104 protein-coding genes, 1 tRNA gene and 1 pseudogene (2 of these 106 only partly in view) are annotated in these 114,283 nt (G+C 65.5%); 41 read left to right on the top strand and 65 right to left on the bottom strand.

Annotation, left to right across the window (positions count from 1 at the left end):
• Positions 1–973 carry the 3' portion of an acyl-CoA dehydrogenase family protein gene (locus tag ACOJB8_RS17960; RefSeq protein ID WP_475013467.1) on the top strand. The gene continues 287 nt to the left of window position 1, outside the view, so 973 of the gene's 1,260 nt are visible here — the last part of the coding sequence; the start codon falls outside the window, past its left edge; the stop codon is at positions 971–973.
• A gap of 156 nt (positions 974–1,129) precedes the next feature.
• A complete protein-coding gene (locus ACOJB8_RS17955) occupies positions 1,130–1,831 on the top strand; it encodes a glutathione binding-like protein (RefSeq protein WP_069265265.1) in 702 nt (233 codons plus the stop codon).
• Between the two features lie 83 nt (positions 1,832–1,914).
• Here ACOJB8_RS17955 and ACOJB8_RS17950 read toward each other — a convergent pair whose 3' ends face one another.
• The 28 genes from ACOJB8_RS17950 to ACOJB8_RS17815 form a co-directional block, all read right to left on the bottom strand.
• Entirely contained in the window at positions 1,915–2,367 is a 453-nt protein-coding gene (locus ACOJB8_RS17950) for a MaoC family dehydratase (RefSeq protein ID WP_342947995.1), read from the bottom strand.
• Between the two features lie 14 nt (positions 2,368–2,381).
• The gene (locus ACOJB8_RS17945) at positions 2,382–2,840 is read right to left on the bottom strand and encodes a MaoC family dehydratase (protein ID WP_069265266.1); all 459 of its coding nucleotides are present in this window, start codon (positions 2,838–2,840) and stop codon (positions 2,382–2,384) included.
• A gap of 49 nt (positions 2,841–2,889) precedes the next feature.
• On the bottom strand, positions 2,890–4,020 hold the full coding sequence (locus ACOJB8_RS17940; protein ID WP_342947961.1) for an acyl-CoA dehydrogenase family protein: 1,131 nt from the start codon (positions 4,018–4,020) through the stop codon (positions 2,890–2,892).
• An 11-nt stretch (positions 4,021–4,031) separates the two neighbouring features.
• A complete protein-coding gene (locus ACOJB8_RS17935; protein WP_069265268.1) occupies positions 4,032–5,228 on the bottom strand; it encodes an acyl-CoA dehydrogenase family protein in 1,197 nt (398 codons plus the stop codon).
• Between the two features lie 69 nt (positions 5,229–5,297).
• On the bottom strand, positions 5,298–5,732 hold the full coding sequence (locus ACOJB8_RS17930; RefSeq protein ID WP_069265269.1) for a DUF1178 family protein: 435 nt from the start codon (positions 5,730–5,732) through the stop codon (positions 5,298–5,300).
• A 231-nt stretch (positions 5,733–5,963) separates the two neighbouring features.
• Positions 5,964–6,554: an NUDIX domain-containing protein gene (locus ACOJB8_RS17925; protein WP_069265270.1), complete on the bottom strand. Its 591-nt coding sequence runs from the start codon at positions 6,552–6,554 to the stop codon at positions 5,964–5,966.
• Positions 6,555–6,680: 126 nt separating this feature from the next.
• Positions 6,681–6,983, bottom strand: coding sequence for a DUF2818 family protein (locus tag ACOJB8_RS17920; protein WP_028205666.1), 303 nt, complete (start codon positions 6,981–6,983; stop codon positions 6,681–6,683).
• On the bottom strand, positions 6,983–8,455 hold the full coding sequence (gene nuoN / locus ACOJB8_RS17915) for an NADH-quinone oxidoreductase subunit NuoN (RefSeq protein WP_254320013.1): 1,473 nt from the start codon (positions 8,453–8,455) through the stop codon (positions 6,983–6,985). Before nuoN ends, ACOJB8_RS17920 begins: the two co-directional genes overlap by 1 nt.
• A gap of 25 nt (positions 8,456–8,480) precedes the next feature.
• Positions 8,481–9,980, bottom strand: a complete 1,500-nt coding sequence (locus ACOJB8_RS17910; RefSeq protein ID WP_069265272.1) for an NADH-quinone oxidoreductase subunit M — start codon at positions 9,978–9,980, stop codon at positions 8,481–8,483.
• 23 nt (positions 9,981–10,003) lie between these two features.
• The gene (gene nuoL / locus ACOJB8_RS17905; protein ID WP_475013466.1) at positions 10,004–12,049 is read right to left on the bottom strand and encodes an NADH-quinone oxidoreductase subunit L; all 2,046 of its coding nucleotides are present in this window, start codon (positions 12,047–12,049) and stop codon (positions 10,004–10,006) included.
• Between the two features lie 14 nt (positions 12,050–12,063).
• Entirely contained in the window at positions 12,064–12,369 is a 306-nt protein-coding gene (gene nuoK / locus ACOJB8_RS17900; RefSeq protein ID WP_006052894.1) for an NADH-quinone oxidoreductase subunit NuoK, read from the bottom strand.
• Positions 12,370–12,386: 17 nt separating this feature from the next.
• Entirely contained in the window at positions 12,387–13,082 is a 696-nt protein-coding gene (locus tag ACOJB8_RS17895) for an NADH-quinone oxidoreductase subunit J (RefSeq protein ID WP_342947960.1), read from the bottom strand.
• A 175-nt stretch (positions 13,083–13,257) separates the two neighbouring features.
• Positions 13,258–13,746, bottom strand: a complete 489-nt coding sequence (gene nuoI / locus ACOJB8_RS17890; protein WP_069265275.1) for an NADH-quinone oxidoreductase subunit NuoI — start codon at positions 13,744–13,746, stop codon at positions 13,258–13,260.
• Positions 13,747–13,761: 15 nt separating this feature from the next.
• Complete coding sequence (gene nuoH, locus ACOJB8_RS17885) at positions 13,762–14,826, bottom strand: NADH-quinone oxidoreductase subunit NuoH (RefSeq protein WP_475013465.1); 1,065 nt, start codon at positions 14,824–14,826, stop codon at positions 13,762–13,764.
• Positions 14,827–17,160: an NADH-quinone oxidoreductase subunit NuoG gene (gene nuoG, locus ACOJB8_RS17880; protein WP_368606353.1), complete on the bottom strand. Its 2,334-nt coding sequence runs from the start codon at positions 17,158–17,160 to the stop codon at positions 14,827–14,829.
• Between the two features lie 121 nt (positions 17,161–17,281).
• Entirely contained in the window at positions 17,282–18,610 is a 1,329-nt protein-coding gene (nuoF, locus tag ACOJB8_RS17875; RefSeq protein WP_475013464.1) for an NADH-quinone oxidoreductase subunit NuoF, read from the bottom strand.
• Complete coding sequence (gene nuoE / locus ACOJB8_RS17870; RefSeq protein ID WP_069265279.1) at positions 18,607–19,092, bottom strand: NADH-quinone oxidoreductase subunit NuoE; 486 nt, start codon at positions 19,090–19,092, stop codon at positions 18,607–18,609. Before nuoE ends, nuoF begins: the two co-directional genes overlap by 4 nt.
• 129 nt (positions 19,093–19,221) lie before the next feature.
• A complete protein-coding gene (locus ACOJB8_RS17865) occupies positions 19,222–20,475 on the bottom strand; it encodes an NADH-quinone oxidoreductase subunit D (protein ID WP_133182092.1) in 1,254 nt (417 codons plus the stop codon).
• 9 nt (positions 20,476–20,484) lie between these two features.
• Complete coding sequence (locus ACOJB8_RS17860; protein WP_069265281.1) at positions 20,485–21,090, bottom strand: NADH-quinone oxidoreductase subunit C; 606 nt, start codon at positions 21,088–21,090, stop codon at positions 20,485–20,487.
• 22 nt (positions 21,091–21,112) lie between these two features.
• The gene (locus ACOJB8_RS17855; RefSeq protein WP_027819582.1) at positions 21,113–21,592 is read right to left on the bottom strand and encodes a NuoB/complex I 20 kDa subunit family protein; all 480 of its coding nucleotides are present in this window, start codon (positions 21,590–21,592) and stop codon (positions 21,113–21,115) included.
• Positions 21,593–21,664: 72 nt separating this feature from the next.
• Positions 21,665–22,024 (bottom strand): NADH-quinone oxidoreductase subunit A, encoded by a 360-nt coding sequence (locus ACOJB8_RS17850; protein ID WP_028205678.1) that lies wholly within the window; start codon positions 22,022–22,024, stop codon positions 21,665–21,667.
• 164 nt (positions 22,025–22,188) lie between these two features.
• Positions 22,189–22,273 (bottom strand) — tRNA-Leu (locus tag ACOJB8_RS17845).
• Between the two features lie 110 nt (positions 22,274–22,383).
• Positions 22,384–22,788: a preprotein translocase subunit SecG gene (gene secG, locus ACOJB8_RS17840; protein WP_069265282.1), complete on the bottom strand. Its 405-nt coding sequence runs from the start codon at positions 22,786–22,788 to the stop codon at positions 22,384–22,386.
• A gap of 101 nt (positions 22,789–22,889) precedes the next feature.
• Positions 22,890–23,672, bottom strand: coding sequence for a triose-phosphate isomerase (gene tpiA, locus ACOJB8_RS17835; protein ID WP_368606351.1), 783 nt, complete (start codon positions 23,670–23,672; stop codon positions 22,890–22,892).
• A gap of 154 nt (positions 23,673–23,826) precedes the next feature.
• Positions 23,827–24,843 carry an NAD(P)H-quinone oxidoreductase gene (locus ACOJB8_RS17830; RefSeq protein ID WP_368617053.1) on the bottom strand — a complete coding sequence of 339 codons (1,017 nt, stop codon included), beginning with the start codon at positions 24,841–24,843 and terminating at the stop codon, positions 23,827–23,829.
• Between the two features lie 145 nt (positions 24,844–24,988).
• Positions 24,989–27,136: a polyribonucleotide nucleotidyltransferase gene (gene pnp, locus ACOJB8_RS17825; RefSeq protein ID WP_069265284.1), complete on the bottom strand. Its 2,148-nt coding sequence runs from the start codon at positions 27,134–27,136 to the stop codon at positions 24,989–24,991.
• Positions 27,137–27,500: 364 nt separating this feature from the next.
• Positions 27,501–27,770: a 30S ribosomal protein S15 gene (gene rpsO, locus ACOJB8_RS17820; protein WP_042271770.1), complete on the bottom strand. Its 270-nt coding sequence runs from the start codon at positions 27,768–27,770 to the stop codon at positions 27,501–27,503.
• 154 nt (positions 27,771–27,924) lie between these two features.
• Positions 27,925–29,175 carry a branched-chain amino acid ABC transporter substrate-binding protein gene (locus tag ACOJB8_RS17815; RefSeq protein WP_475013472.1) on the bottom strand — a complete coding sequence of 417 codons (1,251 nt, stop codon included), beginning with the start codon at positions 29,173–29,175 and terminating at the stop codon, positions 27,925–27,927.
• 236 nt (positions 29,176–29,411) lie between these two features.
• Between ACOJB8_RS17815 and ACOJB8_RS17810 the strand changes: the two genes are divergently transcribed.
• Positions 29,412–29,963: a hypothetical protein gene (locus tag ACOJB8_RS17810; protein ID WP_475013463.1), complete on the top strand. Its 552-nt coding sequence runs from the start codon at positions 29,412–29,414 to the stop codon at positions 29,961–29,963.
• A gap of 110 nt (positions 29,964–30,073) precedes the next feature.
• Here ACOJB8_RS17810 and ACOJB8_RS17805 read toward each other — a convergent pair whose 3' ends face one another.
• From ACOJB8_RS17805 to ACOJB8_RS17780, 6 genes are all read right to left on the bottom strand, one after another.
• Positions 30,074–31,627: a 2-isopropylmalate synthase gene (locus tag ACOJB8_RS17805; RefSeq protein WP_475013462.1), complete on the bottom strand. Its 1,554-nt coding sequence runs from the start codon at positions 31,625–31,627 to the stop codon at positions 30,074–30,076.
• Between the two features lie 324 nt (positions 31,628–31,951).
• Positions 31,952–32,827 carry a CDP-diacylglycerol--serine O-phosphatidyltransferase gene (pssA, locus tag ACOJB8_RS17800; protein ID WP_028205687.1) on the bottom strand — a complete coding sequence of 292 codons (876 nt, stop codon included), beginning with the start codon at positions 32,825–32,827 and terminating at the stop codon, positions 31,952–31,954.
• A 12-nt stretch (positions 32,828–32,839) separates the two neighbouring features.
• Entirely contained in the window at positions 32,840–33,493 is a 654-nt protein-coding gene (locus ACOJB8_RS17795) for a phosphatidylserine decarboxylase (protein ID WP_028205688.1), read from the bottom strand.
• A gap of 148 nt (positions 33,494–33,641) precedes the next feature.
• The gene (gene ilvC, locus ACOJB8_RS17790; protein ID WP_028205689.1) at positions 33,642–34,658 is read right to left on the bottom strand and encodes a ketol-acid reductoisomerase; all 1,017 of its coding nucleotides are present in this window, start codon (positions 34,656–34,658) and stop codon (positions 33,642–33,644) included.
• A gap of 116 nt (positions 34,659–34,774) precedes the next feature.
• Positions 34,775–35,266 (bottom strand): acetolactate synthase small subunit, encoded by a 492-nt coding sequence (ilvN, locus tag ACOJB8_RS17785; protein ID WP_027795483.1) that lies wholly within the window; start codon positions 35,264–35,266, stop codon positions 34,775–34,777.
• A gap of 126 nt (positions 35,267–35,392) precedes the next feature.
• Positions 35,393–37,168, bottom strand: a complete 1,776-nt coding sequence (locus ACOJB8_RS17780; RefSeq protein ID WP_069265490.1) for an acetolactate synthase 3 catalytic subunit — start codon at positions 37,166–37,168, stop codon at positions 35,393–35,395.
• A gap of 397 nt (positions 37,169–37,565) precedes the next feature.
• Between ACOJB8_RS17780 and ACOJB8_RS17775 the strand changes: the two genes are divergently transcribed.
• The 10 genes from ACOJB8_RS17775 (at position 37,566) to ACOJB8_RS17730 (ending at position 45,465) form a co-directional block, all read left to right on the top strand.
• The gene (locus tag ACOJB8_RS17775) at positions 37,566–38,129 is read left to right on the top strand and encodes an RNA polymerase sigma factor (RefSeq protein WP_069265288.1); all 564 of its coding nucleotides are present in this window, start codon (positions 37,566–37,568) and stop codon (positions 38,127–38,129) included.
• The gene (locus ACOJB8_RS17770) at positions 38,126–38,554 is read left to right on the top strand and encodes a DUF3619 family protein (RefSeq protein WP_069265289.1); all 429 of its coding nucleotides are present in this window, start codon (positions 38,126–38,128) and stop codon (positions 38,552–38,554) included. Before ACOJB8_RS17775 ends, ACOJB8_RS17770 begins: the two co-directional genes overlap by 4 nt.
• Before the next feature lie 25 nt (positions 38,555–38,579).
• A complete protein-coding gene (locus tag ACOJB8_RS17765) occupies positions 38,580–39,407 on the top strand; it encodes a DUF3106 domain-containing protein (RefSeq protein WP_069265290.1) in 828 nt (275 codons plus the stop codon).
• A gap of 102 nt (positions 39,408–39,509) precedes the next feature.
• Positions 39,510–40,094 (top strand): RDD family protein, encoded by a 585-nt coding sequence (locus ACOJB8_RS17760; RefSeq protein ID WP_410860961.1) that lies wholly within the window; start codon positions 39,510–39,512, stop codon positions 40,092–40,094.
• Between the two features lie 142 nt (positions 40,095–40,236).
• Complete coding sequence (locus ACOJB8_RS17755) at positions 40,237–41,196, top strand: UDP-2,3-diacylglucosamine diphosphatase (protein WP_342947953.1); 960 nt, start codon at positions 40,237–40,239, stop codon at positions 41,194–41,196.
• A 67-nt stretch (positions 41,197–41,263) separates the two neighbouring features.
• Positions 41,264–42,295, top strand: coding sequence for a glycosyltransferase family 4 protein (locus ACOJB8_RS17750; protein WP_069265293.1), 1,032 nt, complete (start codon positions 41,264–41,266; stop codon positions 42,293–42,295).
• A 116-nt stretch (positions 42,296–42,411) separates the two neighbouring features.
• On the top strand, positions 42,412–43,128 hold the full coding sequence (locus ACOJB8_RS17745) for a diacylglycerol kinase (RefSeq protein WP_342947952.1): 717 nt from the start codon (positions 42,412–42,414) through the stop codon (positions 43,126–43,128).
• Between the two features lie 194 nt (positions 43,129–43,322).
• Entirely contained in the window at positions 43,323–44,045 is a 723-nt protein-coding gene (locus tag ACOJB8_RS17740; RefSeq protein WP_069265294.1) for a TetR/AcrR family transcriptional regulator, read from the top strand.
• 13 nt (positions 44,046–44,058) lie between these two features.
• Positions 44,059–44,643 carry an LOG family protein gene (locus ACOJB8_RS17735; protein ID WP_342947951.1) on the top strand — a complete coding sequence of 195 codons (585 nt, stop codon included), beginning with the start codon at positions 44,059–44,061 and terminating at the stop codon, positions 44,641–44,643.
• A 75-nt stretch (positions 44,644–44,718) separates the two neighbouring features.
• On the top strand, positions 44,719–45,465 hold the full coding sequence (locus tag ACOJB8_RS17730) for an SDR family oxidoreductase (protein WP_342947950.1): 747 nt from the start codon (positions 44,719–44,721) through the stop codon (positions 45,463–45,465).
• Between the two features lie 19 nt (positions 45,466–45,484).
• On the opposite strand, the gene ACOJB8_RS17725 is transcribed toward ACOJB8_RS17730, so the two are convergent.
• From ACOJB8_RS17725 to ACOJB8_RS17650, 16 genes are all read right to left on the bottom strand, one after another.
• Positions 45,485–46,072 (bottom strand): DUF924 family protein, encoded by a 588-nt coding sequence (locus ACOJB8_RS17725; RefSeq protein ID WP_342947949.1) that lies wholly within the window; start codon positions 46,070–46,072, stop codon positions 45,485–45,487.
• Positions 46,069–46,806, bottom strand: a complete 738-nt coding sequence (locus ACOJB8_RS17720) for an alanyl-tRNA editing protein (protein WP_342947948.1) — start codon at positions 46,804–46,806, stop codon at positions 46,069–46,071. The genes ACOJB8_RS17725 and ACOJB8_RS17720 overlap by 4 nt, the downstream gene beginning before the upstream one ends.
• Before the next feature lie 159 nt (positions 46,807–46,965).
• The gene (locus tag ACOJB8_RS17715; protein WP_069265299.1) at positions 46,966–47,376 is read right to left on the bottom strand and encodes a group II truncated hemoglobin; all 411 of its coding nucleotides are present in this window, start codon (positions 47,374–47,376) and stop codon (positions 46,966–46,968) included.
• 96 nt (positions 47,377–47,472) lie between these two features.
• A complete protein-coding gene (locus tag ACOJB8_RS17710) occupies positions 47,473–50,022 on the bottom strand; it encodes an ABC transporter permease (RefSeq protein ID WP_342947993.1) in 2,550 nt (849 codons plus the stop codon).
• Between the two features lie 179 nt (positions 50,023–50,201).
• On the bottom strand, positions 50,202–50,816 hold the full coding sequence (locus tag ACOJB8_RS17705) for a DUF4126 domain-containing protein (RefSeq protein ID WP_069265300.1): 615 nt from the start codon (positions 50,814–50,816) through the stop codon (positions 50,202–50,204).
• A 209-nt stretch (positions 50,817–51,025) separates the two neighbouring features.
• Positions 51,026–51,346 carry a quaternary ammonium compound efflux SMR transporter SugE gene (sugE, locus tag ACOJB8_RS17700; protein WP_342947947.1) on the bottom strand — a complete coding sequence of 107 codons (321 nt, stop codon included), beginning with the start codon at positions 51,344–51,346 and terminating at the stop codon, positions 51,026–51,028.
• Between the two features lie 114 nt (positions 51,347–51,460).
• The gene (kdpE, locus tag ACOJB8_RS17695) at positions 51,461–52,159 is read right to left on the bottom strand and encodes a two-component system response regulator KdpE (protein WP_069265302.1); all 699 of its coding nucleotides are present in this window, start codon (positions 52,157–52,159) and stop codon (positions 51,461–51,463) included.
• On the bottom strand, positions 52,152–55,085 hold the full coding sequence (locus ACOJB8_RS17690; protein ID WP_342947946.1) for a sensor histidine kinase KdpD: 2,934 nt from the start codon (positions 55,083–55,085) through the stop codon (positions 52,152–52,154). The genes kdpE and ACOJB8_RS17690 overlap by 8 nt, the downstream gene beginning before the upstream one ends.
• A 132-nt stretch (positions 55,086–55,217) precedes the next feature.
• Positions 55,218–55,796, bottom strand: a complete 579-nt coding sequence (kdpC, locus tag ACOJB8_RS17685) for a potassium-transporting ATPase subunit KdpC (RefSeq protein ID WP_368728946.1) — start codon at positions 55,794–55,796, stop codon at positions 55,218–55,220.
• Positions 55,797–55,840: 44 nt separating this feature from the next.
• Entirely contained in the window at positions 55,841–57,925 is a 2,085-nt protein-coding gene (kdpB, locus tag ACOJB8_RS17680) for a potassium-transporting ATPase subunit KdpB (RefSeq protein ID WP_368683894.1), read from the bottom strand.
• Positions 57,926–57,957: 32 nt separating this feature from the next.
• Complete coding sequence (gene kdpA / locus ACOJB8_RS17675) at positions 57,958–59,763, bottom strand: potassium-transporting ATPase subunit KdpA (protein WP_342947943.1); 1,806 nt, start codon at positions 59,761–59,763, stop codon at positions 57,958–57,960.
• A complete protein-coding gene (kdpF, locus tag ACOJB8_RS17670; protein ID WP_027819619.1) occupies positions 59,760–59,852 on the bottom strand; it encodes a K(+)-transporting ATPase subunit F in 93 nt (30 codons plus the stop codon). Before kdpF ends, kdpA begins: the two co-directional genes overlap by 4 nt.
• Positions 59,849–59,971: a potassium ABC transporter ATPase gene (locus tag ACOJB8_RS17665; protein ID WP_069265305.1), complete on the bottom strand. Its 123-nt coding sequence runs from the start codon at positions 59,969–59,971 to the stop codon at positions 59,849–59,851. Before ACOJB8_RS17665 ends, kdpF begins: the two co-directional genes overlap by 4 nt.
• Positions 59,972–60,235: 264 nt before the next feature.
• A complete protein-coding gene (locus ACOJB8_RS17660) occupies positions 60,236–61,210 on the bottom strand; it encodes a quinone oxidoreductase family protein (protein WP_475013461.1) in 975 nt (324 codons plus the stop codon).
• A gap of 57 nt (positions 61,211–61,267) precedes the next feature.
• Positions 61,268–61,657 carry a methylglyoxal synthase gene (locus tag ACOJB8_RS17655; RefSeq protein ID WP_069265494.1) on the bottom strand — a complete coding sequence of 130 codons (390 nt, stop codon included), beginning with the start codon at positions 61,655–61,657 and terminating at the stop codon, positions 61,268–61,270.
• Between the two features lie 137 nt (positions 61,658–61,794).
• On the bottom strand, positions 61,795–62,574 hold the full coding sequence (locus ACOJB8_RS17650; protein WP_069265307.1) for an SDR family oxidoreductase: 780 nt from the start codon (positions 62,572–62,574) through the stop codon (positions 61,795–61,797).
• Between the two features lie 381 nt (positions 62,575–62,955).
• On the opposite strand from ACOJB8_RS17650, the gene upp reads away from it, so the two are divergent.
• The 10 genes from upp (at position 62,956) to mnmH (ending at position 72,460) form a co-directional block, all read left to right on the top strand.
• Positions 62,956–63,606 carry a uracil phosphoribosyltransferase gene (gene upp, locus ACOJB8_RS17645; RefSeq protein ID WP_069265308.1) on the top strand — a complete coding sequence of 217 codons (651 nt, stop codon included), beginning with the start codon at positions 62,956–62,958 and terminating at the stop codon, positions 63,604–63,606.
• A 373-nt stretch (positions 63,607–63,979) separates the two neighbouring features.
• Positions 63,980–64,708: a YebC/PmpR family DNA-binding transcriptional regulator gene (locus ACOJB8_RS17640; protein ID WP_069265309.1), complete on the top strand. Its 729-nt coding sequence runs from the start codon at positions 63,980–63,982 to the stop codon at positions 64,706–64,708.
• Positions 64,709–64,831: 123 nt separating this feature from the next.
• Positions 64,832–66,106 (top strand): phosphoribosylamine--glycine ligase, encoded by a 1,275-nt coding sequence (gene purD / locus ACOJB8_RS17635; RefSeq protein WP_069265310.1) that lies wholly within the window; start codon positions 64,832–64,834, stop codon positions 66,104–66,106.
• Positions 66,107–66,422: 316 nt separating this feature from the next.
• Positions 66,423–67,358, top strand: a complete 936-nt coding sequence (gene hemF, locus ACOJB8_RS17630; RefSeq protein WP_342947941.1) for an oxygen-dependent coproporphyrinogen oxidase — start codon at positions 66,423–66,425, stop codon at positions 67,356–67,358.
• Positions 67,359–67,362: 4 nt separating this feature from the next.
• Positions 67,363–68,106, top strand: coding sequence for a nicotinate-nucleotide adenylyltransferase (locus ACOJB8_RS17625; protein ID WP_368683898.1), 744 nt, complete (start codon positions 67,363–67,365; stop codon positions 68,104–68,106).
• Between the two features lie 2 nt (positions 68,107–68,108).
• Complete coding sequence (rsfS, locus tag ACOJB8_RS17620) at positions 68,109–68,576, top strand: ribosome silencing factor (protein ID WP_406952792.1); 468 nt, start codon at positions 68,109–68,111, stop codon at positions 68,574–68,576.
• A 36-nt stretch (positions 68,577–68,612) separates the two neighbouring features.
• The gene (gene rlmH / locus ACOJB8_RS17615; RefSeq protein WP_069265314.1) at positions 68,613–69,083 is read left to right on the top strand and encodes a 23S rRNA (pseudouridine(1915)-N(3))-methyltransferase RlmH; all 471 of its coding nucleotides are present in this window, start codon (positions 68,613–68,615) and stop codon (positions 69,081–69,083) included.
• Between the two features lie 138 nt (positions 69,084–69,221).
• Positions 69,222–69,845 carry a Maf family protein gene (locus ACOJB8_RS17610; RefSeq protein WP_368606733.1) on the top strand — a complete coding sequence of 208 codons (624 nt, stop codon included), beginning with the start codon at positions 69,222–69,224 and terminating at the stop codon, positions 69,843–69,845.
• 8 nt (positions 69,846–69,853) lie between these two features.
• Positions 69,854–71,323 carry a ribonuclease G gene (rng, locus tag ACOJB8_RS17605; protein WP_069265316.1) on the top strand — a complete coding sequence of 490 codons (1,470 nt, stop codon included), beginning with the start codon at positions 69,854–69,856 and terminating at the stop codon, positions 71,321–71,323.
• A gap of 36 nt (positions 71,324–71,359) precedes the next feature.
• Complete coding sequence (mnmH, locus tag ACOJB8_RS17600; protein ID WP_475013460.1) at positions 71,360–72,460, top strand: tRNA 2-selenouridine(34) synthase MnmH; 1,101 nt, start codon at positions 71,360–71,362, stop codon at positions 72,458–72,460.
• A 53-nt stretch (positions 72,461–72,513) separates the two neighbouring features.
• Here mnmH and ACOJB8_RS17595 read toward each other — a convergent pair whose 3' ends face one another.
• Both ACOJB8_RS17595 and ACOJB8_RS17590 read right to left on the bottom strand, forming a co-directional pair.
• Positions 72,514–72,831 (bottom strand): DUF4148 domain-containing protein, encoded by a 318-nt coding sequence (locus tag ACOJB8_RS17595; RefSeq protein ID WP_069265337.1) that lies wholly within the window; start codon positions 72,829–72,831, stop codon positions 72,514–72,516.
• A gap of 178 nt (positions 72,832–73,009) precedes the next feature.
• Positions 73,010–73,936 (bottom strand): glycosyltransferase family 2 protein, encoded by a 927-nt coding sequence (locus ACOJB8_RS17590; protein WP_069265338.1) that lies wholly within the window; start codon positions 73,934–73,936, stop codon positions 73,010–73,012.
• Between the two features lie 394 nt (positions 73,937–74,330).
• On the opposite strand from ACOJB8_RS17590, the gene ACOJB8_RS17585 reads away from it, so the two are divergent.
• Entirely contained in the window at positions 74,331–75,395 is a 1,065-nt protein-coding gene (locus ACOJB8_RS17585; protein WP_475013459.1) for a glycosyltransferase family 9 protein, read from the top strand.
• Between the two features lie 92 nt (positions 75,396–75,487).
• Here ACOJB8_RS17585 and msbA read toward each other — a convergent pair whose 3' ends face one another.
• Positions 75,488–77,272 (bottom strand): lipid A export permease/ATP-binding protein MsbA, encoded by a 1,785-nt coding sequence (gene msbA / locus ACOJB8_RS17580; protein WP_368728940.1) that lies wholly within the window; start codon positions 77,270–77,272, stop codon positions 75,488–75,490.
• Between the two features lie 280 nt (positions 77,273–77,552).
• Between msbA and ACOJB8_RS17575 the strand changes: the two genes are divergently transcribed.
• Together ACOJB8_RS17575 and ACOJB8_RS17570 are read left to right on the top strand one after the other, a co-directional pair.
• A complete protein-coding gene (locus ACOJB8_RS17575; protein ID WP_342947935.1) occupies positions 77,553–78,368 on the top strand; it encodes a glycosyltransferase family 2 protein in 816 nt (271 codons plus the stop codon).
• Positions 78,365–79,198 carry a glycosyltransferase family 2 protein gene (locus tag ACOJB8_RS17570; RefSeq protein ID WP_475013458.1) on the top strand — a complete coding sequence of 278 codons (834 nt, stop codon included), beginning with the start codon at positions 78,365–78,367 and terminating at the stop codon, positions 79,196–79,198. The genes ACOJB8_RS17575 and ACOJB8_RS17570 overlap by 4 nt, the downstream gene beginning before the upstream one ends.
• Before the next feature lie 69 nt (positions 79,199–79,267).
• On the opposite strand, the gene dnaE is transcribed toward ACOJB8_RS17570, so the two are convergent.
• Positions 79,268–82,825: a DNA polymerase III subunit alpha gene (gene dnaE / locus ACOJB8_RS17565; protein ID WP_069265342.1), complete on the bottom strand. Its 3,558-nt coding sequence runs from the start codon at positions 82,823–82,825 to the stop codon at positions 79,268–79,270.
• Between the two features lie 288 nt (positions 82,826–83,113).
• Here dnaE and ACOJB8_RS17560 point away from each other — a divergent pair, with 288 nt between their 5' ends.
• On the top strand, positions 83,114–83,995 hold the full coding sequence (locus tag ACOJB8_RS17560) for a sulfurtransferase (RefSeq protein WP_475013457.1): 882 nt from the start codon (positions 83,114–83,116) through the stop codon (positions 83,993–83,995).
• 9 nt (positions 83,996–84,004) lie between these two features.
• Complete coding sequence (gene gluQRS / locus ACOJB8_RS17555) at positions 84,005–84,943, top strand: tRNA glutamyl-Q(34) synthetase GluQRS (protein WP_368617004.1); 939 nt, start codon at positions 84,005–84,007, stop codon at positions 84,941–84,943.
• A gap of 70 nt (positions 84,944–85,013) precedes the next feature.
• Here gluQRS and ACOJB8_RS17550 read toward each other — a convergent pair whose 3' ends face one another.
• The 5 genes from ACOJB8_RS17550 to purT form a co-directional block, all read right to left on the bottom strand.
• Positions 85,014–86,498 carry a DEAD/DEAH box helicase gene (locus ACOJB8_RS17550; RefSeq protein WP_475013456.1) on the bottom strand — a complete coding sequence of 495 codons (1,485 nt, stop codon included), beginning with the start codon at positions 86,496–86,498 and terminating at the stop codon, positions 85,014–85,016.
• A gap of 587 nt (positions 86,499–87,085) precedes the next feature.
• Complete coding sequence (locus ACOJB8_RS17545) at positions 87,086–88,522, bottom strand: aldehyde dehydrogenase family protein (protein WP_069265346.1); 1,437 nt, start codon at positions 88,520–88,522, stop codon at positions 87,086–87,088.
• 24 nt (positions 88,523–88,546) lie between these two features.
• On the bottom strand, positions 88,547–90,193 hold the full coding sequence (locus tag ACOJB8_RS17540) for an acetolactate synthase large subunit (RefSeq protein WP_069265347.1): 1,647 nt from the start codon (positions 90,191–90,193) through the stop codon (positions 88,547–88,549).
• 115 nt (positions 90,194–90,308) lie between these two features.
• Positions 90,309–90,695 (bottom strand): MliC family protein, encoded by a 387-nt coding sequence (locus tag ACOJB8_RS17535; protein ID WP_475013455.1) that lies wholly within the window; start codon positions 90,693–90,695, stop codon positions 90,309–90,311.
• 61 nt (positions 90,696–90,756) lie between these two features.
• A complete protein-coding gene (gene purT, locus ACOJB8_RS17530) occupies positions 90,757–91,980 on the bottom strand; it encodes a formate-dependent phosphoribosylglycinamide formyltransferase (protein WP_475013454.1) in 1,224 nt (407 codons plus the stop codon).
• Between the two features lie 190 nt (positions 91,981–92,170).
• Here purT and ACOJB8_RS17525 point away from each other — a divergent pair, with 190 nt between their 5' ends.
• Positions 92,171–92,860 carry an META domain-containing protein gene (locus ACOJB8_RS17525; RefSeq protein WP_475013453.1) on the top strand — a complete coding sequence of 230 codons (690 nt, stop codon included), beginning with the start codon at positions 92,171–92,173 and terminating at the stop codon, positions 92,858–92,860.
• 211 nt (positions 92,861–93,071) lie between these two features.
• Entirely contained in the window at positions 93,072–97,412 is a 4,341-nt protein-coding gene (locus ACOJB8_RS17520) for an FtsK/SpoIIIE family DNA translocase (protein ID WP_475013452.1), read from the top strand.
• Between the two features lie 43 nt (positions 97,413–97,455).
• Here the strand turns inward: ACOJB8_RS17520 and ACOJB8_RS17515 are convergent, their stop codons facing one another.
• Positions 97,456–98,766 (bottom strand): lactonase family protein, encoded by a 1,311-nt coding sequence (locus tag ACOJB8_RS17515; protein ID WP_475013451.1) that lies wholly within the window; start codon positions 98,764–98,766, stop codon positions 97,456–97,458.
• Between the two features lie 232 nt (positions 98,767–98,998).
• Between ACOJB8_RS17515 and ACOJB8_RS17510 the strand changes: the two genes are divergently transcribed.
• The 3 genes and pseudogenes from ACOJB8_RS17510 to ACOJB8_RS17500 form a co-directional block, all read left to right on the top strand.
• A complete protein-coding gene (locus ACOJB8_RS17510) occupies positions 98,999–99,148 on the top strand; it encodes a DUF3096 domain-containing protein (protein ID WP_081771773.1) in 150 nt (49 codons plus the stop codon).
• A 176-nt stretch (positions 99,149–99,324) separates the two neighbouring features.
• Positions 99,325–101,187 carry a glycoside hydrolase family 15 protein gene (locus tag ACOJB8_RS17505; RefSeq protein WP_368607073.1) on the top strand — a complete coding sequence of 621 codons (1,863 nt, stop codon included), beginning with the start codon at positions 99,325–99,327 and terminating at the stop codon, positions 101,185–101,187.
• A gap of 306 nt (positions 101,188–101,493) precedes the next feature.
• A pseudogene (locus tag ACOJB8_RS17500) lies at positions 101,494–102,792 on the top strand (polyhydroxyalkanoate depolymerase); the annotation flags it as partial.
• 138 nt (positions 102,793–102,930) lie between these two features.
• On the opposite strand, the gene ACOJB8_RS17495 reads toward ACOJB8_RS17500, so the two are convergent.
• On the bottom strand, positions 102,931–103,563 hold the full coding sequence (locus ACOJB8_RS17495; protein WP_069265354.1) for a TetR/AcrR family transcriptional regulator: 633 nt from the start codon (positions 103,561–103,563) through the stop codon (positions 102,931–102,933).
• 444 nt (positions 103,564–104,007) lie between these two features.
• Between ACOJB8_RS17495 and rsxB the strand changes: the two genes are divergently transcribed.
• The 3 genes from rsxB (at position 104,008) to ACOJB8_RS17480 (ending at position 106,071) form a co-directional block, all read left to right on the top strand.
• Positions 104,008–104,859: an electron transport complex subunit RsxB gene (rsxB, locus tag ACOJB8_RS17490; RefSeq protein ID WP_368729695.1), complete on the top strand. Its 852-nt coding sequence runs from the start codon at positions 104,008–104,010 to the stop codon at positions 104,857–104,859.
• Positions 104,860–104,899: 40 nt separating this feature from the next.
• A complete protein-coding gene (nth, locus tag ACOJB8_RS17485) occupies positions 104,900–105,544 on the top strand; it encodes an endonuclease III (RefSeq protein ID WP_133181992.1) in 645 nt (214 codons plus the stop codon).
• Between the two features lie 92 nt (positions 105,545–105,636).
• Positions 105,637–106,071 (top strand): DUF1841 family protein, encoded by a 435-nt coding sequence (locus ACOJB8_RS17480; RefSeq protein WP_028210468.1) that lies wholly within the window; start codon positions 105,637–105,639, stop codon positions 106,069–106,071.
• Between the two features lie 128 nt (positions 106,072–106,199).
• Here the strand turns inward: ACOJB8_RS17480 and ACOJB8_RS17475 are convergent, their stop codons facing one another.
• The gene (locus ACOJB8_RS17475; RefSeq protein WP_368607077.1) at positions 106,200–106,595 is read right to left on the bottom strand and encodes a c-type cytochrome; all 396 of its coding nucleotides are present in this window, start codon (positions 106,593–106,595) and stop codon (positions 106,200–106,202) included.
• 18 nt (positions 106,596–106,613) lie between these two features.
• Positions 106,614–106,979 carry a c-type cytochrome gene (locus tag ACOJB8_RS17470; protein WP_069265359.1) on the bottom strand — a complete coding sequence of 122 codons (366 nt, stop codon included), beginning with the start codon at positions 106,977–106,979 and terminating at the stop codon, positions 106,614–106,616.
• A 418-nt stretch (positions 106,980–107,397) separates the two neighbouring features.
• Here ACOJB8_RS17470 and ACOJB8_RS17465 point away from each other — a divergent pair, with 418 nt between their 5' ends.
• The 5 genes from ACOJB8_RS17465 to ACOJB8_RS17445 all read left to right on the top strand — a co-directional run bounded on the left by ACOJB8_RS17465 (position 107,398) and on the right by ACOJB8_RS17445 (position 112,767).
• Positions 107,398–108,249, top strand: a complete 852-nt coding sequence (locus ACOJB8_RS17465; protein WP_069265360.1) for an AAA family ATPase — start codon at positions 107,398–107,400, stop codon at positions 108,247–108,249.
• Positions 108,250–108,283: 34 nt separating this feature from the next.
• Complete coding sequence (locus ACOJB8_RS17460; RefSeq protein ID WP_133181986.1) at positions 108,284–109,456, top strand: vWA domain-containing protein; 1,173 nt, start codon at positions 108,284–108,286, stop codon at positions 109,454–109,456.
• A 113-nt stretch (positions 109,457–109,569) separates the two neighbouring features.
• A complete protein-coding gene (locus ACOJB8_RS17455; protein WP_368729693.1) occupies positions 109,570–110,796 on the top strand; it encodes a benzoate/H(+) symporter BenE family transporter in 1,227 nt (408 codons plus the stop codon).
• Positions 110,797–111,103: 307 nt separating this feature from the next.
• Positions 111,104–112,063, top strand: a complete 960-nt coding sequence (tal, locus tag ACOJB8_RS17450) for a transaldolase (protein WP_368729692.1) — start codon at positions 111,104–111,106, stop codon at positions 112,061–112,063.
• A 278-nt stretch (positions 112,064–112,341) separates the two neighbouring features.
• Positions 112,342–112,767, top strand: a complete 426-nt coding sequence (locus ACOJB8_RS17445; RefSeq protein WP_342947921.1) for a VOC family protein — start codon at positions 112,342–112,344, stop codon at positions 112,765–112,767.
• 36 nt (positions 112,768–112,803) lie between these two features.
• On the opposite strand, the gene ACOJB8_RS17440 is transcribed toward ACOJB8_RS17445, so the two are convergent.
• Both ACOJB8_RS17440 and mctP read right to left on the bottom strand, forming a co-directional pair.
• Entirely contained in the window at positions 112,804–113,919 is a 1,116-nt protein-coding gene (locus ACOJB8_RS17440; RefSeq protein ID WP_368606592.1) for an FUSC family protein, read from the bottom strand.
• Between the two features lie 219 nt (positions 113,920–114,138).
• Positions 114,139–114,283, bottom strand: partial view of a monocarboxylate uptake permease MctP gene (gene mctP, locus ACOJB8_RS17435; RefSeq protein ID WP_368729691.1) — the 3' portion only. It continues 1,406 nt past the right edge of the window; 145 of the gene's 1,551 nt are visible here — the last part of the coding sequence; its start codon lies off the right edge, out of view; it ends in the stop codon at positions 114,139–114,141.

The raw sequence follows: 114,283 nt of genomic DNA, 5'->3' as shown, positions 1-114,283 counted from the left end.
TGAAGTATTCAACTGCAGCGCGCCCGACACCGGCAACATGGAAACCATCGAGCGCTATGGCAGCGAGGCGCACAAGCAGCAATGGCTCACGCCGCTGCTGGCAGGGCAGATCCGCTCTGCCTTCCTGATGACCGAGCCCGACGTGGCCTCGTCGGACGCGACGAACATCCAGACGCGCATCGAGCGCGATGGCGACGACTACGTGATCAACGGCACGAAGTGGTGGTCGTCGGGCGCGGGCGACCCGCGCTGCGCGATCTACATTCTGATGGGCAAGACCGATCCCGATGCGCCGCGCCATGCTCAGCAGTCGATGATCCTCGTGCCCTCTGACACAGCCGGCATCACCGTGCGCCGCCCGCTTACCGTGTTCGGCTACGACGACGCGCCGCACGGCCATATGGAGATCTCGCTCGAAAACGTGCGCGTGCCGGCTTCGAACATTCTGCTCGGTGAAGGCCGCGGGTTCGAGATCGCGCAAGGGCGGCTCGGACCGGGCCGCATTCACCACTGCATGCGTCTCATCGGCCTCGCGGAACGCGCGCTCGAATTCATGGCGAAACGCGCCCTCTCCCGCGTGGCGTTCGGCAAGGCGGTCGCCCAGCAGACGGTCACGCAGGAGCGCATCGCCGAAGCGCGCTGCATGATCGAGCAGGCCCGCCTGCTCACGCTCAAGACCGCGTACATGATGGACACCGTCGGCAACAAGGGCGCGCGCGGCGAGATCGCCATGATCAAGGTGGTGGCGCCGAACATGGCCTGCCAGGTGATCGACTGGGCCATGCAGGTGCACGGCGCGGCGGGCGTGAGCGGCGACTTCCCGCTCGCGTACTCGTACGCTTCGGCGCGCACGCTGCGCTTCGCGGACGGCCCCGACGAAGTGCACCGCAACGCCATCGCCAAGCTCGAACTCGCTCGCCATATGGACGCGGGCGCGGCATCGCGCGTGGAAATGCCGGTCACGCGCTCGTAAGTCCGCGCGAGTCCACGTAAGTCCACAAGCGCAGCAGGGGCGCTCTTGCGCCCTCTGCGAGCGACGCCGATCTATGCTAATTTGCGCCAGATCGGGCGTCGCGCAAGACTATCCAGACTTTCGCGGCGCCTTCTTTCATGGTGCCAAGGAGCCACGATGATCGACGTCTACAGCTGGGCCACGCCGAACGGTCACAAAGTCCATATCATGCTCGAGGAAACCGGCCTCGAATACCGGGTGCATCCGGTCGATATCGGCGCGGGCGACCAGTTCAAGCCCGAATTCCTCGCCATCAGCCCGAACAACAAGATTCCCGCCATTACCGACTCCGAAGGCCCGCGCCGCGCCGACGGCCAGCCGTTCTCGCTGTTCGAGTCGGGTGCGATCCTGATCTATCTCGCCGCGAAAACCGGCCGCTTCATGCCTGAAGACCTCGCGGCGCGCTACGACGTGCTGCAATGGGTGATGTTCCAGATGGGCGGTCTCGGCCCCATGCTCGGCCAGGCGCACCACTTCCGCATCTACGCGCCCGAGAAGATCGAGTATGCGGTCAATCGCTACACGAACGAGGCGAAGCGGCTCTACAACGTGATGGAAACGCAGCTGGAAAAGACCGAGTATCTGGCCGGGGACGAGTACACCATCGCGGATATCGCCGCATTCCCGTGGACGCGCTCCTGGCAAAACCAGGGCATCGATCTCGATTCGCTGCCCAACGTGAAGCGCTGGCACGAAACGATCGCCGCGCGGCCGGCGGTCAAGCGCGGCGTGGAAGTGCTCGCCAATGCGCGCAAGCCGCTCATGGATGAGAAGGCGAAGGAGATGCTGTTCGGCGCGACGCAGTACGCCAGACACTAACGCATTACGCGGAAATCCGCGCAAAACCAAAGGGGCGCCCGCCGTGCAACGGAGCGCCCCTTTTCGTTGAGCACGCAATCAAACTAGAAGTAGTGCCGCGTGATGAACTCGGCCACGCATGCGGGCCGCTCGCTGCCTTCACGCTCGATGCTCACATCCCACACGACTTGCACGCCGCCGCCCTCCACGTCGCTCACTTCTTTCACCGCGATGCGTGCACGCACCTTCGCGCCCACGGGCACCGGCTGCGTGAAGCGCACGCGGTTGAGCCCGTAGTTCACGCCCATGCGCTGACGCATGTGCAGCGTTGCTCCGAGCAGCACGGGAATCAGCGAAAGCGTGAGAAAGCCGTGCGCAATCGGGCCGCCAAACGGCGACTCGCGGCGCGCACGTTCGGCGTCGATATGGATCCACTGGTGGTCGCCCGTGGCGTTGGCAAAACCGTGCACGTCCGCCTCGCTCACCTCGCGCCAGCCGCTCACGAGCGGCCCTGCGCCGATCAGCACGCGCAACCCCGCCGCGTCGGCAATCTGCATGACATCGCTTTCGCTCACGCTACGCTCCCTGGATGGCGAAGGCCGAACAGTGCCTTCGAACGCACGGTCACGATCAGCTCGCCGTGCTGGTTGTGTCCTTCCCACTGCGTTTCGACGATACCGCGATCGGGCTTGCTCGCCGAGACGCGCTTGCTCAGGATCGCGTTCGTCATCGTCAGCGTGTCGCCCACGCGCGTGGGCTTGAGCCAGCGAATCTCGTCGACGCCGGGCGAGCCCATCGAGGTCGAGTCCTTGAGAAAGTTGCGTACGAGCATGCCCATCATGACCGAGCAGGTATGCCAGCCGCTCGCGACGAGCCCGCCGAACATCGACGCCTCGCCGCCCGCCTCGCTCATGTGGAATGGTTGCGGATCGAACTGCTCCGCGAATTGCACCACCTCGTCACGCCCAAAGGTGTGCGAACCGACCACATAGCGCTTGCCCACTTCGAGATCTTCGTAACTCACGCCCATCCGTTTTCTCCGCCGATGTTGCCCTGTTGTTGCCTGCTGCCGCCACGCGTTACGCTGCTGCCTGCGCGAAACCGGGCAGCGATGCGAAGCGTTCGAGGTGGTGATCGACATCGCCGAGCGTCGTTTCGATGATCGCCAGACGCTTGAACAGATGCGCGGCCGCCACTTCGTTGGTGACGCCCATGCCGCCGTGCAGCTGCACGGCCTGCTGGCCGATGAAACGCGCCGCCTGCCCCACGCGCACCTTCGCTGCCGAGATCGCGCGGCGCCGCTCTTCGGCCGACTCGCTACTGTAACGCGCGGCGGCCAGGTAAGTCAGCGAGCGGGCCTGCTCGGCGTGGATCAGCATCTCTGCCATACGGTGCTGCAGCGCCTGGAAGCGCGCGATCGGCACGCCGAACTGTTGACGCGTCTTCGTGTATTCGACCGTGGCGTGGTTGAGCGCGTCCATGGTTCCCACGGCTTCCGCGCATAGCAGAAACGTGGCGTAGTCGGCAATCTTCTCCCATGTCGCCGCGCCGGTGTGCGCGTCGCCAAGACGGCGCGCGTGCGCTTCGTTGAAGGTCAGCGTCGCAGCGCGTTGGCCGTCGATCGTGCGGTAATCGCCCACCTCGACACCGTGCGCATCGCGCGCCACGACGAAGAGCGCAACCTCACCCGCGAAGCGCGCCGGCACGATCCAGTGGTCGGCCTGGGCGCCGTGCTGCACGACCGATTTCGTGCCGGTGAGCGCGAAGCCGTCGCCCGTCTCCTTCGCCTGTGTATCCAGCGAGAACAGGTCGTAGCGCGACTGCGGCTCGTGGAACGCGGCAGCGAGCTTGATCTCGCCCGAGGCGACGCGTTCGAGCAGCGCTGCGTTTTCCGCTTCGGCCGCACCGCCCGCGAGCTTGAGCGCCTCGACGCCCACCGCGGTTGCCCAGTACGGCTCGACCACGAGCGCGCGGCCCAGCTCCTGCATGACGACGAGCATGTCGAATGGCGCGCCGTCGAAGCCGCCCTGCGCCGCCGGCACCGGCAGCGCGGTCAGACCCAGTTCGACGAACGCGTTCCAGTGCTGGTCCGAAACGCCGGCCGGTGTCTTCACGATCGCCTGGCGTGCTTCGAAGCCGTAGTTCTTGTCGAGATAGCGACGCAGCGCGTCGGCGAGTTGCTGTTGTTCTTCGGTGAAATTGAAGTTCATGGCGCCGCTCCTCAAATCCCCAGAATCATCTGCGAGATGATGTTCTTCTGAATTTCGTTCGACCCGCCGTAGATCGACGTCTTGCGATAGTTGAAGTAGTACGCCGCGAGCGGGGCCGCGTCGTCGTCGCCGCCGGCCGCGTGTTCGTGCTCGCCCTCGAGGTAGGCCGGGTCGAACGGCGCTGCAAGCGGGCCGACCGCGTCGACCATCAGCTCGGTCAGCGCCTGCTGGATCTCCGTACCCTTGATCTTGAGCATCGACGCTTCGGGACCGGGGCCGCGTCCGCCCTCCGCGCTCGCGATCACGCGCTCGGCGGTCACTTCCAGCGCCATCAGCTCGATTTCGACGGCGGCCACGCGCGCCGCGAATACGGGATCTTCGAGCAGCGGTTTGCCATGCTTCTTCTGCCTGAGCGCAACGCCCTTGAGGAAGGCGAGCTCGCGGTTCGACGCGCCCACGCGCGCGATGCCCGTGCGCTCGTGGCCGAGCAGATACTTCGCGTAAGTCCAGCCGCGGTTCTCGTCACCGACGAGATTTTCGACCGGCACCTTCACGTCTTCGAAAAAGACTTCGTTGACCTCATGGTCTTCATCGAGCGTGATGATCGGACGCACGGTGATGCCGGGCGTTTTCATGTCGATGAGGAGAAACGAGATGCCTTCCTGCTTCTTGGCCGCAGGATCGGTGCGCACGAGGCAGAACATCATGTCGGCGTGCTGGCCGAGCGTGGTCCAGGTCTTCTGCCCGTTCACGACGTAGTGATCGCCTTCACGAACTGCGCGTGTACGCAACGATGCGAGGTCCGATCCCGAGCCCGGTTCGGAGTACCCCTGACACCACCAGTCTTCACCGGAAAGGATGCGCGGCAGATAGCGGCGCTTCTGGGCCTCGTTGCCGTACTTCATGAGCACGGGGGCGACCATCGACACGCCGAAGGGCAGCACCGGCGGCGCGCCGATGCGTCCGCACTCGGCGTCCCAGATGTGGCGTTGCGCTTCGGTCCAGCCTGGGCCACCCCATTGCGCGGGCCACGCGGGCGCGGACCAGCCCTTCTTGCCTAGCAGCTTGTGCCAGTTGGCAATGTCGTCGCGCGAGAGGCGTTTGTGGTTGAGAACCTTGTCGCGCATCGCTTGAGGCAGATTGGCCTCGAGCCAGGCGCGGATTTCGGCGCGGAATGCGTCGTCAGCGGGGGTGTAGTCCAGATCCATGCGCAATGTCTCCTGGCCGCGGCCGGTGCGGAGCGTTTCCCCCGCGCCGCGGCGAAGACCCGCATGGCGTTATTGCAGCGGACCCTTCAACGCGGCCGGAACCGGCAGCGGCATCACATCGATGCCTTCTTCGACGAGAGCTTGCGCATCGTCCGCGGAAGCGACTCCACGGATGTTGCGCGACGGCGCTTCGTTGTAGTGAATGCGCCGCGCCTCCTCGACGAAACGGTCGCCTACGTTCTCCGTCTTCTCGAGGACCTCGCGGATCACACGCATCGCATGCGCCTGCCATTGCGCCGCCTGCTCGTGCGGCGACGCTTTCGGCGTTTCGCTCGCGCCGGACAGGTTCAGCCGGGGCGCGGACGGCAAGCGGGTCACATGGGTGGCGCCGCACATCGGACATTCGACCAGCTTGCGGGACAGTTGCGACTCGAAGTCGTCAACCGAGGCGAACCAGCCTTCAAACCGATGGCCGTCTGGACACTGTAAATCGAGGACCTTCATGGGGAATCGAGGCTTGCGATGAGTTTAGCGCAAATCGTAAATTTGTGAACGACCGTTCGAAAAAATTCCTGCGGCCAGCCACCGGGACTTTCCCGGGGGTTCGATTGTAGCGCCGCGCGGGCGGGCGCGCTGAAGGTGCTTCAGGTGTACCTGCGCTTGGGGTGCGCGTAGAAGCGACAACGGCGGCCACAAGGGCCGCCGCTGCTCAGGAATTCGCTGCCGGGTAGCGTGTCAGCCCTGCTCAGCGTTCGCGAGCGGCCACGCGCCCGACAGCGCCTTTTCGAGCCAGAACGTGCCGATGATCGTCTTCACGTCGGTGATCTTGCCCGTGCGCACCCATTCGAGCAGTTCCGGAACCCTCGCCGTGAAGGTTTCGAGAAACTCGCCGTCGTCGAGTTGCGCCGCGCCCGCGGTCAGCCCGCGTGCGAGGTAAATGTCGATGAACTCGGTCGAGTACGAGATCACGGGATGGATCTGCGCGAGATAGACATACTCGCGCGCCGTATAGCCCGTCTCCTCCTTGAGCTCGCGGATCGCACAGGCGAGCGCGCCCTCCTGCGGATCGAGCTTGCCTGCCGGGAATTCGGTCATCACACGCGAGAGCGGATAGCGGTACTGGCGCTCCATCAGCACGCGGCCGTCGTCGAACAGCGGGATGACCATCACCGCGCCAGGATGCTGCACGAACTCGCGCGTCGCATGCTTGCCGTCCGGCAGCGCAACGGTGTCGCGCTTCAGGGTAAGAAAATTACCGGCGTAGAGCGTCGTGCTTTCCACGCACGTCTCGGCGAGCGCCGGGTCGTGTTGATGATGTTCAGCCATAGTCAGCCTCGTGGGTGCTCAGGAAAATCTGGAAGCCGCGCGCGCGCCGCTTGAAGTGAAACCGGCCAGACTGCGGCCGGACTGCGGGTCGCACCGCGCGTGCCGGCCGCGGGCCGGCCACGCGCGTCACGCCGGGCGGCGTTTGACGAGATATTGCCAGGTGAAGCCGGGAAACGCGAACACGACGAAAAGACTGAAGGTGATCGCGTAGAACTGCCAGCCCTGGTCAAAACGATTGCCGGCGCGCGCCTCCAGCAGGAAGCCGAACGTACCGACCACAAAGTACAACACGATCATTTCAGCGATGCGAATCCACGCACTCTTCTTCGGTGCGCGAAGCGGCACCACGCCGAACAATCGCTGGTTGAGGAACGGCAGGTTGGCGCCCGCGAGCGCCAACAGCACGATGAACCAGCCCGCTGCTGACATCAGAGCGGCAGCGTATGCGTGACAGCCTGCAGGCAGATCGACATCAGCGGGCCAGGAATGATGCCCAGCACGAGCACCGCCACGCCGTTGAGCGTGAGCAGCCCGCGGTTCAATGCGTGGCTCTCGATCGGTGCTTCGTCCTGCGGTGCGTCGAAGTACATCAGCTTGACGATACGCAGGTAGTAGAACGCGCCGAACAGCGACGTAACCACGGCGAGCACGGCAAGCCACGTGAGGCCCGCGTTCATGGTCGCTTCGAGCACGGCGAGCTTCGCGTAGAAGCCGACGGTCGGCGGAATGCCGGCGAGCGAGAACATCATGAGCATCATCACGAACGCGAACACCGGGTTGCGCTGGTTCAGGCCCTTGAAGTCGTCGATCGTTTCCGCTTCGAAATCGCGGCGGGACAGCAGCATGACGATGCCGAACGCGCCGAGCGTCGTGATCAGATAGACGATGCTGTAGAACATGGCCGAGCTGTATGCGCTGGCCGCGCCCGTCGCCTTGTTGTCGACGATGCCGGCGAGCAGGCCGAGCAGCACGAAGCCCATGTTCGAGATGGCCGAGTACGCGAGCATGCGCTTGATGTTGCGCTGGACGATACCCGTGATGTTGCCGACGATCATCGAGAGTGCCGCGAGGATGATCAGCATCTCCTGCCAGTCCACTGCCAGCGGCAGCAGGCCCATCACGAGGAAGCGCACGGCCCAGGCGAATGCCGCGACCTTCGGGCCGCCGCCGGTCAGCAGCGTCATGGCCGTAGGCGCGCCTTGATAGACGTCGGGCACCCACATGTGGAACGGCACCGCACCCATCTTGAACGCCACGCCGGCGACGATGAACACCACGCCGAACAGCAGGACGATATCGTTGATGTGGCCCGAAGCCACGGCCTTGAACACTTCGTTCAGCTCGAGCGAGCCGGTCGCGCCGTACAGCATCGAGATGCCGTAGAGCAGGAAGCCCGAAGCGAGCGCACCCAGCACGTAGTACTTCATGGCCGCTTCGTTCGACTGTGCCGCGTTACGGCGCAGTGCGATGACCGCGTAGAGCGAGAGCGACATCAGCTCGAGGCCGAGGTACAGCGTGAGGAAGTTGTTGCCCGAGATCATCGTGAGCTGGCCGAGCAGCGAGAACAGGCCAAGCAGGAAGAACTCGCCCCGGAACATGTCGCGGTCTTCGAGGTACTTGCGCGAGTACACGATCGACACGGCGTAGCCGAGCGTGACCACCGCCTTCATGGCGCTCGCGAACGGATCGACCACGTACATGCGCGTGAAGTAGTAGTACACGTGCGGATCGAACGCGTCCACCGCGAACCAGATACCGGCTATGACCGTGGTCAGCAGCGCGATGAAGTAGGTCGTGCGCCGGCCTTCAGGTCCGGTGAACGTGTCGTTGAGCCACGCGACGACGAGGCCGGTCATCACCAGGCCGTCGGGCAGCAGAGCGTACATAGGGGCGTTTGGCATGATCTTTTGTTCCTCCGCTCGGGTATTACTGTGACAGCGGCAGTTTCGACACTGCGACGTGGGAGAGGAGGTTTTCCACGGAAACGTGCATCACATCGGTAAAGGGCTTCGGGTAGACGCCCATGAAAAGCGTAAACAGTGCGAGTACTCCGAGAATGAAGTATTCGCGACCGTTAATGTCCTTCAGCTCGCGAACATGGTCATTCGCAACGGCGCCGAAATACACCCGCTTGTACATCCACAACGTATAGGCCGCGCCCAGGATCAGCGTGAACGCCGCCCCGAATGCGATCCAGAAGTTGTACTTCACGGCCGCCAGAATCACCATGAATTCGCCGACGAATCCCGAGGTGCCCGGCAGACCGCAGTTGGCCATCGCGAACAGCATGACCAGCGCCGCGAACTTCGGCATGGTGTTGACCACACCGCCGTAATCCGCGATATCGCGTGTGTGCATGCGGTCATACAGCACGCCGATGCACAGGAACATGGCGCCCGAGACGAAACCGTGCGAGATCATCTGGATGATCCCGCCTTCCATCGCGAGCTGGCTCGATTCGCCGAACATAAAGAAGCCGAGCGTGACGAAGCCCATGTGGGCAATCGACGAGTACGCGACCAGCTTCTTCATGTCCGCCTGCACCATCGCCACGAGGCCGATGTAAATCACGGCGATCAGGGACAACGTGATGATGACCGGCGCCAGATAGTGGCTCGCGTCCGGCGTGACCGGCAGCGAGAAACGCAGGAAACCGTACGCGCCGAGCTTGAGCATGATCGCGGCCAGCACGACCGAGCCGCCCGTGGGCGCTTCGACGTGCGCGTCCGGCAACCACGTGTGGACCGGCCACATCGGCACCTTGACGGCGAACGCGAAGAAGAACGCGATGAACAGCAGGATTTGCGGCGTCATGGCGATCTTCGCGGCCTGCCAGGTGGCGAGGTCGAAGGTCCCGGTAATGCGGTACAGGTACAGCAACGCGACCAGCATGAGCAGCGAGCCGGCCAGCGTGTAAAGAAAGAACTTGAATGCTGCGTACACGCGGTTCGGGCCGCCCCACACACCGATGATGATGTACATCGGAATGAGCGTGGCTTCGAAGAACACGTAGAACAGCAGACCGTCGGCGGCGCAGAAAACGCCGATCATGATGCCCGACAGGATGAGGAACGACGCGTAATACTGCGCGACGTTCTTCGTGATGACCTGCCAGCCCGCGATCACGACGATCACGGTGATGAGTGCCGTCAGCACGACGAACCACATCGCGATGCCGTCGACGCCCAGGTGATACGCAATATTGAACCGCTCGATCCAGACCGCCTTCTCCTCGAACTGCAGGGAAGCCGTACTCGTATCGAAGCCCGCAACGAGCGGAAGGGTGACGAGGAAACTAAGCACCGAACCGATGAGTGCGAGCCAGCGGTCCGCACTCGGGTTCCGACGGGAACCCACTACAAGAACGATGATGCCGAATACGATCGGCATCCATATCGCAATACTGAGAATCGGAGTTGCGTGCATGCGTTTCCTCGCCTTATTTTGCCTTATTTGCCGCCGAGCGTTACAAACAGGGTAAGGAGGCCAAGCATGCCAATGATCATGGCAAATGCGTAGTGGTAGATATAGCCGGATTGCAGGAAACGAATGACAGTTGCAAACCAGCCGATAAACTTGGCGCTCCCGTTTACGACGCCGTCGATCACGACGACATCGCCCTCCTTCCACAGACCGCGACCGATCGCGACGGCTCCGCGAGCGAAGACAATTTCGTTGATCTTGTCGAGGTAATACGCGTTTGCCAGCAGCTTGTAGACCGGCGAGAAAGTGCGCGACACGACGGCCGGCAGTTCCGGGCGCTTCATGTAGAAGAACCACGCCACCACCACACCCGCGAGTGCGAGCCACACCGGCAGACCCGAGAACGCATGCGCGCCCATCGCGGCCCAGCCCTGGAATTCCTTGCCCATCTCCGCGAGCGCTTCGTGGTTCTCGCCAACGAAGATGACGTTCTGGAACGCCACGCCATGCGAGAAGAAGTCACCGAAGAGCAGCGGCTGGATCGCGAACGCACCGGCGATCACCGAGGGAATCGCGAGCAGAACGAGCGGCACCCAGATGACCCACGGCGACTCGTGCGGCACGTGCACGTGGTGTTCGTCGTGGCCGTGATCGCCATGACCGTGGGCGGCTTCGATCGCCATCGGCGATTCCGGATGCTTCGGACCGCGGAAGCGCTCTTCACCGTGGAACACGAGGAAGTACATGCGGAACGAATAGAGCGCCGTGACGAACACGCTCGCGACCCCCGCGAAGTACGCGAAGCCCGAACCCGGCAGGTGCGAGAGCTTCACGGCATCGATGATCGAATCCTTCGAGTAGAAGCCCGAGAAGAACGGCGTGCCGATCAGCGCGAGCGAACCGATGAGCGACGTGATCCACGTGATGGGCATGTACTTGCGCAGGCCGCCCATGTTGCGCATGTCCTGATCGTGGTGCATGCCGATGATGACCGAGCCCGCGCCGAGGAACAGCAGCGCCTTGAAGAACGCGTGGGTCATCAGGTGGAAGATCGCCACCGGATAAGCCGACACGCCGAGCGCCACCGTCATGTAGCCGAGCTGCGAGAGCGTGGAGTAAGCCACCACACGCTTGATGTCGTTCTGGACCACGCCGAGGAAGCCCATGAAGAGCGCGGTAATGGCGCCGATCACGACGATGAACGACAGTGCGGCTTCCGAGAGTTCGAACAGCGGCGACATGCGCGCGACCATGAAGATACCGGCCGTCACCATGGTTGCCGCGTGAATCAGCGCGGAGATCGGCGTCGGGCCTTCCATCGAGTCCGGGAGCCAGACGTGCAGCGGGAACTGCGCCGACTTACCCATCGCGCCGATGAAGAGGCAGATACACGCAACGGTGAGCAGGTTCCACGAGGTGCCCGGGAACGTCAGCGCGGCGATTTCATGACCCTTCGCGAAGATGTCGTTGTAGTTCAGCGAGCCGCCGAACGCGAGCAACAGGCCAATACCGAGCAGGAAGCCGAAGTCGCCCACGCGGTTCACGAGGAACGCCTTCATGTTCGCGTAGATCGCGCTTTCACGCTTGAAGTAGAAGCCGATCAGCAGGTACGAGACGAGACCCACTGCTTCCCAGCCGAAGAACAGCTGCAGGAAGTTGTTGCTCATCACGAGCATCAACATCGAGAACGTGAAGAGCGCGATGTACGAGAAGAAGCGCTCGTAGCCCTCTTCTTCCGCCATGTAGCCGATCGTGTAGATGTGCACCATCAGCGACACGAAGGTCACGACGACCATCATGAGCGCAGTCAGCGAGTCGATGAGGAAGCCGACTTCGAACTTCAGGCTGCCAACCGACATCCATTCGTAGACCGTCGCGTTGAAGCTCGCGCCGCCCATCACGTCGAAGAGCGTGATGCACGACAGCACGAACGCAATCGCGACGCCGAGAATGGTTACCGTATGCGCGCCCGCGCGCCCGATCGTTTTGCCAAAGAGACCGGCAATCAGGGAACCGGCGAGAGGAGCCAGCGGGATCGCCAGCAGAAGAGTTTCGTTGAGAGTCGTTGCCATAAAGTCAGCCTGCCTTAGCCTTTGAGCTGATCGAGATCCTCGACATTGATCGTGTCGAGGCTGCGGAACAGGGTCACAAGAATAGCCAGACCAATTGCAGCTTCCGCCGCCGCAACTGTAAGCACGAAGAACACGAAAATCTGTCCGTGAACGTCACCGAGGTAATGCGAGAACGCGACAAAGTTCGTGTTCACCGCTAACAGCATCAGCTCAATCGCCATCAGGATGATGATGACGTTGCGCCGATTCAAAAAGATTCCGACGATCGAGATCGCAAAAAGGATCGCGCCGAGGACGAGGTAATGGGCCAGTGTCAGCATGGTTCGCTCCTTCGCGCTTAGCTCTTCGTTGCCGGTGCGGCCGGCGCGGCGCCCGCCGCGGGCGCAGCCCCGGCTTCGGCTTGCGCCGGTTCCGCGGGCTCCGGCACTTCCACGACGGGCTGCATCTTCACGAGGCGCACGCGGTCCTGACGACGCACGTTGACCTGCTTCGATACGTCCTGACGCTTCGAGTCCTTCGGCTCGCGCACCGTGAGCGCGATGGCCGCGACGATCGCCACCAGCAGCACGAGGCCGGCGACTTCGAAGGCGAAGATGTAGTCGGTGTAGATGATCTTGCCGATCAGGTGTGCGTTCGAGATCGCGGCGGCGGCAGCCGGCGTGGTATCGGGCACCGGCGCGCTCGTCGCGCCGAAGCCGTGCCACAGGATCAGCGCGGTTTCGACCACGATGATCGCGCCCACGATGGTCGCCACCGGGATGAAGCGCTTGAAGTCGCGGCTCAGCACGTCGATGTTGATGTCCAGCATCATCACCACGAACAGGAACAGCACCATCACCGCGCCCACGTAGACGAGCACCAGCAGGATCGCGAGGAATTCGGCCTCGAGCAGCATCCAGATCGCGGCCGCGTTGAAGAACGCGAGCACGAGGAAGAGCGCAGACGCGACAGGATTGCGCGAAGTGATCACCTTCAGCCCTGACAGCGTGAGCAGCAGCGCGAAGATGTAGAACAGGACGGTCGTGAATTCCATGATTACTGGTTCATCGTTGAGGCCTTCGTGAAGCGGATTGCGCGGCGCAGACTGGCGGCCAGACCAGTGAGCGTCGCGCCGCGGCGGTCAGGCTGCGGTATCGCGCGGGCGTTCGGCACACGCGTTCCCCACAGCCGGCCCGAACCGCGGGCCGATGCAGCGTCAAACTGAAAGATCAACGGTACGGTGCATCCGCTGCCTTGTTCGCCGCGATCTGCGCTTCATAGCGATCGCCAACGGCCAGCAGCATATCCTTCGTGAAATACAGATCGCCGCGCTTCTCGCCGTGATACTCGAGAATGTGCGTTTCGACGATCGAGTCGACCGGGCAGCTCTCTTCGCAAAACCCGCAGAAGATGCACTTGGTCAGGTCGATGTCGTAACGCGTCGTGCGGCGCGTGTTGTCCTCGCGCACTTCCGATTCGATCGTGATCGCGAGCGCGGGGCACACGGCCTCGCACAGCTTGCACGCGATGCAGCGCTCTTCGCCATTTTCATAGCGGCGCAGCGCGTGCAAACCCCGAAAACGCGGCGAGATAGGCGTCTTTTCTTCCGGGAACTGCACGGTGAACTTGCGCTTGAAGGTGTAACGACCCGTCAGCGCGAGCCCCTTGAGCAGCTCGGTCAGGAAAAACGTCTTGAAGAAGTTTTGGATAGCGTTCATGGTTGTGTTCGCCCCTTATTTCCAGATGCTCAACGGCGACATGTACCAGAAGCCGACCACGATCAGCCACAAGATGCACACCGGAATGAACACCTTCCAGCCGAGACGCATGATCTGGTCATAGCGATAGCGCGGGAACGTCGCGCGGGCCCAGATGAAGACCGACAGCAGGCAGAAGACCTTCAGCACCAGCCAGAACACGCCCGGGATGAAGTCGAGGAACGCGAACGGAGCGCTCCAGCCGCCGAGGAACAGCACCGAGGCGAGCGCCGAGATCACGATCATGTTGATGTACTCGGCGAGGAAGAACAGCGCGAACGCCATACCCGAGTAATCGATCATGTGACCCGCGACGATTTCCGACTCCCCTTCCACCACGTCGAACGGGTGGCGGTTCGTTTCGGCGATGCCCGAGATGAAGTAGACGACGAACATCGGCAGCAGCGGCAGCCAGTTCCACGAGAGGAACGTAATGCCCCAGTTTGCGAACATACCGCGCATCTGGCCTTCGACGATCACCGAGAGGTTCAGGCTGCCCGATACCATCAGCACGACGACGAGCGCGAAGCCCATCGAAATTTCGTACGAAACCATTTGCGCCGCGGCGCGCATGGCGCCGAGGAACGCGTACTTCGAGTTCGACGCCCAGCCCGCCAGAATCACGCCGTACACGCCGATCGACGAGATCGCCATCGCGTAGAGCAGGCCCGCGTTGATGTCGCCGAGCACCGCGCCCGCCTGGAACGGAATCACCGCCCAGACCGCGAAGGCCGGCACCACCACCATGATCGGCGCGACCATGTAGATCCAGCGGCTTGCCTGCGCAGGCTGAATCACTTCCTTGAGCAGCAGCTTCAGCACGTCGGCGATCGGCTGCAAGAGACCTGCGGGGCCCACGCGGTTCGGGCCGAGACGCACGTGCATCCAGCCGATCAGCTTGCGCTCCCAGAGGATCAGGTACGCCACGCACAGCAGGATCACCACCGCGACGACGAGAATGCGCACCAGCGCCCAGACGGTGGGCCATGCCACGCCGAGCAGCTGGCTGCCGCCTGCATTGATCGTATCGAACAAGCTCATTTACGCCTTCTCCACCAGCAGTTCACCGAACAGGCTGCCGAGTTGCGCACCGGCCGGCGTCGCCGCCGACACACGCACGACTGTCGGCGCAAGATTCGCATCGCGCGTTGCAGGCGCCGTCACCGACAGCTCGCCCTGGCGCACGCGCACGGCGTCGCCTTCCTTCAGGCCGAGCTGGTCGAAGTATGCCGCCGGCAGGCCGATCGCGTTCGCCACGCGGGCAGCCATGGTGAGCTGCAGCGCTTCGCCGCGGCGCACGATTTGATCGGCGTGGTAGATCGGCACGTCGGCGATACGCTCGAAGCGGCCTTCCGCGGCCTTCGCGAGGCTGCCGCGTGCAATCGTGGCGCCGGCCTTGTTCGACAGACGGCCTTCGAAGCTGCCGTCGCCCATCGCCTTGCGGCGCACTTCTTCGGCGGTGTCGTATTCGAAACCCTTGGCGCCCAGCAGCGTGCCGAGCACGCGCAGGACCTTCCATGCCGGACGCGTGTCGCCGAGCGGGCGCACGACGCCGTTGAAGGTCTGCGACGTCCCTTCTGCGTTGATGAAGGTGCCCGACGTTTCCGTGTACGGCGCGATGGGCAGCAGTACGTCCGCGTAGTCGAGGCCCGTCTTGTACGGCGAGAACACGGCGACCATTTCGGCCTGCGCAAGCGCGGCGCGCGCGGCGGCCGGGTTGGCCGTATCGAATTCCGGCTCGACGTTCAGGAGCAGATAGCCCTTGCGCGGCTGCTCGAACGCTTCGCGTGCGTTCAGGCCGTCGCGGCCCGGCAGTGCGCCGGCGATATGCGCGCCGACCGTGTTGGCCGCTTCCGTGAGGAAGCCAAGCGTCGCGCCCGTCGTTTCGGCGATGAACTGCGCGGCGGCGTGCAGGCGCGAGAATTCCGGGTGCTGGACCGCGGCGTTGCCGAGCAGCACGTAGCGTCGCTCGCCATTCGCAAGCGACGCGGCAACCTGCTTCGCGGCGTGCGTGGCCTGTGCGCCCGCGAAACCTTCCGGCACCGCAACGCCCTTCGCTTCGGCGACAGCCGCTGCGATCGAAGCGAGTTCGTCCAGCCATGCCGAGGGCGCGGCGACAATGCGCTGCGCGTTCGGGATCAGCGAGCCGTCAGCGGTGGCCTGCAGGAAGCTGACCTGTGCACCGCCCTTCGCTGCCTGGCGCAGACGCGCTGCGAACAGCGCGTGGTCGCGGCGCAGGAACGAACCGATCACGAATGCCGAGTCGGCATACGAGAGTTCGGCGATCTTCGTGCCGAGCCACGGCGCGCCTTCGAGCGGCGCCGAGAAGTCGCTCTGGCGCAGACGGAAGTCGACGTTCGGCGTGCCGATCGCGTCCGCGAACTGCTTCGCGAGATAGAGTTCTTCGAGGGTGCTGTGCGGGCTCGCGAGCAGCGCGAGCTGGTTCTCGCCATGCTCGTCGCATATGCCCTTGATGCCCTTCACGACGTATTCGAGCGCGGTCTGCCAGTCGGTCTCGATCCACTCGCCGCCCTGCTTGATCATCGGGCGCGTGAGGCGGTCTTCGCTGTTCAGGCCTTCGTACGAGAAGCGGTCCTTGTCCGAGATCCAGCATTCGTTGATGGATTCGTTCTCGAACGGCAGCACGCGCATCACGCGGTTGTTCTTCACCTGCACGACGAGGTTCGCACCCGTTGCGTCGTGCGGGCTCACCGACTTGCGGCGCGACAGTTCCCACGTCCGCGCCGAGAAGCGGAACGGCTTGCTCGTGAGCGCGCCGACCGGGCACAGGTCGATCATGTTGCCCGAGAGTTCGGAGTCGACCGTCTTGCCGACGAACGAGGTGATTTCCGAATGCTCGCCGCGGCCGAGCATGCCGAGCTCCATCACGCCGGCGATTTCGTCGCCGAAGCGCACGCAGCGCGTGCAGTGAATGCAGCGCGACATCTCTTCCATCGAGATGAGCGGACCGACGTTCTTGTGGAACACCACGCGCTTTTCTTCGCTGTAGCGCGACGCGGACTTGCCGTAACCGACGGCCAGATCCTGAAGCTGGCATTCGCCGCCCTGATCGCAGATCGGGCAGTCGAGCGGGTGGTTGATCAGCAGGAATTCCATCACGGCTTGCTGACCCTGCACGGCCTTGTCCGACATGGTGCGCACGACCATGCCTTGCGACACCGGCGTCGCGCATGCGGGCACGGCCTTCGGCATCTTCTCGACATCGACGAGACACATCCGGCAGTTGGCCGCGATGGAGAGCTTCTTGTGATAGCAGAAGTGCGGGATGTACGTGTCCACGCGCTGAGCAGCCTGGATCACCATGCTGCCCTCGGGCACCTGCACCTTCTTGCCGTCTATTTCAAGTTCAACCATGATGGTTAATCGTCCCTAACCTGTTACCGCTCAATTTCACAGCGGCATTCCCCGTCACTGCGCCGTTGCGTCGTTGCGTCGTGCTACGCGGTTCGCGCACAACATGCTGTCTCTTCGCCTGTCAGGCGGCCACCGTCTCCGAGGCCGCGTGCGAGCCGGCATGACCGCCGACCAGACAACGCTTGTTGTGCACGTGATATTCGAATTCGTCCCAGTAATGCTTGAGCATGCCGCGCACCGGCATGGCCGCCGCGTCGCCGAGCGCGCAGATCGTGCGGCCCATGATGTTGCCCGCCACCGAGTTCAGCAGATCCAGGTCTTCCTGGCGGCCTTCGCCGTGCTCGATACGGTTCACCACGCGATACAGCCAGCCCGTGCCTTCGCGGCACGGCGTGCACTGGCCGCACGACTCTTCGTAATAGAAGTACGAGAGGCGCAGCAGCGAGCGCACCATGCAGCGCGTTTCGTCCATGACGATGACGGCGCCCGAGCCGAGCATCGAGCCCTGCTTGGCGATGGAGTCATAGTCCATGTCCGTCTGCATCATCAGGTCGCCCGGAATGACCGGCGCCGACGAGCCGCCCGGAATCACGGCCTTCAGCTTCTTGCCGCCGTGCACGCCGCCGGCCAGTTCCATGAGCTTCGCGAACGGGGTGCCGAGCGGGATCTCGTAGTTGCCCGGACGCTCCACGTCGCCCGAGATCGAGAAGATCTTCGTGCCGCCGTTGTTCGGCTTGCCGAGTTCCATGTACGTCTGCGGACCGACGGTCAACAGGAACGGGACGGCTGCGAAGGTCTCGGTGTTGTTGATCGTGGTCGGCTTGCCGTACACGCCGAAGCTCGCCGGGAACGGCGGCTTGAAGCGCGGCTGGCCCTTCTTGCCTTCGAGCGACTCGAGCAGCGCGGTTTCCTCGCCGCAGATGTACGCGCCATAGCCATGGTGCGCGTGCAGCTGGAACGAGAAGTCCGTGCCGAGAATGTTGTCGCCGAGGTAGCCCGCCTGGCGCGCTTCTTCCAGCGCAGCCTCGAAGCGGCGATACACCTCGAAAATCTCGCCATGGATGTAGTTGTAGCCGACGGTGATGCCCATCGCGTACGCGCCGATGGCCATGCCTTCGATCACGCTATGCGGATTCCAGCGCAGGATGTCGCGGTCCTTGAACGTGCCAGGCTCGCCCTCGTCCGAGTTGCAGACGAGATACTTCTGCCCCGGGAACTGACGCGGCATGAAGCTCCATTTCAGGCCGGTCGGGAAGCCCGCGCCGCCGCGGCCGCGCAGACCGCTCGCCTTCACGTCGGCGATCACCTGCTCGGGCGGAATCTTTTCTTCGAGAATACGGCGCAGCTGCTTGTAGCCGCCGCGCGCGACGTAGTCTTCGAGATGCCAGTTCTCGCCGTTGAGGCCCGCGAGAATCAGCGGTTTGATGTGACGGTCGTGCAACGAAGTCATTTCGAAAGCTCCTCGAGCAGCTGGTCGATCTTCTCGCGGCTCATGAAGCTGCACATGCGGTGATTGTTTACGAGCATCACCGGTGCATCGCCGCACGCGCCCATGCATTCACCTTCTTTCAAGGTGAACTTGCCGTCGGGCGTGGTTTCGCCGAAGTCGATTCCGAGCTTCTGCTTCAGGTATTCGGCGGCGCTCTCCGAGCCGCCTTCCGGGCCGAGCTGGCACGGCAGATTCGTGCAGAGCGTGATCTTGTGCTTGCCGACCGGCGTGGTCTCGAACATCGTGTAGAACGTGGCCACTTCCTGGACCGCGACAGGCGGCATGCCGATGTAGTCGGCCACGAACTGCATGATTTCGGGAGACAGCCAGCCATGCTCTTCCTGAGCAACGGCCAAAGCCGCCATCACGGCGGACTGTCGTTGATCGGCGGGGTACTTCGTCAACGCGCGATCGATTTCTTTCAGGCCTTCAGCTGAGATCATTTTCAGACACGACTCTTTCAATTCCTACCGAACGAAAACCTGCCGCGCGTTCTCATACATTCGCTGCGACAGACGTGGCGTTCCATGCTGCGTGCGCCCGGGACCGGGCGCACCTTACTGCGCGCCGCCCTAGCGGTCGATTTCACCGAACACGATGTCCTGCGTGCCGATGATCGTGACCGCGTCGGCAATCATGTGGCCGCGCGCCATTTCATCGAGCGCGGACAGGTGGGCATAGCCCGGCGCACGGATCTTCAGACGATACGGCTTGTTCGCGCCATCTGACACCAGGTAGATGCCGAATTCACCCTTCGGATGTTCGACGGCAGCGTACGCCTCGCCTTCGGGCACGTGGAAGCCTTCCGTGAAGAGCTTGAAGTGGTGAATCAGCTCTTCCATGTTCGACTTCATGTTCACGCGCGAGGGCGGCGCAACCTTGTGATTGTCGATCATCACGGGGCCGGGATTCTTGCGCAGCCACTCAATGCACTGTTTCGCAATGCGGGTGGACTGACGCATTTCCTCGACGCGCACGAGATAGCGGTCGTAGCAGTCGCCGTTCACGCCCACCGGAATGTCGAAGTCCATCTGGTCGTAGACTTCGTACGGCTGCTTCTTGCGCAGATCCCATTCGATGCCCGAACCGCGCAGCATCGCGCCCGTGAGACCAAGCTGCATGGCGCGCTCGGGGCTCACCACGCCGATGCCGACCAGACGCTGCTTCCAGATACGGTTGTCGGTGAGGAGCGTTTCGTACTCGTCGACGCAACCGGGGAAGCGCGTGAAGAAGTCGTCGATGAAGTCCAGCACCGAGCCCTGGCGCGCCTCGTTCATGCGGGCGAGCGCCTTCTCGTTGTGGATCTTCGACGCCTTGTATTGCGGCATTGCGTCAGGCAGATCGCGATACACGCCGCCCGGACGGTAGTAAGCGGCGTGCATGCGCGCACCCGAGACCGCCTCGTAGACGTCCATCAGGTCTTCGCGCTCGCGGAACGCGTAGAGGAACACCGCCATCGCGCCGACGTCGAGCGCGTGCGAGCCGATCCACATGAGGTGGTTCAGCACGCGCGTGACTTCGTCGAACAGCACGCGGATGTACTTCGCGCGGATCGGCACTTCAATGCCGAGCAGCTTTTCGATGGCGAGCACATAGCCGTGCTCGTTGACCATCATCGACACGTAGTCGAGACGGTCCATGTACGGCACCGACTGAATGAACGTCTTGCTCTCGGCGAGTTTTTCGGTCGCGCGATGCAGCAGGCCGATGTGCGGATCGGCGCGCTGGATCACTTCGCCGTCGAGCTCGAGCACGAGGCGCAGCACACCGTGCGCTGCCGGGTGCTGCGGGCCGAAGTTGAGCGTGTAGTTCTTGATCTCTGACATGCGACCCTCTTAGTGTTTCTTCAGACCGCCGTAGCGATCTTCGCGGATCACACGCGGCGTGATCTCGCGCGGCTCGATCGTGACGGGCTGGTAGACCACGCGCTTCTGCTCCGGGTCGTAACGCATTTCGACATAGCCCGAAACCGGGAAGTCCTTGCGGAACGGATGGCCGATGAAACCGTAGTCGGTCAGGATGCGGCGCAGGTCGGGGTGGCCTTCGAAGACGATGCCGAACAGGTCGAACGCCTCGCGCTCGTACCAGTTGGCCGAATTCCAGATCTCGACGAGCGAGGGCACGATAGGCACTTCGTCGTCCGGCGCGAACACGCGCAGGCGCACGCGCCAGTTGTTCGCGAGCGACAGCAGATGCGACACCGCGGCGAAGCGCGGGCCTTCCCAGGCGCCGTCGCCGAAGGTCTGGTAGTCGACACCGCACAGGTCGACCAGTTGCTCGAAGCGCAGCGAGGGATTGTCGCGCAGCTCCTTGGCCACCGCGAGGGACTCGCCCGCCTTGACGACCAGCGTCAGCTCGCCGAGCGCCTCGGTGAGGCTGACGATGCGCGCGCCGAGGGCCGCTTCGAGGTTCGCTTTCAGGGTCTCGAGTTTGCTTGCCATATTGTGGGGAGGCTCGCGGCCTTTATTGACGGGCGATGGTGCTGGTGCGGCGAATCTTCGCCTGCAACTGGATCACCCCGTAGACCAGGGCTTCCGCTGTCGGCGGGCATCCCGGCACATAGACGTCGACCGGCACGATGCGATCACAACCGCGCACGACCGAATACGAATAGTGGTAGTAGCCGCCGCCGTTGGCGCACGACCCCATCGAAATGACCCAGCGCGGCTCGGCCATCTGGTCGTAGACCTTGCGCAGCGCCGGCGCCATCTTGTTGCAGAGCGTGCCGGCGACGATCATGACGTCCGACTGACGCGGGCTCGGACGAAACACTACGCCGAAACGGTCAAGGTCATAACGGGCCGCGCCCGCGTGCATCATCTCGACCGCGCAACACGCCAGACCGAACGTCATCGGCCACAGCGAGCCAGTGCGCGTCCAGTTGATCAGCTTGTCAGCCGTAGTGGTGACAAACCCTTCCTTCAAGACCCCTTCGATACTCATGTGCTTTCCACTCCAGACGGACAGCCCACAGTTTCCCCGCAGTGCCGCCCATGCAATCCGGCGATTAACCCATTATTCCCAGTCGAGACCACCCTTCTTCCAGATGTAGGCAAAGCCCAGCAGGAATTCGAGCAGAAACAGCATCATCGACAGGAAGCCCGGCCAGCCGATGTCGCGCAGGGCCACACCCCACGGAAACAGGAACGCCGTTTCGAGGTCGAAGATGATGAAAAGGATGGCGACCAGGTAGTAGCGTACGTCGAACTTCATGCGGGCGTCTTCGAAGGCTTCGAAGCCGCACTCGTACGGCGAATTTTTTTCGCTGTCTGGCCGGTTGGGACCGAGGACCTTGCCGATTGTCACTAGCGCTATGCCCAGACCAACACCCACGAGGAGGAACAGAAGGACGGGGAAATAGGCAGCGAGGTTCAAGGCTATCCTCTATATCGGTTGGTTCTGAGGTTCCGCTGGAACTTGCATCGCTCCGCGGGAATCACTTCACGTACTTCGCGCTGCGAACAGAAGACGAACACGACGTAAGAAGCAAAAATGCCAGCCGAAGCTGAAGCAAGCGGCTGGCATTTTTTAGATAACATTGGTGCCGACGGCGAGACTCGAACTCGCACAGCTTTCGCCACTACCCCCTCAAGATAGCGTGTCTACCAATTTCACCACGTCGGCACTACATGCAATCCGGGACAACAAAATCTTGCAACCCGCGAATCGCTTCAAGACTTAGATTCTAACTTGTTTCCGTTCGTTGTTCAACGCACAAAACAGGTTTTTCGAACTTATTTCGGAACGTCGTTGCCGGGTTGCGAGGCTGCTGCAGCCGGCGAAGCCGCCGCCGGAGCGGATGCGCCAGGAGCAGGTGCAACCGGCGCCGAAGCAGCCGGCGCCGAGGCTACGACCGGGGCTGGAACCGAAGCGCCAAGCACGCCCGCCGAAGGCTTCGCATGATACGACCCCAGGTAAGTTAACGCAAGGGTGGAGCAGAAAAACACCGTTGCGAGAACTGCCGTAGTGCGCGAAAGGAAGTTCGCGGAACCGCTCGCGCCGAACAGGCTGCCCGACGCGCCGCTGCCGAATGCGGCGCCCATGTCCGCGCCTTTGCCGTGCTGCAGCAAGACGAGGCCGATCACCCCGAGCGCCGACAGAAGCTGGACGACGATAATCAACGTTTTCAAATACAGCATCACTCTCACCTGAGTCCTGGTTGAACGCCCGCCCCTCCCGGAGCAGACGCATAAGCAGCCCGCACGACGCGTTTTAGTTCGAATGCTTCGTGCGCAAGCCTTTAGCTCGCGATGCTGGCGCCCGCCGCAGCGGCCACGCAGATCGCGAGGAAATCACCCTCTTTCAGCGACGCACCGCCGATCAGGCCGCCGTCGATGTCGGCCTGACGGAAGAGCTCCGCCGCATTTTCCGGCTTCACGCTGCCGCCGTAGAGCAGCGGCACGTCCGCGACTTGCGCGCCCTTGGCCGCGAGGCGGGCACGCAGGAACGCATGGACCTGCTGAGCCTGCTCCGAGCTCGCGCTCTTGCCCGTGCCGATCGCCCAAACCGGCTCGTAAGCGACGACGATACGCGCGGCCTCTTCGATCGACAGCGCGGCCAGCACGGCGTCGATCTGTGCGCCGACCACGCGCTCGGTCGCGCCCGACTCGCGTTCTTCGAGCGTTTCACCCACGCAGACGATAGGCGTGAGGCCCGCCGCAAGCGCGCGCTGCGCCTTCACAGCGACGCATTCGGAACTTTCGCCGTGGTAAGCGCGGCGTTCCGAGTGACCAACGATCGCAAACGTGGCCTCGAAGTCGGCAACCATGCCTGCCGCGACTTCGCCCGTATAGGCGCCCTGCTCGTGCGCCGAAACGTCCTGTGCGCCCCACTGAACCCGGCTGCCGCCGAGCAGTGCCTGCGCCTGCGCGAGATACGCGAACGGCACGCACACACCCACGTGCACGTCCTGGGGCAGCGCCTGCGCGCCGCGTGCAACGCCTTCCAGCAGTGCCGCATTGGCCGCGAGGCGGCCATGCATCTTCCAGTTACCGACTACGAGCTTCGATCGTTGTTTCGTCATTGTTCCGGTTGCGGTTAAAAGCGGACGCAAAACACATAATTTTACTGCGTGAAAACCAGACGGGTCAAACCGCCCCGCCCGGGATGCACAAAAAATACGCGAAAAAAAATCCCGAAAAATCAAGCAGGAGCGGATCGCTCCTGCCGACGCGCGCTCACGCCGCGCTACTCCAGTCGAGCATGATCTTGCCGATATGCTCGCTGCTTTCCATCAACGCATGGGCCTCGGCGGCCTGTGCGGCGGGAAATACGCGAAACACGACGGGTTTGATGCGACCCTCTTCGATGAGGGGCCAGACCTTCGCCTTGAGCTCCTGAGCGATCCGGGCCTTGAACTCGACGGAGCGCGCACGCAGCGTCGAACCGGTCACCGTGAGCCGGCGGCGCAGGATCTCGCCCATGTTGAGTTCGGCCTTGGAGCCGCCGAGCGTCGCGATGAGCACGATGCGGCCACCGGTCGCCAGCGCGGACAGCTCGCGCGCCACGTAGCCGCCGGCCACCATGTCGAGAATCACGTCCACGCCGCGGTCGTTCGTGAGCGCCTTCACGACCTCCACGAAATCGCTGCTGCGGTAGTTGATGGCGCGGTCGGCGCCGAGCGCTTCACAAGCGCGGCACTTGTCGTCCGAGCCCGCGGTGGCGAATACGCGAAAGCCGAGGGCATGCGCGATCTGGATCGCCGTCACGCCGATGCCGCTCGAGCCGCCCTGCACGAGCAGCGTCTCGTTCTCGCCGCCCTCGCCCTGGCCCAGGTAGGCGCGCTGGAATACGTTGCTCCAGACTGTGAAGAACGTTTCGGGCAGCGAAGCCGCCTCGACATCGGTGAGCCCCTGCGGCACCGGCAGGCATTGCCCGAGCGGCGCGACCGCATATTCGGCGTAACCGCCGCCCGCGATCAGCGCGCACACGCGATCACCGATCTTCAGGCCGAACGGATTGTTCTTCTCGTCGATCGAGCCATCGACGATCTCGCCCGCCACCTCGAGTCCCGGCAGATCGGAAATGCCCGGCGGCGGCGCATACGAGCCCTTGCGCTGGAACACGTCGGGACGGTTCACGCCCGAGGCGCTCACCTTGATCAGCACTTCGCCGGCCTTCGGCTCGGGAGTTGGCCGTTCCGCCAGCTTGAGCACGTCCGGCGCACCGAATTCCGTAATCTCGACTGCCTTCATCTCGCGTCTCCTCAGCGCTTCGCGCCCCGTCTGGATGGCGCTGCGCACGCGACAGGATTGACGCATGCGCACTGCCATTCACCCTCATTGTCATAAAAAACGGCCGGCGCGTTTTGCACGCTGCCGGCCGTTGGAGCTTACCGCTTTACTGCTGCGGCTCGCCTTGCGGTGCGCCGCCATTCGCTTGCTCGTTAAGCAGCGCCTTGGCGGACAGGCGCACGCGGCCCTTCTCGTCCGTCTGGATGACCTTGACCTTCACGACCTGGCCTTCCTTCAGATAGTCGTTGATGTCCTTGATACGCTCGTTGGCGATCTCGGAGATATGCAGCAGACCATCCTTGCCCGGCAGCAGGTTCACGATCGCGCCGAAGTCCAGCAGCTTGAGGACCGCGCCTTCGTACACCTGGCCCACTTCGATTTCGGCCGTGATGTTTTCGATGCGCTTCTTCGCTTCGGCCATGCCTTCGCTCGACGTCGAAGCGATGGTCACGACGCCGTCGTCGGAGATATCGATGGTCGTGCCCGTTTCTTCCGTCAGCGCGCGGATCACCGAACCGCCCTTGCCGATCACGTCGCGGATCTTTTCCGGGTTGATCTTGATCGTGATCATGCGCGGAGCGTACGCCGACAGTTCGGTGTTCACACCCGACACGGCCGAGGTCATCTTGCCGAGGATGTGCATGCGGCCTTCCTTCGCCTGCGCGAGGGCGACCTGCATGATTTCCTTGGTGATGCCCTGGATCTTGATGTCCATTTGCAGCGCGGTCACGCCAGCTTCCGTTCCCGCCACCTTGAAGTCCATGTCGCCGAGGTGATCTTCGTCGCCGAGGATGTCGGTCAGCACGGCGAACTTGTTGCCTTCGAGGATCAGGCCCATCGCGATGCCGGCGACGTGCGCCTTCATCGGCACGCCGGCGTCCATCAGCGCGAGGCAGCCGCCGCACACCGAAGCCATCGACGACGAACCGTTCGACTCGGTGATTTCCGAAACGACGCGGATCGAGTAGCCGAACTCTTCGGCGCTCGGCAGGCACGCGACCAGCGCGCGCTTGGCGAGACGGCCGTGGCCGATTTCACGGCGCTTGGGCGAGCCGACACGGCCCGTCTCGCCGGTCGCGAACGGGGGCATGTTGTAGTGGAGCATGAAGCGGTCGCGGTACTCGCCTTCGAGCGCGTCGATGATCTGCTCGTCGCCCTTGGTGCCGAGCGTCGCGACGACCAGCGCCTGCGTTTCGCCGCGCGTGAAGAGCGCCGAACCGTGGGTGCGCGGCAGCACGCCCGTGCGGATTTCGATCGGGCGCACCGTGCGCGTGTCGCGGCCGTCGATACGCGGCTCGCCGTTCAGGATCTGCGAGCGGACGATCTTCGCTTCGAGGTCGAACACGATGTTGCCGACCGTGGCCTTGTCGGCCGCCGTCGTGCCGGCCGCAGCCGCTTCTTCTTCGAGCTTGGCCGACGTCGCTGCGTAGACTTCCTTCAGCTTGGCCGAACGCTGCTGCTTGTCGCGCAGTTGGTACGCGGCGAGCAGGTTGTCGTTGGCGATGGCCGTGACGCGTGCGATGAGCGCTTCGTCCTTCGGCGCCGGCGTCCAGTCCCACTCGGGCTTGCCGCCGTCACGCACCAGTTCGTGGATCGCGTCGATGGCCGTTTGCATCTGCTCGTGGCCGAACACGACCGCGCCGAGCATCACGTCTTCCGGCAGCTGGTCGGCTTCCGATTCCACCATCAGCACGGCGCGCTCGGTACCGGCCACGACGAGGTCGAGGCGCGATTCCTTGATCTGGGCGCGCGTCGGGTTGAGCACGTACTCGTTGTTGATGTAGGCCACGCGTGCTGCGCCCACCGGGCCGTTGAACGGCAGACCCGAAATCGCCAGTGCAGCCGACGCGCCGATCAGCGCGGGGATGTCAGCCGGGACTTCCGGGTTGATCGACAGGACGTGGATCACGACCTGGACTTCGTTGTAATAGCCTTCCGGGAAAAGCGGGCGCAGCGGACGGTCGATCAGGCGCGAGATCAGCGTTTCGCCTTCCGACGGACGGCCTTCGCGGCGGAAGAAGCCGCCCGGAATCTTGCCGGCCGAATAGGTCTTTTCGATGTAATCGACGGTGAGCGGGAAGAAGTCCTGACCCGGCTTGGCGGTCTTCGCGCCGACGACGGTCGCGAGCACGACGGTGTCTTCGACGTCGACGATGACGGCGCCGCTGGCCTGACGGGCGATCTCACCCGTTTCGAGGCGCACGTTGTGCTGGCCCCATTTGAACTCTTTCACGACTTTATTGAACATGGTCATGGTCACTCACTCCTTACTCATTTGTTATGCGCCGCCCGCACACGCGGACGATGCGGCAAGACAGGCTCCGACACCGCGCAGGAAGAGGAGTGTTATGCCATTCCAGCGGATCGCGAGGTTGCAAAACGGTTGCAATGCGGCTGTGACGCATCGCCGCGTACGATCTGCTGGAATGACACAAAGCTCTGCCCCGAGGCCCGGCCCTGCTGCTTGTACTGCTGGTGCTACGTGGTGTTGCCTTGTGTTACGGACCGGTGTTTATCGCATCAAAACAGCTTGAAAAGCCGCATGAAGCGCACCGTTCAAAAACAAAATGCCTGCATCAGTGGAACTGACACAGGCATCTTTGCGGAAGACCTTCCGATTACTTACGCAGACCCAGCTTCTCGATCAGCGCGCGGTAACGGTCAGCGTCCTTGCCCTTCAGGTAGTCGAGCAGCTTGCGGCGGCGGCTCACCATGCGCAGCAGACCGCGGCGGCTGTGGTGATCCTTCGCGTGCGACTTGAAGTGCGAGGTCAGTTCGTTGATACGCGACGTCAGGAGCGCAACCTGGACTTCGGGCGAACCCGTGTCATTGGTGCCGCGCGCGAATTGCGCGACGACGTCGGACTTCTTGATATCTGCTACGGACATTTTGCTTTTCCTTTAAAACAAACGAGCGGTCACGGAAGAAAGGCCGTGCCGTGGCTTGGTTCTGACTGCGTGATTGTCTTGCCGCAGGTTCGCGACAAGGGGCGTATTGTAGCACAGCCCCGATTTGCCGCGAAACCGCTTGTAAGGGACGCCGTCAAGGCCGCTTCATCTGGCAGACAGTGGCGGGCACGGTCTTCTCCACGGGCAGCGCGAGCACTGTGCGAAAGCCGTAGCCGGAACCCTCGTTGTCGTTGCGCACGCCGGGCGTGCCCTGCTTGTCCATCTCCATGACGTAAAGGGGCTGAATCACCTGGTGGTCGTCGGCGCGCATCCACATGGGGTGAAAGCCATTGTCGAAGCGCATGCCTTCCAGCGCCTTCGCGACCGTCGCGGGGTCGGCCGTGCCCGCCTTCGTCAGGGCCTGCGCGAGCATCTCCACCATCATCGACATGCGCAGCACCGGGTAGTCGTCCTTCGCGGCCGGATAGCGCGCGCGGAACGCCTTGTACCACGCGTCGGAGGCGGCGCCGTTCACGTTCGGATGCCAGTCGGCTACCGCGATCACGCGCTTCACGCCCGCGTCGCCCAGCGCCGCCGGTGCGCCCAGGCTGTTGCCGTAGAACGTGTAGAACTTCGCGTCGAGGCCCTGCTCGCGCGCGGCCTTCACGAGCAGCGTGAGGTCGTTGCCCCAGTTTCCGGTGATGACGGCGTCGGCGCCCGCTGCGCGAATCTTGGCGATGTAAGGCGCAAAGTCCTTCACGCGGCCAATGGGGTGAAACTCGTCGCCGACGACGGCGATGTCCGGACGGTCCTTCGCGAGCGCCGCGCGCGCGAGCGTGCTGACGTCGTGACCGAAGCTGTAGTCCTGGTTGAGCAGATAGACCTTCTTCACCGACTTGTCCGCGGCGATTACGTCCGCGAGCGCGTCCATGCGCATACCCGCGTGCGCGTCGAAGCGGAAATGCCAGAAGCTGCAATTCGCGTTGGTGAGCGCGGGGTCGTCGGCGGAATAGTTGAGGAAAAGCTCGCGGTTCTCCGGATCGCGCGTAGCCTGGCGATCGACCGCCGACTCGAGCGCCGCCGCCACCGCCGAGCTGTTGCCCTGCATGACGTAGCCGATGTGGCGGTCCTGCGCCATGCGCAGCTGCACGAGCGCCGCCTCGGGGCTGCCCTTGCTGTCGAGCGTCACCAGTTCGAGCGGATGCGCCCCGTCACGCAGCACGACGCCGCCGCGCGCATTGACGCGCTCCACGCCGAAGCGCAGATTGCGCTCGACGGCCGCGCCCGCGTCCGCGAAGGGGCCGGACATGCCCTCGATGAGCGCGAGCTGGATCGGCTTGCCGGTCGGCGCCTCATCCGCCTGTGCGCCGGTTGCGGCCCCAAGGCCTGCCGCCAGCGCCGTCATGGCGACCATGATCGCCGCCGCACGCGTCGTGCGTGCCGTCATGCGCTTTACTCTCATTGTTTGATGCCAGCCCGATTGTCATTCGAAGCGCGGATCATAGGCCGCAAGGCGGGGCGACGGCAAGGCCGCGATCCACCGCCTGCCGGACGGGGCCGCCCCGCGAGCGTCTCGCGCCGTGTCAAAATAAGGGTTCCACATTCACGGCGGTCATTGAAACCTTGCCATCGGGGGACATCATGTTCACGCGCCTCTCAACCTCGCTCGCAACGCCCGTGCGCCTCGCCTCGCGCCGCTTGCGTCTCGGGCTCCTCGCGGGCGTGGGCGCACTCGCGCTCACCGGCTGCGCCCAGCCGTGGCAACAATTCCATGCAGGCGACGACGCGAAGTCCGTGATCGCCCGCTTCGGCCCGCCGGCTGAAACCTACGACCTGCCCGACGGCGGCAAGCGCCTGATGTGGCCGACCCAGCCGATGGGCGAAGTCACCACGGCCGCCGACATCGACGCCAGCGGCCGCGTCGTGAACGTGCGCCAGGTGCTGCAGCCCAACGAGTTCTATCGCGCGGAAATCGGCAAATGGACGCGCAGCGACGTGCTCGTGAACTTCGGCCGCCCGGTCGAAACCTCCTACTTCCCGCTGATGAAGAAGGAAGCGTGGACCTACCGCTACCTCGAAGACAACGTCTGGTACATGCTCTACAGCTTCTACTTCGACGACCAGGGCATTCTGCGGCTCACGCAGAAGACACCCGATCCGCTGCACGATCCGGATCGCCGCAGCCTGTTCTGATTGCTTTGGCCGCAGCGGCCCCGCGCCGCAAAAAACAAAACCCCCGCGCTCTTGCGAGCCGGGGGTTTTTCATCGGCTGTGCGATGCGAGGCAAGATGCCTCGCAACCGCTCAAACCGTTTCGGAGCGCTGCGGATTGACCTTGTCGCCCGAGTAGAGCTTGTTGAGCGCCGAGATATACGCCTTTGCCGAAGCGGCGACGATATCCGGATCGGTGCCCACGCCATTGACGATGCGGCCGGCCTTCGAGAGACGCACCGTCACTTCGCCCTGCGCCTGGGTGCCCGTCGTGATCGCGTTCACCGAGTACAGCAAAAGCTCCGAGCCGCTGCCCACTTCGGTTTCGATCGCGTTGAGCGTGGCGTCCACCGGGCCGTTGCCCGCGGCTTCGCCGGTCACTTCCTTACCGTCGGCCGAGAACACGACGCGTGCGTGCGGACGCTCACCCGTTTCCGAGTGCTGCGCGAGCGAGATGAACTTGAAGTGCTCCTGATCCTGCGCCTGGGCCGACTCTTCCGTGACGATCGCGATGATGTCTTCGTCGAAGATTTCGGACTTGCGGTCCGCCAGTTCCTTGAAGCGTGCGAACGCGTTGTTCAGTTCGCCTTCGCTGTCGAGCTGGATGCCCAGTTCCTGCAGACGCTGCTTGAATGCGTTGCGGCCCGAGAGCTTGCCGAGCACGATCTTGTTCGCGCTCCAGCCCACGTCTTCCGCGCGCATGATCTCGTAGGTGTCGCGCGCCTTGAGCACGCCGTCCTGGTGGATGCCCGAGGCGTGCGCGAAGGCGTTGGCGCCAACCACGGCCTTGTTCGGCTGCACGACGAAACCGGTGATCTGCGAAACGAGCTTCGAAGCCGGCACGATCTGCGTGGTGTCGATGCCGAGATCGAGACCGAAGTAGTCCTTGCGGGTCTTCACGGCCATCACGATTTCTTCGAGCGAGGTGTTGCCCGCGCGCTCGCCGAGACCGTTGATCGTGCACTCCACCTGGCGCGCGCCGCCGATCTGCACGCCGGCCAGCGAATTCGCCACGGCCATGCCGAGGTCGTTGTGACAGTGCACCGAGAACACGGCCTTGTCCGAGTTCGGAATGCGCTCGCGCAGCGTCTTCACGAGGTTGCCGTACAGCTCGGGAACGCCGTAGCCGACCGTATCGGCGATATTGATCGTGGTCGCGCCTTCGTTGATCACGGCTTCGAGCACGCGGCACAGAAAGTCCATGTCCGAGCGGCTGCCGTCTTCGGGCGAGAACTCCACGTCGTTCGTGAACTTGCGCGCGAAGCGCACCGCGAGCTTCGCCTGCTCGAGCACCTGCTCGGGCGACATGCGCAGCTTCTTCTCCATGTGCAGCGCCGAGGTGGCGATGAACGTGTGGATACGGAAGTGGTCGGCGGGCTTGAGCGCGTCGGCGGCGCGCTGGATGTCCTTGTCGTTCGCGCGGGCGAGCGAACAGATCGTGCTGTCCTTCACCATGCCGGCGATCGTGTGGATCGCGTCGAAGTCGCCGTTCGAGCTGGCCGCGAAGCCGGCTTCGATGATGTCGACCTTCATGCGCTCGAGTTGCTTCGCGATGCGGATTTTCTCTTCCTTCGTCATCGACGCACCGGGCGACTGCTCGCCGTCACGCAACGTCGTATCGAAGATGATGAGCTTGTCTGCTGCCATTTCGGGTCTCCAGGGGGACTTGTTCAATGTCTAAAACGGATTTTGGGTGTTCGCGCCACCGATGGCGACGCTGACAATGAACGAGGCTTACGGAGGGCGAGCGAGATCAGCGCGGCAGGCGCGCTAGCGCTAGCGTGCTTAGTAGCGCGCCGGCTTGAAGAGAGGAGAGGGGGAACTGGATGGTGTCCATGCCGCCGACTATAGCCGGAATCCGCCGATAGCGCAATTGGAAGAGACCAGTCCGGGCAACCGCGTGGGCGCGCGCAAAAAGAAAAAGGGCCGCGCTCGCGCGCAGCCCCTTTGCAGCCCTCCCGCACCCGCGCCCTACCGCTCGCGCGGCGACGAACGCGCCGGGTTCGAGCGTCCGCGCACGGCCTGGTACGCCCAGAACACGTAGCCCGAGAGGCCGTAGAGCACGAACAGGCCGAACAGCATCAGCGGCGGATCGGACGAAACCAGCACGAACGCCACCACCACGAGCAGCGTGGCCGCGAATGGCACGCGATGGCGCACGTCGAGCGCCTTGCCGCTGTAGAACGGCGCGTTGGACACCATCGTCACGCCGGCGTAAATCGTCAGGACGAACGCCACCCACGGCAGCCACGAGAGCTTCACGGGCACGCGGTTGTCGGTGGCGAGCCAGACGAAGCCGGCGATGAGCGCGGCCGCAGCCGGGCTCGGCAGGCCCTGGAAGAAGCGCTTGTCCACCACGCCGATGTTCGTATTGAAGCGCGCAAGACGCAGCGCAGCGCCCGAACAGTAGACGAATGCCGCGAGCCAGCCCCAGCGCCCGAGATCCTTGAGCACCCACTCGTACATCACGAGCGCGGGCGCCACGCCGAACGACACCATGTCCGAAAGGCTGTCGAACTGCTCGCCGAACGCGCTTTGCGAGTGCGTCATGCGGGCCACGCGCCCGTCCATGCCGTCGAGCACCATCGCCACGAAAATGGCGATGGCCGCCACCTCGAAGCGCACGTTCATGGCCTGCACGACCGCGAAGAAGCCGCAGAAGAGCGCCGCCGTGGTGAACGCGTTGGGCAGCAGGTAGATGCCGCGCTTCTTCAGGAACTCCTGGCGCGCCGCGCGCCGGTTCGCGGCGACGCCCATGGGCTCCTGCACGGCCTTGTTGCGCCGGAACGGCCGCGGCAGCGGCCCGCCGGCGGGGTTACGGGGTCGACGCTGTTTGAATCCGGCCATCGCAGCCCTCCTTTATGCCGATTGGGTCGGCAGTTCGGCGAGGATCGTCGACGAGGCGGACACCTTCTCGCCAATCGACACACGCGGGCGGCTGCCCACGGGCAGGTAGACGTCGACGCGCGAGCCGAAGCGGATGAAGCCATAGCGCTGGCCGCGCGACAGCGGCTCACCGGCACGCACGTAGCAGAGAATGCGGCGCGCGATGAGGCCCGCGATCTGCACCGAGGTGACGGTCGTGCCGTCTGCCATCGTCAGCACCACGGCATTGCGCTCGTTCTCGGTCGAAGCCTTGTCGATGGCGGCGTTCAGGTACGCGCCCGGAAAGTACTCGACCTTGGCGACGGCGCCGTCCACGGGCGAACGTTGCGAGTGGACGTTGAAGACGTTCATGAACACGCTGATCTTGAGCGCTTCACGGTTTGCATACGGGTCGTGCGCGGTTTCCACAGCGACGATGCGGCCGTCCGCCGGGCACAGCACGGCGTTGGCCTGGCTCGGGATCGGGCGCGGCGGATCGCGGAAAAACTGGACGACGAAGATCAGGATCAGCCAGAAGGGCCATGCGAGTCCGAAGCCTGCGACCGCATGGATCAAGAGCGCCACGACGGCCGCAATGGCGATGAACGGCCAGCCTTCGCGCGCGATGATCGGATGAGGGTAATTCATGGTGGCTTCGCTGTTATTTTGAAAACCGTAGGATAGCAAAAGCCGCCCAGGGTTCATCCCACCTGGGCGGCTTTTTCGGGTCTGACTCAGGTCAAACTGATGAGTGTCGGCAAAAAACCGTACACGCAATCAGATTAATACAGTCAGATTAGTTCTTCGACTGGTCGACCAGCTTGTTCGCGGCGATCCACGGCATCATCGCGCGCAGCTTTGCACCGACCACTTCGATCTGGTGCTCGGCGCCGAGGCGGCGGCGCGATTGCAGCGTCGGTGCGCCGGCCTTGTTTTCCAGGATGAAGCTCTTGGCGTATTCGCCGGTCTGGATGTCCTTCAGGACTTCCTTCATGACCTTCTTCGTCTCGGCCGTGATGACGCGCGGGCCCGTCACGTACTCGCCGTACTCGGCGTTGTTCGAGATCGAGTAGTTCATGTTGGCGATGCCGCCTTCATAGATCAGGTCGACGATCAGCTTCAGTTCGTGCAGGCACTCGAAGTAGGCCATTTCCGGCGCGTAGCCCGCTTCGACCAGCGTTTCGAAGCCAGCCTTGATCAGGTCGACCGTACCGCCGCACAGCACGGCTTGTTCGCCGAACAGGTCGGTTTCGGTTTCTTCGCGGAAGTTCGTTTCGATGATGCCGGCACGGCCGCCGCCGTTCGCTGCCGCGTACGACAGAGCGATGTCACGCGCTGCGCCCGACTTGTCCTGGTGGACAGCGATCAGGTGGGGCACGCCGCCGCCTTGCGAGTAGGTGCCGCGAACCGTATGGCCCGGTGCCTTCGGGGCGATCATGATGACGTCCAGATCCGCGCGCGGGATCACCTGGCCATAGTGCACGTTGAAGCCGTGGGCGAACGCGAGCGCTGCGCCGTTCTTGATGTTCGCGTGGACTTCCTTCGCGTAGACGTCGGCGATCTGCTCGTCGGGCAGGAGCATCATGACGACGTCGGCGTTCTTCACCGCTTCGGCCACTTCCTTGACCTGCAGGCCGGCGTTCTCAGCCTTGCTCCACGATGCGCCGTTCTTGCGCAGACCGACCGTGACGTTCACGCCGCTGTCCTTCAGGTTCAGCGCGTGTGCGTGGCCTTGCGAGCCGTAACCGATGATCGTGACCTGCTTGCCCTTGATGAGGGAGAGATCGGCGTCCTTGTCGTAGAAAACTTTCATGTTGGTTCCTTGGCGAGAGTCTGGTGAATATCGGTACTGCTATTAGCTTTTGCTGCACCGGATGCGATTAAGGACGCATCCGGTCAGGTTCCGGTGCAAGATCGACTGTGGTCGGGTCACACCTTCAGAATGCGCTCTCCGCGCCCAATGCCCGAGCCGCCCGTACGGACGGTCTCGAGAATCGCGGTCGCATCGATCGCTTCGATGAACGCGTCGAGCTTGTCGCTCGCGCCCGTCAGTTCGATCGTGTAGGTCTTTTCGGTGACGTCGATGATACGGCCGCGGAAAATATCCGCCATCCGCTTCATCTCCTCACGTTCCTTGCCGACCGCCCTTACCTTGATCAGCATCAGCTCGCGCTCGATGTGGGCGCCCTCGGTAAGGTCGACCACTTTCACCACCTCGATCAGGCGGTTCAGATGCTTCGTGATCTGTTCGATCACGTCGTCCGAGCCAATGGAAACGATGGTCATGCGCGACAGCGAACGGTCTTCGGTCGGCGCCACCGTCAAGGTTTCGATGTTGTAGCCGCGTGCCGAGAAGAGGCCGACCACGCGCGAGAGCGCGCCCGGCTCGTTTTCCAGCAGAACGGAAATAATGTGTCTCATGATGTGATCCGCGATTTATCCAGTTTCGCATTTGGCAGATGCGGCTGCCGCCCTTCCCCGCGAACCCGCGCGCCCCTTGTGTGGACGCGCGCCGCGCGAGCTCGAAACGGCGCCGTGCAAATACCGTTACAGGTCTTCCGAGCCGAGCAGCATTTCGGTGATGCCCTTGCCGGCCTGTACCATCGGCCAGACGTTTTCGGAAGGGTCGGTCTGGAAATCGAGGAACACCGTGCGGTCCTTCAAACGCAGCGCTTCCTTGAGCGCCGGCTCGACGTCCGCGGTCTTTTCGATCCGCATGCCGACGTGGCCGTACGCTTCGGCGAGCTTCACGAAGTCGGGCAGCGCATCCATATAGGAATGCGAATAGCGCTTGCTGTATTCGATCTGCTGCCACTGGCGGACCATGCCGAGGTAGCGGTTGTTCAGCGAAATGATCTTCACGGGCGTGTCGTACTGCTTGCAGGTCGACAGCTCCTGAATACACATCTGGATCGAGCCTTCGCCCGTGATGCACAGCACGTCGTCGTCCGGGTGCGCCATCTTCACGCCCATCGCCGCCGGCAGGCCGAAGCCCATGGTGCCGAGGCCGCCGGAGTTGATCCAGCGGCGCGGCTGGTTGAAGCGGTAGAACTGCGCGGCCCACATCTGGTGCTGGCCCACGTCCGAGCACACGAACGCGTTGCCGCCCGTGAGCTCCCACGCCTTCTCCACCACGTACTGCGGCTTGATGATCTCGCTCGAACGGTCGAACTTCAGGCAGTTCTTCTCGCGCCAGCCTTCGATGTCCTTCCACCAGTCGGCGAGCGCGGCCGTATCCGGGCCGTGATCGGCGTGCTGAAGCTGCTCGATGAGCTCCTTGAGCACTTCCTTCACGTCGCCGACGATGGGGATATCGACCTTCACGCGCTTCGAGATGGACGACGGATCGATGTCGATGTGGATGATCTTGCGCGGACGCGAGGCAAAGTGCGCCGGGTCGCCGATCACACGGTCGTCGAAGCGCGCACCGATCGCGATCAGCACGTCGCAGTGCTGCATCGCCATGTTGGCTTCGTAGGTGCCGTGCATGCCGAGCATGCCGAGGAACTTGCGGTCGCTCGCGCGGTAGCCGCCCAGACCCATCAGCGTGTTCGTGACCGGGTAGCCGAGCAAATCGGCGAACTGGTTCAGTTCGCGCGACGCATCCGCGAGGATAATGCCGCCGCCGGTATAAATGTACGGACGCTTTGCCGAGAGCAGCAGCGACACCGCCTTGCGGATCTGCCCCGAGTGGCCCTTGGTGACGGGGTTGTACGAACGCAGCGTGACGTTTTTGATCGGTTCATACGTGCACGGCGTCTTCGACACATCCTTCGGAATGTCGATCAGCACAGGGCCGGGACGGCCGGTGCGCGCAATGTAGAAAGCTTTTTTGACGGTGGCGGCGAGATCGCGCACGTCCTTCACGAGGAAGTTGTGCTTCACGCAGGGACGCGTGATGCCGACCGTGTCGCACTCCTGGAAGGCGTCTTGACCAATCGCGGCGGTAGGCACCTGGCCGCTGATGATCACCATCGGGATCGAGTCCATGTAGGCCGTCGCGATGCCCGTCACCGCATTGGTGACGCCAGGCCCCGAGGTCACGAGACACACGCCGACGTTGCCGGTCGAACGCGCATAGGCGTCGGCCGCGTGCACGGCTGCCTGTTCGTGGCGCACGAGAACGTGCTGAATCTTGTCCTGCTTGTACAGCTCGTCGTAAATGTAGAGTACCGAGCCGCCGGGATAGCCCCAGATGAATTCGACCTGCTCGTCTGCGAGCGCCTTCATCAGCACGGTTCCGCCGATGGACGTATGCGCTTGAGGGTCAGATTCTTGCGAAGGGGGGACCGACGTGGAGAATTCCGCGCTGGGCATGTTCATCATTGACCTTTCGAATTTTCGGCAAAAAATTGATCGGGTGCTCTCTGCCGGGCTTGTGGCTCGGGTTCAAGCGGCGCGTCCAGTTGACAGATGAGCTTCTTGGGCCACATCCGAATTGAGACTAGTCACTTATGTTGCGAACCGTCGAAGATAGCGGCTCGGTGCCTTTCGGTCAAGCAATTATTGAGAAGCCGGGCACGAACGTTGCGACAGCGCGCACGCCTCGCGGCGCCGGCCAAGGGCCGACAGGACAGGCATCACGGCCGGCGCATCCATGATGCGAAGCATTCTCATGGCCTTCCGCTAGCCTGTTGGCGCGAAAATTTGCTACGATCCGCGAGTTTTACGACATTTTTCGAACGATTACGCGTACGCTGGCGGCGGCGCCCTGCAACGGATGGCATCAGACAAGGAACTCGCCGACTTTCTGGCGGGCGTCGAAAGACGCGCGTTCAAGCAGACGGTCTACGCCGTAAGGGACGACGACGCCTCGCTCGACATCGTGCAGGACGCGATGATCAAGCTCGCGGAAAAATACGGAGACCGCCCGGCCGCAGAACTCCCCCTGCTCTTTCAGCGTATTTTGCAAAATACGATGCACGACTATTTTCGTCGGCAGAAAGTACGCAATACGTGGGTGAGCCTGTTTTCGTCGCTCGGCAACGCCGACGACGAGGAATTCGACCCCCTCGAGACCTTCGAGGCCGAGCAGGGTACGGCTGGCGCCGAGAGCAGCGAGCAGCAGATCGAGCGCGCGCAGGTGCTCCAGATGATCGACGACGAAATCCAGAAATTACCGGCACGTCAACGGGAGGCGTTTCTGATGCGTTACTGGGAGGATATGGATGTCGCCGAGACTGCCGCCGCAATGGGCTGCTCCGAAGGCAGCGTGAAAACGCACTGCTCGCGGGCAACCCACACGCTGGCTCAAGCGCTCAAGGCCAAAGGAATCACCCTATGAGCTCCGCCCTCGAAAATAAAGAACTGGCGTTCGTGCGGGAAATGCGTCGTGCGCTCGACGAGAGCGCCGCCAACCTGCCCGCTGCCACCACCGCCCGACTCGCCGCCGCACGCAAGACCGCACTCGCCCAGAAAAAGGCCGAGGTCGTGCTCGTACGCGCCCCGGCGCTCGCCGCGGCGGGCGTCGGCGGTCTGTCCGGCGCGCCCATGCCCCGGCCCGCGCGGCGCCGTTCCGCGCTCGCGCGCTTCGCGCTCGCCTGGCCGCTCGCGGCACTCGTGGCGGGCCTCTTTGCCATCGCGTACTTCGAAGATCAGCAACGCACCGCTGAACTCGCCGATATCGACGCGGCCATGCTGAGCGACGACCTGCCGCTCACGGCCTACCTCGATCACGGGTTCAACGCGTATCTGACGCGCGCGCACTAAGGACTCTGAGCGGGAGACTGACGGGGTGAGTTACAAGCGCGGCCTGGCCGTTGTCATTGGATGTCTGGTCGCGGCAGTGGTGTCGTATGTGGCGACCTACCCGCGCTTTCATCCCGAGCCCACCGGCGAAAACACCGCTGGCGCGCCCGCGCAGGCGAAAGCGCCTCCGGTCGATAATTCGATCACGACCACCTTTGCGCCGCTGCCCGGCCAGTCCAATCCGCTCGCGTGGGCGCATCTGAGCGATGCGCAGCACACGGCGCTCGCGCCGTTCGCCGTCGAATGGGACCGCTTCAGCGACGAGCGCAAGCGCAAATGGCTAAAGATCGCCGCCCGTTACCCGAAAATGTCGCCCGACGCCCAGAAGCGCTTGCATGAGCGCATGGCGGAATGGGTCGGCATGACGCCTGAGCAACGGCGTGTGGCGCGCGAAAACTACCAGGTTTCCAAGGAACTGCCGGCGCAGGCGCGCCAGCGCGCCTGGAAGGCTTACCAGCAACTGCCTGAAGAGCAGAAAGAACGCCTTGCCGCGAGCGAGCACAAGCGCCGGCCCACCGTCGTGAGCGCCCCGCCCAGCGGCAACAAGAGCGAGATCCGCGATATCCAGCGCCTCGTCAACGAGCGTGATCACCGCGGCCTGCCGCACGCGCCCGCAGGCGTCACCGGGGCATCGGGCGCGGCTGGCGCGAGCAGCACGGGTTCGGGTCTCGCGCCCACAGCGCCCGGCGCGCCGGGCGAGCCGGCGGTGGCTTCGTCGTTTGCGTCGGGCATTCCCGCCGCCGGGAGCTTCGTCCCCGCCACGCCCATCCCTGTCTCGCCCGCCGAAGCACCCGCGGCGTTCAAGGGCTCCTGAAGCCTCAACCCGGTGCTCGCGGCGCCCTCGCGCGCACCCTTCGCACCCTCGTTAACCCCGCCGCGGCGTTGCGGTCGTTTCGCCGCGCGCGTTTTCGAGGTTATGCTTTGGACGTCCCGTCCCCGAACTGACGCCATCGTGTCCGAAAGCGCCCAAGCCGCCGCCCTGCCGCCCGCCGCCGTCTTCGCGGTTGAACCTGCGCCCGTTTCGATTCGTCGCCGCCTCGCCGCGTTCGTCTACGAAAGCGTGCTGCTGTTCGGCGTCGTCTTCGCCGCGGGACTCGCGTTCAGCCTCGTCCTGCAGCAGCGCAATGGCTACACGCATCACAACGCGATGGCAGTCTGGATCATCTTCGTGGCCGGCACGTACTTCGTCGGCTTCTGGCACAAGGGCGGGCAGACGCTGCCGATGAAGACCTGGCGTTTGCGTGTGGTCGGCCCCGACGGCAAGCCGCCCGCGCTCGCGCGAGCGACGCTGCGCTATCTCGCCGCCTGGCTCTGGTTCCTGCCGCCGCTTGTGCTGCATCCGCTGCTCGATCTTTCGATTCCGCACACGCTTGCGCTCGTTGCCTGCTGGTTCGTGATCTGGGCCGCGAGCGCCCGCTTCTCCCACGACCGCCAGTTCCTTCACGACCGCATTGCGGGCACGCGCATTGTCGCAATCGCGCCACAAGGCGCGAAGGCGTAGCCGGCGCACGACATCCCCTATCGCGCCGGAAAAGCGGCTGCACGGGACCCCTGGGACTGCGTAACGAGACCTTCTCGTGACTGTCATGTTGCCGTCACGGCGGCATGGCGCAATGCGCGTATTACAACCTGCCGCGCGCGCCATGGCCCAAAAGACGTCAGCGACCACCCTGTTCCGGCAGACCACCGGACGAGGCACCGACTCCGCCACGTTCCACCCATCTCCCGGCGGAGCCACCTTTCCCGTCCCGCCCCTGCCGCCCTCGTCGATCGACGACGCCCCCGCCTCCGGCCCCCACGACGACGACCATCCCGATCCCACCCGCTACCGCACGATCTGGCTCTCCGATATCCATCTCGGCACGGGCGGCTGTCAGGCGTCGTATCTGCTCGACTTTCTGCGCCACAACGAGTCGGAGTATCTGTACCTCGTGGGCGACATCATCGACGGCTGGCAGTTGAAGAAGGGCTGGTACTGGCCCCAGGCGCACAACGACGTCGTGCAAAAGGTGCTGCGCAAGGCGCGCAAGGGCACCCAGGTCATCTACATCCCGGGCAACCACGACGAGAGCGCGCGCCAGTTCTGCAATCTCGCGTTCGGTGACATCCACGTGCGCGAGGAAGCCTTTCACACGACGCTCACCGGCAAGCGCCTGTGGGTCGTGCACGGCGATCTCTTCGACGGCGTGATCCAGCACGCCAAGTGGCTCGCCTATCTCGGCGACTCGGCCTACACGCTGATCCTCCTGCTCAACCGCTGGTTCAACCGCGTGCGCGCGAAGCTCGGCTTCCAGTACTGGTCGCTCTCGCAGTACCTCAAGCATCAGGTCAAGAACGCGGTGAACTTCATCTCCTCGTTCGAGCGCGTGATGACCGACGAAGCGCGCCGCCGCGGCTGCGACGGCGTGGTCTGCGGCCACATCCACAAGGCCGAGATCCGCGACATCGACGGCATCCTGTACTGCAACGACGGCGACTGGGTGGAGAGCCTGTCCGCGCTCGTCGAGACGTTCGAGGGCGAGTTGCGCATCGTCTACTGGACCGTGAAACGCGCGCCGGAAGCGCAGGTCTCCACGCGCAAGGCGCGTGTGAGCGCCGCCTGAGTATCGACTGATACCGTTACGCAGCAGCCATAACCGCACTACCGAACGACGAGAGGGCCGACGACCGATGAAAGTAATGATCGTGACCGATGCATGGGAGCCGCAGGTCAACGGCGTAGTTCGAACCCTGAAGAACACGACGCGCGAACTCATCGCGCTCGGCCATCAGGTCGAACTGCTTACGCCGCTGGAGTTCCGCACGATACCGTGCCCCACCTACCCGGAAATCAAGCTCTCGCTGTTTCCGAAGCGGCATCTGCACGAACGCATCAGCGCATTCGGGCCCGATGCAATCCACATCGCGACCGAAGGTCCGCTCGGACTCGCCGCGCGCCGCTACGCGATCGACCACGACCTGCCGTTCACGACCGCTTATCACACGCGCTTTCCCGAGTACGTGCAGGCGCGCTTCGGCATTCCGCTCTCGGCGACGTACCGCTTCCTGCGCTGGTTCCACAAGCCTTCGCTCGCGGTGATGGCGCCCACGCCCGTCGTGAAGACCGACCTCGAGAAGTTCGGCTTCACGAACGTCGTGCTGTGGACGCGCGGCGTGGACCTCGACATCTTCCGGCCGATGGAATCCAAGGTGCTGAACACGGCGCGCCCCATCTTCCTGTATGTGGGCCGCGTGGCCGTGGAGAAGAACGTCGAGGCGTTTCTCAAGCTCGATCTGCCCGGCTCGAAATGGGTGTGCGGCGAAGGCCCGGCGCTCGCCGAACTGAAGTCGCGCTATCCCCAGGCGAATTACCTGGGTGTCCTGAGCCAGCCCGAGCTTGCGAAGGTCTACGCGGCCGCCGACGTCTTCGTGTTCCCGAGCCGCACCGACACCTTCGGTCTCGTGCTGCTCGAAGCGCTCGCATGCGGTACGCCCGTGGCCGCCTACCCGGTGACAGGCCCGATCGACGTGCTGGGCACGGGCGGCGCGGGTTCGATGAACGAAGACCTGCGCGAAGCGTGCCTCGAAGCGTTGAAGATCGACCGCGCCGAGGCGCGCGCCTGGGCCGAGCGCTTCTCGTGGCGCGCCGCCTCCGAGCAGTTCGCGGCGCATCTGAAGCCGCGCTCGCGCGCGACGATGGAGCCCTCCAGCGCCGCAGCCTGAGCGCGGGGCCGGCTATGGTGCGCGCTTCGATTGTCCGCGAGCGCGCCGGGGACACGGACGGCCCCGGCGCAACCGCGTCGCACGCGTGCGATACTGGGGTACTACCTGGCACCACCATGACGCCACGTCCTCCGTTACCGCCGCATAGCGCCCAGGGCGCACGCAGTTCCAATGCGCCAGCCAGCCAGCGTGCCGGCGGCTCTACGCGCGCCGCACGCGCCGCCGAAGCGCTCGATCCGCGCGCGAGCGCTTCCGCCGCTTCCGCCGCTGCCGCATCTGGCGTTGCGCCGCCAGCCGCACCGGCATCGGCAAGCGAGCCAGCCAAGCCCACCGGGCCCGCTGCGCCACGCGCGGCCGCACCGGAACCGCCCGAGCCGCCGCATCTGCACGAACCGCTCGGCCCCGACGATCCGCTCGCCCCGCTGCCCTTCAACCCCTACAAGGGCAACCGCGGCATCACCCGCGCCTGGAAAGCGCTCAAGTACTCGATCAAGGGCTTTCGCGCCGCCATCCGCGAGGAAAGCGCGTTTCGCCAGGAGCTCACGCTCGCGGCCATCCTCGTGCCGATCGGCGTGTTCATTCCGGTCGAGCCCGTCGAGCGCGTGCTGCTGCTCGGCTCGGTGATCCTCGTGCTGATCGTCGAACTGCTCAATTCGAGCATCGAGAACGCGGTGGACCGCATCGGCCTCGAGCGCAACGAGCTCTCGGGCCGCGCCAAGGACCTGGGCAGCGCAGCGGTGACGCTCGCCTTGCTGCTCTGCGTCCTGACCTGGGGGCTGATTCTCGTACCCCGTTTCGGCCCGCTGCTGCTGCACGGAATCGGCGTACTCTAGCGCCCCATGCCCCCAGTCCGCGGGGGCCTCGCCACGCTCCCCGGCATCTGACAGGCGCAAGCTGTCGGTGCGCGCGGGCCGTCGGTTTATAATCGAACGACAGTCTTATAACGACCAACCGCGTCCGGGCCGCGCGCACCGCAACATACGAGCGGGCGCCTGAGCCCGGCACTGCATTTTCAGGGCCGGACGACATGGATGCCAAACCTCCCCGCCGTACACGCGAACGGATTCTCGAGCTGTCGCTGAAGCTGTTCAACGAGATAGGCGAGCCGAACGTCACCACGACGACCATCGCCGAGGAAATGGAGATCAGTCCAGGCAACCTGTACTACCACTTCCGCAACAAAGACGACATCATCAACAGCATCTTCAGCCAGTTCGAGCAGGAGATCGAAAAGCGTCTGCGCTTCCCCGAAGACCATCGCGCCACCATCGACGAGATGTGGGCGTACCTGCAGTACATGGTCGACTTCACGTGGCGCTACCGCTTTCTCTATCGCGACCTGAACGACCTGCTCGCGCGCAACCGCACGCTGGAGATGCACTTCAAGCAGATCATCAGCCACAAGGTGCACTTCGCGAAGCAGTTCTGCGAGCAGCTCGTGGAAGACGGCGACATGGTCGCCACGCCCGCCGAGATCGACGTGATCTCGACCAATATCGGTGTGATCGCCACCTACTGGCTCTCGTACCAGTTCGTGATGAATCCGCGCAAGTACAACGACCAGGAAGCGATTCGCGACGAGCTGCACCAGGTCAGCGTGCAGATCGTCTCGCTGATGGCACCGTATCTGCGCGGCCGCGCGCGCGAGCTGTTCGACGATCTCGTCTCGGGCAAGCTCGCCAAACGCGAGTTCTACGACTACCTGCCGCCGCGCGAAGGCGCGGGCGCCGCCAAGGACAACCGCGAATAAAGGCAAAAGCCGAATGAAAGCAGTCTGCGTATATTGCGGCTCCTCGCCCGGAGCCAATCCGGTGTACACCGAAGCCGCACAGGCATTCGGCCGCGCGCTCGTCGCCTCGAACCTCGCGCTCGTCTATGGCGGCGGCAAGGTCGGCCTGATGGGCGTGATCGCCGACACCGTGATGGCGGGCGGCGGCCGCGCCATCGGCGTGATCCCCAAGCTGCTGGTGGACAAGGAAGTGGGCCATGTGGGCCTCACCGAGCTGCATGTCGTGCCCGACATGCACCACCGCAAGAAGATGATGGCCGACCTCTCCGACGCCTTCGTCGCGATGCCGGGCGGCGCGGGCACGCTCGAAGAGCTGTTCGAGGTCTATACGTGGGCGCAGCTCGGCTATCACCGCAAGCCGGTGGGCGTGCTGAACATCGGCGGCTTTTACGATCCGCTCATGGCGCTGCTCGATCACACGGTGCGCGAAGGCTTCATGCGCCAGACCTACCGCGACATGCTGCAAACCGACGGCGATCCCGTGGCGCTGATCGCCAGGCTCAAGCGTTACCACGCGCCCGCGAAGGACAAGTGGGCGGATTTGCGCGAGAACGTTTGACCCGGCCGCATCGCGCCGTTCGCCCGACAATCCGCAGGCACCACGCGCAGTTACCTCCATGACGAGTACATCGCGATGAGCAAGGTTGTCCTGATCACCGGCGCGAGCCGCGGCATCGGCCGCGCGACGGCGCGCCTGCTCGGCGCATACGGCTGGACCGTGGGCGTCAACTATCTGCACAACGAACCGGCCGCCGACGAAACCGCCGCCGAAGTGGGCCGCGCGGGCGGCCACGCGCGCGTGCTGCGCGGCGACGTCGCGAGCGAGGCAGACGTCGTCGCGATGTTCGACGCGCTCGAATCGGCCTATGGCCGTATCGATGCGCTCGTGAACAACGCGGGCATCGTGGCGCCCGGCAGCCAGGTCGCCGACATGAGCGCCGAGCGTCTGAAGCGCATGTTCGACGTCAACGTGTACGGCGCGTTTTTGTGCGCACGCGAAGCGGCGCGGCGCATGTCGAAGGATCGCGGCGGCGACGGCGGCTCGATCGTCAATGTTTCTTCGGCTGCCGCGCGGCTTGGCTCGCCCAACGAATATGTGGACTATGCGTCGTCCAAAGGCGCGGTCGACACGATGACGATCGGGCTCGCCAAAGAACTCGGCCCGCAGGGCGTGCGCGTGAACGCGGTGCGCCCAGGCCTCATCGACACCGAAATCCACGCGAGCGGCGGACGCCCCGACCGCGCGGCCGTGCTCGGCGCGCAAACGCCGCTCGGCCGGCCCGGCAGCGCCGACGAAGTCGCACAAACGATCGCGTGGTTGCTCAGCGACGCGGCCTCGTATGTCACAGGCGCCCTGCTCGATGTGAGCGGCGGACGCTGAACTCGCGCGCTGGCTTTTGCTAGAACGACGAACCCCGCTCGCGCAAAAAAGCGGCTTCTTCGTCGGTGGAATCGCGGCCCAGTTGCACGTTGCGATGCGGGTAGCGCCCAAAGCGCTCGATGATCTGCGCGTGGCGCACCGCGTAATCGTAGTAGCCCTTGCCCTCGGGATCCTTCGCCAGCTCGCCGAACAGACGCAGCGATTCGTGCTGCGCTTCGGCGCTTTCGGCGTGTTCGAACGGTAGATAAGCGAAGGAGCGATGCTGCAGCGTGGGCAGGCGCAGATCCGCGCCGTTCGCCACCATCCTGCGCGCGATGCCGAGCGCCTTGTCGTCCGCGGAGAATGCACGCGGCGTGCCGCGGTGGCAGTTGCGCGAGAACTGGTCGAGCACGATCACGAGCGCGAGCGCGCCTTCAGGCGTCTCGCACCATGCGTCGAGCTCGCCTGCACACGCGGCGTCGAGCAGCGCGCCGAAGCGTTCGCGCAGCCTGGCGTCGAACGCGGCGTTCTTGCGGAACCACATCTTGCGCTCGCGGCCGAACTCCTCCGAACCCGGCGCGCCGAACCAGAAGTCGAGCACCTCGCGCGCACGCGCGTCGAGAGTCATGACGCCAGTTCCAGCACGAGACGCCGCGTGCGCGCGCTCTTCTTCTCGAGCTTCGCCACCCGCAGCGCACCGATTTCCTGCGTATTGCGCACATGCGTGCCGCCGCAGGGCTGCAAATCGACGTTATCGATACGCAACAGCCGCACACGGCCCAGGCCCATCGGCGGCTTCACGCTCATCGTGCGCACGAGTTCGGGGCGTTGCGCCATTTCCTCGTCGGTGATCCATTCGGTCGCCACCGCGTGCGCGCCCGACACGAGTTCGGCGAGCCGCGCCTCCACCATCTCGCGCTCGATCGGCTCGACGGTCGCGAAATCGAGCCGCGCATAGTCGGTCGTGATGCTGCAGCCGTCCACGGGATATGGCAGCACCGCGCACATCAGATGGCTCGCCGTATGCAATCGCATGTGCCGGTGACGGCGCGCCCAGTCGATCTCGGCGCGCACGCGCTCGCCCGCGCCGAGACGCGCGAGCAGCGCCTCCTGGCCGGGCGCGGGAACGTGGAGCGCGTCGTCGGGCGTCGCGCCTTCGAACTTCGCCTTGCGCGTGTCGGCGATCTCGATGCGCGTACCGTCGGCGAGCACCAGCGCGCCGGCGTCGCCGGCCTGGCCGCCGCCGAGCGGATAGAACACGGTCTGGTCGAGTCGCACGCCGTCCTCGCCCACGGCAAGCACGGTCGCTTCGCACTGCGTGAGATAGGCGTCTTCGCGAAAGAGCGCGCGGGTGGTCGTCATCGTGGGTGTCTCCTTGTTTTGCGTACGGCGAGCCGCTCAAAGCCGGACGCCCGCCAAAGGGCCATTATGGCCGCGAGGCGAAACGCCCCGCCGGACGGCCGCGATGCGTGAGCGCCTGACTGTACCGGCGCAGGGACCGGCACAATCGGGCCCAGTCAATCAGCCCGGATGATTGCGCATCCAGTCGGCGGTATCGAAGAACGAGTGCAGCAGGCGCTCGCGCAACGGTTCCGCCAGGCCCACGTCTTCCATCGCCCAGGCCATGCAGCGCAGCCACTGGTCGCGCTCGGACGAGGCGATCGCGAACGGCAAATGGCGCGCGCGCAGGCGCGGATGGCCGAAGCGTTCGATGTAGTGGTCCGGGCCGCCAAGCCAGCCGCAGAGAAACCAGAACAGCTTGTCGCGCGAACCGTCGAGCGTTTGCGGATGCATCGCGCGGATGCCCGCGAAATCGGCCTCGAGGTCCATCAGGTCATAGAAGCGGTCGACGAGCTCGCGCACGCGCGCCTCGCCGCCGACGAGTTCGAAGGCCGTGGGTTTCTGCGGCGCTTCGTCGGCTGGATCGGTCATACGGTTGAATCGGGAAAAAAGAGGGACGGCAGCGCACTGCCGGAGATCGTTGATTTTCGCACAGCGGCGCGTGGCGGGCGGCGGCGGGTTGCTGCTCTACGCGTCGCGCAGCGACTGCAGCGCCGGCCGCGCGAGCACGTGCCGCAAGCTGATCCACCCGCCCACGCCCGCGCACACCACCCCTGCGGCGATGCCCGCAGGCAGGAGCCACGGATCGAACGGAAGATAGAAGAGAAACACGTGCGTGGCGAGCACCGAGCCCACCGCCTGCGCGCCGATTGCCGCCATGAGCCCCGCGAGCGCACCCACGGAAACGAATTCGGCCACCTGCACCGCGCGCACCTGCTGGTGCGATGCCCCCAGCGCGCGCAGCAGCGCCGACTCGCGCATGCGCTCGTCGCGCGTGCCCGCAAGCGCCGCGTAGAGCACCAGCACGCCGGCGGCGAGCGTGAAGAGAAAGAGGAACTGCACCGCGCCGATCACCTGCTCCAGCACACGCTCGATCTGCGCGAGAATCGGCGCGATGTCGATCGCGGTGACGTTGGGATAGCGGGCCACGAGACCGTCCACGACCTGGCGCTGCCCGGGCGGCAGGTGAAAGCTCGTGATGTACGTCGCCGGAAAATCGCGCAGCAGTTCGGGCGGCATCAGCACGAAGAAGTTGACCTTGAACGAGCCCCAGTCGAGTTTGCGCACGCTCGTCACGGGCGCCGTGACTTCCAGGCCCGTCACGTCGAACTTGAGCACGTCGCCGGGCTTCACGTTGATGAGCTTCGCGAGTCCCTGCTCGATCGAAAGCTGCGGCGTGGCCGCGTCGCCATACCAGGTGCCGGCCTCGATGCGATTGTCGTCGGGCAGCTTCGTCGTGTACGAGAGATTGAACTCGCGATCGACGAGCCGGCGCGCGTCCTCGCTCTTGTACGAGTCGGGATTCACGGGTTTGCCGTTGATCGAGATGAGGCGCCCGCGCACCATCGGCTGGAGATCGCTGCCGGCAGCCCCGGCAATGCCATGCGAGCGCAGCCACGCGGCCACGGCGTCGCGCTGATCGGGCTGGATGTCGATGAGGAATTCGTTGGGCGCGTCGGGCGGCGTGGACTTGCGCCAGCCTTCGACGAGGTCGTTGCGCGTCATCGCGATCAGCAACAGGCACATGAGGCCGATGGCGAGCGCCGTGATCTGCAGCGCGCTAGCGCCCGGACGCCGTTCGAGCGACGCCAGGGCATAGCGCCAACCCACGCCCGCGCGCGCCTGCCCGGAGAGGCGTCCGCTGCGGGCCACGCGCGCCGCGCACCAGAGCGACGCGCGCGCCACGCCGGCGAACACGAGCAGCCCGATCGCGAAACCGCCCGCGACGATGCCGCCCAGCTTCAACTCCCCCGCCGCGATCACGAGCAGCCCCGCGAACAGCGCAATGCCGACGCCATAGGCCGCCCACGCGGCGCGTCCTTCGTCGCCCCACTCGCGGCGCAGCACGCGCACCGGCGGCACGCGCGTGAGCGGCAGGAGCGGCGGCAGCGCGAAGCCCAGCAGCAGCACGAGGCCCGCGGCGATGCCTTCGAGCACGGGCAACGGCCCGGGCTGCGGCAGCACGACGTCGATGAGATTACCGAGCCACGCCAGCAGCGCGAGATGACCCGCGTAGCCGAGCGCCACGCCCGCTACGCCGCCCACGAGTCCGAGCCCCGCGAACTCCAGCACGAACAGCGTGCGCAACGTGCGCTGGCTCGCGCCGAGGCAGCGCATCGCGGCGCAGGCGTCGAGATGGCGGCGCGTGTAGCGATGCGCGGCCATGGCGATCGCCACCGCCGCGAGCAGCGCTGTCAGGAGCGAAACCAGCGTGAGGAAGTGGCGCGCGCGGTCGAGCGTCTGGCGCACCTGAGGCTGGCCGTCCTGGAGCGATTCGAGCGCGACGCCGCGCATCTTGCCGCCATCCACGCGCGCACGCGCCCAGGACGCGAACTGCGCGACGGCCGGATCGGCGCCCGCCACGAGCAGGCGGTAGGTCACGCGGCTGCCATAGCCGAGCAGTCCGGTCGACGCGACTTCGTCGGCGCGCATCATGAGCCGCGGCGAGAAGTTCACGAACGAAAAGCCGCGGTCGAGTTCTTTCGTGATGAGCGCATTCACGGTGAAGGTGCGTGTGCCGACCTTCACCGTGTCGCCGACATGGAGTTTGAGCGCATCGAGCAGTTCGTCGTCCACCCAGACGGTGCCGGGCGGGGGAATGCCTTGCGCCGCGTGATCGGGTGCACCCGGCGCCGCGGCGATGCGCAGCGCGCCGCGCAACGGATAGTCCGCCGAGACGGCCTTGACGGCAGCAAGACGAGTGGCCGTGGCGACCGGGGCGGCGGAAGCGCCCGCCGCTGCCGCGGCCTGTGGCGTCCCCGAACTCACCATGCTCGGGAAGATCGCCGTGGTCGCCGTGCGCAGCGACAGCGACTGCGCCTCGCGCGCGAACATGGGATCGACGGGGTGATCGGCGCGCACGATGAAATCGGCGGCGATCATGCGCCGGGCATCGCGCTCGAGGCCACGCTGCAGTCGATCGGCGAGAAAACCGACGCTGGCGAGCGCCGCCACGGCCAGCACGAGCGCGAACAGCAGCATGGTGAGTTCGCCCGCGCGCCAGTCGCGCCCCGTCATGCGCGCGGCAAGATGCACGAGATCAGACCAGCCTGGTGTGGTGCGCACGGCCACCGGCGCACGCGGGCCGCCAGGACCGGCCGGGCCACCAGCCGCGCCCGGCGGCTCAGCCTGCACGAAGCCCGGGCCGCCTTCGCTGCGCGGAGATCTGGCGTTGGAGGAAGAAGGCGCGCCGCCGCTCAATCGTGACGACCTCGCAGCGAAAGCCGCGAAACCATGTGCGTCGCCATGCCGCGAAAACCGCCCTGCACGCCGCGCCACAGGCGCGGCAGCGCCCAGGCCGCGAGCACGAGGAACGCCACGAGCATGACGAGGAAGAGCACAGGCACGAAGAGCGCGAGCAGCACGCCGACGAAGGTCATACCGTCTTCGGCGCTCGATGTGACGACATTCGACACCGGCTCAGGCGACAGATTGATCAACGCGCGCGTGCCCGCCTTGGCGAGATGCGCCGTGCCCGCGAGCGTGCCGCCCGCAAGCGCCGCGACGGTCAACAGCGCCGGATCGGCATGGCCGAGCGCACCGGCTGCGAGCACGGCCCCGGCCGGAATACGGATGAAGGTATGCACCGCGTCCCAGAGCGAATCGAACGCGGGAATCTTGTCGGCGAGGAATTCGAGGACCGTGAGCGCGGCGGCGATGCCGATCACCCACGGCGAAGCGAGCGCGGCAAGCGTGTCGGGCAGATGGATCAGGCCAAGACGTTGCAAGACGCCGGCCATCAGCACCGTGAGATAGAGACGCAGGCCGCTGCCCCAGGACAGGCCCGCTGCTAGCGAAAGTGGTTCCAGCATGGCTTGCCTCCTCGCGCGGGCGGCCGGGGCGCCGGCGCTCCACGCGCAAAGCGGGAGAGCAGGCGCTGTGCGCACACGCTCGCCGCTCATGCGGCGCGGAGGGTTATCGGGTTATGACCGTTCCATTATAGCCACGCTCGCTGCGGTGCCGCAGCGGTGTTGCGCGGCCGCGGCACAGGTCCGCATCGAGGTATGCGCAGCGAATTTAATCAGGCGGCCGAAGAAAGCTTGAGTCCGATGAGGCCGAGCACGATCAGCGCGGCGCTTGCCACGCGCGCGGCGCTCACTGCCTCGCCCATCATGAGGATGCCGAACACGAACGCGCCGACCGCGCCAATGCCCGTCCACACCGCGTAGGCGGTGCCGAGCGGCAGCTGACGCATGGCCATGGCGAGCAGGACGAAGCTGCCCAGGGCAGTGACCACGGTGAACACCGAGGGCCAGAACCGCGTGAATCCTTCGGAAGATTTGAGACCGGCGGCCCACGCCACTTCGAGCAGGCCGGCGACGAGAAGAAGAAACCAGGACATGGGGAACGCTCCATTTAAAAAATGGGGCCGTCCCCGATGACGTCAGAATCCGTAAGGCCGTCCTTACAGAGTTGTAATGATAGCACCGGCGCAGTGCAGGCTCGCAGTGCAGCCCTACTGCACGCCGACCAGCCGATACCCCACGCCTGTCTCCGTGATGATGTGCTCCGGTTGCGCGGGATCGCGCTCCAATTTCTGCCGCAGATGCGCCATGTAGATGCGCAGGTAATGGCTGCTCTCCACGTGCGACGGCCCCCAGACCTCGCGCAGCAGTTGCCGGTGCGTAAGCACGCGCCCCGCATCGCGCACGAGCGTGGCGAGCAGGCGGTACTCGATCGGCGTGAGATGCACGGGCGCGCCTTCGCGCGTGACCTGGCGCAAGCCCAGATCGACGTTCACGGCGCCGAAGCTCACCTGCGGCACCTCGTTCGCCCCGCCTCGGTTGCGCCGCCGTAGCTGCGCGCGAATGCGCGCGAGCAGTTCGGACACGCCGAAGGGCTTCGTGAGGTAGTCGTCGGCGCCGGCGTCGAGCGCGGCCACCTTCTCGCTTTCCTGGGTGCGCGCCGACAGAACGATCACGGGCAGATCGCTCCAGCCGCGCAGTTCGCGGATCACGTCGAGGCCGTCGGTGTCGGGCAGGCCCAGGTCGACGATCACGAGGTCGGGCTTGCGCGTGGCGGCCTCGACGAGGCCCTGCTTGCCGGTCTCGGCGTCGTGCACGACGATGCCTTCGCCCTCCAGGGTTGCGCGCACGAATCGGCGAATCTGTTTTTCGTCTTCGATGAGAACGACGGCGATGCTCGGGTCACTCATTTGCGGGTTTGGGATCGACGTTTTCTTGAGAGGCGGGCATCCGTGCGACGGATTCGCCTCTGACAGGTTCGGCGGCGCTCGCATGTTCTGCATCGCCGGCGGGCTCGAGCGGCTCGAGCGCTTCGTGTGCCTCCGGCGCATCGGTCACATCGGCGGGCAGCGGCGGCGGCGACTCCACGGGCAGCGCGAACCAGAACGTCGCGCCTTCCACATGGCCGTCGGCGGCAACGCGATTGGCTGCGCCGATTGTACCCCCGTGCGCCTCCACGATCGCGCGGCAGATGGCGAGTCCGAGCCCGATGCCGGGCTTGGCCGACTCCTTCTCGCCGCGCGTGAACTTCTCGAACACGCGCTCGCCCATGCCGGGCGGCAGACCCGGCCCGTTGTCCTCGATCGAGACGCGCACGAACGGCTGGCCGCCCTCCTCCACGCGCCGCGCCGCGATGGTGAGCGGCGTGTCGGCGGGCGTGTACTTGGCGGCGTTCTCCAGCAGGTTCGAGAAGAGCCGCTCCATCAGCACGGCGTCGAGCTGAAGCAGCGGCAAGCCTTCTTCCAGCCTCACCTGCACGGGATGCCGCGCAAGCACGCGGCGGCAAGCGGCGAGCGCGGCGCCCACGGTTTCCTCGAGCAGCGTCCACTGACGATTGAGATTGAGGCTGCCCGCCTGCAGCCGGGCCATGTCGAGCAGGTTCGTGACGATGCCCGTCATGCGCAGCGCCTCGTCGTGAATCGCCTCGATCAGCTCGCCCGAGCGCGAGTCTTGCGCATCCTCGGGCTCGTGCGTTTGCGCGAGCATCGACGAGAAGCCGACAATCGCCGTGAGCGGCGTGCGCAGGTCGTGCGAGATGGCCGAGAGCAGCGAGTTGCGCAGGCGCTCCGATTCCATGTTGACGAGCGCGTCGCGCGCGATGTCCACGTAGTGCACGCGCTCGAGCGCGAGCGCGATTTGCGCGGCGAACGCGTCGAGCATGCGCTGCTGCTCGGGCACCTGCAGCTCGCGCACGTCGCGCGTCACGACGGCGAGCACGCCGCGCGTGCGCATCGGCGCCTTGAGCGGCAGGTAGCGCGCGACGGCCGCCGGCAGCGTGTCAGTGCCGTTGCCCGCGGGCTTTTGCTGGTCGTACACCCACTGCCCCACGTCGATGTCGAGGTTTTCGGCGTCGAGCATGATCTTCGGATCGGGCTCCTCGATCTTCTGCTGCACCTTGTCGGCGCTATCGGGCAGCAGCAGCGCCACCCGCGCGCCGAACACCTCGCTCACGTGGCGGCTGCCGATCGCCACGATCTGCTCCGTGGTCAGCGCCGCGGCCAGCTCGCGCGCCATCGCGTACATCGCGCCGGTGCGCTGTTCGCGCCGCTGCGCGACGCTCGCCTCGCGGCGCAGGCTCGACGTGAGATGGCTGATGACGAGCGAAGTGAGCAGCATGCCGACGAAGGTCAGCAGATATTGCGTATCGGAGACCGAGAACGACATGCGCGGCGGCACGAAGAAAAAGTCGTACGCCGCGACGCTTGCAAACGAGAGCATCACGCCCGGTCCGCGCCCGAGCTTCGTCGCCGCGAAGATCACGCCGAGCAGATACAGCATCACGAGGTTCGCGAGATCGATGCGGTCGATCAGCTGGTTCGCGACGAGCGTCACGCACGCGCAGATCACGAGCGCGGCCCCGTAGGCGCGCGGCGGCGAGCGCTCGGCGCCGCCCGCCGCAAGCGCATCGCGCCAGGCGTTGGCGGCGCGCGTCGCGGCGCTGGCCGCCCCCCCGGGCTCGCTGCCCCCACGCACGGCTTCGCCCGCGCTCGCGCGCACGAGCGTGAGATCGACGTCGCCGGCTTTTTCGGCAAGGCGCTCGCCGAACGGGCGCTTCACCCAGCGTGACAAGCCCGTGCGCAGCGACCCGCCCGCCACGAGCTTCGAGACATTGCGCAGCCGCGCGTAGCCGACCAGCGTGGTCGCGGCGTCCTCGCCCGCGAGCGTCGCCGTTTCGGCGCCGAGTTCGGAGGCGAGCTTGAGCGCGCCGAGCGTGCGCTCGCGTACGGCGTCGGGCAGACGCTGGAGCTTCGGCGTCTCCACGTACACGGCGATCCAGTCGGCCTTCAGGCTCGCGGCGAGTCGCGCGGCTGCGCGCACCAGCGCGTTCGCCTCGGGCCCCGGTCCCACGCAGACGACGAGGCGCTCGCGCGCCTGCCACACATGCTGGATCGAGCGATCGGCACGATACTCGCGCATCTGCGCGTCCACGCGATCGGCGGTGCGGCGCAGCGCAAGCTCGCGCAGCGCGATCAGGTTGCCCTTGCGAAAGAAGTTGCGCACCGCGCGTTCGGCCTGCGCCGGCATGTACACCTTGCCGTCGCGCATGCGGTCGAGCAGTTCTTCGGCGGGCAGGTCGACGAGCGTGACTTCGTCGGCGCGGTCGAACACACGGTCGGGCACCGTCTCCCAGACGCGAATGCCCGTGATCTGCCCCACCACGTCGTTGAGACTTTCGAGGTGCTGCACATTGACGGTCGTGTAGACGTCGATGCCCGCGTCGAGCAGTTCGTACACGTCTTGCCAGCGCTTCATGTGGCGCGCGCCGGCCACGTTCGAATGCGCCAGCTCGTCGACGAGCACGAGCTGCGGCTTGCGTTCGAGCGCAGCGTCGAGATCGAACTCTTCCAGCAGCCGCCCGCGGTAGGCGATACGCTGACGCGGCATCACGTCGAGGCCGGCGGTGAGCGCGGCGGTCTCGCTGCGCCCATGCGTCTCGACGATGCCGACCACCACGTCCACGCCTTCCTCGGCGCGCCGGCGGGCGGCCTGCAGCATCGCATAGGTCTTGCCGACGCCAGCTGACGCGCCGAAGAAAATCTTCAGCTTGCCGCGGCGGCGTTTTTCTTCGTCGCGCTGCAGCCGGTCGAGCAGTTCGTCGGGATCGGGGCGGTTCATGCGGAAGTCGGGATGAAATTCACGGAGGTTGCACCTGTGGCACGAATGATCGTCTCACCGTGGCACGGAAATGGCAAACCGCACGCGCGACGCGCGAGGCGTCGAGCGTGCGGCGCGGCTCAACGTTCCCGCTCAGCTAACCTCTTTGCCGTCGAGCGCAAGGTTGAGTTCGAGCACGTTCACACGCGGCTCGCCAAAGAGGCCGAACTGGCGGCCCCTCGTAAAGCGGTCCACGAGCGCCTGCACGTCGTTCGCACTCATATGGCGCGCCTGCGCCACGCGCGCCACCTGGTAGGCGGCCGCGGCCGGCGAGATCTCCGGATCGAGCCCGCTGCCCGAGGACGTCACGAGGTCGGCCGGAATGGGCTGCGAGACATCGGTGCCCGCGGCCTTGAGGGCGGCGATGCGGCCTTTGATCTCGTCGGCGAGCGCCGGGTTGGTCGGCCCGAGGTTCGAGGCGCCCGAGCCCGCCGGGTTGTACGGCATCGGCGAGGTGGCCGACAGACGGCCCCAGAAGTACTGGGGCGCGTCGAACTGCTGGCCGATGAGCGCGCTGCCCACCACCTTGCCGTCGACTTCGACCAGACTGCCGTTGGCCTGGTGATGGAACGCGGCCTGGCCGAACGCGGTCATCACGGCCGGATACACGAGGCCGGTGATGACCGTCAGCACGGCGAAGATCACGATCAGAGGACGAAACTGCGATTTCATTTTGGCTTCCTATGTATCTATCCGTGGGCGTCTGCCTGCGCGGCTCAGACCCAGCCGAACGCGGCGAGCACCATGTCGATGAGCTTGATGCACGGGAACGGCAGGAGAATGCCGCCGAGGCCGTAGACCAGCAGATTGCGGCGCAGCAGCGTCGCGGCGCCGAGCGGCCGGTACTTCACGCCCTTGAGCGCGAGCGGAATCAGCATCACGATGATGAGCGCGTTGAAGATCACCGCCGAGAGGATTGCCGACGACGGCGACGTCAGATGCATCACGTCGAGCACGCGCAGTTGCGGATACGTCGAAGCGAACGCCGCCGGAATGATCGCGAAGTACTTCGCGACGTCGTTGGCGATCGAGAACGTCGTGAGCGAGCCGCGCGTCATGAGCATCTGCTTGCCGATCTCGACGATCTCGATGAGCTTGGTCGGGTTCGAGTCGAGGTCGACCATGTTGCCCGCTTCCTTCGCGGCCTGGGTGCCCGTGTTCATCGCCACGGCCACGTCGGCCTGCGCGAGCGCCGGGGCGTCGTTGGTGCCGTCGCCCGTCATCGCCACGAGCTTGCCTTGCGCCTGATGTTCGCGGATCGTCGCGAGCTTGGTTTCAGGCGTGGCCTGCGCGAGGAAGTCGTCCACGCCCGCTTCGGCGGCGATCGCGGCGGCGGTCAGGCGGTTGTCGCCCGTCACCATCACGGTCTTGATGCCCATCTTGCGCAGTTCGGCGAAACGCTCCTTGATGCCGCCCTTCACCACGTCCTTCAGCTCGATCACACCGAGCACGCGCGCGGCGCCGTCATGCATTTCGGCCACCACGAGCGGCGTGCTGCCGCGGCGGGCCACATCGTCCACGGCGTTGTCGACTTCGCCGGGGAAACGGCCGCCATGCGCCTGAACATAGTTCTTCACGGCGTCGGCCGCGCCCTTGCGGATCTCGCGGCCGGGCATGTCCACACCGCTCATGCGCGTTTGGGCGCTGAAAGCGAGGAACGCGGCGTGCAGCGAATGCATGTCGCGCTGGCGAATGTTGAAGCGCTGCTTCGCGAGCACGACGATGCTGCGGCCTTCCGGCGTTTCGTCGGCGAGCGACGAGAGCTGTGCGGCGTCGGCGAGCACTTCTTCGCTCACGCCGGGCGCCGGCAGGAACATCGATGCCTGACGATTGCCGAGCGTGATCGTGCCGGTCTTGTCGAGCAGCAGCACGTCCACGTCGCCGGCTGCTTCCACCGCGCGGCCCGAAGTCGCGATCACGTTGGCCTGCATCATGCGGCTCATGCCGGCCACGCCGATCGCCGAAAGCAGACCGCCGATGGTCGTCGGAATCAGACAGACGAGCAGCGCCACGAGCGCCGTGATCGTGACCACGTGGCCCATCTTCGCGGCCTCGACCGAGAACATCGAGAACGGCAGCAGCGTCGCGGTGGCGAGCAGCAGCACGATGCTCAGCGCGACGAGCAGGATCGTGAGCGCGATTTCGTTCGGCGTCTTCTGGCGCTTCGCGCCTTCGACCATCGCGATCATGCGATCGAGGAACGCTTCGCCCGGGTTCGCCGTGACGCGCACGACGATCCAGTCGGAGAGCACGCGCGTGCCGCCCGTCACGGAGGAAAAGTCGCCGCCCGACTCGCGGATCACCGGCGCCGATTCGCCCGTGATGGCCGATTCGTCCACCGATGCCACGCCTTCGATCACTTCGCCGTCGGCCGGGATCGTGTCGCCGGTCTCGACGAGCACCACGTCGCCGCGGCGCAGATCGGACGCCGTCATGATGCGGATCGGCGCCTTCGGATGCGGCTCGTTGAGCTTCTTGGCCATGACGTCTTTCTTGGCCTGGCGAAGCGACGCCGCCTGCGCCTTCGAGCGTCCTTCGGCGAGCGCTTCCGCGAAGTTCGCGAACAGCACCGTGAACCACAGCCAGAGCGCGACCGCGAGGATGAAACCCGCGGGCGCTTCGGCCTGCCCCACGAGCGCCGCGATCCAGAGGATCGTCGTGAGCACGCTGCCCACGTAGACGCAGAACATCACCGGGTTGCGCAACTGCGTGCGCGGATTGAGTTTTCTGAACGAGTCCACGATGGCCGGGCGCACCAGCGCCGGATCGAACATGGACCGAGTTGCACTATGCTGATTCATTTTCGTTTCGCTCATGTTGCGAAGGCCCCCGTTCAATGCACGCCCATCATGATCAGATGCTCGACGCCGGGACCGAGCGCGAGCGCGGGCACATAGGTGAGCGCACCGACCAGCAGCACCGTGCCGAGCAACAGCACGACGAAGAGCGGGCCATGAGTGGGCAGCGTGCCGCCCGTCACAGCAATGCGCTTCTTGCTCGCGAGCGAACCCGCGATGGCGAGCACCGGAATGATGGTGCCGAAGCGGCCGAACCACATGGCAATGGCGAGCAGCCAGTTATAGAACGGCGTGTTCACGGTCAGGCCTGCGAACGCGCTGCCGTTGTTGTTGGCGGCCGAGCTGAACGCGTACAGGATCTCGGAGAAGCCATGCGCACCCGGATTGGCGATACCGGCCTTGCCCGCGTCGGAGAGCACGGCGATCGAGGTGCCGAGCAGCACGAGCAGCGGCGTGAGCAGCACGACGATCGAGACCATCTTCATCTCGAACGACTCGATCTTCTTGCCGACATATTCCGGCGTGCGGCCGATCATGAGCCCCGCCACGAACACCGCGAGCAGCGCGAACACGAGCATGCCGTAGAGACCCGAACCGACACCGCCGAAGATCACCTCGCCGAGCTGGATGAAGAGCAGCGGAACGAGACCGCCGAGCGGCGTGAGCGAGTCGTGCGCCGCGTTCACGGCGCCGCACGAAGCCGCCGTGGTCGCGACCACGAAGATGCCCGTTTGCGCGATGCCAAAGCGCGTTTCCTTGCCTTCCATGTTGCCGCCGGCTTGCAGCGCGCTGGCGTGCTGGTCGACGTTGAGCGTCGTGAACATCGGATTGCCCGACTGCTCGGCGGACAGCACGCCGCCCACGGCCACGGCGAACGCCACCGTCATCACCGCGAGCACCGCGACGCCCTGCCTGCGATCGCCCACCATATTGCCGAACACGAGGCACAGCGCGGCCGGAATGATCAGGATCGCCAACATTTCGATGACGTTCGAGGCCGGCGTGGGGTTCTCGTACGGATGCGCCGAGTTCGCGTTGAAGAAGCCGCCGCCGTTGGTGCCGAGCATCTTGATCGCGACCTGCGAAGCGACCGGGCCCATGGCGAGCGTCTGCGACGTGACCTTCGTGTCCACCGTCTCGGGATTGCCCTTCGCGTCCTTCACCGGGTTGCCCTGGGCGTCGAGCTTCGGCGCGGCGTAGGTCGTGGTTTGCAGCACCGGCACGTCCTGATACGCCTTGAAGTTCTGGATCATGCCCTGGCTCATCAGGAGCCCAGCAATGATCGCCGACATCGGCACGAGGATGTAGAGCGTCGTGCGCGTGAGGTCGACCCAGAAGTTGCCGATGGTCTGTACCGAGTGGCGTGCAAAGCCGCGGATCAGCGCGATCACGACCACGATGCCCGTCGCCGCCGACAGGAAGTTCTGCACGGTGAGGCCGAGCATCTGCGTGAGATAGCTCACCGTTTGCTCGGGCGTGTAGTCCTGCCAGTTGGTGTTGGTGACGAAACTCACGGCCGTGTTGAACGCGCCGTCCACCGTCATCGCGCCGAACTGCTGCGGATTGCCGGGCAGCCAGCCCTGAATGCGCAGCAGCACATAGAGAAAGCCCACGCCGAGCACGTTGAACGAGATGGTGGCGAGCGCATAGCGCTTCCAGTTCATCTCGGCCTGCGGATCGACGCCGGCGATGCGATAGAGGAAGTTTTCGAGCGGCGCGAAGAGCCGCACGACGCGCGAGCGTCCGTCGAGAACGCGCGTCATGTAGCCCGATACAGGCACCGCGAGCGCGAGCAGAATGACGAGGAAAATCCCCGCCTGGAGCAGATTGTTGGCGTTCATTCGATATCCTCCGCGCGCAGCAGCGCATGGACGAGATAAACGAACAGCAACAGCGTTGCCGCCCCCGATAGCCAGAAGATCCAGGTCATGGGCGCACCCCCTTCGCACCTTGATCGCGGCGGTACTGCATGAGCTTCTCGCAGCCCGCGATCAACGCGTATGTGAGCGCGGCGAAAACCACCAGCCCCCCGATATACAGCACATCCATTGTCGTGTTCTCCATTCGCGGATGACGGATGGCTGAAAGTTACCCGCTGCGGCATTAAATCCGGATCAAAGGTCTTGGCGCTCGTATAAAAAGCGCGTAAACGCGGACGCGATCACGGGCCGGGGCACAAAGAAAAAAAGCGCGCAACGTTGGCGTTGCGCGCCTTTTGGGTCTCCATGACGGAGTCAAGAAACGTAAAGGTCGAATCAATGCGCCGGCGCCGGAGCATGTCCCATGCGGCGCAGCAGTGCATCAATGGTCATGTCACGGAATCAGCACGGTCGAACCGGTAGTCTTGCGCGCTTCGAGACCGGCGTGGGCCTGCCCGACGTCCTTGAGCGCGTAGCGCTGGTTGATCGACGTCTTGACCTTGCCCGAGGACACCACGTCGAACAGTTCGGCGGCCATCGCCTCGTAGTCGGCGCGCTTCGCGATATACGTGAAGAGCGTCGGGCGCGTGAAGAAGAGCGAGCCGCGCCCGGCGAACTCCGACGAATCGAGCGGCGGCAGCGGCCCCGATGCATTGCCGAAGCTCACGAACATGCCGAGCGGCGCAAGACAGTCGAGCGACTTCGTGTAGGTGTCCTTGCCGATCGAGTCGTACACCACGGGCACACCCGCACCGTTCGTGATCTCACGCACGCGCGCCGTGAAGTCCTCGCGCGTGTAGACGATCGGATGATCGCAGCCGTGCGCCTTCGCAATCGCGGCCTTCTCGTCCGAGCCCACGGTGCCGATCACGGTCGCGCCCAGCGCCTTCGCCCACTGGCACACGAGCAGGCCCACGCCGCCCGCCGCAGCCTGGATGAGGATGGTGTCGCCAGCCTTCACGCGATACGTGCGACGCAGCAGGTATTGCGCGGTGAGGCCCTGCAGCATGATCGAGGCCGCCGCTTCGTCGCTGATCGCGTCGGGCAGCTTGATCACCTGGTCGGCACGCAGCACGCGCTCCTGGGCATAGGCACCCGGCGGACGCGCGACGTAAGCCACGCGATCGCCCACTTTCAGCGCGCTCACGCCACTGCCCACCGCCGTCACCTCGCCGGCCGCTTCCATGCCGAGGCCTGCCGGCAGCGGCTGCGGGTACAGCCCGGTGCGGAAATACGCGTCGATGTAATTGAGGCCGCAGGCGGTCTGGCGCAAGCGCACCTCGCCCTCGCCCGGCTCGCCCACGTCGACATCGACCCACTTCATCACTTCGGGGCCACCGGTCTTGTCGTATCGGATTGCCTTGGTCATCACGTCTCCTTGGTGTTGTCCTGGCGGGTTTCCTGAAATCGGGCTCCGCGGCGCGCGTCAGACCGCGTTCTTCTGGCGCAGCGTGAGCACGTCGAGCAGCATGCGCGCCGTCGAGATGTTGGTTGCGCACGGCACGTCGTGCACGTCGCATGCGCGCACGAGCGCGTTGATGTCGGGTTCGTGCGGCTGCGGGGTCATCGGGTCGCGCAGGAAGATCACGATGTCGACGTTGCCTTCCGCGAGCCGCGCACCGATCTGCAGGTCGCCGCCGTGCGGGCCCGAGAGCATGCGCTCGACGTTCACGCCCGTCGCGGCCTCGATGCGCGAGCCGGTCGTGCCGGTCGCGACGATCTCGCAGTGACGCAGCGTATCGACGTATTCGGTCGCCAGTTTGACGATGTCATCCTTCTTGTGGTCGTGCGCGATCAGTGCGACGCGGGTTGGCATGGCGTAACTCTCCTTGACGTGTGGTTTGCGTGCGTAATTGTCGTGATGCGTGTCGTGATGCGTGTCGTGATGCGTGTCGTGATGCGTGTCGTGATGCGGCGCCAAAGGCGCCGCTGCTGCCCAACGCTGACTCGATATCAGTAGGTGCCCGGATAAGCCCCGCCGTCGATCAGCCAGTTCTGCCCGGTGATATAGCCCGCGTGCACGCTGCACAGGAACGCACAGGCGCGGCCGAATTCCTCGGGCGTGCCGAAACGTCCGGCCGGAATCGCCTTCATGCGGCGCGCTCGCGCTTCCTCTTCCGAAATCTGGCTCGCCTTCGCCTGCGCGACGATGGTGGCCTGGATGCGGTCGGTGTCGAACGCGCCCGGCAGCAGGTTGTTGATCGTGACGCCCGTGGCCGCGACCTGGCGCGCCACGCCCGCGACGAAGCCCGTCAGGCCCGAGCGCGCGCCGTTCGAGAGGCCGAGCACGTCGATCGGGGCCTTCACCGACGAACTCGTGATGTTGACGATGCGCCCGAACCCGCGCGCGATCATGGCGTCGATGGTCGACTGGATCAGCGCGATCGGCGTGAGCATGTTCGCTTCGAGCGCCGCGATCCACGCCTCGTGGGTGTACTTGCGGAAGTCGCCCGGCGGCGGCCCGCCCGCGTTGTTCACCAGGATATCCGGCGACGGACACGCCGCGAGCGCGGCGGCGCGGCCCGCTTCGGTCGTGATGTCGCAGGCCACCGCCTTGACGTCCACGCCCGTGCTCTTGCGGATCTGCGCGGCGGTTTCTTCCAGCGTCTGCGCGGTGCGCGCGACGATCGTCACGTTGACGCCTTCGGCGGCGAGCGCCTCGGCACAGCCGCGCCCAAGTCCCTTGCTGGCCGCGCACACCAGCGCGTTGCGTCCTGCGATGCCCATGTCCATCGTTTTCGTGTCCTTTTGCGTGGATGACCGTCCTGTGACAGGGCGGATACGGCCAAGCCTTGCTCCGTCCCGCCCTGCGACCTTTTTGGGATTCTAGAAGAATCGGGCGCGACGCGTGGAAGGCCGATGGCAGGCCGATGGCGCGCGGCCCGGCAACCCGTGAGCGAAGTCGCGTCGCAACGCGCCATGCGCGCGCCGGTGCGCGCATGCTTACCGTATACTTGCGCCTGTAGCGCGGCCCGGCGCCCTCGCAAGCCTTGAGCGCTTGCCGCGCGGCGGCCCGTGCTCGCCGCCACCGCGCAACCCGGGCGTGCGCTTCGGGCTCGCGCGGCAACGGCACGACCGATTCCCCGATTCCCTTGCAGCCTCGTGCGCCCCGCCATGAAACAGGACAGCCGTTTCCCGAATCTCTTCATCCTCGATCACCCGCTGATCCAGCACAAGCTCACGCATATGCGCGACAAGGACACGTCCACGCGCACGTTCCGCGAGCTGCTGCGCGAGATCACGCTGCTGATGGGCTATGAAATCACGCGCGACCTGCCGGTCGCGCCGCGCCGCGTGAAGACACCGCTCGTCGAAATCGATGCGCCGGTGATCGCGGGCAAGAAGCTCGCCATCGTGCCGGTGCTGCGCGCGGGCGTGGGCATGTCCGACGGCCTGCTCGAGCTGGTGCCCTCTGCGCGCGTCGGCCATATCGGCGTGTACCGCGCCGACGACCATCGCCCGGTCGAGTACCTCGTGCGCCTGCCCGACCTCGAAGACCGCACCTTCATCCTCTGCGATCCGATGGTCGCGACGGGCTACTCGGCGGCGCACGCCATCGACGTGCTAAAGCGCCGCGGCGTGTCCGGCGAGCGCATCCTGTTCCTCGCGCTGGTGGCCGCGCCCGAGGGCGTCGACGTGTTCCAGAAGGCCCACCCGGACGTGAAGCTCTACGTGGCGTCGCTCGATTCGCATCTGAACGAGCACGCCTACATCATCCCGGGCCTGGGTGACGCCGGCGACCGGCTCTTCGGCACGAAAAACTAACAGCCGCGCCAAGCTTGCTCAGGGGCGGTCGGCGAAAACCGGCCGCCCTCTCCCCCTACCCCGCCTTGGCCGGGCGCACCCGATCCCGCCCCCTTAGCACCCTCTGCGGCCGGCGTAACCGGCAATCGTCTGGCGTTACGTTACGTAGGCAGGCGAAGCCGGACGGTCCCGGCGTGATAAAATTCAGATCCACCTGAACGGGCGCTGCGTCCCATCCTGCCGGCACATCGTGCTGCGCGGCCGTGACGCGCGAGGCACGCGCAACATTCACGCGCGCCGCGCGAACGACGCGCGAAGGCCGCACCCGGGAACATCGCAACGACAACAGCACATTGCACACTGCACGCGCATGGCGCGTGAGACGGAGAAAGGTATGGCGGGTCATTCGAAATGGGCCAACATCAAGCACAAGAAGGCTGCTGCTGACGCGAAGCGCGGCAAGGTCTGGACGCGGCTCATCAAGGAAATCCAGGTCGCGGCGCGCATGGGCGGCGGCGATGCCGACACGAACCCGCGCCTGCGTCTGGCCGTCGACAAGGCGTACGACGCCAACATGCCCAAGGACAACATCAACCGCGCCATCCAGCGCGGTGTGGGCGGTGTCGATGGCGCGAACTACGAGGAAATCCGCTACGAAGGCTACGGCATCGGCGGCGCGGCCGTCATCGTCGACACGATGACCGACAACCGCACCCGCACGGTCGCGGAAGTGCGCCACGCGTTCTCGAAGTTCGGCGGCAACATGGGCACGGACGGCTCGGTTGCGTTCATGTTCGATCACGTCGGCCAGTTCGTGTTCGCGCCGGGCACGCCCGAAGACGAACTCATGAACGCCGCGCTCGAAGCGGGCGCCGACGACGTCGTGACGAACGACGACGGCTCGATCGAAGTGGTCTGCCCGCCGTTCGACTTCACGAAGGTGAAGACCGCGCTCGAAGCCGCGGGCTTCAAGGCCGAAATGGCCGAAGTCACCATGAAGCCGCAGAACGAGGTCGAATTCACGGGCGACGACGCCGTGAAGATGCAAAAGCTGCTCGACGCTCTCGAAAACCTGGACGACGTCCAGGATGTGTACACGAACGCGTCGATCGCCGAGGAATAAGGCGTCGGCGCGGGAGGCCGCGTCGAGGTCTGGTTCGGCCCCGCCTCCTGCTTGCGATTTTCACGGCCGGCGCACTGCGCGCCGGCCGCAACTGTTTCTGGTCTTGGTCTTTCGGGGATTCTCATGAAGTTACTCGTCGTCGGTTCTGGCGGCCGCGAACATGCGCTGGCGTGGAAGCTCGCGCAGTCGCCGCGCGTGCAGCTCGTCTACGTCGCACCCGGTAACGGCGGCACCGCGCAGGACGAGCGGCTCGCCAACGTCGACATCACGGATATCCACGAGCTCGCCGATTTCGCCGAGCGCGAAGCCGTCGCCCTCACGGTGGTCGGTCCGGAAGCGCCGCTCGCCGCGGGCATCGTCAACGTGTTCCGCCAGCGCGGCCTGAAGGTGTTCGGCCCGTCGAAGGAAGCCGCGCAGCTCGAAAGCTCGAAGGACTTCGCCAAGGCGTTCATGAAGCGCCACAACATCCCGACGGCGGCCTACGAGACCTTCTCGGACGCCGCGGCGGCGCACGCCTACGTCGAGAAGAACGGCGCGCCCATCGTCATCAAGGCCGACGGCCTGGCTGCCGGCAAGGGCGTGGTCGTGGCGATGTCGCTGGAAGAAGCGCACCAGGCCATCGACATGATGCTCGCCGACAACAAGCTCGGCGACGCCGGCGCGCGCGTGGTGATCGAGGAATTCCTGGCGGGCGAGGAAGCGAGCTTCATTGTCATGGTGGACGGCAAGCACGTACTCGCGCTCGCCTCGAGCCAGGACCACAAGCGCCTGCAAGATGGCGACCAGGGCCCGAACACGGGCGGCATGGGCGCCTACTCGCCCGCACCGATCGTCACGCCGCAGCTGCACGCACGCGTGATGCGCGAAATCATCCTGCCGACCGTGGCGGGCATGGAGAAGGAAGGCATCCGCTACACGGGCTTCCTCTACGCCGGCCTGATGATCGACGCGCAGGGCAACCCGAAGACGCTCGAATTCAACTGCCGCATGGGCGACCCCGAAACGCAGCCGATCATGGCGCGCCTGAAGGGCGACTTCTCGAAGGTCGTGGAGCACGCCATCGCCGGCACGCTCAACCAGGTCGAGCTCGACTGGGACCGCCGCACGGCACTTGGCGTCGTGCTCGCCGCGCACAACTACCCGGAAACGCCGCGCAAGGGCGACCGCATCAGCGAGATCCCCGCCGAAACCGACGATTCGGTGACGTTCCATGCGGGCACGCAGATGGTGGACGGCAAGCTCGTGACCTCGGGCGGCCGTGTGCTGTGCGTGGTGGGTCTCGCCGATTCGGTGCGCAGCGCGCAGAACGTGGCGTACGAGACCGTGAACCGCATCTCGTTCGACGGCATGCAGTATCGCAACGACATTGGCTATCGCGCCGCGGGGCGCAAGCAGTAAGCGCAGCGCTTTGCCGGGGCCGCCCGCTTTCGATGCGGCCCCAAAGAAAGCTAGCGGCCATGCGCCGCCGCGCAACGGCGCGCTCACGGCATTTTCGTCTGGCCGGTTTCGTACGCTGAAAAGCCATCCGCCACGCAGCAGCCTGAAGCGCGCGCAGCATGCAGCCCGCGCGGCCGCCGTTGGCACCGGGCGTCGCGCCGATCGGCGCTACACTGCCGCTGTCAGGCCGCGCCGGGCGGCCTATCCGAGTAACCCAACGCATAACCCGACGAAGAACCGATTCCAGCGCCCGAGCGCTGCCGTCCCCATTTCATCGATGACCGACACCCCTAACCGCGCCTACCCCGACAGCGCCGCCGTCCGCGCCTGGCTGGCCGGCCTGCAGACGCAGATCGCCGACACGCTCGGCGCCTTCGACGGCAAGCCGTTCGCCACCGACAACTGGCAACGCGGCCCCGGCGAGAAGCTGCGCGGCGGCGGTTGCACGCGCATCATCGAAGGCGGCGAGTTCTTCGAGCGCGGGGGCATCGGCTTTTCCGACGTTTCCGGCGACGCCTTGCCGCCCTCGGCAACGGCGGCGCGCCCCGAACTGAACGGCCGCGGCTTCGAGGCGATGGGTGTTTCGCTCGTGCTGCATCCGCGCAATCCGTATTGCCCGACCGTGCACATGAATGTGCGCATGCTGCTCGCCACCAAGGCGGGCGAGGCGCCGGTATTCTGGTTCGGCGGCGGCATGGACCTCACGCCTTTTTATGGCTTCGAGGAAGACGCGCAGCACTTCCACGGCGTGTGCCGCGACGCGCTCGCGCCCTATGGCGAGGACCTGTACCCGCGCTTCAAGCACTGGTGCGACGACTACTTTTTCCTGAAGCACCGCAACGAAGCGCGCGGCGTGGGCGGTATTTTCTTCGACGATTACGCCGCTGGCGGCTTCGACGAGGCGTTCGCCATGCTCAGGAGCGTGGGCGACGGTTTCCTGAAGGCGTATCTGCCGATCATCGAAAAGCGCCGTGCGACGCCCTACGGCGAAGCCGAGCGCGAGTTCCAGGCGTACCGGCGCGGTCGCTACGTCGAATTCAATCTGGTCTGGGACCGCGGCACGCATTTCGGCCTGCAAAGCGGCGGCCGCACCGAATCGATCCTGATGTCGATGCCGCCGGGCGCCACCTGGCGCTACGACTGGCAGCCGCAGCCGGGCACGCCGGAAGCGCGCCTCTACAGCGACTTCCTGCCCGTGCGCGACTGGGTCTGACGCCGTGACGCACGCTTTCACCGTCCCGCCCAACGCGCTCGAACGGCGCGTCGGGCTGCTCGGCGGCACGTTCGATCCGATCCACGAGGGCCACCTCGCGCTCGCGCGCCATTTTGCGCGCGTGCTGGGCCTGAACGAGCTGATCCTGCTGCCCGCCGGACAACCGTGGCAAAAGCCCGGTGTTACCGCGGCGCAGCATCGGCTCGCCATGACGCGTGCCGCCACTGCCTCGCTCGCGCTGCCGGGCGTGACGGTGACAGTGGATGCCGACGAAATCGAGCACAACGGCCCGACCTACACAGTGGAAACGCTGCGCCGCTGGCGTGCGCGACGCGACGTCGACGGCAACGCGAGCAACGCGAAAGCGGCGCTCACGCTGTTAATGGGCGCCGATCAACTGCTGCACCTCGATTCGTGGCACGAATGGCGCGCGCTTTTCTCGCTCGCGCATCTGGCCGTGGCGAGCCGCCCCGGCTTCGGCTTTGACGAAGACTTCGCGGCGCTGCCGCCTGAAGTCGCGCGCGAAGCCACCGCTCGCCGCGCAAGCGCCGCCGCGCTTGCGACCACGCCGTACGGCCACCTGCTGGTCGACGAAACGCTCGCGCTCGACGTTTCGGCGACCGAAATCCGGCGCGACCTGCCCGCCTGCGTGGCAAGCGGGCAACGTCGCGGCACCGCCGCCGACAAGCTTCCCGCGGCCGTGTGGGACTATATCCTTCAACATCATCTCTATCTGCATCACGGGTAACTATGGACATCCGCAAACTTCAACGCGCCATCGTCGACGGTCTCGAAGACGTCAAGGCGCAAGACATCCGCGTCTTCAACACGAGCCATCTGACCGAGCTGTTCGACCGCGTGGTCGTTGCGAGCGGCACCTCGAACCGCCAGACCAAGGCGCTCGCCAACAGCGTGCGCGAGAAGGTCAAGGAAGCCGGCGGCGACATCATCAGCACGGAAGGCGAGGACATCGGCGAATGGGTGCTCGTGGATTGCGGCGACGCGGTCGTCCACATCCTCCAGCCCGCGCTGCGCCAGTACTACAACCTCGAGGAAATCTGGGGCGACAAGCCGGTGCGCGTGAAGCTCGCCGCCAGCACGGGCTTCGTGGGCGCACGCCCGAGCGAGCCGATGGACGGCGAGGACGAAGACGAAGAAGCCGCGCCGGCCGTGAAGAAGCCCGCGCGCAAGAGCCCCGCGCGTAAGACCGCAAAGTAAGCGCGGCGCGTTCGCGAACGACCATCGACCCGCACGATGAAACTGCATATCGTCGCCGTCGGCCACAAGATGCCGGACTGGATCGCCGCGGGCTTCGAGGAATATACGAAGCGCATGCCGCCGGAGCTGCGCATCGAGCTGCGCGAGGTGAAGCCCGAGCAGCGTTCGTCGGGCCGCTCGGCCGAGAGCGTCATGGCGGCCGAGCGCACGCGCATCGAGGCCGCGCTGCCGAAGAACGCGCGCATCGTCGCGCTCGACGAACACGGCCGCGACTGGACCACGATGCAGCTCGCCAAGACGCTGCCGCTGTGGCAGCAGGACGGCCGCGACGTGGCGTTCCTGATCGGCGGCGCGGACGGCCTCGACCCCGAACTCAAGTCGCGCGCCGACACGCTCCTGCGCCTGTCCTCCCTCACGCTGCCGCATGCGATGGTGCGCGTGCTGCTCGCCGAGCAGCTTTACCGCGCGTGGACCATCACGCAGAATCACCCCTATCATCGCGTGTGATGCAGGTTTACAGTGCGCCCGCGCCGCCTCTCGTCGTGCGCCGGCGCCCCGCTTGCGCCCCCCCGCTCGAGCCCCGCTTGCGCCCGACATGGCGGCCGCGCACGTCAACCCGAAGTCCGTAACGACAAAGACGCTCCGATGCCCACCAACGCGCCCTATCCGTTCGTCTATCTCGCCTCGCAGAGCCCGCGCCGCCAGGAGCTGCTGCAGCAGCTCGGCGTGCGCTTCGAACTGCTGCTGCCGCGCCCCGACGAAGACGCCGAAGCGCTCGAAATCGCGCTGCCCGGCGAGCAAGCCGCCGTTTATGTCGAGCGCGTGTGCGCCGCCAAGGCCGACGCCGCCCGCGCGCGCCTCGTCGCAGGCGCGCACAGGCACGCGCCGATTCTGACCGCCGACACCACGGTCTCCATCGACGGCCATATTCTCGGCAAGCCGCACGATGCAGCCGAAGCGTATGCGATGCTCGAGCGCCTCGCCGGACGCGAGCACGAAGTGCTCACGGCGGTGGCCGTGGTCAACGCCGAAGGGGTGTGCCTGCCCGTCGCGGTCTCGCGCTCGCACGTGCGCTTCGCCCCGGCGCTGCCCGCCGCGATCGCGCGCTACGTGGCGAGCGGCGAGCCGTTCGGCAAGGCCGGCGCGTACGGCATACAGGGCCGCGCGGCGGAATTCGTCGAGCGAATCGACGGGTCCTATTCGGGTATCATGGGTTTGCCACTATTCGAAACGGCCGCCCTCCTGCGCGCCGCGGGCATCGACTTCTAGAACAAATCATGAACGAAGAAATCCTGATCAACGTCACGCCCCAGGAGACGCGCGTCGCATTGGTCCAGCAAGGCGCAGTACAGGAGCTTCACGTCGAGCGCACGCTGTCGCGCGGGCGCGTCGGCAACGTCTATCTCGGCAAGGTCGTGCGGGTGCTGCCGGGCATGCAGTCCGCGTTCATCGACATCGGTCTCGAGCGCGCCGCGTTCCTTCATGTGGCCGATATCTGGCATCCGCGCATTGCCGGCGAAGCGCATGCGCCGGTGCATCATCAGCCCATCGAAAAGACGGTGTTCGAAGGGCAAACGCTCATGGTGCAGGTCGTGAAGGATCCGATCGGCACCAAGGGCGCACGGCTTTCCACGCAGGTGAGCATTGCGGGGCGCACGCTGGTCTATTTGCCGCAGGAACCGCACATCGGCATCTCGCAGAAGATCGAGAGCGAGGCCGAGCGCGAAGCGGTGCGCGCGCGCCTTACGGCCGTGCTGCCCGCCGACGAAAAAGGCGGCTATATCGTGCGCACCATCGCCGAAGACGCCACGAGCGAAGAGCTTGCGGCGGACGTCGCGTATCTGCGCAAGACGTGGGCGACGATACTCGCCCAGGCGCAGCGCCTGCCCGCCACGAGCCTGCTGTATCAAGACCTGAATCTCGCGCAGCGCGTGCTGCGCGACTTCGTGAACGACGAGACCTCGCGCATTCAGGTCGATTCGCGCGAAACGTTCCAGAAGCTCACCGAGTTCGCCACCGAATTCACGCCAGCCGTGCTGCCGAAGCTGCATCACTACTCGGGCGAGCGGCCGCTCTTCGATCTCTACAACATCGAAGCCGAAATCCAGCGTGCGCTCTCGCGCCGCGTGGACCTCAAGTCCGGCGGCTACCTCGTGATCGACCAGACCGAGGCGATGACGACCATCGACGTGAACACGGGCGGCTATGTCGGCGCGCGCAACTTCGACGACACGATCTTCAAGACGAATCTCGAAGCGGCGCATACGATCGCGCGGCAATTGCGTCTGCGCAATCTGGGCGGCGTGATCATCATCGACTTCATCGACATGGAGAACATCGAGCATCGCGACCAGGTGCTCGGCGAGCTGAAGAAGGCGCTTTCGCGCGATCGCACGCGCGTGACCGTGAACGGCTTCTCGCAGTTGGGACTCGTGGAGATGACGCGCAAGCGCACGCGCGAATCGCTTGCGCATGTGCTGTGCGAGCCTTGCCCGACTTGCCTCGGCAAAGGCCAGGTGAAGACCGCACGCACCGTTTGCTATGACGTGCTGCGTGAAATTCTGCGCGAGTCGCGCCAGTTCAATCCGCGCGAGTTTCGCGTGGTCGCTTCACAGCAGGTGATCGACCTCTTTCTCGAGGAAGAGTCGCAGCATCTCGCCATGTTGATCGACTTCATCGGCAAGCCGGTTTCGCTGCAGGTGGAGTCGAATTTGAGTCAGGAACAGTACGACATCGTGCTCATGTAGCGCGACGCCGTGGCAGGCATCACCGGAGCATCGCAGTTGAATCACCAGCGCGTCACCATTGAACAGATCGGCGAATTCGACGAGATCGTCGATGTACGAACGCCGCTCGAATTTGCCGAGGACCACATTCCCGGCGCGATCAACGCACCCGTGCTCAGCAACGAGGAGCGCGTGATCGTCGGGACCATGTACAAGGACTCGCCCTTCGAGGCGACGCGCGTGGGCGCGGCCATGGTGGCGCGCAATATCGGCATGCATCTCGACACGTTGTTCGCCGACCGTCCGCGCAACTGGCGCCCGCTCATCTATTGCTGGCGCGGCGGCAAGCGTTCCGGCTCGATGACGGCGTGGTTCAACATGATCGGCTGGCGCGCGCGTCAGCTGGATGGCGGATACAAGGCGTACCGGCATACGGTCGTGGAAGCGCTTGGCACACTGCCTGAAGGCTTTCGCTATATCGTGGTGGCCGGCCCGACGGGTAGCGGCAAGACGCGCCTGTTGAAGGCGCTGGGACAAGCGAACGCGCAGATGCTCGATCTCGAAGGGCTCGCCGCGCATCGCGGCTCGTTGCTGGGTGCGCTGCCCCAGCGGGCGCAGCCGTCGCAAAAGTCGTTCGATACGGCGCTCGTGCAGACGCTGCGCGGTTTCGACGCCACGCGGCCCGTGTTCGTCGAAGCCGAGAGCCGACGCATCGGCGTCATCACGCTGCCGCCCGCGCTCGTCGAACGTCTGCATGCCGCGCCTTGTGTCGTACTCGACGTCGCGCGTAAAGAACGTATCGACTTGCTGCTCGAGGAGTACGGACATTTGTTCGATGAACGTAACTATTTCCGCGAGCAACTGGACAAGCTCACGCCGCTGCACGGGCGCGAGCGTATCGAATCGTGGTGCAAGCTGCTCGACGAAGATCGACGGGCGGAGCTTTACGAGGCGCTCGTCGCGCAGCACTACGATCCCGCCTATACACGCAGCACGCGGCGCAACTTCGCGAAGCTCGAAAAATCGCTGCACTTCGCGTTCCAGCCGATGACGGGCGACACGCTCGCGCAAGCCCGCACGCTGCTCGCGCGGCTGGAGGAAACGTCCTACGCCGCAGAACCTGCGGACAGCGAAGCCGAAGCGCCTCGCACTGTCTGACGTATACCCTTCCCCTTCGCGGATTTCATAAAAGGCGCGCGCGCCGCGATGGCTTAGCGCGAGTACATCGCGTTCCAGTCTTCAGGCGAAACCGTGGCGCGGCCGCCCGCTTGCGAGGCGTTCGCCACGCCGCCGTAGCTGCTGTTTGCGCCATTCAACGCTGCGACCTTCGCCTGGGCGGCCTGGATGGCTTCGGGGTAATGGGCGTTGTCACCGTCACCGACGCGGTAGCCCACCTGCTGGAGCTGCACGAGTTCGGCGCGCACCTGGGCGCGCGTGATGGTCGAGTGCGACTGCGCGAACGAAGCGGTGGGCAGAGCGGCAGCGGCAAGAACGGTGGCGACGGCAACGGCTTGAATCAGGGACTTCATGGAAACGACCTCCAGTTGGATTGGCGGTCGACGTGCGACTGTGTGTGCATGCGACCGATGTACACATCGTATGCTCACGAATCCCTAGGGTTAACCCCTAGAATCCTAAGGCACTGTTCCAATTCGAGGCAAAGTCCGCGCGATCCGGCGCCGAAGGGCGCCGTCGGCGTTGGCGCGATTACTGGCGCGGCGTGGCGTTTTCAGTCAACGAAGCGGTGTGCTGGAGCTGCGCGGGCAGATCGGGCTCCCACGCTTCGAGATCCTGAGTCGGATAAAGGCCGAACGCGTAGATCACCCGCTTTAGGCGGCTCACGAAGTTGGGACGCGGGACGTTCGCAAGCGTGCCCGGCGCGGCGTCGGCCGTGCGGGCCATGTAGTTGTACTTGAAGTCGCGCTGCGTCACGCCCCACTTCAGGAGGAATTCGCGGCCGCCGCGGTTGCGGCGAATGCGTCCCGTCGTCCGGCAGCCGAAATGGTAGATGCGGCTCGCGCCGACCGAGCGGAACGTGCGGCAGCCGACCAGCCAGAGCTTCATCAGGAAGTCGTCGTCGCTGCTCATGCCCGGCCCGAACTCGATGCTATAGCCACCCACGCGCAGCCAAAGTTCGCGGCTCACGAGCGTCGGCTGCAGCGCGATGCCGTTGCGGTCCACTGTGTTCATCTTCGCGGCGAATTCGAGCAGCCCCGCCTCGTTGAAGTCGGCAGGTCCCGTGCCGAAGTGGGCGACCGTCACGAGGCCGTTGCCGGTGTCGGTCGGCTCGATGATCTGCGAGGCGAGATAGGCAGGCGCCGGGCCGATTTCGCGCAATGCGTCGACGAAGGCCGTATCCCAACCGGGCGTGCAGAACATGTCGTCGTTCATGAACAGGATCCACCCGGTCGTCGCGAGGCGCGCCACGTCGTTCACGGCGAGGCATACGCCCACGTTCCCCTTGCTCCACGTATGGCGGATACCCTGCTCACGGACCCAGTCGAGCGTGCCGTCGCTGCCGTCGTTGACGTGCACGAGAATCTCGTGCTCGAACGAAGAATGGCGCCGGATGCTGTCGACGCACATCTTGAGGTACGGCAGGTTATTCCAGGTCGGGATCAGAATACTGAACATGAAGGTTTGCCCTAGAAAGGGTCAGATTTGGCATGCGTGCATTGCGTGCTCGCCGCGAGAACGGCCAGCACGCAAGCCTGAAGAAATGGGTTCTCTCATGACGTCCTGACTACGCGGCTTTTGGGTGCGAAGCATGACGAGAAACGCGATATTGTACGCATACATTCTTCTTGTCCGAACTGCCGCGGGAGTTCGTACCCCGCGGTGGTCGCCCATTAAGCCGTCCCTGATTCTTCGTCAAGCGCACGAGCTGCTATCGTGTGATAATAAGAGGTTATCTTGAAGATCAAGTAGACCCGTGTTTCAGCAGACCAACTCAAACACTTCGTGGGTTTCGCCGGCACGCTGGCTCGATCGGGCAGTTTCCCGGTCCTGCACGATCCCCTACCGGGGCGTGCCTTACGAGCCGGAGCCGTTTCTTCGCAGCACCACCCGCATCAAGATCGCGAAGAAATACCTGCACAAGCAATTTCTTCTGAAGGCGCACGGCCAGTTGCGCCTCGAACAGGCGCATCTGGACCCTTCGCAGCGCATCCTGTGGGTCTACGCCAAACGCAACTTCGGCGACGCGACGATGGACATGGCCGGCCGCGCCCTGCTCAAGGGCCTCGGCATGCGCATCGATCTCCTCGCGTTGCCGTCGCTGGTGCCGCTTTTCAGCGAAGACGACGTGTTCGGCAAGGTCTACGGTGATCCGGACGAGGTCGATGCGAGCCGCTACGACGCGATCCTGCTCTCCGAATACAACCTGCCGTCGATTCGCATCAAGACCCGGCACTTCGCGAAGCTGCCCTACGCGGGCCTGTTCCGTTACTTCAACGGCCCCGACCGCAACCAGACCTGCTTCAGCTTCGCGAGCGTCAACGACGTGTTCTCGCTCGGCCACGACGCCGACACGCTCGCCGCGATCAGCAAGCCCTATCTCGCCAGCGAGCCGGCAACGCGCGAGTCGGTGCGCGGCCTCCTGCCGGCGCGTCCGTTCATCGCGATCGCGGCGGGCGGCGTGGACCCCGATCGCACCTACAACCGCTGGCCCGAAGTCGTCGAATTGCTGAGCAAGTACGACACCGCCGGCGCCGCGAAGGAAATCGTCGTGCTCGGCTCCGACAACGGCACGCAGATCGCGGAGCAGTTGTGTGCGAGCGCGCCCGCTGGCGTACGCATCCGCTCGCTGACCGGCCAGCTCGCGTTCCTTCAGGCACGCGAGATCGTGGCGCACGCCGAACTGTTCGTGGGCGCGGACGGCGGCCTGATGCACGTCGCCCACACCACGCAAACGCCCAGTGTCTCGCTGTTCAGGGATCAAGAGCCGCCCGCGCTGCGTTTGACCGAAGCCTGCCGATCCATCGGTCTGCAGGGCAGCGGCAACGCGGACACCATCCCGCCCGCGCAAGTCGTCGGCGCGGTGCTGCGCCAACTCGCCGCTCACGCGCCCGCTACGGCGCCCGCGGCGGCCTGATCACTCCAAACGTAACGGCTCAGGCCCACGCCGGCGCGCCTTCATGACCGCGGCGCGCCTGAACGCGCGCGCCGCGTCATCGCCCGGAAGACTCAGGCAGCGCTTTGCTGATACTGGATCTTGTGCAGGTGCGCGTACATGCCGCCCTTCTCGAGCAGCTGCTGGTGCGTGCCCGATTCGACGATATGGCCGCCATCCATCACGAGGATGCGGTTCGCGCGCTCGATCGTCGACAGGCGGTGTGCGATCACGAGCGTCGTGCGCCCGCGCATCAGCGTTTCCAGCGCCGCCTGCACGTGGCGCTCCGACTCCGAATCGAGTGCCGAGGTCGCCTCGTCGAGAATCAGGATCGGCGCATCCTTGTAAATCGCACGGGCGATCGCCAGACGCTGGCGCTGGCCGCCCGAGAACTTCATGCCGTTATCGCCGATCAGCGTGTCCATGCCTTCGGGCAGCGCCGAGATCGTTTCCCACAGGTTCGCGGCGCGTAGCGCGCGCTCCACGCGCTCGCGGTCGGCCGTCTGGCCATAGGCGACGTTGTTCGCAACCGTGTCGTTGAACAGCACCACGTCCTGGCTGACCATCGCGATCTGGTTGCGCAGCGCATGCACGTCGTAATCGGCGATCGACACGCCGTCGACCATCACCTGGCCGCCGCTCGGATCGAAAAAGCGCGGCAACAGATTCACGAGCGTGGTCTTGCCGCTGCCGGACGGGCCGGCGAGCGCCACCATTTCGCCGGGATTGATGCGGAACGACACATGGTCGAGCGTCACGCGATGGCTCTCGCCATAGGCAAACGAGACGTCGCGGAACTCCACTTCGCCGCGCGCGCGTTCGAGCGGCAAGCCGCCGCCCGCGGGCTCGGGCGGCTCGTCGATCAGCCCGAAGATCAGCTCGGCCGCGGTCATGCCGCGCTGCAGCGGCTGATTCACGTCGATCAGGTGCTTGAGCGGCGAGATCACGAGCAGCATCGACGTGACGAACGCCACGAAGCCGCCGACCGTCGTCTGGTCGTTCGAGGCCTGCACAACGGCAATGGTGATGACGATCGCCAGCGCGATCGAAGCGAGGAACTGCGTGAGCGGCTGCGCGAGCCCGCCCGACACCGTCATGCGCATCTGGTAGCCGCGCAGGCGGCGGCTCATTTCGCCGAAGCGTTCCTTTTCGTAGGTCTCGCCGTTGTGAACCTTGACGACCTTGTAGCCGCCCACCGTCTCCTCGACGATATAGGACAGGTCGTTCGTGAGCATCTGATGCTCGCGGTTCAGTCGGCGCAAACGCCGGTTGATCTTGCTGACGAGCCAGCCGATCGCCGGCAGCAGCACCGCGACGATCAACGTGAGCCGCCAGTTCAGGTAGAACAGGTAGCCGAGCAGGAAGATCACCGTGAGCGAGTCGCGCACGAGCGTGACCAGCACGCCGAGCAGCACGCCGAGAATCTGGTTGACCTCGAACACGATCGCGTTGATGACCGTACTCGCGGTTTCGCGCTGAAAGAAGCCGACGCTCGCGTGAATCATGCGCTCGAACATCTTCAGGCGCAGCGCGAGCAGCACGCGGTTCGACACGTACTGCAGCAGGTAACCGGACGCGTATTGGGCGAGGCCGCGAACGAGCGCCAGCCCGATGACCGCGACGGGCACCAGCCACTTCGCTTGCGGAGCGCCGCGCGTGCCGAAGCCGTGATCGAGCAGCGGCTTGAGCAGCGCGGGAATGCCGGCTTCGGTGGCGGCCACCACGGCCATCGCGATCACGCCTGCGAGGAGCACCCACATAAGCGGCTTCACATACGGCCACAGCCGCCGGCCAATCACGACCGGCGACGACTTGGTGTCGGAGCCGATCGGCTTGCTCAAGGTTGATCTCTCGCCCAAAATTTCCTCGAAAAAAATGCGGGTAATCTGCCCGCCCCCTGGCAAACAGGTACGCCATTGTAAACGTTCGGCCCAGGAGGCGATGTATCCGTCCGGACGGGCCTGGCGCCGGGGCGGTTTCGTCGTCGCCGGCGTTTTTGTATATACTCAGCGATTCGGCTTCGGGGCACGAACGCGCGCGCAGCAAGCGTCTATGCGAAGCGCTCTCCGAACGCGAGGCCGGCTCCGGCCGGCCTTCCCACCCTCTTCACCTTCTTCCAGCCATCGCGAGCCAGCGCCGATGAACGACAGCGCCAAACCCGATGCGATCAGTGTCATCGTCATCGTCAAAAACGAAGCACACGATATTCGCGACTGCCTTGCTTCCGTGCACGGCTGGGTCGACGAAATCGTCGTGCTCGATTCGGGCAGCACGGACGGCACCCAGGCCATCTGCCGCGAGTTCGGCGCGACGGTCGTCGAAACCGACTGGCCCGGTTTCGGCCCGCAAAAACAGCGCGCGCTCGACGCGGCCCGCGGCCCGTGGATTCTCTCGCTCGACGCCGACGAACGCGTCTCCCCCCAGCTTCGCGACGAAATTCTCGCAAGCGTGAAGTCGAACGGCGCCGACCTGTTCCGCGTGCCTCGCCAATCGAACTACTGCGGCAAGTGGATCCGCCATTCCGGCTGGTCGCCCGACTATGTGACGCGGCTCTTTCGCCGCGACGCGGCGCGCTTCTCGAACGATCTCGTGCACGAACGCGTGATCGCCGCGCCCGACGCGCGCGTCGGCACGCTCACTCAGGCGCTGATTCACTACAGCTTCCGCGACTTCTCCGAAGTGCTCGGCAAAATCGACAGCTATTCGACCTACGGCGCGACCCAGGGCGCGGCGCGCGGCAAGCGCGGCGGCCTGCGCAAGGCGCTGCTGCACGGCTTCTGGTCCTTCGTGCGCAGCTGGATCATTCAGCGCGGCTTTCTCGACGGCAAGATGGGCTTCGTGCTGGCGATCTCCAACGCCGAAGGCACCTACTACCGCTACCTGAAGCTCATGCTCCTCGAGACACAGCAGTCCGCGGCGGCAAAAGCCCGCGACGCCGCGCCGGAGAGCCGATGAACGCGCGTCGCGACATGCTGATTTCGGTGATCGTCAGCACCTACAACCGGCCCGATGCGCTCGAACGGGTACTGGCCAGCTTGAGCGCGCAGTCCGACACGCGCTACGAAATCATCGTCGCCGACGACGGCTCGGCCAATGCGACCCGCGCAACCGTGGAGCGCTGTGCGGCGTCGAGTCCGGTGCGCATGGCGCACGTGTGGCACCCGGACGACGGCTTTCGCCTCGCCGAAATCCGCAACAAGGGCATCGTGCAGGCCCGCGGCGATTACCTGATCTTTCTCGACGGCGACTGCATCGCGCAGCACGATTTCGTTGCGCGCCATCGGCAACTCGCGAGTGAGCGCGCCATCATCACCGGCAGCCGCATCCTGCTCGACGAAACGCTCACGCAACAGGTGATCGCACAGACGATTCCGCTTGCGGATAGGGGCTTCGGCTTCTGGGTTCAGCAACGCCTCGCTGGCCACGTCAACAAGATCGCGCCCCTCTTCGTCAAGTTGCCGGATCGCAAATGGCGCGTGATCGAGCAGTTCAAGTGGCGCGGCATCAAGGGCTGCAACATGAGCGCCTGGCGCAGCGACATCGAGCGCGTGAACGGATTCGACACCAGCTTCACCGGCTGGGGGCACGAGGACGCCGATTTCGTGGCCCGGCTCGCCAATGGCGGCGTGCACCGCAAGCTCGGCGCCTATGCCACGGAAATCTTCCACCTGTGGCACCGCGAGCAAGCGCGCGCGCAGGCAAGCTCCAATGAAGCAAGGGTCAAGGTGCGTATCGCGGACGGCACCGTGCGCGCCGAACGCGGTCTGGCCGAACTCGCGAGCTGAACGACGCGCGTTTCGCAGAACCACGGCGCGGCATGGCAGCGGTGAAGACCGCCATACCGTCCGATCCCGTCAGTAAACAATCTCGATTTCGCTACCCGCGAACTCGCCACGCAGCGCGGCGAGCAGGTCGTCGGTAGGCTTGACGCGCCAGGCGTCGCCCAGACGCACTTCGCCTTCCGCCCGATCGTTGCGATAGGCGATCTGCACCGCGAGCCCGTTCGGAATGACCGCATGCGCGCGCTCGCCGCGATCGCGCCCGAAGCCGCCGCGGCCACGCGTTTCCGCGGCAGGCGCCGGCAGCGAGTCGTCGGGCTTCGCGCGATAGGCTTCAAGCACCGTGCGCAGCGCGCCGGCATTGGCATTGCCGTTCATCTGCAGCTTCACGGCTTGCGCGTAGCGGCTGCGCGCGCGCTCGAGATCCATCACGGTGTCCACGGTGAAGCGAATACCGCCCGTGAACGCGTCATTGCGCGCCCCGCCCTGCACGACGAGCAACTCGTCTTCCTTGAAGAGCGCCTTGTGCGCCTCGAACTGCTCGTTGAACACCGTCACTTCGCACTGCCCGGTGCCGTCGTCGAGCAGCGCGATCAGCATCTTGCCGCGCTGGGTCATTTGCGTGCGCAACGAAGCGATCACACCCGCGATCAGCTTGTCGCGCCCTTCCTTGAGCTCGCCGATCTTCTGGCGCACGAAGCGGCGCACTTCGTCCTTGTAGGCGTCGAACAGATGGCCCGAGAGGTAGAAGCCCAGCGCCGCCTTCTCTTCCTGAAGCTTGCGCTTCTCGCCCCACGCCGGCTCGTCCACCAGTTCGTGCGCGGCGAGCGGTGCATCGCCCATGTCGAAGAGGCCGGCCTGCATGGCGTTGGCGCTCGCCTGGTCGGCGGCTTCCATCGCCATCGGCACGGACGCGAGCAACTGTGCGCGGTTCGCGTGAATCGTGTCGAACGCGCCGGCGCGGATCATCGCTTCGATGGTGCGGCGATTGACGAGACGACGGTCGATGCGCTCGCAGAAGTCGAACAGGTCCTTGAACGGACCGCCCTCTTCACGCGCGCGCAAGATTTCTTCGATGGCGTTCTGGCCGCTGCCCTTGATCGCGCCGAGACCGTAGCGGATCGTGCGCGAGCGCTTGCCTTCGGCCACGCTGGCGTCGGCCACCGGCTCGAAGCGGTACGCCGAGGCGTTCACGTCCGGCGGCAGCACGACCATCTTGTTGGTCAGGCAATCCTCGAAGAGGATCTTCACCTTGTCGGTGTCGTCCATGGCGAGCGACATATTCGCCGCCATGAATTCGGCCGGATGGTGCGCCTTGAGCCACGCCGTGTGATAAGCGAGGAGCGCGTAAGCGGCCGCGTGCGACTTGTTGAAGCCGTAGCCCGCGAACTTCTCCATCAAGTCGAAGGTCTCGTCCGCCTTCTCGCGCGTGAGGCCGTTCTTCGCTGCGCCTTCCGCGAAAATCTCGCGGTGCTTGGCCATTTCCTCGGGCTTCTTCTTGCCCATCGCGCGACGCAGCAAGTCCGCGCCGCCGAGCGAGTAGCCGCCGATGATCTGCGCCATCTGCATCACCTGCTCCTGGTAGACCATGATGCCGTAGGTCTCTTTCAGAACAGGTTCGACACGCGGATCGGGGTACTCCACCACTTCGCGGCCGTGCTTACGCGCGCAGAAGCTCGGGATCAGGTCCATCGGGCCCGGACGATACAACGCCACGAGCGCGATGATGTCCTCGAAGCGGTCGGGCTGCGCGTCCTTGAGCATGCCCTGCATGCCGCGGCTTTCCAGCTGGAACACGGCGACCGTATTCGCTTTCTTGAGGATCTGGAACGACGGCGCGTCGTCGAGCGGCACCTGGGCGAGCGACCAGTCCTTCTTCGACGGATCGAGCATGCGGATATAGCGCTCGGCCCAGTCGAGAATCGTGAGCGTGGTCAGGCCCAGAAAGTCGAACTTCACGAGGCCGACGGCTTCCACGTCGTCCTTGTCGTACTGGCTCACGACGCCGCTTTCGTCACCCTGGGTGTAGAGCGGGCAAAAGTCGGTGAGCTTGCCCGGCGCGATCAGCACGCCGCCCGCGTGCATGCCGACGTTACGCGTGAGACCCTCCACGAGCTGCGCGAGGTCGAGCAGCTGGTGCACTTCGTCTTCGTTGTCGTAGCGCTCCTGCAGGAGCGGCTCTTCCTTCATCGCGTCGGCGATGGTGACGTGCTTGCCCGGCTTGAACGGAATCAGCTTCGCGACGCCGTCGGTGAAGTTGTAGCCCAGATCGAGCACGCGGCCGATGTCGCGCACCGCGGCCTTCGCGGCCATGGTGCCGAAGGTGGCGATCTGCGAGACGGCATCCGCGCCGTACTTCTCCTTCACGTACTGAATGACGCGGTCGCGCCCGTGCTGGCAGAAGTCGATGTCGAAGTCGGGCATCGACACGCGCTCCGGATTCAGGAAGCGCTCGAACAGCAGGTTGTAGCGCAGCGGATCGAGATCGGTAATGCCGAGCGCGTAGGCGACCAGCGAGCCCGCGCCCGAACCCCGGCCCGGCCCCACCGGCACGCCGTTGTTCTTCGCCCAGTTGATGAAGTCCGCAACGATCAGGAAGTAGCCCGGGAAGCCCATCTTGATGATGGTCCCGCACTCGAATTCGAGCCGCTCGTTGTAGCGCGCGCGCTCCTGCTCGCGTTCGGCCTCGTTCGGATACAGCTGCACGAGGCGCTTTTCGAGACCTTCCCGCGAAAGCTGCACGAGATAGTCGTCGAGCGAGAGGCCGTCGGGCGTCGGGAACAGCGGCAGCTTCGGCTTGCCAAGTTCGAGCGTCAGATTGCAGCGTCTGGCGATTTCGATGGTGTTCGCGATTGCCGAAGGAATGTCCGCGAACAGCGCGACCATTTCTTCCTGCGTGCGAAACCGCTGATCGGTCGTGAAGCGCTTCTGGCGGCGCGGATTCGCGAGGATGTCGCCCTCCGAGATGCACACGCGCGCTTCGTGCGCGGTGTATTCCTCGTCGGTCATGAACTGCATGGGGTGCGTGGCGACTACCGGCAGCTTCAGTTGCGACGCGAGCGCCACCGCCTGCTCGACATACTGCTCGCCGCCGGGCTGGCCGCAGCGCTGCAACTCGATGTAATACGCGTTCGGAAACAGCTTCGCCCAGCGCTGCGCATGGCGCTTCGCACTTTCCGCATTGCCCGCCGCGAGCGCGAGACCCACGTCGCCCTGTTGCGCACCCGAGATCGCGAGCAGGCCCTCGCCGAGTCCTTCTTCGAGCCAGGCGACGTCGACTTCCGCGCGGCCGCGATACTGGTTCGTGAGCCACGCCTTGGAAAGCAGCTCGCACAGATTCAGGTAGCCGCGCTTGTTCTTCACCAGCAGCAGGAGGCGCGACGGCTTGTCGCGGTCGTCGTGATTAGTGATCCAGACGTCGCAGCCGGCGATGGGTTTGACCCCTTTGCCACGGGCTTCGGTGTAAAAACGGACGAGGCCGAATGCGTTGCCGAGGTCGGTGAGCGCGAGCGCGCCCTGGCCGTCCCTGGCCGCCGCCTTGACGAGGTCGTCGAGGCGCACGATGCCGTCGGCAATCGAGAATTCGGAGTGGACGCGGAGATGGACGAAGCGGGGATCTGACATGGCCGTCATTGTACCTTCAGGGGCACGCGATTTTCGGCGCACGCTCGCATGGGCAAGTGACATCGGCCAGTCTGGCCTGGACCTTGCCGCGGGCGCGGGGGCGCCCCACGGCGTGTCGACTACGCCGCAAGCGGCGCGAGGCGCGATTGAGGGATAATAGCGGATTGCGCCCGCCGCGCGCTCTGCCCCAATTCCCGTTTTCGGGGGGACGCAGTCAGGACCCGACGTTGACAGGCAAGCACGCGCGCCCGGCTCCGGTTTCACGCGCTTTTTTAATGGCGCTTTTCCAGTTGCACCATGCGTATCCTCAATCTCTCCGCTTACCAGTTCGCCACGCTCGACAAGACCGCCCAGTGGCGTCCGCTCGTGCTCGAGCGCTGCCAATCGCTCGATTTGCGGGGCACGATCCTGCTCGCGCCGGAAGGCATCAACCTGTTCGTTGCCGGCGATGAAGGCAACGTGCGCGCCTTCATGGACTACATCAATCACGATCCGCTCTTCGAGGGCAAGTTCGCGACGCTGCGGTTCAAGGAAAGCCTCTCGGAAACGCGGCCCTTCAACCGCATGCTCGTGCGCCTGAAGCGCGAAATCATCACGATGAAGAAGCCCGCGATCCGTCCCGAGGAAGGCCGCGCGCCTTCCGTGGCGCCCCTCGTGCTCAAGGAGTGGCTCGACCGCGGCTTCGACGACGAAGGCCGCCCCGTCGTCATGCTCGACACGCGCAACGCGTTCGAAATCGACGTCGGCACGTTCGACAAGGCGCTCGACTACCGTATCGACAAGTTCAGCGAATTCCCCGGCGTGATCGAGGCGAACCGCGCCGACCTCGAAGGCAAGACGGTCGTGTCCTTCTGCACGGGCGGTATTCGCTGCGAAAAGGCGGCCATCCACATGAAGGAAGTGGGCATCGAGCGCGTGTACCAGCTCGAAGGCGGCATTCTCAAGTACTTCGAGGAAGTGGGCGGCGCGCACTACAACGGCGACTGCTTCGTGTTCGACCAGCGCACCGCGCTCAATCCGCAGCTCGAACCGACGGACACCGTGCAGTGCTTCGCGTGCCGCGCCGTCGTGACGCCGCAGGAGCAGGCTTCGCCGCTTTACGTGGTCGGCAAGAGCTGCCCGGCGTGCCATCCGGAGCGCGCGGGCGCGACGGATGCAGCGGCTCAGGCTGCCGCTTAAGCCACGCGCGTGAGCGCAACGCCGCAAGGGTATCGCGGGCGCTTCGCGCCCTCGCCCACTGGCCCGCTGCATCTCGGCTCGCTCGTTTCGGCGCTCGCGAGCTGGCTCGACGCGCGGGCGCACGGCGGCGCCTGGCTCGTGCGCGTGGAGGACATCGACGGCCCGCGCACCGTGCCGGGCGCAGCCGAAGACATTCTCGCGACGCTTGCGGCCTTCGGCTTTCACGCCGACGAGCCGCCCGAATGGCAGAGCCGCCGCACCGGTCTTTATCGCGCGGCGCTCGACCGGCTGATCGCCTCAGGCCACGTCTACCCGTGCGGCTGCACGCGCAAGGAAATCGCCGATTCGCAACTGCGCATGCACCAGCGCAACACCACGCTGATCTATCCGGGCACCTGTCGCGACGGCCTGCACGGTAAGCCCGCCCGCGCGTGGCGGCTGCGCGTGCCTGACGAAGACGCTGTTGACGAACCTGCGGGCGCAGCCGCCAATCCCGCACTGATCCGCTTCGACGATCGCTGGCAAGGCCCGCAGCACCAGAACCTCGCGACCGAAGTCGGTGATTTCGTGCTGCTGCGCGCGGACGGCCAGTGGGCCTACCAGCTCGCCGTCGTCGTGGACGACGCCGACCAGCGCATCACACACGTGGTGCGCGGCGCGGACCTGCTCGACTCGACGGCGCGGCAAATCTGGCTCCAGCAGTGTCTTGGCGTGCCGACGCCCGCGTATCTGCATGTGCCGGTCGTCACGAACGCGGATGGGGAAAAGCTGTCGAAGCAGACCGGGGCGCAGGCGCTCGACGCGTCACGCCCGCTGGAAACGCTGATGGCCGCCGCACGGCACCTGGGCCTCGAATTGCACGATCCCGCGCCCGCGACGCTCGCAGCGTTCCAGCTGGCCGCGATCGACGCGTGGAAGCGGCGGCTCGTGCAATTGCCCGCCGCATAAACAAAAACGGCATGCCGCCAGGAGCGACATGCCGTTTTTTTTGCGTCGCGCGATTCTTTCGCGCTCGAACTCAGCTCGAAGACGACGTCGGCTTGTTGCGCCACGACGACCCGAGGCCGCCCAGCAGCGCCGCGAGCGGCTGCTTCGATTGCTGCTTCTGCGGCGCGGCGTTCGCGGGCTTGTCTTCCACCTTGCTGCGCGCGCTCGCCGAAGGCTCGTAGGGCTTCAGGAAAAAGTCATCGATCGGCTGCGAACGATGGTGATGCGGGCGATCGAACGAGGCCGCGCGGCGGTGCGTGCCGCGCTCGCCACGTTCACCGCGGCCTTCGCGGCTTTCATAGCTGTCGCGCTCGCGGCGCCGGCCGCCACCCTCGTGATGCGCCACCGGCACGTCGACCACGAGGCGCTCCACGGTCAGCGGGCGCTTGATGAGCTTCTCGATATCGGCGAGCTGCTTCTTCTCGTTCGGGCTGCACAGCGACAGCGCGTCACCCGAGGCGCCTGCACGGCCGGTGCGGCCGATCCGGTGCACGTAGTCTTCGGCGTTGAACGGCAGGTCGAAGTTGATGACGGCGGGCAGTTCGGCAATATCGAGGCCGCGCGCGGCCACGTCGGTCGCCACGAGCGCTTCGATTTCGCCGCGCTTGAAGGCGTCGAGCGCCTGCATGCGCTCGCTCTGCGTGCGGTCGCCGTGGATCGCGGCCGCGACGATGCCCTGCTTTTCGATCTGGCGCGCAAGACGGCTCGCGCCGATCTTGCTGTTGCAGAACACGATCACCTGCTTCAGGCCCCGCTCGCGGATCAGTTGAACGACCGCGCCGGTCTTGTCGCCCTCGGCGACTTCGTACACCACCTGGGTGACATTGGTCGCGGTGGAGTTGCTGCGCGCCACCTCGATGGTCTGCGGCGTGCGCAGATAGGTCGCGGCAAGCTTCTTGATCTCGCCCGAGAACGTGGCCGAGAACAGCAGCGTCTGGCGCTCCTTCGGCAGCAGGTTCAGGATGCGCTGCAGGTCGGGCAGAAAGCCCATGTCGAGCATGCGGTCGGCTTCGTCGAGCACGAGCATCTGCACCTGACCGAGGCTCGTGGTCTTCTGCTGCACGTGGTCGAGCAGGCGGCCAGGCGTCGCGATCAGGATTTCCACGCCGCGGCGCAGCTCGTCGGACTGCGGATTCATGTCGACGCCGCCGAACACCACCGCGCTGCGCAGCGGCGTGTGCTGCGCGTAGGTGCGCACGTTGTTGGCGACCTGGTCGGCCAGCTCGCGCGTCGGTGTGAGAATCAGCGCGCGCACGGGATGCCGTGCGGGCGAGGCGCTCGTGCTCGCCAACGGCAAGAGGCGTTGCAGGATCGGCAGCGAGAAACCCGCCGTCTTGCCCGTGCCAGTCTGCGCTGCAGCCAGCACGTCGCGGCCCGTGAGCACCACGGGAATCGCCTCCGCCTGGATCGGCGTGGGCGTCGTGTAGCCCTGCTCCTTGATGGCCCGGAGGATTTCGGGGGCCAGACCAAACTGGTCAAAGTTCGCAATGCTGGGCGTGACGGCTGTGTCGGACATGGTGGCTTCGCTATAAAGGCGCTATTCGCGCAAGGCGCGGAAGCGCCTCAAATGGTCACTGCTGGGCATTGCAGGTCGATGCAAAGGCGCCGGACAACACGTCAGGCGCCCTCCTGCGACGGGCGGAACACACGCCCGCGAGGGCTTCCCGGCAAACGGATGGCCCGGGATGGCCCGTGGGACGACGAGACAATCTGCCGGGGACGGGGCGCTGGCTGCATCGCCGCGCTCGCTCGGGTTCAACCCAGCCAGACTCGCTCGATTCCAGATGGTTCCGGCGCCGTCCTCGTCTCTTGACGCGCGTGCGCACCGGATGTGTCAAAACGGCTCGATCGACCGTTCAGGCCGATCCAGCAAGCCTCGGGGCGGCTTGCTGCGTGCTTGCTGCCCGCTTGCTGCGTGCCTGCTGCCGGCGTTCTGCCCCCCTCTGCGGCAGGCGCAAAGGGCCGAAAGGCCGGTATTGTAGCACCTTGGCATAAATCCCTATGGCAGCGGGCCATGCGTTCTGCAACATGGCGCACGGGAAATCCCCGCGCGCCATGCGGCGCAGAATCGCACCCTTTTTTCGCCAGCCCGCTGCACCCTGCTCACCACGTCTCGCGCATCACCATCAGCCGCAGTTCGGTCATATCCTCGATCGCGTAGCGCACGCCCTCGCGCCCGAGGCCCGAGTCCTTCACGCCGCCGTACGGCATGTTATCGACGCGAAATGACGGAATGTCGTTGATCACCACGCCGCCCACGTCGAGCCCGTCCCACGCGCGATGCGCGTTGGCGAGCGAATCCGTGAAGACGCCCGCCTGCAGGCCGAAATCGCTGTCGTTGACGATGTCGAGCGCTTTGCCGAAGTCGTCGAAACGCTCGAGGATCGCGACCGGCCCGAACGCCTCCTTGCGGTAGAGGTCGGTGTCGCGGCGCACGTCTTCGAGCAGCGTGGCCTCGAACATCGCGCCGTCCACCTTGCCGCCCGCGACGATCTTCGCCCCCGCGAGCACCGCGCTCTCCATCCAGCCCGCCAGACGCTTCGACTCGGATTCGGAGATCATCGGCCCGACGAAGGTTGTCTCGTCCTTCGGGTCGCCCATCTTGAGCGTCTTGACCTTGGCGATGAGCTTGTCGCGCAGCGTCTCGTAGATCGACGCGTGCACGAGAATGCGCTGCACGCCGATGCAGCTCTGCCCCGACTGGTAGTACGCGCCGAACGCCAGCCGGTCGACGACGTAGTCGAGCTTGCCGCCCTGATCGCCGTCGACGATGGCCGCCGCATTGCCGCCCAGCTCCAGCACCACCTTCTTCTTGCCGGCCTTCTTCTTGAGGTCCCAGCCCACCGCGGGCGAGCCCGTGAACGAAAGCAGCTTGAAGCGCTCGTCGGTGGTGAAGAGGTCGGCACCGTCGCGGTGCGCGGGCAGGATCGAGAACGCGCCCTTGGGCAGGTCGGTTTCCGCCAGCACCTCGCCGATGATGAGTGCCCCCACCGGCGTGCGGCTCGCGGGCTTCAGCACGAACGGCACGCCCGCGGCGAGCGCAGGCGCGACCTTGTGCGCCGCCAGATTGAGCGGGAAATTGAACGGCGAGATGAACGAGCACGGCCCGATCGGCACGCGCTTCACGTAGCCGTGATAGCCCTTCGCGCGCGCCGAAATCTCGAGATTGACGATCTCGCCGTCGATGCGCACGCTCTCTTCGGCGGCCACGCGGAACGTGTCGATCAGGCGCGTGGCCTCGCCGCGCGAGTCGTTGATCGGCTTGCCCGCCTCGATGCACAGCGCCATCGCCAGCTCGTCGAAGCGCTCGCGAAAGCGCGCCACGCAATGATCGATCACGGCCTGGCGCTTGTATGGCGGGAACGCACGCATGGCGGGCATGGCGGCTTCGGCCGCCGCAATGGCCTGGTCGATCGCCTTCGCGTCGGCGAGCGCGACGCGCGTGGCGACTTCGCCGCTGTATTTGTCGGTGACCTCGAGGTCGGTGTTGGCGGCGACGGCCTCGTTGGCCAGATAGTACGGATAAGTCGGTTTGAGCATGACGGGTTCTCCGTAAGTGCGGCGTCAAAGCTGCGCGCTCAGGCGCTTGATGTCGCGATTGAGCACGCGCTCGTTGTCCGAATAGTCGATGGGCACGTCGATCACGTGCACGCCCGGCTGCGCGAGGCACTGCTCGACGAGCGGCTTGAGTTCGTCCGCCGAGCCCACGCGATGGCCATGCGCGCCATAGCTCTGCGCATAGTCGACGAAATCGGGGTTCTGCAGCGTCATCCCGTAATCGGGGAAATTCATGTTTTCCTGCTTCCAGCGGATCATGCCGAACGCGTCGTCGCGCAACAGCAGCACGACGAGATCGAGCTTCAGGCGCACCGCCGTCTCCAGTTCCTGCGAATTCATCATGAAGCCGCCGTCGCCGCAGACCGCCACGACCTTGCGCTGCGGATGCACGATCTTCGTGGCGATGGCCGAGGGCAGCCCCGCGCCCATCGAGGCGAGCGCGTTGTCGAGCAGGATCGAGTTGGGCTCACGTGCGCGGTAGTAGCGCGCGAACCAGATCTTGTACATGCCGTTGTCGAGACACAGGATGCCATCGTCGGGCATCGCGCCGTACACGTCGTGCACGAGCCGCACCGGGTACATGGGAAAGCGCTCGTCGTGCTGGCCTTTGGCGAGATGCGCCTCGAAATGGCGCTTGATCTCCTCGAAGCGCGCGAAGTCCCACGCGTGCTCGCGCGGTTTCAGGCTTTCCTTGAGCTGCCACACGGCGTTGGCGATGTCGCCCACCACTTCGATCTGCGGGAAATACACGGGGTCGACTTCCGCGCCGAGAAAATTCACGTGGATGACGGTTTTTTCTTCCGCGCTGCGCATGAAGAACGGCGGCTTTTCGATCACGTCGTGGCCGACGTTGATGATGCAGTCGGCGTGCTCGATCGCGCGGTGCACGAAATCGCCGTCCGAAAGCGTGGCGTTGCCGAGCCACAGCGGATGCGACTCGTCGATCACGCCCTTGCCCATCTGCGTGGTGAAAAACGGGATGCCGGTTTCGTCGACGAATTCGCGCAGCACGTTGCGCGTGGTCTTGCGATTGCCCCCCGCGCCGATCATGAGAAGCGGATGGCGCGCCTTGCAGATCGCCCCGACCGCGTGCGCGACGGCCTTTTCCTCGGCCACGGGCCGGCGGCTGAAGCTCTTGGGAATGGGCTTGCCGTCGCCCTCTTCGTCGGCCACGTCTTCGGGCAGCTCGAGATGCACGGCGCCGGGCCGCTCCTGCTCGGCCTGGCGAAACGCCTCGCGCACGAGCGCCGGAATGTTGCCGATGGAGACGATCTGACGCGCGTACTTGGTGAGCGGCTCCATCATGCGCACCACGTCGACGATCTGGAAGTGGCCCTGCTTGCTCGACTTGATGGGCTTCTGGCCCGTGACCATCAGCATGGGCATGCCGCCGAGCTGCGCGTAGGCCGCGGCGGTCACGAAGTTGGTGGCGCCGGGTCCGAGCGTGGCCAGACACACGCCGGTGCGGCCCGTCAGCCGTCCGTAAGTGGCGGCCATGAAGCCCGCGGCCTGCTCGTGGCGCGTGACGATCAGACGAATCTTCGAGCGCCGCAGCGATTCGAGCAGATCGAGGTTCTCTTCCCCTGGAATACCGAACACATACTCGACGCCTTCTGCTTCGAGCGCCTTCACGAACAGATCCGATGCTTTCATCGACCACCTCGCTGGCAAGAGCGTGGCCGGCGGCGCGGGCGGCAGCCGGCCTTCGCGAACAGGCCGTCAGGTTACTACCGCGAGGCGCAATGCGTCGTGAAGCGTGCGTTCGGCGTCAGCGCATGAGCGTCGCGCAGCCCGAGAGCACCGGCTTCGGACTCGCGTCGGAGGTGACGTCGTAGAGATCGGCGCCGGGTCCCTTGGTCCACCACGTGTAGCGGTCGGCGACGTACTTCACGCCCGAAGCCGCGATCACGCCGACGAAAAGGAGCTTGCGGCCTTTCACCGGCACGAGCGCGAAGCTCTGGCCGTTGGCCGCGTTCAGATAGGTGACCTTGAAGGTCTTGCCGTTGGCGCAGGTGTAGCTGAACGTGTGGCGCGACTGCACCTGGATGTCACGCACTTCGAGCGGGGCCGCCGCGTTCGCCGCGCTCACGTGGAGCGCGGCGGCGAGACCGCACGCTGCCGCCAACCGGATTGCACCGCTTCGAGCATCGATCATCGTGTTCTCCGTGGGTTGCGTTGGCGCCGCGCTATACGCTCACTGCGCGCTCACTGCGCGCTCACTGCGCAGCGTCGCCCGGCACGGGGCGCACCGCCGCAGCCGCTTCGCGAGCGCGCGAGCGGGCCTCGTCGGTGTCGGCACCCGTGGCGAGCGCGACACCCATGCGGCGCTTCACGAAGCTCTCGGGCTTGCCGAACAGGCGCAGGTCCGCGCCCGGCACGGCCAGCGCCTGCGCCACGCCTTCGAATGCGATGCCGCGTGCGTCCATGCCGCCGTAGATCACGGCCGAGGCGCCCGGACCGCGCGCCGTCGTATCGACGGGCAGGCCGAGAATCGCGCGCGCATGCAGTTCGAACTCTGAGAAGCGCTGCGACGCGAGCGTGACGAGCCCCGTGTCGTGCGGGCGCGGGCTCACTTCCGAGAACCACACCTCGTCGCCGCGCACGAACAGCTCGACGCCGAAGAGACCGCGGCCGCCCAGCGCCTCGGTCACCTTGTGCGAGATTTCGCGCGAGCGCTCGAGCGCCTTCGCGCTCATCGGCTGCGGCTGCCACGATTCGACGTAGTCGCCGTCCACCTGGAGGTGGCCGATCGGATCGCAGAAATAGGTTTGCACCTGGCCGCTCGCCGGGTCGATGGCGCGCACGGTGAGCTGAGTGATTTCATAGTCGAAGTTGATGAAGCCCTCGACGATCACGCGACCGCGATTCACGCGGCCGCCCGCGAGCGCATAGTCCCAGGCGCGCTCGACATCGGCGTCGCTGCGCACGACCGATTGCCCCTTGCCCGACGACGACATCACCGGCTTCACCACGCACGGATAGCCGACCTTGGCGACGCCCGCCTTCAGCTCGTCGAGCGAATCGGCGAACGCGTAAGGCGAGGTGGCGAGGCCGAGCTCCTCGGCGGCGAGGCGGCGAATGCCCTCGCGGTTCATCGTGAGCTGCGCGGCGCGCGCGGTGGGGATCACCTCGGCGATACCCTCGGCCTCGACGGCGGCGAGCGCGTCGGTGGCGATCGCTTCGATTTCGGGCACGACGAGATGCGGGCGTTCGGCGTCGATGAGCGCGCGCAGCGCCTTGGGATCGGCCATGTCGATCACGTGCGCGCGATGGGCGACCTGATGGCCGGGCGCGTTTTCGTAACGATCGACGGCGATCACCTCAACGCCGAGACGTTGCAGCGCGATGATCACTTCCTTGCCAAGCTCGCCCGCGCCGAGCAGCATGACACGGGTGGCGGAAGCGGAAAGCGGCGTGCCGATGCGGGGGCGGGTTTGCATGATGTCTCCAGAATGGCGGTATGGCGCAAATGCGTAAGAGCGCCGATGTTAACACGCGGCCCTGCCGCGGCGCGGCGCTTTGGCGCGTCGGCGGCCGCCCGCTTCCAGCACGGCGCACGCACGTTTGCGCTCGCATGCTGCAGCGCGGTGCGTTACGCTTACGCCTTCGTCGATTACGAGGAACGATGCGATGCCTATTAGCCAGACGGCGAGCCAGACGCCGATCCAGGCACCGAGCCAGAGCCCGCGCATGACCATGCGCCAGCGCCCGCGCCCTGCCCGAGGCGAATTCGCGCGAAAGCTGGCCTCGCGCACGGCGATGCTCGCTGCGGCCCTGCTGGTGTGCGCGTGCAAGCTGCCCGTGCACACGGACGCCTCCGCGCCGCTGCCCGATCCGTTCAACCCCGCCACGACGCAGCTGCTCGACAACACGCACTGGCAGCTCGTGGAATGGAAGCGCGCCGACGGCACGATGCGCGCCCTGCCGGGCGGCCACGCCGATGCCGGCAACATCGAAAACCCCGACGCTCGCCCCATTACGCTCGACCTCTCGACCGAGAGCGGCCAACGCCGCGCAAGCGGCTTTTCGGGCTGCAACCGCTATTTCGGCGCCTATACGCTCAAGAACGGCCTGCTCTCGTTCGGCCAGCTCGGCGGCACGCGCATGGCGTGCATCGGCGCGGGCGGCGATATCGAGGGCGCTTATCTGGAAGCGCTCTCGCATATCGCGCGCTCCGGCGTGCAGATGCGCCATCCGCAATCGCTCTTTCTCGTGCTCGAAAACGGCGACCGCCTGACGTTCGCCGAGCAGGGCGCCGAACCGGGCACGGGCCCGGCCGCGACGCCCGGCGCCGCCTCCGACGCCAAACCGGCGCAGTGAACGCTGCGCGCATGAGCCGCCGCGCCCTTGCCCGGCGCGGCGCTTTTTTTGTTGCGCGCGAACCAAACCGGCGCGCGCCGGGTCTTTGGCGTGTCAGGCGCGCAACGCCTGCCATGCCGCACGCAACACCGCCCTCAAGTGGATGGCGGCGCGCAGGGGCCGAGCGGTTACACTCCACACGTCGCACACCTTCTCTACGTACATCTTCGGCATGCACACGGTAGTTCCTGGCTGGTTCGGCGTTTCGGCCGTCTGGTTCATCCCCCTGATCTGGCGTCTCGTCAAGTCCGTGCTGCCGGGCGGCGCGGGCCTGCGCGGCCCTGGCACGATCCGCCTATGGCTCGGCTTCGTCGGCGTGCTCCTCGCGAGCTGCGTGCTCGAGGCGACGCTCATCGACATCGCCGGGTTCAACGCATTCGGCCACGCGCTTTCGGGCGGGCTCGGCAAGCTCATCGGCCACGTGGCCGCGCCGCTCGCGATGACGGCGCTTCTCCTCGTGAGCTTGCCGTGGCTGCTCGACTTCCATTGGCGCGAATTCCTCGCGTGGGCGGATATTTCGCTCGGACTCGGCCTGAACATCCGCGCCGCGCGTGACACTGACGACAGCCCGCGCCGCGAACGCCGCAGCCGCCGCGCCGCAGCCGAAGAGGGATTGCCCGCACATAGCGCCGCTACCTTCAATCCGCCGATGCCTGGCGACGGCGCGCGGCGCAAACGACCGACGATCTGGCGCCCGCCGGCGCGTGACGCGCGCGAGGGTCGCGATAACCCGCGCGCAGCCGGTGCCATGGCTGCGGGACCTGGCGCAGCGTCGGCCGCTGCCACCGCACAGGACGCGTTTGCCGATGCCGGGTCGTGGCGCGCCGAACCGGGCTTCCGTGGTCCCGCCGATCCCGCCGCGGCGTGGGCGCGCACCGAACCGACCGCGACCGCCGACTGGCTGCGCGGCACGCGTGCGCCGGGGCAAACGCCGCCTGCGGGTGCGTCGCGAGCCCCGATGGAGCCGCCGCGCGCGCCGTTGCAGCCAGCAGCCGCGCCGCTCGGCGACGGGCGCCGCCAGCCGGTGCGCGGTGCGAGCGCAGTGCAGGACGTGGCGCCTGCGCAAGGGGTGCAGGGCATCCCTGCGCAGCCGAATGCCCCGTGGCGGACGCAGACGCCTCAAACGCGACCGGCCATGGCCGCCGCGATGACGGGCGCGGCAGCGCGCACGGCTTCGTCTTCCGCGGTGGTGCATGGTGCGCCGCTCGCGGCCGGTGCCGCCGCAGCCGCCGCCGCCGCGCGCAGTGCCGCGTTCGGCACGACGCCGCCACCGCCCGATCCGCTGACTTCGCCGTTCGCACAACCCGTCATGCCGCGCCGCACGGCGCCGCCGCCTGCGGCAGGCAGCACGGCCGCGCGCGCCGCGGCCGCCGCACCGCCGCGCGTCGCGAAGCCACCGAAACCCTACGTCTGGCAAGGGCAGCCCGCGCGCGTGAACCCTCGCCCGCCCATGAGTGCGCCGCGCACGGCGCCGTTCGGCACGCATCCAGCCGAAACGCCGCCCGCGACGCCCGCCTACTCGCGCCTCGCGCCCACCAGCGCACCGCAGGCGCAGGCGCCGCTCTCGACGAGCGTGCTCGAAACATTGCGCTCGATCGAAGAGAACGCCGCGCGCTGGACCACCCTCGCCGGCGCGAGCCTCGCACGCCGCACCCTGGACGAAGCGGGTACGCTCGCGGGCGAGGAACACACGCACGCGCAATTCTCGAGCGCATCGCCGGACATCGCGACGGCGGCGCTGCCGGTGATGCCTTCGGCCGCGTCGCTGGAAACGACGTCCGCTCCGGTCGCGCTGTCGGACGGTGACTACCTTTCGCCAAACCCGGCTGGGCAATCGTTCGTGGAAATGCACGCCTCGCCGCAACCGGGCGACACGACGCCGGGCGCGACGCCCGCTGCCCCCTACCCTGCCGCGCCTCAGAACACAGCATCGTCCGAGCCGAATTCGGCCAGCGTCGGCTACATGGCTGCGCCGACTGCCTGGCAACCGATTGCTGAGCACGTTGACGAAGCCACGCACGGCGCCTCGAACGAGGAGACGCGCATCGAGCCGGTGCAAGCTGCGGTGGAGGAAGCTGCAACGCCTTCGACGTGGCCGACACTGGATCACGGCATGCCGTGGATCCTGCTCGACGACGAACCGTCGGCTGCCGCCCCCGCCGAGACGCACACTGCCGAACCGTTCTTCACGTTCAGCCCGTCGACGGTGCAGGAGCAGGTGCCTGCGCCTGCGCCCGCGGCGGTTTCTCCGGCTGTGGCACCAGCGCCAGTGTCAGTGCCCGCAGCGACGCGAACGCCGGGCGCGGTAGACGCGCAGGCCGAGCAACCCGCTCCGACCGAAGCGCACGCTGCGCACGAAGCACACGACCAACTCGACACAGCGGCCGCGTCGAACATCGTGCACTCCCCCCGCATCGCTCCCGAGACGCAGCCCGACGCCGCCGCGACGCCTGCACATGTCGCGCCGACGGTTACGCATGCGGCTCCCGCGACGCCGTTCGACGCAGCGCCTTCGCCGGTGGCAGAGCAGAAGGCGAGCGAGTCTTTCGCGCCCGTCGCGCACAGCGAATCCGCCAGCGTCGATGCATACCCTGCGTCGATGGACGAAGCGCAAGGGGTTGCGAACGAAACGGCTGAAGCGTTGCCGGCACCTGACGCGCCGGCGACTCAAGCAACGCCTTTTGACGCGACGCCCCTGTCCGCAGTGCAAGCGCCGGCACCCACACCCGCAGCAACGCCGCCGTGGGTTGCCGAAACGCCGAAGCAAAGCTGTCCTGCACCGGCCGAGGCCACGCTCACGCCGACTCCCTCGCAGCCCGCGACGCCGGTTGCCACCCCGATCGCGGCGCCCTACCCCGCCATCGCGACCGAACCCGGCGCGGCGAGCCCCGACTTCGAGTCCGCACCCGAAGCAATCGAAGCCATAGAAGCCCCCGAGGCGATCGAAGCTCCCGAGCCCGCAGTCCAGCGCGCTCCGGTGCGCGGCCACGCGCCCACGTCCTTCGTGTTCGAGCCGCTCAGCGCATCGGCGGTCGAACTGCCGGGGCTCGATCTGCTCGAGCGCGCATCGTCCGAGATCGAGCCCGTCACCGAGCAGAAGCTCGCCGAAACGAGCCAGCTCATCGAGCAGCGTCTTCAGGAGTTCAAGGTCCCCGTGACCGTGGTCGGCGCCTCGGCGGGCCCGGTCATCACGCGCTTCGAAGTGGAACCCGCGCTCGGCGTGCGCGGCAGCCAGATCGTCGGCTTGATGAAGGATCTCTCGCGCGGCCTCGGCCTCACGTCGATCCGCGTGGTCGAAACGATTCCCGGCAAGACCTGCATGGGCCTCGAATTGCCGAACGCCCGCCGCCAGATGATCCGCCTCTCGGAAATCCTCGAATCGGCGCCGTACCACCGCTCGCAGTCGAAGCTCACGATCGCGATGGGCAAGGACATCGTCGGCCATCCGATCGTCACCGATCTCGCCAAGGCGCCGCACATGCTCGTGGCGGGCACGACCGGTTCGGGCAAGTCGGTCGCGATCAACGCGATGATCCTCTCGCTGCTCTACAAGGCGACACCCGAGGACGTGCGGCTCATCATGATCGACCCGAAGATGCTCGAGCTTTCCGTGTACGAAGGCATTCCGCATCTGCTCGCGCCGGTCGTGACCGACATGAAGCTCGCCGCCAACGCGCTCAACTGGTGCGTGGGCGAGATGGAGAAGCGCTACCGGCTGATGTCGGCGGTGGGCGTGCGCAATCTCGCGGGCTTCAACCAGAAGATCCGCGACGCGCAAGCCCAGGAAAAGAAGATCGGCAACCCGTTCTCGCTCACGCCCGAAGCCCCCGAGCCGCTCTCGCCGCTGCCGATGATCGTGGTCGTGATCGACGAGCTCGCCGACCTCATGATGGTTGCGGGCAAGAAGATCGAAGAATTGATCGCGCGTCTCGCACAGAAGGCGCGCGCCGCCGGCATCCACCTGATCCTCGCGACGCAGCGTCCTTCGGTGGACGTCATCACGGGTCTCATCAAGGCGAATATTCCGACGCGGGTGGCGTTCCAGGTGTCATCGAAGATCGACTCGCGCACGATTCTCGACCAGATGGGCGCCGAGTCGCTGCTCGGCCAGGGCGACATGCTGTTCCTGCCGCCGGGCACGGGCTACCCGCAGCGCGTGCACGGCGCGTTCGTCGCCGACGAGGAAGTGCACGCGGTCGTGGAGTATCTGAAGCAGTTCGGCGAGCCCGAGTACGTCGAAGGCATTCTCGACGGCCCGGCGGCCGAAGGCGCGCCGCAGGACCTGTTCGGCGACTCGCCCGACGCCGAAGCCGATCCGCTCTACGACGAGGCCGTCGCGTTCGTCGTGCGCACGCGGCGCGCGTCGATCTCGTCGGTGCAGCGGCAACTGCGCATCGGCTACAACCGCGCCGCGCGACTGGTCGAGCAGATGGAAACGGCGGGACTCGTTTCGCCGATGGGCATCAACGGCAGCCGCGAAGTGCTCGTGCCGGGCGGCGCTCAGGGCGAATAAGCAAGAAGGCGCGCCTCGCGCCTTCTTTCGTCATCTCAAGCCGTTACTGCGCAACGAACTTGAAATCGACCGGCGAGCCGATATCGATGCGCTTCGGATTCGGCTCCAGCAAACCCGTCTGCTGATCACGCCGGAACACGTAGGCGGTATCGCTGTTCTGGTTGCCGACGATGAGCCACTGCCCGGTCGGATCGATCGCGAACTCGCGCGGCGACTTGCCGAGGCTCGACTGGCGCCCCACGCGCTTGAGCTTGCCGCTCTCGCCATCGACGGCGAAGATCGAGATGTCGTTGGCGTCACCGCGATTGGAAACGTAGAGGAACTTGCCGTCCGGCGAAAGATGGAGCGCCGCCGCGCCCTGCGTTCCCTCGAAGCCCGGTTCCGCCAGCTTCTCCACTTGTTCCAGCTTCATGTGGCCATCGTGATACGCAAACACGGTCACGGTGGCGGCCAGTTCGCTCGTGAGATACGCGTGACGGCCGTCATTGCCGAAGATCAGATGACGCGGACCACTGCCCGACTTCACATCGGTATAACGCCATTCGGTCGGGCTCACCAGGCCGCGGCTGCCGTCCGGCGTATAGAGATAGGTCCAGAGCTTGTCGGTGCCGAGATCCTGGGTGAAGAGATAGCGCCCATCCGGCGAAAACACCGTCGAGTGCACGTGCGCATTGTCCTGACGCCCCTTCACGGGGCCGCCGCCCTCGTGGTGCACGGTCAGCACGGACTCGCCCAGCTTGCCGTCCTGCTGCACGGGCAGGACGGCGAAGCTGCCGCCCGGGTCGGCCGCAACCGAGTAGTTCGCCACGAAGAGGTAGTGCCCATCCGGCGAGAGGCTCAGGTAGCACGGATCGTTGCCCTGCGCCGACACCTTGTCGAGAAACGTGAGCTGACCGCTTGCGGCATCGAAGCCGAACGCACTCACGTCGCCGCGCAAGCTGGCAGGACCGTTGTCGCCCGGTAGCTCGTTGACTGCGTAGACGAAGCGGTTGTCCTTGCTCACCACGAGAAACGACGGGTTCACCGTCTTCGCCACGCTGACCGGCTGCATGTCGCCCGTCTGCGTATCGAAGTGATAGACGTAGAGGCCCTCGCTCTTGCCGCCCGTATAGGTGCCGACGATCAGGTTGTAGACACCGCCCGCGGGCGCGGTCGTGGAAGCGGATTGCGCGAACGCATGCGTCGCGGCGACGGAAGCCATGATGACAACACCTTTGACGAGCTGGGTAAGGAGATGCGCGGGTCGGCCCTCAGTCCGGCGCGATCGGGAAAGGCTACCTGAACGGGCAGATAAGTGGGCCGATGAGCGGGAGGGCGTAGGCACGGCGTTTGCGGCGGCACGGCGAAGGAACATGTCGACCTCCTTTTTCTTGTCGATGCAGGGGAGCGGGTCGGCCCTCGTCGCAATGCCGACCGTATTCGCCCCGCTTTCGTCTGATACGTGGGACACCGGCCCAGTATAGGAGAGGTCGCGAGCGCCCGCCCCGCAAGCGCGCAGCGGCAAGTCCGGGCCAAAATCGAAGCAGCAACAAGCAACAAAGGCATCCACGCCAAGGTTCGAAACCCGCCGCAACCAGGGAGCCGTCATGAACATTCACGTCGCCATCGGGCCGCTCGTCGCGCTCATCGCAGGCATTCTGATTCTCGCCGTGCCGCGTCTGCTCAATTACATCGTCGCGCTGTATCTGATCATCATCGGGGTCATCGGGCTATTCGGCGTGGGCGGGCATCTGTGACGCGCTCAGGTCGCGCTCGACGGCGTTTGTTGACACAGGCGAGATGAGTATTTGCGCGTGCTGCTGCGCAAAACGCATTGCGCAGGCGGCCCCGCTGCCACTACTCTTGTGCGTGCATGCCGCACCGCTGCGGCAAGCGGCTTTCGTTTTCGAGCAACGCTGTCAATCTGCTTACTATGCCCGCACCCATTGAAGACTACGCATTGATCGGCGACGGCCACACGGCCGCGCTCGTTTCCCGCGCCGGATCCATCGACTGGCTCTGCTGGCCGCGCTTCGACTCCGGCGCCTGCTTTGCCGCCCTCCTCGGCACCGAAGAAAACGGCCGCTGGCTGATCGCGCCCGCGCAGCCCGAAGAGGGCGCGAAAGTCGAGATCAAGACCACGCGCCGTTATCGCGGCGACACGCTGATCCTCGAAACCGACTTCGAAACACCCGAAGGCGCGGTGACGCTCATCGATTTCATGCCGCCCGGCAACGGCTGGTCGGAACTCGTGCGCATCGTCGTGGGCCGGCGCGGCACCGTGCGCATGGAAAGCCAGCTCGTGCTGCGCTTCGACTATGGCTTTTCGGTGCCATGGGTGAGCCGCCTCACTTACGAGAGCGGCATCAAGGCCACGGTGGGCCCGGACACGGTCGTGCTGCGCACGCCCGTGGACCTCCAGGGCGAGAACATGCACACAGTGGCGCAGTTCGACGTGAAGGAAGGCGAGCGCGTGCCGTTCTCGCTTTCGTATGCGGCCTCGCACCTGCGTCTGCCGCCGCCGCGCGACCCGTTCACGGCGCTCGCGCGCACCGAAAACTTCTGGACCGAATGGGCCTCACGCAGCACCGTGGAAGGCCGCTGGGCCGAACCCATCCGCCGCTCGCTCATCACGCTCAAGGCGCTGGCCTACGAGCCCACCGGCGGCATCGTCGCGGCGCCCACCACGTCGCTGCCCGAGCAGCTGGGCGGCACGCGCAACTGGGACTACCGCTACTGCTGGCTGCGCGACGCGACCATCACGCTGCTCGCGATGATGCGCGGCGGCTACTACGACGAAGCCCGCGCCTGGCGCGCCTGGCTGGGCCGTGTGATGGCGGGCTCGCCCTCGCAGTTGCAGATCATGTACGGGCTGGCCGGCGAGCGCCGCCTGCCCGAATTCGAACTCGACTGGCTGCCCGGCTACGAAGGCGCGAAACCGGTGCGCGTGGGCAACAACGCGGTCGGCCAGCTGCAGCTCGACGTCTACGGCGAAGTGATGAACGCGCTGCACCTCGCGCGCGTGGGCGGCTTGCAGGCCGACGACACCGCATGGTCGATCCAGTGCGCGATGCTCGAACACCTCGAGACGATCTGGACCGAGCCCGACGAAGGCATCTGGGAAACGCGCGGGGGCCGCCAGCATTTCACGTTCTCGAAGGTGATGGCGTGGGTCGCCTTCGACCGCGCGATCAAGTCGGCGGAAAAATTCGAGCTGCCGGGGCCGCTCGATCACTGGCGCGAACTGCGCTCGACGATCCACGCGACCATTTGCGAGCGCAGCTTCGACAAGGATCTGAATTCCTTCACGCAGATCTATGGCGGCACCGATCTCGATGCGAGCCTGCTGCTCATGCCACTGGTCGGCTTCCTGCCCGCGGCGGATCCGCGCATCGCCGGCACGGTCGCGGCGATCGAGCGCGATCTGATGTGTGAAGGTTTTGTGATGCGCTACCGCACCACCGAATTCAACGATGGACTGCCGCCCGGGGAAGGCACCTTCCTTGCGTGCAGCTTCTGGATGGTCGACAACCTGGCCCTGCAAGGCCGCATGGACGACGCACGCCACATGTACGAGCGCCTGCTTTCGCTCGCCAACGACGTGGGATTGCTCGCCGAGGAATATGACCCCATTGCGGGGCGCCTCGTCGGCAACTTCCCGCAGGCGTTCTCGCATGTGGCGCTCGTGCATACGGGCCTGAACCTCATGCGGCACGAACAGGAAATGGCGAAGGAGACGGGGCACCCCGCGGTCGGCGGCGCGTCGGCCGAGCCAGCTGTTGCATCCGCATCGTAAATGTTCGAAAGCGCCTGGACGTTTTCGCGAGCTGGGGTACACTAGGGATGCTGCGTTGCACAACAGCCGGGCAAAAACAAGGCCGCCCGCGCCGCCTGGCAACGGGGCAAAACGCGTGTACCGCCTTGCAGCGCGCTTGCAGCCACGAGCTGCGAACGAATGCGGGTCCGCTCGCGCTAAAGCCCTCCGGGCGGCGGCCGATATACAACCTGACTGACCGACCAACCTTGCCGGCCCGCATCTGCTCCGCGCCTCAACCGCGCGCGACCCGGGTGCGAACCGCTCCTTGAAGATGCCGGAGCGCCCATGCTCTATCAAATCCGTGAATTCCAGCGCGCGTTGCTCAGCCCGCTGACCGCCTGGGCCCAGGCCGCCTCGAAATCGTTCTCGAATCCGACGAGCCCGTTTTCACTCGTGCCGGGCGCCACGCGCTTCGCCGCAGGCTACGAACTGCTCTATCGCCTGGGCAAGGACTACGAGAAGCCCGAGTTCAACCTTCGCCAGATCGTGAAGGACGGCTTCAATATTCCGATCGTCGAGCAGACCATCATCGAGAAGCCGTTTTGCCGCCTGCTGCGCTTCAAGCGCTACGCCGACGACACCGGCGCCGTGGCCGCGCTCAAGGACGAGCCGGCCGTGCTCGTGTGCGCGCCGCTCTCGGGCCACCACGCCACGCTTCTGCGCGATACCGTGCGCACGCTGCTGCAGGACCACAAGGTGTACATCACCGACTGGGTCGACGCGCGCATGGTGCCGCTCGAAGCCGGTCCGTTCCATCTCGACGACTACGTTGCGTATATCCAGGAATTCATCCGCCATATCGGCGCGAAGAATCTGCATGTGCTGTCGGTTTGCCAGCCTACGGTGCCCGTGCTCGCGGCCATCTCGCTGATGGCGAGCCGCGGCGAGGACACCCCGCTCACGATGACGATGATGGGCGGCCCGATCGACGCGCGCCGCAGCCCCACCGCCGTCAACTCGCTCGCCACCGAACACTCGCTCGACTGGTTTGCGAACAACGTGATCCATCCCGTGCCGGCGAACTATCCGGGCGAAGGCCGCGAGGTGTATCCGGGCTTCCTGCAGCACGCGGGTTTCGTCGCGATGAATCCGGGCCGTCACACCACGGCGCACTGGGACTTCTACAAGAGCCTGCTGCGCGGCGACGAAGAGGACGCCGAAGCACATCGCCAGTTCTACGACGAATACAACGCGGTGCTCGACATGGCCGCCGAGTATTACCTCGAGACCATCCGCACCGTATTCCAGGAGTTCAGTCTCGCTGAAGGCACGTGGGACGTGGCCGGCGAACGCGTGCGTCCGCAGGACATTCACGACACGGCGCTCTTCACGATCGAAGGCGAGCTCGACGACATTTCGGGCGCGGGCCAGACGCGCGCCGCGCACGATCTGTGCACGGGCATTCCCGAGGCAAACAAGCATCATCTGACTGCCGAAAAATGCGGCCACTATGGCATCTTCTCGGGCCGCCGCTGGCGCACGATCATTTATCCGCAACTGCGCGATTTCATCCGCCAGCACCAGCAGCCCGCCGCCCACACGAGCAAGGAAGCGTCTGCCCGCGGCCGCTCGGCACAGGGCGCTGTCGCCTGACGAAGGCTTGCGCTTCACTCGAGCGCACGCAATCCGCACCGGCAGCAGAATCCGCGCGCCGTCCCAGGACGGCGCGTGGCGTTTGTGGAGCGTGAAACGGCTTTGCGAATTTGCCGCGCGAGTCGTGCGCTATTTGCGCATGAGATACGCGAGCAGCATCTCCGTGTTGAGCTGAATGACTTCCGCGCGTTCGGCAGTCGTGCTGAAGTCTCGACCGAGCGTGGCGTTGAGCGTGTAGCGGTTCGAGACGATGTAGTAGCCCATGCCCGAAAGCGTCACATAGAGTCGCAACGGATCGATGCTCGGGCGGAATAGTCCTGCGGATTCACCGCGCGTGAGAATCGAACCGAGCGTCGCCACGATCGGCGAGATCATCTCGCGGATTCGTGTGGACTTCTGCATATATCGCGCCTCGTGCAGATTCTCGTTGTTCACGAGCCGCAGCAGTTCGGGATTGTCGCGATAGTAGTCCCACACGAAATGCGCGAGCCGCGTGATCGCCTCGACGGGTGCGAGCCCCGAAAGATCGAGGGCGCGCTCGGCTTCATTGAGCGCGCCGAATGCGTGCTCGAGGACCGCCGTGAAGAGTTGCTCCTTGCTGCCGAAGTAGTAATAGAGCATGCGCTCATTGGTTTCGGCGCGTCGCGCGATCTGGTCGACGCGTGCGCCGAACAGGCCGCCATTGGCGAATTCTTCCGCCGCGGCGAGCAGAATGCGGCGGCGTGTGCCTTCAGGATCTCTTTTGATTTTTGGCTGATTCATGGTGGCAGGATCTCGTTAAGCCGCGTTGTCCGGTTTACGTTGTCGGGCAATACTGCGCCGGGCCTCTCCTCGCCCTGGTATCGACAACGTTGTGCGGGGCGCGCCAGGTTAATGGACAGACACCCTCCGACCTACGGTCTTGCGTTCCTTCTTGTTTGTTTGATGTCGTTGCGAGCCGACATCGTCCTTCCCCCTGTCTGCCTCTTGCGAAGCACGTTGCCTGCCGTGCCCGACATGTACCGCTTACGTCTATTGATTTCCCCTGGACTGCACGGTGCTTCGCATTAAGCGCTTTGATTATGGCACATGGCCCGCCGATGGCAATGCGGGAAATCGGCGATAATGCAGGCTTTGGCGCTGTGCGTGTGCGCCCCTTGAGGCCAGCTGCGAAACCCTGCGCGCCCAAGGTCACGGCACCGCCCGCCCCGCCCCGATGTAGCGAACGTGAACGATCCCAAAACACTCGCAGATCGCATCGAAGATCTGCTGCCCCAGACCCAATGCACGAAGTGCGGCTATGACGGCTGCCGGCCCTATGCCGAAGCCGTCGCCGCCGGCACCGCCAACTACAACCAGTGCCCGCCCGGCGGCCTGGAAGGCGTTGAGCGCCTCGCGACACTGCTCGGCAAACCCGTCATCCCGATCAATCCGGACAACGGCGTGGAGCGTCCACGTCCGGTGGCGTTCATCGACGAACAACTTTGCATTGGTTGCACGCTGTGCATGCAGGCGTGTCCCGTCGACGCGATCGTGGGCGCGCCCAAACAGATGCACACCATCGTCAAGGATCTGTGCACGGGTTGCGACCTGTGTGTCGCGCCCTGCCCGGTCGACTGCATCGCAATGATTCCCGTTACGGGCGACGCGACCGGCTGGGACGCATGGACGCAGCAGCAGGCCGACGAAGCCCGCGTGCGCCATGACCGGCGCGCCGCGCGCCAGGCCGCCGAACGCAATGCGGCCGAGGCGCGTGCCGCCGCGCGCCGCGCCGCCACGAGCGCGCCGCAGGCCCAGGCAGCGCAGGACGCCGCTGTGCAAGCGAGCGCCACGCCACCCGCGAGCGCCCCCGCCGACGATGCCGAAGCGAAGAAGAAAGCGATCATCCAGGCTGCGCTCGAACGTGCGCGCCGCAAGAAGGCGGAACTGGCCGAACAGGGTGTGGGACCGCGCAACGTCGAACACGTGAGCGCCGATGTGCAGGCGCAGATCGACGAGGCCGAGGCGCGCCGCAAACGTATCGGTATCGAGTCGAATACATCGGACTCGTCGACTGACGACGACAAATCCGCGCGATAGCGCTCCGCAACGCAACGCAAAGGCCCCACGCACAACGAGCATGAATGCCACCAAGCGCCGCGCCATCTACGAAACGCTGCAAAGCCTCAATCCGCATCCCACTACCGAGCTGGAATTCAACACGCCGTTCGAACTCCTGATCGCCGTGATGCTTTCCGCGCAGGCCACCGACGTTTCGGTGAACAAGGCCATGCGCCGGATGTTTCCGGTCGCCAACACGCCGGAAACGGTGCTCGCGCTGGGCGAAGAAGGGGTGGCCGATTACATCAAGACGATCGGCCTTTATCGCACCAAGGCCAAGAACGTCATTGCGACGTGCCGCATTCTCATCGAGCAATACGGCAGCGAAGTGCCACCCACGCGCGAGGCGCTCGAAGCCCTCCCCGGCGTTGGGCGCAAGACTGCCAACGTCGTGCTCAACACGGCCTTCGGTCAGCCGACCATCGCCGTCGACACGCATATCTTTCGGGTTGCGAACCGAACGGGACTCGCGCCCGGCAAGGACGTGCGCGCCGTCGAAACCGCGCTCGAAAAATTCACGCCGCCCGAGTTCCTCCAGGACGCGCATCACTGGCTCATCCTCCATGGCCGCTATGTGTGCAAGGCACGCCGGCCCGAATGCTGGCATTGCGTGATCGAGCCGCTGTGCGAGTTCAAGCCGAAGACGCCGCCGCCTGAGCTCTGAGCGAGCGCAGGCGCCCGGGCGTAAAATGATCGATTCAGATGTCGCAACACGACGCTGCACGATGTAGCGCACACCCATACGACCGACTCACGATGTTCAATCCCAGCCGCGACGAAGTCCGCCGCTTTTTCACCGAGACCTGGCGCAAGCAGCGCGCGGGCGAAATCCTCACGCCGCTCGAGGCGATCGCCGCCGACTGGATCGTCGAGCACCCCGAATATCACGCCGAACTCGCCGACGCCGATGCGGCCGCCGCGCAGGATTACTCGCCCGAGCGCGGCCAGAGCAATCCGTTCCTGCATCTGTCGATGCATCTCGCGATCAGCGAGCAGCTTTCGATCGACCAGCCGCCCGGCATCCGCGCCGCGCACGACCGGCTCGCCGCACGCCTCGGCTCCACGCACGATGCGCAGCACGCGATCATGGAGTGCCTCGGCGAAACGATCTGGGAAGCGCAACGCACGAACACGCCACCCGACACCGACGCCTATCTCATGCGCATCGAGCGCCGCGCTTCTCGCGATTGAATCGCAACTGAAAGCGCGACGGAGGCAAACGCCACCGCAAAAAAACACCCCGCGAACGCCTCGCCGCAAACGAGGCCCACGCGGGGTGTTTCACATGATGCGGCACGCATGGCGCGCCGCGCTCACGCTTACTTCTTGTTGACGAGGTCGCCGCCGAGCGACTCGATGTACGCGGCGAGATCTTTCATATCGCTCTGCGAAAGGCTCTGCACCTGCGCCTGCATGATCGCATTGTTGCGGCCGAGGTGCGGATTGCTCGTACCCATCTGGTACTGGCGCAGCGCCCAGTAGATGTAGTCGGCGTGCTGGCCGGCGAGCTTCGGATATTCGGGGCTCACGGGCTTGTTCAGGCCCGGACCGTGACAGGCCGCGCAGTTGTGGCTGTCGGCGAGGACCTTGCCGTTGGAGGCATCGGCCGCGTATGCGGGGTTGAGCGCGAGCGCGGCGGCCAGTGCGAGCCCGGTACCCGCGAGCTTGATGGTTGCACCGGCAAACGAAGGCATAGCCGTGTAGGGCTTGTTCATGGGTTCTCCACCTGCCGGTTATTTATTCGGATTGTCTTTCGACGCGGCCGTTTGCGACGCATAGTAGGCCGCGATGTCGGCGATGTCCTGTTCGGTGAGCGAGGACGCGATCGCGTGCATCGTCTCGAAATGCCGGTCGCCCTTCTTGTAGGCGAGCAACGCGTTCATGATGTACTGCGCGTTCTGGCCGCCCAGAATGGGCACGTGGTAGACCTCGGGGTAAGCGGTGCGGTAGTCGGGAATACCATGACAGCCGATACACATCGCCACCTTGTCCTGACCCGCCTTCGCGTTGCCCACGATGTCCGCGTGAGCCGTGACCGCGAAGCACGCCAGCATGGTGATTGCGCCCGTGATGACGTGCTTGCCGACAATTTTTTTCATAGCATCCAACCTGGCTTGAGGGGATTCGAACGCCCGAACCGCAGGCCACGGCCTGCGCCGCATTACTGCTGTTTTACTTTTGGGGTCGCCGTGCAGGCCGAAAAAAATCGGTCCGAGTATACCGCGACGCCGCGCCGCCCGTCCACCGGCCGCGCCACGCCTGGCGGGCCTCGGAGCGCATCGCGAGGCCCCGCGACGGGCCCGCGGCGGCCACGCAGCGCCCTGTCGCGCGGCCTCGCCCGCAGACAACCCGGAGGAACCCTGGCACGCGCAACGGACCCGCCGCGCGCCGTCGCGAGGCGGCTGACGGCCCTAGCGACCGTGCCCCAAAGTGCGGACCCAACGATACGCGGTGGCGCGCCGACGCAACACCCCATCTGACTTATACTGGGCTTTTTTCCCAGCGAGCGGATTCACCATGCGCGCCACGCGTTTCGAAGGCTCATCGCAGTACGTCGCCACCGACGACCTCAAGCTCGCGGTCAACGCCGCGATCACGCTGAAACGCCCCCTGCTCATCAAGGGCGAGCCCGGCACGGGCAAGACCATGCTGGCCGAAGAAGTGGCCGCTGCGCTGGGTATGCCGCTCATGCAGTGGCACATCAAGTCCACCACCAAGGCGCAGCAAGGGCTCTACGAGTACGACGCGGTCTCGCGCCTGCGCGACTCGCAGCTCGGTGACGAACGCGTGAAGGACATCGCCAACTACATCGTGAAAGGCGTGCTGTGGCAGGCGTTCGAGTCGGACGAGCAAAGCGTGCTGCTAATCGACGAAATCGACAAGGCCGATATCGAGTTCCCGAACGACCTGTTGCGCGAACTCGACCGCATGGAGTTCTACGTCTACGAGACGCGCCAGCTCATCAAGGCGAAACAGCGTCCGCTCGTCATCATCACGTCGAACAACGAGAAGGAGCTGCCCGACGCTTTCCTGCGCCGCTGCTTCTTTCACTACATCAGCTTTCCCGATCCGGCGACGATGCAACGTATCGTCGAGGTGCACTATCCGGGTATCCGCAAGGAACTGCTCAACGCGGCCATGGAAAGCTTCTTCGAACTGCGCAACGTCGCGGGCCTGAAGAAGAAGCCTTCTACTTCGGAACTGCTCGACTGGCTCAAGCTCCTGCTCGCCGAAGAGGTCCCGCCCTCGGCGCTGCGCGCGGTCGACGGCTCGAAGTCCATGCCGCCGCTCGCCGGCGCGCTGCTCAAGAACGAGCAGGACATGACGCTGTTCGAGCGCCTCATCTACATGAACCGCCACAACCGTTGACCGGGAAACCGCGCGCGAAAGCCGGAGACACCGCATGCTGATCGACTTCTTCTACACGCTGCGCGACGCGAAGCTGCCGGTTTCCGTGAAGGAGTACCTCACGCTCGTCGAAGCGCTCAAGGCGCGCGTGATCGCGCCCTCGCTCGACGACTTCTACTATCTCGCGCGCATGACGCTCGTGAAAGACGAGCAGTACTTCGACCGCTTCGATCAGGCGTTCGGCGCGTATTTTCGCGGCATCGAGAAGAAGTCGGAACTGGCCTTCGAGATCCCCGAAGACTGGCTCAAGAAGCGGCTGGAGCGCGACTTCACGCCCGAACAGCGCGCGCAGATCGAGGCGATGGGCGGCCTCGACAAGCTCATGGAGCGCCTCAAAGAGCTGTTCGAAGAACAGAAGGAGCGTCACGAGGGCGGCAGCAAGTGGATCGGCACGGGCGGCACGTCGCCCTTCGGCCACGGCGGCTATAACCCCGAAGGCATCCGCATCGGCGGCGAAGGCGGCCAGCGCAGCGCCGTGAAAGTGTGGGATGCGCGCGCGTACCGCGACTACGACGACCAGGTCGAAATCGGCACGCGCAACATCAAGGTCGCGTTGCGCCGCCTGCGCCGCTTCGCGCGCGAAGGCGCGGCGGAAGAACTCGACCTCGGCGACACGATCCGCAGCACCGCCGCGAACGCGGGCTGGCTCGACCTCAAGATGGTGCCGGAGCGCCACAACAACGTGAAAGTGCTGATGCTGCTCGACGTGGGCGGCTCGATGGACGATCACATCAAGCGCACCGAGGAGCTGTTCTCGGCTGCCAAGGCCGAGTTCAAGCATCTCGAGTTCTATTACTTCCACAACTGCGTGTACGACCACCTGTGGAAGAACAACCGCCGCCGCCACGCCGAGCGCACGCCCACGTGGGACCTGCTGCACAAGTTCACACCCGACTACAAGCTCATTTTCGTGGGCGACGCCACCATGAGCCCGTACGAGGTGCTGCAGCCGGGGGGCTCGGTCGAGTACAACAACCCCGAAGCGGGCGCCGTGTGGCTGCGCCGCCTCGCCGACCAGTTCCCGCATTTCGCCTGGCTCAACCCCGAGCCCGAGCGACTATGGGAGTACCGCCAGTCGGTGTCGATCATCCGCGAGATCCTCGGCCACCGCATGTACCCGCTCACCGTCGCCGGGCTCGAAACGGCCATGCGCGTGCTGAGCAAATAGGCGCCACCACTCCCGCCCTTTTCCGCTAGTTCGAGGCGGCGCGTGCCTGAAGGTGTCTTCAGGCCGCGCCGCCCGATGCCGTCATACCTAAGCAAAATCTGGAGACCAACCGCATGACCGCCCCCTCTTCCTCCGACCTGCCAGCGGCGTTCAGGCCGGGACCGCTGCGGCCCTTCGCCGACACCTCGGTCGCCACGATCGTGGCCGGCTTCGTCGCGATGATGACCGGCTACACCAGCTCGCTCGTGCTGATGTTTCAGGCCGGCCAGGCCGCGCATCTGTCCGACGCGCAGATCTCCTCGTGGATCTGGGCGCTGTCCATCGGCATGGCCTTGACCACCATCGGCCTGTCGCTGTGGTTGCGCGCGCCCATCGTGATCGCGTGGTCCACGCCGGGCGCGGCGCTGCTCATCAGCTCGCTGCCGCACGTGCCTTATGCCGAGGCGATCGGCGCTTATCTCGTCTGCGCCGTGCTGCTCACGGCCGTGGGCCTCACCGGCTGGTTCGACGCGCTCATGAAGCGCGTTCCCGCGGGCATCGCGGCGGCGCTGCTCGCGGGCATCCTGTTCGAGATCGGCATCGAGATCTTCCACGCCGCGCAGGTGCAGACGCCGCTCGTGCTCACGATGTTCTTCGGCTATCTGATCGTGAAGCGCTTCGTGCCGCGCTACGCGATCGTCGCGACGCTCGTGATCGGCATCGCCGCCGCCGCCATGCTCGGGCTGCTCGACTTCAGCCACTTCCGCGTGGCGGTGGCGAGACCCGTGTTCACGATGCCGGCGTTCTCGCTCACCGCGGTGGTGAGCATCGGCATTCCGCTCTTCGTCGTGGCGATGGCCTCGCAGAACGTGCCCGGCATCGCCGTGCTGCGCGCCGACGGCTACGACCACAGGGCCGCGCCCTCCTCGCCGCTGATCGCCACCACGGGCATCGCCTCGCTCGTGCTCGCGCCGTTCGGCTCGCACGGCGTGAACCTCGCGGCCATCACGGCGGCGATCTGCACCGGCCCGCACGCACACGAAGATCGCACGAAGCGCTACATGGCGGCCGTCTGGTGCGGCATTTTCTATCTGATCGCCGGCACCTTCGGCGCGACCATCGCGGCGCTGTTCGCGGCGTTCCCGCAGGCGCTCGTGGTGTCGATCGCGGCGCTCGCGCTGTTCGGTTCGATCATGAGCGGCCTCACCAACGCCATGCAGAACCCCCGGGAGCGCGAAGCCGCACTGATCACCTTCATGGTGACGGCTTCCGGGCTCACACTGCTGTCCATCGGCGCGGCGTTCTGGGGGCTCGTGGCGGGGGTCATGACACAGTTCGTGCTCAACGCGCGGCGCGCCTGACGCGGGCGAGCCCCCGCCGCGTGCGCCCGCCAACGCCGCTGGCACGGTGTGCGCGGCGCGTTTGTCATGCGCCCTGCCCGCGCGAAACGCAACGCCATGCGTTTCCGCCATAAAATGACGATGTGAGCCGCGCCCGGACGCGCGGCAAGATGCGCCCCAACCGGTTCCCCGCCCAATCCGCGCGGGCCGTGCCGCAAAGGCGCAGCGCCTTTCTCGTTCCGCCCGGCGCACCTCGGGTTCACGCCTGAAGCGCGCCGGCCGTTCCACTCTCACCGATGCAGGCGCGCACGCGCCCACAAGGCCTGACATGACTACCGCACTCGACCAGCTCAAGCAGTACACCACCGTCGTCGCCGATACGGGCGACTTCCAGCAATTCGTGCAGTACAAGCCGCAGGACGCGACGACCAACCCGTCGCTGATCCTCAAGGCGGTCCAGAAAGCCGAGTACCGTCCGCTGCTCGAAAAAACCGTGCGCGATCACGCGAGCGAGTCGCTCGAGTCGATCATCGACCATCTGCTGATCGCCTTTGGCACCGAAATCCTCAAGATCATTCCGGGCCGCGTCTCGACCGAAGTCGATGCCCGCCTCTCGTTCGATACGAAAAGGTCGATCGACAAGGCGCACCACCTCATCGACCTGTACAAGCAGGCCGGCATCGGCCGTGAACGCGTGCTGATCAAGCTCGCCTCCACCTGGGAAGGCATCCGCGCCGCCGAAGCGCTGCAAAAGGACGGCATCCACTGCAACATGACGCTGCTGTTCTCGCTCGCGCAGGCCGCCGCGTGCGCCGAAGCGGGCGCGCAGCTCATCTCGCCGTTCGTGGGCCGCATCTACGACTGGTACAAGAAGGCCAAGGGGGCCGACTGGGACGACGCGAAGGACGGCGGCGCAAACGACCCGGGCGTGCAGTCGGTGCGCAAGATCTACGCGTACTACAAGAAGTTCGGCCACAAGACCGAGGTGATGGGCGCAAGCTTCCGCAACACGAGCCAGATCGTCGAGCTGGCCGGCTGCGACCTGCTCACCATCAGCCCGGACCTGCTGCAGAAGCTCCACGACAGCAACGAGAAGGTCGAGCGCAAGCTCTCGCCGGAAGCGTTCAAGGACGCGAAGATCGAGCGCGTGGCCGTGGACGAGTCGTCGTTCCGCTTCCAGCTCAACGACGATGCCATGGCGACCGAAAAGCTCGCTGAAGGCATCCGCGCGTTCGCCGCAGACGCGATCAAGCTCGAAAAGATGATCGAAGAACTGCGAGCGAAGTAATGCGCCGGCGCGCCCACGCAGCGCGCATTGCCGTATCGATGACCGAGGAGGGCCGCACAGGGAGCACGTGCGGCCCTTTGTTTTACGGGGCGGACTGCAACGACCGTTCCCGTCTGCACGCTCGCAAACCCTGACGACACACCGCTCGGTCACGTCATCGCGCGCGCCTAGAATCAGGGCAGCGGCGCAACCCGCCGCGCGATCCGGCCCCGTGCACACCCTCGCACGGAATCGCACGATCAAGGCCGGCCAACGTCCCGTCCGCAAGGAAACCGACGATGCAAATCCAGCCCTATCTCTTTTACCCCGGCAACTGCGATGAAGCGATCGCGTTCTATGGCGAAGCGCTCGGCGCGAAGGAAGTGATGAAGATGCGCTTCAAGGAAGCGCCGCCGGACCCCGCGCGCCCCATGCCGCCCGAATTCGCTGAAAAGATCATGCACGCGACGCTCCAGATCGGCGATGCGCAGATCATGGTGTCCGACGGCGGCTGCATGACGCAGAACGACAAGTTCCTCGGCTTCGGCGTCTCGCTGACCGGGTCCGACCTCGCCACGGCCGAACGCTACTTCAACGCGCTCGCCAAAGGCGGTACGGTCACGATGCCGTTCCAGAAGACCTTCTGGTCGCCCGGCTTCGGCATGCTGACCGACAAGTTCGGCGTGCCGTGGATGGTCTCGGCACCGCACGAGCAGCCCGCCTGATCGTCCGCCGGCACGACCGGAGAAGCGCGCCCGGCGTCACACCATGCGGTGCGTCGCGGCGCGCTCGATGTTCCAGCGCGGCTCGGTCTCGAGCAGGAGCGCACGCAGGCGCTCCACCTGCTCCTCCACACGCAGGCTCAGCCAGTAGGGTCCCTGCATCTGCGGCTCGGGGCAGCCCTGCGGCTGAGCCTGCGTGCTTTCCTGGTCGGACTCGGCCACGCCGTCGCCCCCGCCACTGCCCTCTCCCCGTGCCCCAACCGTGCGCAGCGCCTGCTGCGCCGCCTCGGGGTGACGCCCGCCGCCAAAACGCAGCGCCCGCGCCGTGGCGAGCAGCGCACGGCGCACGGTCTCGCTGCGCTCGGCGAACGCCACGCGCACGAGCGCCTGCTCGTAGCTGCCCGTGCCCGTACAGAGCATCTCCAGCGCGCTCAGCAGCGACCGATGCAGGCGCTGCACCTGTTCGAGCCGGGCGAGCGGCACGTCGATCTCCTTGGCGACCGAGGGCATCAGCGCGCGCAGTTGCACGAGCCGTGCGTTCAGGCGCATGAAGGTCTGCACCTGCTCGTCGGCGTCGACGTGCACGCCGTTCGCCACCTGCGCATAGACGCGCGCGCAGTCGCGCAGATTGTCGGCGAGGCTGTAGCGCCACGAATACGTCGCGTGCAGCGGCAAGGCAAACGAAAACACGAGCGCGATGACGATGCCGAGGATCACGTTGAGCGTGCGCCAGAGGCCAGTATCGATGAGGTTGTCGCCGTGCCCCGCGACGATGCACATGGTGATGGCGGCCAGCAGCGCGACGTAGCCGGGCTTGCCGATGGCGTAGTAGCCGCACACGGCGGCGACGAGCGACATCAGCACGTAGGTGAGCGCCACGGAACCGGAAATGGCCTGCACGGCGATAAGCGAGAGCCCGATCACGGCGCCGAGCAGCGTGCCGAGCGCGCGCTCGGCGGCCTTCTTGCGGATGTTGCCCTGGTGCTGCAGTCCGCCGATCACGACGAGCAGCGTGACCGACGCCCAGATGCCGTGCGGAATATGGATGCCCGACGTGGCGAGAATCGAGGCGAGCATGGCGAGACCCACGCGCACGCTGTGGATCACCTTGGCGTTGCGGTAGCGATAGTACGGCGAGGCCAACGCGCGCCACATGCGCGCGAGACGCGAGCGGCGGCGCGGCGCCCGCAGGCGTTGCGCGCCGCTGCGCCCGGATCGGGAACGGGATTCGGTTTGGGACGAGGCCATGGCACGGGCTGAACGTGAGCCGGATCAGCGATCATCGTGCACCAGAAAAACAAATGCCCGCAACTGTTGTGTTGCGGGCATTTTCGCTAACGCCACGCCCCGCGGCTCGCGCCGGGCATGGGGACATCAGCCCTCGACAACGTCGAGATAGTCTTCCGGACGCGTGCGGTCCGCGCCCTTCTGCATGCCGACCACGTGCACGAGGGCCGACACGACGATCGCGACCACGAGGTTCACGATCAGCGACCACACCGCGGCGTAGCCCGGAATC

Source organism: Paraburkholderia sp. BR10141 (genome assembly GCF_056155635.1).
The sequence above is the reverse complement of the archived record's forward strand: the minus strand, read 5'-3'. Positions and strand labels throughout refer to the sequence as shown.

Excerpts from the sequence above, each read along its gene's own strand:
- ACOJB8_RS17515 (WP_475013451.1), bottom strand. The coding sequence starts at position 98,766 with ATGTTCCTTCGCCGTGCCGCCGCAAACGCCGTGCCTACGCCCTCCCGC.
- ACOJB8_RS17865 (WP_133182092.1), bottom strand. The coding sequence starts at position 20,475 with ATGTCAGAGATCAAGAACTACACGCTCAACTTCGGCCCGCAGCACCCG.
- ACOJB8_RS17545 (WP_069265346.1), bottom strand. The coding sequence starts at position 88,522 with ATGCTCAAACCGACTTATCCGTACTATCTGGCCAACGAGGCCGTCGCC.
- ACOJB8_RS17930 (WP_069265269.1), bottom strand. The coding sequence starts at position 5,732 with ATGAAGGTCCTCGATTTACAGTGTCCAGACGGCCATCGGTTTGAAGGC.
- nuoE (WP_069265279.1), bottom strand. The coding sequence starts at position 19,092 with ATGATCTCAGCTGAAGGCCTGAAAGAAATCGATCGCGCGTTGACGAAG.
- ACOJB8_RS17705 (WP_069265300.1), bottom strand. The coding sequence starts at position 50,816 with ATGCTGGAACCACTTTCGCTAGCAGCGGGCCTGTCCTGGGGCAGCGGC.
- ACOJB8_RS17810 (WP_475013463.1), top strand. The coding sequence starts at position 29,412 with ATGTTCACGCGCCTCTCAACCTCGCTCGCAACGCCCGTGCGCCTCGCC.
- kdpE (WP_069265302.1), bottom strand. The coding sequence starts at position 52,159 with ATGAGTGACCCGAGCATCGCCGTCGTTCTCATCGAAGACGAAAAACAG.
- ACOJB8_RS17740 (WP_069265294.1), top strand. The coding sequence starts at position 43,323 with ATGGATGCCAAACCTCCCCGCCGTACACGCGAACGGATTCTCGAGCTG.
- ACOJB8_RS17640 (WP_069265309.1), top strand. The coding sequence starts at position 63,980 with ATGGCGGGTCATTCGAAATGGGCCAACATCAAGCACAAGAAGGCTGCT.
- ACOJB8_RS17475 (WP_368607077.1), bottom strand. The coding sequence starts at position 106,595 with ATGAACAAGCCCTACACGGCTATGCCTTCGTTTGCCGGTGCAACCATC.
- ACOJB8_RS17525 (WP_475013453.1), top strand. The coding sequence starts at position 92,171 with ATGCCTATTAGCCAGACGGCGAGCCAGACGCCGATCCAGGCACCGAGC.
- nuoF (WP_475013464.1), bottom strand. The coding sequence starts at position 18,610 with ATGACTTCGTTGCACGACCGTCACATCAAACCGCTGATTCTCGCGGGC.
- ACOJB8_RS17510 (WP_081771773.1), top strand. The coding sequence starts at position 98,999 with ATGAACATTCACGTCGCCATCGGGCCGCTCGTCGCGCTCATCGCAGGC.
- rsfS (WP_406952792.1), top strand. The coding sequence starts at position 68,109 with ATGGACATCCGCAAACTTCAACGCGCCATCGTCGACGGTCTCGAAGAC.
- ilvC (WP_028205689.1), bottom strand. The coding sequence starts at position 34,658 with ATGAAAGTTTTCTACGACAAGGACGCCGATCTCTCCCTCATCAAGGGC.
- ACOJB8_RS17735 (WP_342947951.1), top strand. The coding sequence starts at position 44,059 with ATGAAAGCAGTCTGCGTATATTGCGGCTCCTCGCCCGGAGCCAATCCG.
- pssA (WP_028205687.1), bottom strand. The coding sequence starts at position 32,827 with ATGGCCGGATTCAAACAGCGTCGACCCCGTAACCCCGCCGGCGGGCCG.
- ACOJB8_RS17920 (WP_028205666.1), bottom strand. The coding sequence starts at position 6,983 with ATGTCAGCAGCGGGCTGGTTCATCGTGCTGTTGGCGCTCGCGGGCGCC.
- purD (WP_069265310.1), top strand. The coding sequence starts at position 64,832 with ATGAAGTTACTCGTCGTCGGTTCTGGCGGCCGCGAACATGCGCTGGCG.
- ACOJB8_RS17815 (WP_475013472.1), bottom strand. The coding sequence starts at position 29,175 with ATGACGGCGCTGGCGGCAGGCCTTGGGGCCGCAACCGGCGCACAGGCG.
- ACOJB8_RS17665 (WP_069265305.1), bottom strand. The coding sequence starts at position 59,971 with ATGGATGTGCTGTATATCGGGGGGCTGGTGGTTTTCGCCGCGCTCACA.
- ACOJB8_RS17590 (WP_069265338.1), bottom strand. The coding sequence starts at position 73,936 with ATGTTCAGTATTCTGATCCCGACCTGGAATAACCTGCCGTACCTCAAG.
- kdpF (WP_027819619.1), bottom strand. The coding sequence starts at position 59,852 with ATGACCTGGATCTTCTGGCTATCGGGGGCGGCAACGCTGTTGCTGTTC.
- upp (WP_069265308.1), top strand. The coding sequence starts at position 62,956 with ATGAAACAGGACAGCCGTTTCCCGAATCTCTTCATCCTCGATCACCCG.
- ACOJB8_RS17780 (WP_069265490.1), bottom strand. The coding sequence starts at position 37,168 with ATGAACATGCCCAGCGCGGAATTCTCCACGTCGGTCCCCCCTTCGCAA.
- ACOJB8_RS17560 (WP_475013457.1), top strand. The coding sequence starts at position 83,114 with ATGCGTATCCTCAATCTCTCCGCTTACCAGTTCGCCACGCTCGACAAG.
- ACOJB8_RS17505 (WP_368607073.1), top strand. The coding sequence starts at position 99,325 with ATGCCCGCACCCATTGAAGACTACGCATTGATCGGCGACGGCCACACG.
- ACOJB8_RS17945 (WP_069265266.1), bottom strand. The coding sequence starts at position 2,840 with ATGGGCGTGAGTTACGAAGATCTCGAAGTGGGCAAGCGCTATGTGGTC.
- ACOJB8_RS17460 (WP_133181986.1), top strand. The coding sequence starts at position 108,284 with ATGCTGATCGACTTCTTCTACACGCTGCGCGACGCGAAGCTGCCGGTT.
- kdpB (WP_368683894.1), bottom strand. The coding sequence starts at position 57,925 with ATGAATCAGCATAGTGCAACTCGGTCCATGTTCGATCCGGCGCTGGTG.
- kdpC (WP_368728946.1), bottom strand. The coding sequence starts at position 55,796 with ATGAAATCGCAGTTTCGTCCTCTGATCGTGATCTTCGCCGTGCTGACG.
- rpsO (WP_042271770.1), bottom strand. The coding sequence starts at position 27,770 with ATGTCCGTAGCAGATATCAAGAAGTCCGACGTCGTCGCGCAATTCGCG.
- rng (WP_069265316.1), top strand. The coding sequence starts at position 69,854 with ATGAACGAAGAAATCCTGATCAACGTCACGCCCCAGGAGACGCGCGTC.
- ACOJB8_RS17710 (WP_342947993.1), bottom strand. The coding sequence starts at position 50,022 with ATGACGGGGCGCGACTGGCGCGCGGGCGAACTCACCATGCTGCTGTTC.
- ACOJB8_RS17470 (WP_069265359.1), bottom strand. The coding sequence starts at position 106,979 with ATGAAAAAAATTGTCGGCAAGCACGTCATCACGGGCGCAATCACCATG.
- ACOJB8_RS17520 (WP_475013452.1), top strand. The coding sequence starts at position 93,072 with ATGCACACGGTAGTTCCTGGCTGGTTCGGCGTTTCGGCCGTCTGGTTC.
- rlmH (WP_069265314.1), top strand. The coding sequence starts at position 68,613 with ATGAAACTGCATATCGTCGCCGTCGGCCACAAGATGCCGGACTGGATC.
- ACOJB8_RS17830 (WP_368617053.1), bottom strand. The coding sequence starts at position 24,843 with ATGAAGGCAGTCGAGATTACGGAATTCGGTGCGCCGGACGTGCTCAAG.
- purT (WP_475013454.1), bottom strand. The coding sequence starts at position 91,980 with ATGCAAACCCGCCCCCGCATCGGCACGCCGCTTTCCGCTTCCGCCACC.
- ilvN (WP_027795483.1), bottom strand. The coding sequence starts at position 35,266 with ATGAGACACATTATTTCCGTTCTGCTGGAAAACGAGCCGGGCGCGCTC.
- ACOJB8_RS17455 (WP_368729693.1), top strand. The coding sequence starts at position 109,570 with ATGACCGCCCCCTCTTCCTCCGACCTGCCAGCGGCGTTCAGGCCGGGA.
- ACOJB8_RS17805 (WP_475013462.1), bottom strand. The coding sequence starts at position 31,627 with ATGGCAGCAGACAAGCTCATCATCTTCGATACGACGTTGCGTGACGGC.
- nuoG (WP_368606353.1), bottom strand. The coding sequence starts at position 17,160 with ATGGTTGAACTTGAAATAGACGGCAAGAAGGTGCAGGTGCCCGAGGGC.
- ACOJB8_RS17750 (WP_069265293.1), top strand. The coding sequence starts at position 41,264 with ATGAAAGTAATGATCGTGACCGATGCATGGGAGCCGCAGGTCAACGGC.
- ACOJB8_RS17770 (WP_069265289.1), top strand. The coding sequence starts at position 38,126 with ATGAGCTCCGCCCTCGAAAATAAAGAACTGGCGTTCGTGCGGGAAATG.
- ACOJB8_RS17440 (WP_368606592.1), bottom strand. The coding sequence starts at position 113,919 with ATGTGGCGCGCGTTGGCCTCGCCGTACTATCGCTACCGCAACGCCAAG.
- ACOJB8_RS17650 (WP_069265307.1), bottom strand. The coding sequence starts at position 62,574 with ATGGACATGGGCATCGCAGGACGCAACGCGCTGGTGTGCGCGGCCAGC.
- ACOJB8_RS17575 (WP_342947935.1), top strand. The coding sequence starts at position 77,553 with ATGAACGACAGCGCCAAACCCGATGCGATCAGTGTCATCGTCATCGTC.
- nuoI (WP_069265275.1), bottom strand. The coding sequence starts at position 13,746 with ATGAACGCTATCCAAAACTTCTTCAAGACGTTTTTCCTGACCGAGCTG.
- ACOJB8_RS17540 (WP_069265347.1), bottom strand. The coding sequence starts at position 90,193 with ATGAAAGCATCGGATCTGTTCGTGAAGGCGCTCGAAGCAGAAGGCGTC.
- nuoL (WP_475013466.1), bottom strand. The coding sequence starts at position 12,049 with ATGGCAACGACTCTCAACGAAACTCTTCTGCTGGCGATCCCGCTGGCT.
- tpiA (WP_368606351.1), bottom strand. The coding sequence starts at position 23,672 with ATGACGAAACAACGATCGAAGCTCGTAGTCGGTAACTGGAAGATGCAT.
- secG (WP_069265282.1), bottom strand. The coding sequence starts at position 22,788 with ATGCTGTATTTGAAAACGTTGATTATCGTCGTCCAGCTTCTGTCGGCG.
- ACOJB8_RS17855 (WP_027819582.1), bottom strand. The coding sequence starts at position 21,592 with ATGAGTATCGAAGGGGTCTTGAAGGAAGGGTTTGTCACCACTACGGCT.
- ACOJB8_RS17950 (WP_342947995.1), bottom strand. The coding sequence starts at position 2,367 with ATGCAGATTGCCGACGCGGCGGGGTTGCGCGTGCTGATCGGCGCAGGG.
- hemF (WP_342947941.1), top strand. The coding sequence starts at position 66,423 with ATGACCGACACCCCTAACCGCGCCTACCCCGACAGCGCCGCCGTCCGC.
- ACOJB8_RS17715 (WP_069265299.1), bottom strand. The coding sequence starts at position 47,376 with ATGACCGATCCAGCCGACGAAGCGCCGCAGAAACCCACGGCCTTCGAA.
- ACOJB8_RS17935 (WP_069265268.1), bottom strand. The coding sequence starts at position 5,228 with ATGGATCTGGACTACACCCCCGCTGACGACGCATTCCGCGCCGAAATC.
- ACOJB8_RS17895 (WP_342947960.1), bottom strand. The coding sequence starts at position 13,082 with ATGGAATTCACGACCGTCCTGTTCTACATCTTCGCGCTGCTGCTCACG.
- ACOJB8_RS17720 (WP_342947948.1), bottom strand. The coding sequence starts at position 46,806 with ATGACGACCACCCGCGCGCTCTTTCGCGAAGACGCCTATCTCACGCAG.
- ACOJB8_RS17745 (WP_342947952.1), top strand. The coding sequence starts at position 42,412 with ATGACGCCACGTCCTCCGTTACCGCCGCATAGCGCCCAGGGCGCACGC.
- nuoH (WP_475013465.1), bottom strand. The coding sequence starts at position 14,826 with ATGAGCTTGTTCGATACGATCAATGCAGGCGGCAGCCAGCTGCTCGGC.
- ACOJB8_RS17570 (WP_475013458.1), top strand. The coding sequence starts at position 78,365 with ATGAACGCGCGTCGCGACATGCTGATTTCGGTGATCGTCAGCACCTAC.
- ACOJB8_RS17760 (WP_410860961.1), top strand. The coding sequence starts at position 39,510 with ATGCTTTGGACGTCCCGTCCCCGAACTGACGCCATCGTGTCCGAAAGC.
- ACOJB8_RS17925 (WP_069265270.1), bottom strand. The coding sequence starts at position 6,554 with ATGGCTGAACATCATCAACACGACCCGGCGCTCGCCGAGACGTGCGTG.
- ACOJB8_RS17655 (WP_069265494.1), bottom strand. The coding sequence starts at position 61,657 with ATGCCAACCCGCGTCGCACTGATCGCGCACGACCACAAGAAGGATGAC.
- ACOJB8_RS17610 (WP_368606733.1), top strand. The coding sequence starts at position 69,222 with ATGCCCACCAACGCGCCCTATCCGTTCGTCTATCTCGCCTCGCAGAGC.
- kdpA (WP_342947943.1), bottom strand. The coding sequence starts at position 59,763 with ATGAACGCCAACAATCTGCTCCAGGCGGGGATTTTCCTCGTCATTCTG.
- ACOJB8_RS17940 (WP_342947961.1), bottom strand. The coding sequence starts at position 4,020 with ATGAACTTCAATTTCACCGAAGAACAACAGCAACTCGCCGACGCGCTG.
- ACOJB8_RS17955 (WP_069265265.1), top strand. The coding sequence starts at position 1,130 with ATGATCGACGTCTACAGCTGGGCCACGCCGAACGGTCACAAAGTCCAT.
- ACOJB8_RS17690 (WP_342947946.1), bottom strand. The coding sequence starts at position 55,085 with ATGAACCGCCCCGATCCCGACGAACTGCTCGACCGGCTGCAGCGCGAC.
- ACOJB8_RS17445 (WP_342947921.1), top strand. The coding sequence starts at position 112,342 with ATGCAAATCCAGCCCTATCTCTTTTACCCCGGCAACTGCGATGAAGCG.
- ACOJB8_RS17480 (WP_028210468.1), top strand. The coding sequence starts at position 105,637 with ATGTTCAATCCCAGCCGCGACGAAGTCCGCCGCTTTTTCACCGAGACC.
- sugE (WP_342947947.1), bottom strand. The coding sequence starts at position 51,346 with ATGTCCTGGTTTCTTCTTCTCGTCGCCGGCCTGCTCGAAGTGGCGTGG.
- tal (WP_368729692.1), top strand. The coding sequence starts at position 111,104 with ATGACTACCGCACTCGACCAGCTCAAGCAGTACACCACCGTCGTCGCC.
- ACOJB8_RS17550 (WP_475013456.1), bottom strand. The coding sequence starts at position 86,498 with ATGTCCGACACAGCCGTCACGCCCAGCATTGCGAACTTTGACCAGTTT.
- ACOJB8_RS17495 (WP_069265354.1), bottom strand. The coding sequence starts at position 103,563 with ATGAATCAGCCAAAAATCAAAAGAGATCCTGAAGGCACACGCCGCCGC.
- ACOJB8_RS17910 (WP_069265272.1), bottom strand. The coding sequence starts at position 9,980 with ATGCACGCAACTCCGATTCTCAGTATTGCGATATGGATGCCGATCGTA.
- ACOJB8_RS17795 (WP_028205688.1), bottom strand. The coding sequence starts at position 33,493 with ATGAATTACCCTCATCCGATCATCGCGCGCGAAGGCTGGCCGTTCATC.
- nuoN (WP_254320013.1), bottom strand. The coding sequence starts at position 8,455 with ATGCCAAACGCCCCTATGTACGCTCTGCTGCCCGACGGCCTGGTGATG.
- ACOJB8_RS17730 (WP_342947950.1), top strand. The coding sequence starts at position 44,719 with ATGAGCAAGGTTGTCCTGATCACCGGCGCGAGCCGCGGCATCGGCCGC.
- nuoK (WP_006052894.1), bottom strand. The coding sequence starts at position 12,369 with ATGCTGACACTGGCCCATTACCTCGTCCTCGGCGCGATCCTTTTTGCG.
- pnp (WP_069265284.1), bottom strand. The coding sequence starts at position 27,136 with ATGACCATGTTCAATAAAGTCGTGAAAGAGTTCAAATGGGGCCAGCAC.
- dnaE (WP_069265342.1), bottom strand. The coding sequence starts at position 82,825 with ATGACGGCCATGTCAGATCCCCGCTTCGTCCATCTCCGCGTCCACTCC.
- ACOJB8_RS17860 (WP_069265281.1), bottom strand. The coding sequence starts at position 21,090 with ATGGCAAGCAAACTCGAGACCCTGAAAGCGAACCTCGAAGCGGCCCTC.
- ACOJB8_RS17725 (WP_342947949.1), bottom strand. The coding sequence starts at position 46,072 with ATGACTCTCGACGCGCGTGCGCGCGAGGTGCTCGACTTCTGGTTCGGC.
- nth (WP_133181992.1), top strand. The coding sequence starts at position 104,900 with ATGAATGCCACCAAGCGCCGCGCCATCTACGAAACGCTGCAAAGCCTC.
- ACOJB8_RS17535 (WP_475013455.1), bottom strand. The coding sequence starts at position 90,695 with ATGATCGATGCTCGAAGCGGTGCAATCCGGTTGGCGGCAGCGTGCGGT.
- ACOJB8_RS17775 (WP_069265288.1), top strand. The coding sequence starts at position 37,566 with ATGGCATCAGACAAGGAACTCGCCGACTTTCTGGCGGGCGTCGAAAGA.
- ACOJB8_RS17465 (WP_069265360.1), top strand. The coding sequence starts at position 107,398 with ATGCGCGCCACGCGTTTCGAAGGCTCATCGCAGTACGTCGCCACCGAC.
- ACOJB8_RS17755 (WP_342947953.1), top strand. The coding sequence starts at position 40,237 with ATGGCCCAAAAGACGTCAGCGACCACCCTGTTCCGGCAGACCACCGGA.
- ACOJB8_RS17660 (WP_475013461.1), bottom strand. The coding sequence starts at position 61,210 with ATGACCAAGGCAATCCGATACGACAAGACCGGTGGCCCCGAAGTGATG.
- ACOJB8_RS17595 (WP_069265337.1), bottom strand. The coding sequence starts at position 72,831 with ATGAAGTCCCTGATTCAAGCCGTTGCCGTCGCCACCGTTCTTGCCGCT.